This window comes from Polaromonas sp. P1_A2 (genome assembly GCF_056406895.1).
The window spans coordinates 1-110,864 of sequence record NZ_JBFTZI010000005.1 but is presented as its reverse complement, the minus strand read 5'-3'; the positions used below and the strand labels follow the sequence as shown (position 1 = coordinate 110,864).

The 110,864-nt window shown below is 65.9% G+C and carries 104 protein-coding genes, 1 tRNA gene and 1 pseudogene (1 of these 106 running past the window's edge); 63 read left to right on the top strand and 43 right to left on the bottom strand.

The genetic code is table 11. The annotated features are described in order from the left end of the window. The 17 genes from nuoI to AC1D09_RS18990 form a co-directional block, all read right to left on the bottom strand. Positions 1-200: the beginning of an NADH-quinone oxidoreductase subunit NuoI gene (gene nuoI / locus AC1D09_RS19070; RefSeq protein ID WP_477662541.1), read on the bottom strand. The gene continues 298 nt to the left of window position 1, outside the view; only the first 200 of its 498 coding nucleotides appear in the window; its start codon is at positions 198-200; its stop codon lies beyond the left edge, outside the window. A gap of 149 nt (positions 201-349) precedes the next feature. Continuing rightward, positions 350-1,423 carry an NADH-quinone oxidoreductase subunit NuoH gene (gene nuoH, locus AC1D09_RS19065; protein WP_074577074.1) on the bottom strand — a complete coding sequence of 358 codons (1,074 nt, stop codon included), beginning with the start codon at positions 1,421-1,423 and terminating at the stop codon, positions 350-352. Further along, complete coding sequence (nuoG, locus tag AC1D09_RS19060; protein WP_477662542.1) at positions 1,420-3,576, bottom strand: NADH-quinone oxidoreductase subunit NuoG; 2,157 nt, start codon at positions 3,574-3,576, stop codon at positions 1,420-1,422. The genes nuoH and nuoG overlap by 4 nt, the downstream gene beginning before the upstream one ends. A 19-nt stretch (positions 3,577-3,595) precedes the next feature. Next, a complete protein-coding gene (gene nuoF, locus AC1D09_RS19055) occupies positions 3,596-4,990 on the bottom strand; it encodes an NADH-quinone oxidoreductase subunit NuoF (protein WP_477662543.1) in 1,395 nt (464 codons plus the stop codon). Beyond that, positions 4,987-5,481 carry an NADH-quinone oxidoreductase subunit NuoE gene (nuoE, locus tag AC1D09_RS19050; RefSeq protein ID WP_074577080.1) on the bottom strand — a complete coding sequence of 165 codons (495 nt, stop codon included), beginning with the start codon at positions 5,479-5,481 and terminating at the stop codon, positions 4,987-4,989. Before nuoE ends, nuoF begins: the two co-directional genes overlap by 4 nt. 5 nt (positions 5,482-5,486) lie before the next feature. After that, entirely contained in the window at positions 5,487-6,740 is a 1,254-nt protein-coding gene (locus AC1D09_RS19045; RefSeq protein WP_074577082.1) for an NADH-quinone oxidoreductase subunit D, read from the bottom strand. A 24-nt stretch (positions 6,741-6,764) separates the two neighbouring features. Continuing rightward, positions 6,765-7,373, bottom strand: a complete 609-nt coding sequence (locus tag AC1D09_RS19040) for an NADH-quinone oxidoreductase subunit C (protein WP_074577084.1) — start codon at positions 7,371-7,373, stop codon at positions 6,765-6,767. Between the two features lie 3 nt (positions 7,374-7,376). Next, positions 7,377-7,856, bottom strand: coding sequence for a NuoB/complex I 20 kDa subunit family protein (locus tag AC1D09_RS19035; protein ID WP_007864469.1), 480 nt, complete (start codon positions 7,854-7,856; stop codon positions 7,377-7,379). A 61-nt stretch (positions 7,857-7,917) separates the two neighbouring features. Next, positions 7,918-8,277, bottom strand: a complete 360-nt coding sequence (locus AC1D09_RS19030) for an NADH-quinone oxidoreductase subunit A (protein ID WP_007864471.1) — start codon at positions 8,275-8,277, stop codon at positions 7,918-7,920. A gap of 99 nt (positions 8,278-8,376) precedes the next feature. Then, positions 8,377-8,461 (bottom strand) — tRNA-Leu (locus AC1D09_RS19025). A gap of 116 nt (positions 8,462-8,577) precedes the next feature. Continuing rightward, entirely contained in the window at positions 8,578-8,997 is a 420-nt protein-coding gene (gene secG / locus AC1D09_RS19020; protein WP_477662544.1) for a preprotein translocase subunit SecG, read from the bottom strand. A gap of 33 nt (positions 8,998-9,030) precedes the next feature. Continuing rightward, positions 9,031-9,789, bottom strand: a complete 759-nt coding sequence (gene tpiA / locus AC1D09_RS19015) for a triose-phosphate isomerase (protein WP_477662545.1) — start codon at positions 9,787-9,789, stop codon at positions 9,031-9,033. Between the two features lie 7 nt (positions 9,790-9,796). After that, positions 9,797-10,783: an NAD(P)H-quinone oxidoreductase gene (locus tag AC1D09_RS19010; protein WP_477662546.1), complete on the bottom strand. Its 987-nt coding sequence runs from the start codon at positions 10,781-10,783 to the stop codon at positions 9,797-9,799. Between the two features lie 76 nt (positions 10,784-10,859). After that, positions 10,860-12,977, bottom strand: a complete 2,118-nt coding sequence (gene pnp / locus AC1D09_RS19005) for a polyribonucleotide nucleotidyltransferase (protein WP_007864483.1) — start codon at positions 12,975-12,977, stop codon at positions 10,860-10,862. A 220-nt stretch (positions 12,978-13,197) separates the two neighbouring features. Continuing rightward, positions 13,198-13,464, bottom strand: a complete 267-nt coding sequence (gene rpsO, locus AC1D09_RS19000; RefSeq protein ID WP_007864491.1) for a 30S ribosomal protein S15 — start codon at positions 13,462-13,464, stop codon at positions 13,198-13,200. A 162-nt stretch (positions 13,465-13,626) separates the two neighbouring features. Next, positions 13,627-14,823 carry a pyridoxal phosphate-dependent aminotransferase gene (locus AC1D09_RS18995; RefSeq protein ID WP_477662547.1) on the bottom strand — a complete coding sequence of 399 codons (1,197 nt, stop codon included), beginning with the start codon at positions 14,821-14,823 and terminating at the stop codon, positions 13,627-13,629. A gap of 48 nt (positions 14,824-14,871) precedes the next feature. Beyond that, positions 14,872-16,149 carry a branched-chain amino acid ABC transporter substrate-binding protein gene (locus tag AC1D09_RS18990; protein WP_477662548.1) on the bottom strand — a complete coding sequence of 426 codons (1,278 nt, stop codon included), beginning with the start codon at positions 16,147-16,149 and terminating at the stop codon, positions 14,872-14,874. Positions 16,150-16,290: 141 nt separating this feature from the next. Here AC1D09_RS18990 and AC1D09_RS18985 point away from each other — a divergent pair, with 141 nt between their 5' ends. Beyond that, complete coding sequence (locus AC1D09_RS18985; RefSeq protein ID WP_477662549.1) at positions 16,291-16,692, top strand: Hsp20/alpha crystallin family protein; 402 nt, start codon at positions 16,291-16,293, stop codon at positions 16,690-16,692. A gap of 96 nt (positions 16,693-16,788) precedes the next feature. Here the strand turns inward: AC1D09_RS18985 and tsaD are convergent, their stop codons facing one another. Continuing rightward, positions 16,789-17,832 (bottom strand): tRNA (adenosine(37)-N6)-threonylcarbamoyltransferase complex transferase subunit TsaD, encoded by a 1,044-nt coding sequence (gene tsaD, locus AC1D09_RS18980; RefSeq protein ID WP_477662550.1) that lies wholly within the window; start codon positions 17,830-17,832, stop codon positions 16,789-16,791. Between the two features lie 306 nt (positions 17,833-18,138). Here tsaD and AC1D09_RS18975 point away from each other — a divergent pair, with 306 nt between their 5' ends. The 8 genes from AC1D09_RS18975 (at position 18,139) to AC1D09_RS18940 (ending at position 26,755) form a co-directional block, all read left to right on the top strand. Next, positions 18,139-18,771 carry an ANTAR domain-containing response regulator gene (locus AC1D09_RS18975; protein ID WP_007864505.1) on the top strand — a complete coding sequence of 211 codons (633 nt, stop codon included), beginning with the start codon at positions 18,139-18,141 and terminating at the stop codon, positions 18,769-18,771. Between the two features lie 376 nt (positions 18,772-19,147). Next, entirely contained in the window at positions 19,148-20,392 is a 1,245-nt protein-coding gene (locus AC1D09_RS18970; protein ID WP_477662551.1) for a CmpA/NrtA family ABC transporter substrate-binding protein, read from the top strand. A 60-nt stretch (positions 20,393-20,452) separates the two neighbouring features. Continuing rightward, entirely contained in the window at positions 20,453-21,418 is a 966-nt protein-coding gene (gene ntrB, locus AC1D09_RS18965; RefSeq protein ID WP_477662552.1) for a nitrate ABC transporter permease, read from the top strand. An 18-nt stretch (positions 21,419-21,436) separates the two neighbouring features. After that, a complete protein-coding gene (locus tag AC1D09_RS18960; RefSeq protein WP_477662553.1) occupies positions 21,437-22,246 on the top strand; it encodes an ABC transporter ATP-binding protein in 810 nt (269 codons plus the stop codon). Between the two features lie 95 nt (positions 22,247-22,341). After that, positions 22,342-24,465 (top strand): ATP-binding protein, encoded by a 2,124-nt coding sequence (locus AC1D09_RS18955; RefSeq protein WP_477662554.1) that lies wholly within the window; start codon positions 22,342-22,344, stop codon positions 24,463-24,465. A gap of 72 nt (positions 24,466-24,537) precedes the next feature. Next, positions 24,538-24,909 (top strand): response regulator transcription factor, encoded by a 372-nt coding sequence (locus AC1D09_RS18950; protein ID WP_477662555.1) that lies wholly within the window; start codon positions 24,538-24,540, stop codon positions 24,907-24,909. Positions 24,910-24,920: 11 nt separating this feature from the next. Next, positions 24,921-25,379 carry a chemotaxis protein CheX gene (locus AC1D09_RS18945; protein ID WP_477662556.1) on the top strand — a complete coding sequence of 153 codons (459 nt, stop codon included), beginning with the start codon at positions 24,921-24,923 and terminating at the stop codon, positions 25,377-25,379. 161 nt (positions 25,380-25,540) lie between these two features. Further along, on the top strand, positions 25,541-26,755 hold the full coding sequence (locus AC1D09_RS18940) for an MFS transporter (RefSeq protein WP_477701178.1): 1,215 nt from the start codon (positions 25,541-25,543) through the stop codon (positions 26,753-26,755). A 721-nt stretch (positions 26,756-27,476) separates the two neighbouring features. On the opposite strand, the gene AC1D09_RS18935 is transcribed toward AC1D09_RS18940, so the two are convergent. Further along, entirely contained in the window at positions 27,477-29,225 is a 1,749-nt protein-coding gene (locus AC1D09_RS18935; protein ID WP_477662558.1) for a bifunctional protein-serine/threonine kinase/phosphatase, read from the bottom strand. 64 nt (positions 29,226-29,289) lie between these two features. After that, positions 29,290-30,573 (bottom strand): type IV pili methyl-accepting chemotaxis transducer N-terminal domain-containing protein, encoded by a 1,284-nt coding sequence (locus AC1D09_RS18930; protein ID WP_477662559.1) that lies wholly within the window; start codon positions 30,571-30,573, stop codon positions 29,290-29,292. A gap of 391 nt (positions 30,574-30,964) precedes the next feature. Here AC1D09_RS18930 and nirB point away from each other — a divergent pair, with 391 nt between their 5' ends. The 7 genes from nirB to AC1D09_RS18895 all read left to right on the top strand — a co-directional run bounded on the left by nirB (position 30,965) and on the right by AC1D09_RS18895 (position 40,771). After that, the gene (nirB, locus tag AC1D09_RS18925; RefSeq protein WP_477662560.1) at positions 30,965-33,400 is read left to right on the top strand and encodes a nitrite reductase large subunit NirB; all 2,436 of its coding nucleotides are present in this window, start codon (positions 30,965-30,967) and stop codon (positions 33,398-33,400) included. 14 nt (positions 33,401-33,414) lie between these two features. Continuing rightward, complete coding sequence (gene nirD, locus AC1D09_RS18920) at positions 33,415-33,801, top strand: nitrite reductase small subunit NirD (protein ID WP_477662561.1); 387 nt, start codon at positions 33,415-33,417, stop codon at positions 33,799-33,801. A gap of 29 nt (positions 33,802-33,830) precedes the next feature. Beyond that, positions 33,831-36,764, top strand: a complete 2,934-nt coding sequence (locus AC1D09_RS18915) for a nitrate reductase (protein ID WP_477662573.1) — start codon at positions 33,831-33,833, stop codon at positions 36,762-36,764. Between the two features lie 43 nt (positions 36,765-36,807). Continuing rightward, positions 36,808-37,716 carry a DNA-binding protein YbiB gene (gene ybiB / locus AC1D09_RS18910; protein WP_477662562.1) on the top strand — a complete coding sequence of 303 codons (909 nt, stop codon included), beginning with the start codon at positions 36,808-36,810 and terminating at the stop codon, positions 37,714-37,716. Between the two features lie 5 nt (positions 37,717-37,721). Then, a complete protein-coding gene (gene cobA, locus AC1D09_RS18905; protein ID WP_477662563.1) occupies positions 37,722-38,489 on the top strand; it encodes a uroporphyrinogen-III C-methyltransferase in 768 nt (255 codons plus the stop codon). 68 nt (positions 38,490-38,557) lie between these two features. After that, a complete protein-coding gene (locus tag AC1D09_RS18900; RefSeq protein WP_477701177.1) occupies positions 38,558-39,550 on the top strand; it encodes a hypothetical protein in 993 nt (330 codons plus the stop codon). 96 nt (positions 39,551-39,646) lie between these two features. Continuing rightward, positions 39,647-40,771, top strand: coding sequence for a sterol desaturase family protein (locus AC1D09_RS18895; protein ID WP_477701176.1), 1,125 nt, complete (start codon positions 39,647-39,649; stop codon positions 40,769-40,771). Between the two features lie 49 nt (positions 40,772-40,820). On the opposite strand, the gene AC1D09_RS18890 is transcribed toward AC1D09_RS18895, so the two are convergent. Next, positions 40,821-44,534, bottom strand: a complete 3,714-nt coding sequence (locus AC1D09_RS18890; RefSeq protein ID WP_477701175.1) for a M48 family metallopeptidase — start codon at positions 44,532-44,534, stop codon at positions 40,821-40,823. A gap of 278 nt (positions 44,535-44,812) precedes the next feature. On the opposite strand from AC1D09_RS18890, the gene AC1D09_RS18885 reads away from it, so the two are divergent. Then, positions 44,813-46,045, top strand: coding sequence for a BaiN/RdsA family NAD(P)/FAD-dependent oxidoreductase (locus tag AC1D09_RS18885; protein ID WP_477662567.1), 1,233 nt, complete (start codon positions 44,813-44,815; stop codon positions 46,043-46,045). On the opposite strand, the gene AC1D09_RS18880 is transcribed toward AC1D09_RS18885, so the two are convergent. Then, positions 46,042-46,869: a cupin domain-containing protein gene (locus tag AC1D09_RS18880; protein WP_477701174.1), complete on the bottom strand. Its 828-nt coding sequence runs from the start codon at positions 46,867-46,869 to the stop codon at positions 46,042-46,044. The two genes, AC1D09_RS18885 and AC1D09_RS18880, sit on opposite strands and share 4 nt — an antisense overlap. A 124-nt stretch (positions 46,870-46,993) precedes the next feature. On the opposite strand from AC1D09_RS18880, the gene AC1D09_RS18875 reads away from it, so the two are divergent. The 3 genes from AC1D09_RS18875 (at position 46,994) to AC1D09_RS18865 (ending at position 49,043) form a co-directional block, all read left to right on the top strand. Next, complete coding sequence (locus AC1D09_RS18875) at positions 46,994-47,938, top strand: alpha/beta fold hydrolase (protein ID WP_477662569.1); 945 nt, start codon at positions 46,994-46,996, stop codon at positions 47,936-47,938. Positions 47,939-48,259: 321 nt separating this feature from the next. Continuing rightward, positions 48,260-48,472, top strand: coding sequence for a 30S ribosomal protein S21 (rpsU, locus tag AC1D09_RS18870; protein WP_007872347.1), 213 nt, complete (start codon positions 48,260-48,262; stop codon positions 48,470-48,472). 121 nt (positions 48,473-48,593) lie between these two features. Beyond that, positions 48,594-49,043 carry a GatB/YqeY domain-containing protein gene (locus AC1D09_RS18865; RefSeq protein WP_477663828.1) on the top strand — a complete coding sequence of 150 codons (450 nt, stop codon included), beginning with the start codon at positions 48,594-48,596 and terminating at the stop codon, positions 49,041-49,043. Positions 49,044-49,058: 15 nt separating this feature from the next. Here the strand turns inward: AC1D09_RS18865 and AC1D09_RS18860 are convergent, their stop codons facing one another. Both AC1D09_RS18860 and pmbA read right to left on the bottom strand, forming a co-directional pair. Beyond that, positions 49,059-49,958 carry a DMT family transporter gene (locus tag AC1D09_RS18860; protein WP_477663829.1) on the bottom strand — a complete coding sequence of 300 codons (900 nt, stop codon included), beginning with the start codon at positions 49,956-49,958 and terminating at the stop codon, positions 49,059-49,061. An 8-nt stretch (positions 49,959-49,966) separates the two neighbouring features. Further along, positions 49,967-51,382, bottom strand: coding sequence for a metalloprotease PmbA (gene pmbA, locus AC1D09_RS18855; protein WP_477663830.1), 1,416 nt, complete (start codon positions 51,380-51,382; stop codon positions 49,967-49,969). 25 nt (positions 51,383-51,407) lie between these two features. Here pmbA and yjgA point away from each other — a divergent pair, with 25 nt between their 5' ends. The 3 genes from yjgA to AC1D09_RS18840 all read left to right on the top strand — a co-directional run bounded on the left by yjgA (position 51,408) and on the right by AC1D09_RS18840 (position 53,020). Beyond that, positions 51,408-52,016, top strand: a complete 609-nt coding sequence (yjgA, locus tag AC1D09_RS18850; RefSeq protein ID WP_477663831.1) for a ribosome biogenesis factor YjgA — start codon at positions 51,408-51,410, stop codon at positions 52,014-52,016. Next, entirely contained in the window at positions 52,013-52,606 is a 594-nt protein-coding gene (mog, locus tag AC1D09_RS18845; RefSeq protein WP_477663832.1) for a molybdopterin adenylyltransferase, read from the top strand. Before yjgA ends, mog begins: the two co-directional genes overlap by 4 nt. 75 nt (positions 52,607-52,681) lie before the next feature. After that, positions 52,682-53,020 carry a DUF4870 domain-containing protein gene (locus AC1D09_RS18840; protein ID WP_477663833.1) on the top strand — a complete coding sequence of 113 codons (339 nt, stop codon included), beginning with the start codon at positions 52,682-52,684 and terminating at the stop codon, positions 53,018-53,020. A gap of 64 nt (positions 53,021-53,084) precedes the next feature. Here the strand turns inward: AC1D09_RS18840 and cysE are convergent, their stop codons facing one another. Together cysE and AC1D09_RS18830 are read right to left on the bottom strand one after the other, a co-directional pair. Next, positions 53,085-53,858, bottom strand: coding sequence for a serine O-acetyltransferase (cysE, locus tag AC1D09_RS18835; protein WP_477663834.1), 774 nt, complete (start codon positions 53,856-53,858; stop codon positions 53,085-53,087). 9 nt (positions 53,859-53,867) lie between these two features. Beyond that, on the bottom strand, positions 53,868-54,668 hold the full coding sequence (locus tag AC1D09_RS18830) for an RNA methyltransferase (RefSeq protein ID WP_477663835.1): 801 nt from the start codon (positions 54,666-54,668) through the stop codon (positions 53,868-53,870). Positions 54,669-54,809: 141 nt separating this feature from the next. Between AC1D09_RS18830 and AC1D09_RS18825 the strand changes: the two genes are divergently transcribed. The 14 genes and pseudogenes from AC1D09_RS18825 to fabG all read left to right on the top strand — a co-directional run bounded on the left by AC1D09_RS18825 (position 54,810) and on the right by fabG (position 69,657). Next, complete coding sequence (locus AC1D09_RS18825; protein WP_477663836.1) at positions 54,810-55,796, top strand: inositol monophosphatase family protein; 987 nt, start codon at positions 54,810-54,812, stop codon at positions 55,794-55,796. Between the two features lie 73 nt (positions 55,797-55,869). Beyond that, the gene (locus AC1D09_RS18820; protein WP_477663837.1) at positions 55,870-58,155 is read left to right on the top strand and encodes an FUSC family protein; all 2,286 of its coding nucleotides are present in this window, start codon (positions 55,870-55,872) and stop codon (positions 58,153-58,155) included. 130 nt (positions 58,156-58,285) lie between these two features. Beyond that, positions 58,286-58,582: a phosphopantetheine-binding protein gene (locus tag AC1D09_RS18815; protein ID WP_074577154.1), complete on the top strand. Its 297-nt coding sequence runs from the start codon at positions 58,286-58,288 to the stop codon at positions 58,580-58,582. Then, positions 58,579-59,247, top strand: a complete 669-nt coding sequence (locus tag AC1D09_RS18810) for a COG4648 family protein (protein WP_477663838.1) — start codon at positions 58,579-58,581, stop codon at positions 59,245-59,247. The genes AC1D09_RS18815 and AC1D09_RS18810 overlap by 4 nt, the downstream gene beginning before the upstream one ends. Beyond that, a pseudogene (locus AC1D09_RS18805) lies at positions 59,244-60,906 on the top strand (AMP-binding protein). The gene AC1D09_RS18810 and the pseudogene AC1D09_RS18805 overlap by 4 nt, the downstream one beginning before the upstream one ends. Then, a complete protein-coding gene (locus AC1D09_RS18800; RefSeq protein WP_477701173.1) occupies positions 60,903-61,871 on the top strand; it encodes an LpxL/LpxP family acyltransferase in 969 nt (322 codons plus the stop codon). The pseudogene AC1D09_RS18805 and the gene AC1D09_RS18800 overlap by 4 nt, the downstream one beginning before the upstream one ends. A gap of 7 nt (positions 61,872-61,878) precedes the next feature. Next, a complete protein-coding gene (locus tag AC1D09_RS18795; RefSeq protein ID WP_477663840.1) occupies positions 61,879-62,499 on the top strand; it encodes a LolA-related protein in 621 nt (206 codons plus the stop codon). A gap of 23 nt (positions 62,500-62,522) precedes the next feature. Then, entirely contained in the window at positions 62,523-64,841 is a 2,319-nt protein-coding gene (locus tag AC1D09_RS18790) for an MMPL family transporter (protein WP_477663873.1), read from the top strand. After that, entirely contained in the window at positions 64,834-65,643 is an 810-nt protein-coding gene (locus AC1D09_RS18785; RefSeq protein ID WP_477663841.1) for a polysaccharide deacetylase family protein, read from the top strand. Before AC1D09_RS18790 ends, AC1D09_RS18785 begins: the two co-directional genes overlap by 8 nt. Further along, positions 65,640-66,311 (top strand): phosphatase PAP2 family protein, encoded by a 672-nt coding sequence (locus tag AC1D09_RS18780; RefSeq protein WP_477663842.1) that lies wholly within the window; start codon positions 65,640-65,642, stop codon positions 66,309-66,311. The genes AC1D09_RS18785 and AC1D09_RS18780 overlap by 4 nt, the downstream gene beginning before the upstream one ends. A 69-nt stretch (positions 66,312-66,380) precedes the next feature. Beyond that, positions 66,381-67,574: a beta-ketoacyl-[acyl-carrier-protein] synthase family protein gene (locus AC1D09_RS18775; protein ID WP_477701210.1), complete on the top strand. Its 1,194-nt coding sequence runs from the start codon at positions 66,381-66,383 to the stop codon at positions 67,572-67,574. An 8-nt stretch (positions 67,575-67,582) separates the two neighbouring features. Beyond that, on the top strand, positions 67,583-68,410 hold the full coding sequence (locus AC1D09_RS18770) for a beta-ketoacyl synthase chain length factor (protein WP_477663843.1): 828 nt from the start codon (positions 67,583-67,585) through the stop codon (positions 68,408-68,410). 18 nt (positions 68,411-68,428) lie between these two features. Beyond that, positions 68,429-68,926, top strand: coding sequence for a hotdog family protein (locus AC1D09_RS18765; RefSeq protein ID WP_477663844.1), 498 nt, complete (start codon positions 68,429-68,431; stop codon positions 68,924-68,926). Then, the gene (gene fabG, locus AC1D09_RS18760) at positions 68,923-69,657 is read left to right on the top strand and encodes a 3-oxoacyl-ACP reductase FabG (protein WP_477663845.1); all 735 of its coding nucleotides are present in this window, start codon (positions 68,923-68,925) and stop codon (positions 69,655-69,657) included. The genes AC1D09_RS18765 and fabG overlap by 4 nt, the downstream gene beginning before the upstream one ends. On the opposite strand, the gene AC1D09_RS18755 is transcribed toward fabG, so the two are convergent. After that, entirely contained in the window at positions 69,654-70,427 is a 774-nt protein-coding gene (locus AC1D09_RS18755; RefSeq protein ID WP_477663846.1) for a glycosyltransferase family 2 protein, read from the bottom strand. The genes fabG and AC1D09_RS18755 overlap by 4 nt on opposite strands. A 53-nt stretch (positions 70,428-70,480) precedes the next feature. Further along, the gene (locus AC1D09_RS18750; protein ID WP_477663847.1) at positions 70,481-71,293 is read right to left on the bottom strand and encodes a lysophospholipid acyltransferase family protein; all 813 of its coding nucleotides are present in this window, start codon (positions 71,291-71,293) and stop codon (positions 70,481-70,483) included. Positions 71,294-71,689: 396 nt separating this feature from the next. On the opposite strand from AC1D09_RS18750, the gene mutS reads away from it, so the two are divergent. The 3 genes from mutS to AC1D09_RS18735 are packed head-to-tail and all read left to right on the top strand — an operon-like array spanning position 71,690 to position 76,014. After that, entirely contained in the window at positions 71,690-74,299 is a 2,610-nt protein-coding gene (mutS, locus tag AC1D09_RS18745; protein WP_477663848.1) for a DNA mismatch repair protein MutS, read from the top strand. 41 nt (positions 74,300-74,340) lie between these two features. Next, positions 74,341-75,168, top strand: a complete 828-nt coding sequence (locus tag AC1D09_RS18740) for a proteasome-type protease (RefSeq protein ID WP_477663849.1) — start codon at positions 74,341-74,343, stop codon at positions 75,166-75,168. A 3-nt stretch (positions 75,169-75,171) separates the two neighbouring features. After that, positions 75,172-76,014: an alpha/beta fold hydrolase gene (locus AC1D09_RS18735; protein ID WP_477663850.1), complete on the top strand. Its 843-nt coding sequence runs from the start codon at positions 75,172-75,174 to the stop codon at positions 76,012-76,014. Between the two features lie 9 nt (positions 76,015-76,023). Here AC1D09_RS18735 and AC1D09_RS18730 read toward each other — a convergent pair whose 3' ends face one another. From AC1D09_RS18730 to AC1D09_RS18720, 3 genes are read right to left on the bottom strand one after another with little or no spacing between them, the layout of a single operon-like run. Then, on the bottom strand, positions 76,024-76,830 hold the full coding sequence (locus AC1D09_RS18730; RefSeq protein WP_477663851.1) for an IclR family transcriptional regulator: 807 nt from the start codon (positions 76,828-76,830) through the stop codon (positions 76,024-76,026). Next, positions 76,830-77,549, bottom strand: coding sequence for an SDR family NAD(P)-dependent oxidoreductase (locus tag AC1D09_RS18725; RefSeq protein ID WP_477663852.1), 720 nt, complete (start codon positions 77,547-77,549; stop codon positions 76,830-76,832). The genes AC1D09_RS18730 and AC1D09_RS18725 overlap by 1 nt, the downstream gene beginning before the upstream one ends. 25 nt (positions 77,550-77,574) lie before the next feature. Then, positions 77,575-78,102 (bottom strand): 2,4'-dihydroxyacetophenone dioxygenase family protein, encoded by a 528-nt coding sequence (locus AC1D09_RS18720; RefSeq protein WP_477663853.1) that lies wholly within the window; start codon positions 78,100-78,102, stop codon positions 77,575-77,577. 170 nt (positions 78,103-78,272) lie between these two features. Here AC1D09_RS18720 and AC1D09_RS18715 point away from each other — a divergent pair, with 170 nt between their 5' ends. Next, on the top strand, positions 78,273-79,553 hold the full coding sequence (locus tag AC1D09_RS18715; protein ID WP_477663854.1) for an MASE1 domain-containing protein: 1,281 nt from the start codon (positions 78,273-78,275) through the stop codon (positions 79,551-79,553). A 1-nt stretch (position 79,554) separates the two neighbouring features. Then, positions 79,555-81,051, top strand: coding sequence for an acyl-CoA-binding protein (locus AC1D09_RS18710; RefSeq protein WP_477663855.1), 1,497 nt, complete (start codon positions 79,555-79,557; stop codon positions 81,049-81,051). 17 nt (positions 81,052-81,068) lie between these two features. On the opposite strand, the gene AC1D09_RS18705 is transcribed toward AC1D09_RS18710, so the two are convergent. The 3 genes from AC1D09_RS18705 to AC1D09_RS18695 all read right to left on the bottom strand — a co-directional run bounded on the left by AC1D09_RS18705 (position 81,069) and on the right by AC1D09_RS18695 (position 83,614). Beyond that, positions 81,069-81,464 carry a DUF3597 domain-containing protein gene (locus AC1D09_RS18705; RefSeq protein ID WP_477663856.1) on the bottom strand — a complete coding sequence of 132 codons (396 nt, stop codon included), beginning with the start codon at positions 81,462-81,464 and terminating at the stop codon, positions 81,069-81,071. A 93-nt stretch (positions 81,465-81,557) separates the two neighbouring features. Continuing rightward, the gene (locus tag AC1D09_RS18700; protein ID WP_477701172.1) at positions 81,558-82,781 is read right to left on the bottom strand and encodes a dienelactone hydrolase family protein; all 1,224 of its coding nucleotides are present in this window, start codon (positions 82,779-82,781) and stop codon (positions 81,558-81,560) included. Continuing rightward, the gene (locus AC1D09_RS18695) at positions 82,781-83,614 is read right to left on the bottom strand and encodes an undecaprenyl-diphosphate phosphatase (RefSeq protein ID WP_477663858.1); all 834 of its coding nucleotides are present in this window, start codon (positions 83,612-83,614) and stop codon (positions 82,781-82,783) included. Before AC1D09_RS18695 ends, AC1D09_RS18700 begins: the two co-directional genes overlap by 1 nt. A gap of 233 nt (positions 83,615-83,847) precedes the next feature. On the opposite strand from AC1D09_RS18695, the gene AC1D09_RS18690 reads away from it, so the two are divergent. The 7 genes from AC1D09_RS18690 (at position 83,848) to AC1D09_RS18660 (ending at position 89,682) form a co-directional block, all read left to right on the top strand. After that, entirely contained in the window at positions 83,848-84,258 is a 411-nt protein-coding gene (locus AC1D09_RS18690) for a DUF2306 domain-containing protein (RefSeq protein WP_477663859.1), read from the top strand. Positions 84,259-84,294: 36 nt separating this feature from the next. Beyond that, on the top strand, positions 84,295-85,320 hold the full coding sequence (locus tag AC1D09_RS18685; protein WP_477663860.1) for an alpha/beta hydrolase family protein: 1,026 nt from the start codon (positions 84,295-84,297) through the stop codon (positions 85,318-85,320). 228 nt (positions 85,321-85,548) lie between these two features. Continuing rightward, positions 85,549-86,712 (top strand): branched-chain amino acid ABC transporter substrate-binding protein, encoded by a 1,164-nt coding sequence (locus tag AC1D09_RS18680; RefSeq protein WP_477663861.1) that lies wholly within the window; start codon positions 85,549-85,551, stop codon positions 86,710-86,712. Positions 86,713-86,730: 18 nt separating this feature from the next. After that, positions 86,731-87,375, top strand: a complete 645-nt coding sequence (locus AC1D09_RS18675; RefSeq protein WP_477663862.1) for a DUF924 family protein — start codon at positions 86,731-86,733, stop codon at positions 87,373-87,375. 139 nt (positions 87,376-87,514) lie between these two features. Continuing rightward, the gene (locus AC1D09_RS18670; RefSeq protein ID WP_477663875.1) at positions 87,515-88,066 is read left to right on the top strand and encodes a DUF3455 domain-containing protein; all 552 of its coding nucleotides are present in this window, start codon (positions 87,515-87,517) and stop codon (positions 88,064-88,066) included. Positions 88,067-88,300: 234 nt separating this feature from the next. Further along, a complete protein-coding gene (locus AC1D09_RS18665) occupies positions 88,301-88,891 on the top strand; it encodes a DUF3455 domain-containing protein (protein ID WP_477663863.1) in 591 nt (196 codons plus the stop codon). 209 nt (positions 88,892-89,100) lie between these two features. Then, on the top strand, positions 89,101-89,682 hold the full coding sequence (locus AC1D09_RS18660) for a DUF3455 domain-containing protein (protein WP_477663864.1): 582 nt from the start codon (positions 89,101-89,103) through the stop codon (positions 89,680-89,682). A gap of 61 nt (positions 89,683-89,743) precedes the next feature. Here the strand turns inward: AC1D09_RS18660 and AC1D09_RS18655 are convergent, their stop codons facing one another. Beyond that, entirely contained in the window at positions 89,744-90,142 is a 399-nt protein-coding gene (locus AC1D09_RS18655) for a hypothetical protein (protein WP_477663865.1), read from the bottom strand. 133 nt (positions 90,143-90,275) lie between these two features. Here AC1D09_RS18655 and AC1D09_RS18650 point away from each other — a divergent pair, with 133 nt between their 5' ends. The 4 genes from AC1D09_RS18650 to AC1D09_RS18635 all read left to right on the top strand — a co-directional run bounded on the left by AC1D09_RS18650 (position 90,276) and on the right by AC1D09_RS18635 (position 97,502). Next, the gene (locus AC1D09_RS18650; RefSeq protein WP_477663866.1) at positions 90,276-92,129 is read left to right on the top strand and encodes a glutamine--tRNA ligase/YqeY domain fusion protein; all 1,854 of its coding nucleotides are present in this window, start codon (positions 90,276-90,278) and stop codon (positions 92,127-92,129) included. A gap of 135 nt (positions 92,130-92,264) precedes the next feature. Next, positions 92,265-94,208, top strand: coding sequence for a hypothetical protein (locus tag AC1D09_RS18645; protein ID WP_477701171.1), 1,944 nt, complete (start codon positions 92,265-92,267; stop codon positions 94,206-94,208). A 107-nt stretch (positions 94,209-94,315) separates the two neighbouring features. Then, positions 94,316-95,293 (top strand): alpha/beta hydrolase family protein, encoded by a 978-nt coding sequence (locus AC1D09_RS18640; protein WP_477663868.1) that lies wholly within the window; start codon positions 94,316-94,318, stop codon positions 95,291-95,293. Between the two features lie 337 nt (positions 95,294-95,630). Further along, complete coding sequence (locus AC1D09_RS18635) at positions 95,631-97,502, top strand: M48 family metallopeptidase (protein WP_477663869.1); 1,872 nt, start codon at positions 95,631-95,633, stop codon at positions 97,500-97,502. A gap of 39 nt (positions 97,503-97,541) precedes the next feature. Here AC1D09_RS18635 and AC1D09_RS18630 read toward each other — a convergent pair whose 3' ends face one another. Beyond that, complete coding sequence (locus AC1D09_RS18630; protein WP_477663870.1) at positions 97,542-98,429, bottom strand: helix-turn-helix transcriptional regulator; 888 nt, start codon at positions 98,427-98,429, stop codon at positions 97,542-97,544. 75 nt (positions 98,430-98,504) lie between these two features. On the opposite strand from AC1D09_RS18630, the gene AC1D09_RS18625 reads away from it, so the two are divergent. The 4 genes from AC1D09_RS18625 to AC1D09_RS18610 all read left to right on the top strand — a co-directional run bounded on the left by AC1D09_RS18625 (position 98,505) and on the right by AC1D09_RS18610 (position 101,719). Next, on the top strand, positions 98,505-99,395 hold the full coding sequence (locus tag AC1D09_RS18625) for an SDR family oxidoreductase (protein WP_477663871.1): 891 nt from the start codon (positions 98,505-98,507) through the stop codon (positions 99,393-99,395). Between the two features lie 40 nt (positions 99,396-99,435). Next, positions 99,436-100,044, top strand: a complete 609-nt coding sequence (locus AC1D09_RS18620) for a DUF938 domain-containing protein (protein WP_477663872.1) — start codon at positions 99,436-99,438, stop codon at positions 100,042-100,044. A gap of 247 nt (positions 100,045-100,291) precedes the next feature. Then, positions 100,292-100,693, top strand: coding sequence for a GreA/GreB family elongation factor (locus tag AC1D09_RS18615; protein ID WP_477701170.1), 402 nt, complete (start codon positions 100,292-100,294; stop codon positions 100,691-100,693). 51 nt (positions 100,694-100,744) lie between these two features. Continuing rightward, positions 100,745-101,719, top strand: coding sequence for a universal stress protein (locus AC1D09_RS18610; protein WP_477663484.1), 975 nt, complete (start codon positions 100,745-100,747; stop codon positions 101,717-101,719). Positions 101,720-101,806: 87 nt separating this feature from the next. On the opposite strand, the gene AC1D09_RS18605 is transcribed toward AC1D09_RS18610, so the two are convergent. Genes AC1D09_RS18605 through AC1D09_RS18595 form a run of 3 tightly spaced genes read right to left on the bottom strand, consistent with a single transcriptional unit; the run spans position 101,807 to position 102,979 of the window. Beyond that, positions 101,807-102,157 (bottom strand): DUF2200 domain-containing protein, encoded by a 351-nt coding sequence (locus tag AC1D09_RS18605; RefSeq protein ID WP_477663485.1) that lies wholly within the window; start codon positions 102,155-102,157, stop codon positions 101,807-101,809. A gap of 2 nt (positions 102,158-102,159) precedes the next feature. After that, on the bottom strand, positions 102,160-102,534 hold the full coding sequence (locus AC1D09_RS18600; protein WP_477663486.1) for an ArsR/SmtB family transcription factor: 375 nt from the start codon (positions 102,532-102,534) through the stop codon (positions 102,160-102,162). Then, the gene (locus tag AC1D09_RS18595) at positions 102,518-102,979 is read right to left on the bottom strand and encodes an SRPBCC family protein (RefSeq protein ID WP_477663487.1); all 462 of its coding nucleotides are present in this window, start codon (positions 102,977-102,979) and stop codon (positions 102,518-102,520) included. The genes AC1D09_RS18600 and AC1D09_RS18595 overlap by 17 nt, the downstream gene beginning before the upstream one ends. A gap of 222 nt (positions 102,980-103,201) precedes the next feature. Between AC1D09_RS18595 and AC1D09_RS18590 the strand changes: the two genes are divergently transcribed. The 3 genes from AC1D09_RS18590 to AC1D09_RS18580 all read left to right on the top strand — a co-directional run bounded on the left by AC1D09_RS18590 (position 103,202) and on the right by AC1D09_RS18580 (position 104,965). Further along, positions 103,202-103,420 (top strand): hypothetical protein, encoded by a 219-nt coding sequence (locus tag AC1D09_RS18590; RefSeq protein WP_074577239.1) that lies wholly within the window; start codon positions 103,202-103,204, stop codon positions 103,418-103,420. 7 nt (positions 103,421-103,427) lie between these two features. Beyond that, a complete protein-coding gene (locus AC1D09_RS18585; RefSeq protein ID WP_477701169.1) occupies positions 103,428-104,315 on the top strand; it encodes a peptidoglycan DD-metalloendopeptidase family protein in 888 nt (295 codons plus the stop codon). A gap of 137 nt (positions 104,316-104,452) precedes the next feature. Then, the gene (locus AC1D09_RS18580; RefSeq protein WP_477663489.1) at positions 104,453-104,965 is read left to right on the top strand and encodes a hypothetical protein; all 513 of its coding nucleotides are present in this window, start codon (positions 104,453-104,455) and stop codon (positions 104,963-104,965) included. 72 nt (positions 104,966-105,037) lie between these two features. Here AC1D09_RS18580 and AC1D09_RS18575 read toward each other — a convergent pair whose 3' ends face one another. The 3 genes from AC1D09_RS18575 to AC1D09_RS18565 all read right to left on the bottom strand — a co-directional run bounded on the left by AC1D09_RS18575 (position 105,038) and on the right by AC1D09_RS18565 (position 106,951). Then, positions 105,038-105,685: a hypothetical protein gene (locus AC1D09_RS18575; RefSeq protein WP_477663490.1), complete on the bottom strand. Its 648-nt coding sequence runs from the start codon at positions 105,683-105,685 to the stop codon at positions 105,038-105,040. Positions 105,686-105,924: 239 nt separating this feature from the next. Further along, on the bottom strand, positions 105,925-106,485 hold the full coding sequence (locus tag AC1D09_RS18570) for a DUF2242 domain-containing protein (RefSeq protein WP_477663538.1): 561 nt from the start codon (positions 106,483-106,485) through the stop codon (positions 105,925-105,927). An 85-nt stretch (positions 106,486-106,570) separates the two neighbouring features. Beyond that, positions 106,571-106,951: an RcnB family protein gene (locus tag AC1D09_RS18565; protein WP_477663491.1), complete on the bottom strand. Its 381-nt coding sequence runs from the start codon at positions 106,949-106,951 to the stop codon at positions 106,571-106,573. 183 nt (positions 106,952-107,134) lie between these two features. Here AC1D09_RS18565 and trxC point away from each other — a divergent pair, with 183 nt between their 5' ends. Further along, positions 107,135-107,572, top strand: coding sequence for a thioredoxin TrxC (trxC, locus tag AC1D09_RS18560; RefSeq protein WP_477663492.1), 438 nt, complete (start codon positions 107,135-107,137; stop codon positions 107,570-107,572). 55 nt (positions 107,573-107,627) lie between these two features. Beyond that, complete coding sequence (locus tag AC1D09_RS18555; protein WP_477663493.1) at positions 107,628-108,968, top strand: TAXI family TRAP transporter solute-binding subunit; 1,341 nt, start codon at positions 107,628-107,630, stop codon at positions 108,966-108,968. Positions 108,969-108,981: 13 nt separating this feature from the next. On the opposite strand, the gene AC1D09_RS18550 is transcribed toward AC1D09_RS18555, so the two are convergent. After that, on the bottom strand, positions 108,982-109,788 hold the full coding sequence (locus AC1D09_RS18550; protein ID WP_477663494.1) for an oxygen-binding di-iron domain-containing protein: 807 nt from the start codon (positions 109,786-109,788) through the stop codon (positions 108,982-108,984). A gap of 123 nt (positions 109,789-109,911) precedes the next feature. Here AC1D09_RS18550 and AC1D09_RS18545 point away from each other — a divergent pair, with 123 nt between their 5' ends. After that, complete coding sequence (locus AC1D09_RS18545) at positions 109,912-110,577, top strand: GDSL-type esterase/lipase family protein (RefSeq protein ID WP_477663495.1); 666 nt, start codon at positions 109,912-109,914, stop codon at positions 110,575-110,577. The last annotated feature ends 287 nt before the right edge of the window (positions 110,578-110,864 follow it).

The following is a 110,864-nucleotide window of genomic DNA, read 5'->3' as shown; positions in this document are numbered from 1 at the left end:
ATGCAGCGCTCTTCGCCATTGTCATAACGGCGCAGGGCGTGCAAGCCGCGAAAACGCGGGCTCAGCGGGGTTTTTTCCTCGGGGAACTGGACCGTGATCTTGCGGCTGAACATGTACTTGCCGGTCAGGGCCATGCCCTTGAACAGCTCGGTGAGCATGAAGCTCGACGCAAAGTCTTTAATGGAAGCTACGGCGGACATAAATCAGATTCCTGCAGAAATAAGGCGTGGGCATGCACAAGAGCTCTTCAAGCCAGCAGGGGCCGCGGAACCGGCTTTGCCGGGCCGCAGGCGCAGCGCCCCCTCGGGGGGCAGCGCATTACACGAAGTGAAAAGCGTGGGGGCCATAGTCACTTCCAGATGTTGTAAGGGGTCTGCATCCAGGCCCCAACGACTACCAGCCAGACAAGGGTGACAGGGATAAAGATCTTCCAACCCAAACGCATGATCTGGTCATAACGGAAACGCGGGAAGGTGGCGCGCACCCACAGGAACATGGTGACCACGACAAAAGTCTTGGCGCCCAGCCAGATCCAGCCCGGGATGAAGCTCAGCGCTTCAACGGGCGGCAACCAGCCGCCCAGGAACATCAGCACGGCCAGGATGGCGACCAGCCACATGTTGGCGTATTCAGCCAGGAAGAACATCGCGAAGGCCATGCCCGAGTATTCGACCATGTGGCCTGCCACGATTTCGGATTCGCCTTCAACGACGTCGAAGGGGTGGCGGTTGGTCTCGGCCAGGCCGGAGATGAAGTACACGACAAAGATCGGCAACAGCGGCAGCCAGTTCCAGGACAGGAAGGTCCAGCCGCTGCTTGCCAGCATGCCCTTGCCCTGGCTCATCACGATATCGGTCATGTTGAGGCTGCCCGACACCATGAGCACCACCACCAGGCAAAAACCCATGGCGATTTCATAGCTGACCATTTGCGCCGAGGCACGCATCGCACCCAGGAAGGCGTATTTGGAGTTGGAAGCCCAGCCCGCGATGATCACGCCATACACTTCCAGCGAGGTGATGGCCATGAGGAACAGCAGGCCCGCATTGATGTTGGCCAACGCGATCTCGGGCCCAAAGGGAATGACGGCCCAGGCGGCCAGGGCCGGCATGATGGTCATGATGGGGCCGAGCACGAACAGGCCCTTGCTGGCCGCCGTGGGGATGATGATTTCCTTGGTCAGCAGCTTGAGCGCGTCAGCGATAGGCTGCAGCAGGCCGAAAGGCCCGACGCGGTTGGGGCCGAGGCGGATCTGGGTGAAACCGATGGCCTTGCGTTCCCACAAGGTCAGGTAAGCCACCAGGCCCATCAGCGGCGCCAGCACACAAACGATCTTGATGAGCGTCCACAGCACAGGCCACACGGTGCCCGGCCAGATGCCGCCCATCAAACCCTGGCCGAAGGCGAAGATTCCGTCAATCATGCGCCTGCTCCTTCAAGCTGGGCTTCCAGGCCGGCGGCCTGGCGGGCATCAGCCGTGAGCTGCAGCGAGGTCGCGCGCCTGACCAACCCGTCGAGCTGGTAGATGCTGGCCACGGCAGGCGCTTGGGCGGCAACCGCCGACAGGTCGATACCGGCCTGGGTTCCGTTGCCCAGCTTGTCCGCGGACAGCTGCGCCGCATCGGCACCGGCGACTTGCTTGAGCACGTCCTGCGAGGATTCAAAATCGAAGCCGGGCAAGCCCAGCAGGTTGGCAAGCACGCGCAGCACCTTCCAGGCCGGGCGCGTATCGCCCAGCGGCTTGACGACGGCGTGAAAGCCCTGCACGCGGCCTTCGGCGTTCACAAAGGTGCCGGGGGTTTCGGTGAAAGGGGCGATAGGCAGCAGCACGTCGCTGAAAGCCATGTTGGCCTTGAAGGGGCTCAGCGTCACGACCATTTGCGCGGTGTTGAGCGAAGACTTGGCCCTGGCGCCCGCGGCCGAATCAAACTCGGGTTCGTTGTTGAGCAGGATCACGGCCTTGAGCTGGCCGTCCAGCATCTGGCCGGCATTGAGGCCCTTGCCGGCTGGCAAGGCGCCGGCCAGCTGTGCGCCCACGGTGTTGGCCGCTTCGGTGAGGTAGCCCACGCTGGCACCGGTCTGCGCGCCAATCCAGTTGGCCAGCGCCAGCAGGCTGGAGGCCTTGGCGTGGTGTGCGGCGGCATTGCCCAGCAAAATGGCTTTGCGCTCGCCGCCCAGCAGGGACTTGGCGATGGCCTTGGCCGCATCGGTGGCCTGGCCGGCGGCCGGCGCCGTGACCCCCTTGTCGGCCGCAACTGCGGCGGCCACATCGGCCAGGGCCTGGGCCCAGGCCTCGGGCGCTGCGAGCAGCGTGTTGGCGACGGGCATGGCCCAGGCATCGGCGTTAGCCAGTTCGGCTGCGGAATTGATGCTGCTCAGCGCGCCGCCCTTGCGCACGGCCTGGCGTATGCGCTGCGCGAACAGCGGATGGTCCTTGCGCAGGTTGGAACCCACCACGAGCACACGCTGCAGCTGCGACAGCGAAGCGATGGACGTGCCCAGCCAGCGTATGGCCGAAGGTGCGGCGAACTCGGCGTTGCGCAGGCGGTAGTCGATGTTCTCGCTGCCCAGGCCGCGCATCAGCGAGGCGGCCAGGTAGAGTTCTTCGAGCGTGCTGTGCGGGCTGGCCAGGGTGCCGATGCTGCCGGCACCGTGGTCGGCCTTGATCTGCTTGAGGCCGTTGGCCACGTATTCGAGCGCGGTCTGCCAGTCGACGGTTTTCCACTCACCGCCCTGCTTGAGCATGGGGCTGGTCAGGCGTTCGTCGCCGTTGAGGGCTTCATACGAAAAACGGTCGCGATCGGCGATCCAGCATTCGTTGATGTCTTCGTTCTCCAGGGGCACGACGCGCATGACCTTGTTGCTCTTGACCTGGACGATCAGGTTGGCGCCGGTCGAGTCGTGCGGGCTGACCGACTTGCGGCGCGACAGTTCCCAGGTGCGGGCGCTGTAACGGAAAGGCTTGCTGGTCAGCGCGCCGACCGGGCAGATGTCGATCATGTTGCCGGACAGTTCGGAATCCACCGACATGCCGACGAAGGTTTCGATCTCGGCGTGCTCGCCGCGGTGCGACATGCCGAGCTCCATCACGCCGGCCACTTCCTGGCCGAAACGCACGCAGCGCGTGCAATGGATGCAGCGGCTCATCTCCTGCATGGAGATCAGCGGGCCGACGTCCTTGTGGAAGACCACGCGCTTTTCTTCCTCGTAGCGCGATTCGCTGCCGCCGTAGCCGACGGCCAGGTCCTGCAGCTGGCACTCGCCGCCCTGGTCGCAGATCGGGCAGTCCAGCGGGTGGTTGATCAGCAGGAACTCCATCACGCCCTTCTGGGCCTTGATGGCTTTGTCGTTCTTGGTGCGCACGATCATGCCCTGGGTGACGGGCGTGGCGCAGGCCGGCATGGGCTTGGGCGCTTTTTCCACATCGACCAGGCACATGCGGCAGTTGGCGGCAATGCTGAGTTTCTTGTGATAGCAGAAGTGCGGAATGTAGGTGCCGGCTTTTTCGGCCGCATGCATCACCGTGCTGCCTTCAAGCACTTCCACCTTCTGGCCGTCGAGTTCTATTTCAACCATATTTTTTTCTTTCCGCGGTTCAGGCTTGCGCGGCAGCCGAAACCGGAGCGTGGGAGACTTGTGGCTTGATCATGGCTTCAAACTCATGGCGGAAATGCTTGATCATGGCGCGCACCGGCATGGCCGCGGCATCGCCCAGCGCGCAGATGGTGCGGCCCTGGATGTTGTCGGCCACCGAGTTGAGCAGGTCCATGTCGGTCTGCTTGCCCTGGCCGTTGTGGATACGGTCCACGACGCGCCAGAGCCAGCCCGTGCCTTCGCGGCAAGGCGTGCACTGGCCGCAGGATTCATGCATGTAGAAGTAGGACAAGCGCTTGAGCGACTCGACCATGCAGCGGCTGTCGTCCATGACGATCACCGCGCCCGAGCCCAGCATGGAGCCGGCCTTGGCGATGGAGTCGTAGTCCATGGTGCACTCCATCATGATGGAGGCCGGCAGCACGGGCGCCGACGACCCGCCGGGGATCACGGCCTTGAGCGTGCGGCCCTTGCGCACGCCACCGGCGAGCTCCAGCAGCTTGGAGAACGGCGTGCCCATGGGCACTTCATAGTTGCCGGGCAACTCGACGTCGCCCGAGACCGAATAAATCTTGGTGCCGCCGTTGTTGGGCTTGCCGCATTCGAGGTAGGCCTGGCCGCCATTGCGGATGATCCAGGGCACGGCCGCGAAGGTCTCGGTGTTGTTGATGGTGGTGGGCTTGCCGTAGAGGCCGAAGCTGGCCGGGAACGGCGGCTTGAAGCGGGGCTGGCCTTTTTTGCCTTCGAGCGACTCGAGCAGCGCGGTTTCCTCGCCGCAGATATAGGCGCCAAAGCCGTGCGAGGCATGCAGCTGGAAGCTGAAGCCGCTGCCGAAGATGTTGTCGCCCAGCAGGCCGGCGACGCGCGCCTCTTCGAGCGCTTCTTCAAAGCGCTGGTAGGTCGCGAAAATTTCGCCGTGGATGTAGTTGTAGCCCACGCTGATGCCCATGGCATAGGCGGCGATTGCCATGCCCTCGATCACGCTGTGCGGGTTGTACTGCATGATGTCGCGGTCTTTGCAGGTGCCCGGCTCGCCCTCGTCCGAGTTGCAGACCAGGTACTTCTGACCCGGGAACTGGCGCGGCATGAAGCTCCACTTGAGCCCGGTCGGGAAACCCGCGCCGCCGCGGCCGCGCAGGCTTCCGGCCTTGACCTCGGCGATGACCTGGTCGGGCGTCATGCCCTCGCCGCCGTCCTGCTTGAGGATCTTGCGCAGGGCCTGGTAGCCGCCGCGGGCTTCGTAGTCCTTCAGGCGCCAGTTGCTGCCGTTGAGGTCGGCCAGGATTTGCGGGTTGATGTGCCGGCCGTGGAAGCAGGTCTGCACGCCGGTGGCCGCGAACTGGGACAGCACGCTTTGCGCGGCTGCGCTGTTGGGAGACAGGGGAGCGAGCGTCATGGTTGCTTTGCCTCGGCGGATTTGAGACCTTCGATGAGCTGGTCCAGCTTCTCGTTGCTCATGAAGCTGCACATGGTGAGGTCGTTGACCAGCATCACCGGCGAATCCGCGCAGGCGCCCAGGCATTCGGACTGCTGCAGCGTGAACAGGCCGTCGGCGCTGGTCTCGCCCATGGCGATGCCCAGTTTGTGCTCCAGGTGCTTGAGCGCCTTGGCGCCGTCGCGCAGCTGGCACGGCAGGTTGGTGCAGACGTTGAGCTTGTACTTGCCAACGGGACGCTGGTTGTACATGTTGTAGAAGGTCGTGACTTCGTGCACGGCGATGGGCGCCATGCCGAGGTATTCGGCCACGGCCTTTTCGCTCTCGGCGCTCACATAGCCGTGCTCCTCCTGCAGGATGGTCAGGCAGGCCATGACGGCCGACTGTTTCTGGTCCGCGGGGTATTTGGCGACTTCGCGGTCGAAGCGCGCTCTGGTTTGTTCAGAAATCATGGGGACTACCGGTCAATTTCACCGAACACAATATCCATGGTGCCGATCACGGCGACGGCATCGGCGATCATGTGGCCGCGCGACATTTCGTCCATGGCCGCGAGGTGCGGGAAACCCGGCGGACGGATCTTCAGGCGATAGGGCTTGTTCGCGCCGTCGCTGACGATGTAGATGCCGAACTCGCCCTTGGGGTGCTCGACCGCCGCATAGGCTTCGCCTTCGGGCACGTGGAAGCCTTCGGTGAAGAGCTTGAAGTGGTGGATCAGCTCTTCCATGTTGGTCTTCATGGACTCGCGGTCCGGCGCGGCGACCTTGTGGTTGCTGGTGATGACGGGGCCGGGGTTCACGCGCAGCCAGTCCACGCACTGCTTGATGATGCGGTTGGACTGGCGCATTTCCTCGACGCGCACCAGGTAGCGGTCGTAGCAGTCGCCGGTCTTGCCGACCGGGATGTCGAAGTCCATCTTGTCGTAGACGTCGTAGGGCTGCTGCTTGCGCAGGTCCCAGGCAAAACCCGAGCCCCTGAGCATGGGGCCGGTGAAACCGAGGTTGAGGGCGCGCTCAGGCGAGACGACGCCCACGCCGACGGTGCGCTGCTTCCAGATGCGGTTGTCGGTCAGCAGGGTTTCGTATTCGTCGACGTAGCCCGGGAATTTGTTGGCGAAGTCCTCGATGAAGTCGAGCAGCGAGCCCTGGCGGTTCTCGTTGAGCGCCGCGATGGCTTTGGCGTTCTTGACCTTGCTGACGCGGTACTGCGGCATGCTCTCGGGCAGGTCGCGGTAGACGCCGCCCGGGCGGAAGTAGGCCGCGTGCATGCGCGCGCCGGAGACGGCCTCATACATGTCGAACAGGGCCTCGCGCTCGCGGAAGCAGTAAATCAGGATGTTCATCGCGCCGCAGTCGAAACCGTGCGCGCCCAGCCACAGCAGGTGGTTGAGCAGGCGCGTGATTTCGGCGTACATCACGCGGATGTACTGCGCGCGCACCGGCACGTCGACGCCGAGCAGCTTCTCGATGGCCAGGCAGTAGGCGTGCTCGTTGGACATCATGGAGACGTAATCCAGCCGGTCCATGTAGGGCAGCGACTGGATGTAGGTTTTGCTCTCGGCGAGTTTTTCGGTCGCGCGGTGCAAGAGGCCGATGTGCGGGTCGGCGCGCTGTATCACCTCGCCGTCAAGCTCGAGCACCAGGCGCAGCACACCGTGCGCCGCGGGATGCTGCGGCCCAAAGTTAAGCGTGTAGTTTTTGATTTCAGCCATGTGGGTATCTCTTGCCGGCGCCGCTTATTGCAGGCCGCCGTAGTTGTCTTCGCGGATCACACGCGGGGTGATCTCGCGCGGCTCTATGGTGACCGGCTGGTAAATCACACGCTTTTGTTCGGGGTCGTAGCGCATCTCCACATGGCCCGAAGTCGGGAAGTCCTTGCGGAAAGGATGGCCGATGAAACCGTAGTCGGTCAGGATGCGGCGCAGGTCGTTGTGGCCTTCAAAGATGATGCCGTAGAGGTCGAAGGCCTCGCGCTCGAACCAGTTGGCCGAATTCCAGATGCCGTTGAGCGAATCCACCACGGGGAAATCGTCGTCGGGGCAAAACACCTTGAGGCGCACGCGCTGGTTGAGGCTGACCGACAGCAGGTGCGACACCACGCAGTAGCGCGGGCCGTCGTGCTGGCCGTCCCGGTATTCGGAATAGTCGACGCCGCACAGGTCGATCAGTTGCTCGAAGCGGCAGCCGGGCGCATCGCGCAGCTGGGTGGCGGCCGCCAGGTAGTCGGCGGCGGAGACTGTGAGGGTGATTTCGCCGAGCGCTGTCTTCAGGCTTTTGACCTTGTCGCCGAGGACGGCGTGAATCGTTTCGGCGAGCTGCTCCATGGACACGGGGGAAGAGGACATGCTTTATGCCCTCGCAATCGTGTTGGTGCGGCGGATTTTCTGCTGCAGCTGGATGATGCCGTACATCAGCGCTTCGGCCGTGGGCGGGCAGCCCGGCACGTAAACGTCCACCGGCACGATGCGGTCGCAGCCGCGAACCACGGAATAGCTGTAGTGGTAGTAGCCGCCGCCGTTGGCGCACGAGCCCATGGACAGCACCCAGCGCGGCTCGGACATCTGGTCGTAGACCTTGCGCAGGGCCGGACCCATCTTGTTGCACAGCGTGCCGGCCACGATCATCAGGTCGGACTGGCGCGGGCTGGGACGGAACAACATGCCGAAGCGGTCCAGGTCGTAGCGCGCCGCGCCCGCATGCATCATTTCGACGGCGCAGCAGGCCAGGCCGAACGTCATGGGCCAGAGCGAACCCGTCTTGGCCCAATTCACCACCGAGTCATAGCTCGTGGTCATGAAGCCTTCGTTGAAAACACCTTCAAGTGACATACCCGTACCTTTGTGGCGAGATTCGCCCTAGCCCTAGAGAACCCTCGGGATTTCTATCTTCTTATTCCCAGTCCAGCGCACCTTTTTTCCACTCGTAGACAAAGCCCACGACCAGAATGCCCAGGAAGATCATGACCGACCAGAAACCGACGGGGCCGATTTCCTTGAGCGCCACGGCCCAGGGAAAGAGGAAGGCGATTTCGAGGTCAAACAGAATGAAGAGGATGGCGACCAGGTAGTAGCGCACATCGAATTTCATGCGGGCATCTTCGAAAGCCTCGAAGCCGCATTCGTAAGGAGAATTTTTTTCGCTGTCGGGGCGCACGGGGCCCAACAAACGCCCCAGGACCTGGGGCACCACGCCGACACCCACACCAACCAGAATGAACAGGAGAACAGGGAGGTATTGATCGAGGTTCATCGTGGATTCAACTTCTGAAAAGCCACCTGTGCGGTTTGTTTCAGCTTGCCGTTTGAGCCGACAGCACCGCCGGAGCGCTGCTGCCGATGCTTGTCAATCTGGTGCGGACGGCGAGACTCGAACTCGCACACCTTTCGGCACTACCCCCTCAAGATAGCGTGTCTACCAATTTCACCACGTCCGCGGTATTTAACTGACTGGATGGCATGAGGAAACCTTGCGGTTTTGGGCTTTCCAGACAGTCTCAGAGTTTACCCTGAAATACCGCCTCTCCCGACGAGAGGCGGCAGCAAAATCACGTTATTTCGTCGGGATTTGCGCGGCGCCCGATGCGGCGGGCGCAGGCGGAGCGGGAACCGCGGCGCTGCCGCTCGCGGGTGCCGTGGTCGCGGGGATTTGGGCCGCACCGGAAGCCGCGCCGGCAGGCGCTGGCGCCGTCACGGCAGTGCCTTCGAGGACACTGGAACCGCTGCGCGGCAGCGAGCTGCCGCCGAAGTAAGCAAGCAGCAAGGTGCATGCAAAAAACAGCGCAGCGAGGATACCGGTGGTGCGCGACAGGAAGTTGGCGCTGCCGCTAGCACCGAACAGGCTGCCCGAGCCGCCGCTGCCGAACGCCGCGCCCATGTCGGCGCCCTTGCCGTGCTGCACCAGGATCAGGCCAATCATGCCGAGCGCCGAGAGCATTTGCACAGCGAGGACAATGGTCAATACAACGTTCATATCTACTCCTAAATTAATAGCGTTCTGCGCTCGTTACTTGCGGGCTGCAGCAATAATGGTCAAGAAATCAGGGGCTTTGAGCGAGGCGCCGCCAATCAGGCCGCCGTCGATGTCGGGCTGGGCCAGCAGCGCTGCCGCATTGGCGGCGTTCATGCTGCCGCCATACAGGATTTTCACACGCGCGAACTGGTCAGTCGCCGCCTTCAGCTGGGCGCGCAACACCGCGTGCACAGCCTGGGCTTCTTCGGGCGATGCCGTCTTGCCGGTACCTATGGCCCACACGGGTTCATAGGCCACGACGATTTCGCTGATGCAGTGGCCGTTGGTGTGGATCACCGCGGCCAGCTGGCGCTTGACGACTTCTTCGGTGTGGCCGGCTTCGCGCTCGGCCAGGGTCTCACCCACGCAGACGATGGGCGTGATGCCCGATGCCAGCGCGGCTTTGGCCTTGTCGGCCACCAGCGCATCGCTTTCACCGTGGTACTGGCGGCGCTCCGAATGGCCGACGATGGCAAAACGGCAGCCGAAGTCCTTGAGCATGGCGGCGCTCACCTCGCCCGTGTAGGCACCCGAGGCCTGCGCCGAGACATCCTGCGCGCCGAGTTCGATGGCCGCGAGGCCGGCCTGCGCGGAACGCATGGCCTGCACCTGCCCCAGGTAGGGCGCGGGAACACAAACGGCGACCTCGCAGGCCGGCGCGCGGTCCAGGCCTTGCGCCAGCGTGTCCAGCAAGGCCGCATTGGCCGCCAGGCTGCCGTTCATCTTCCAGTTTCCTGCAATGAGTTTTTTCATCTTTGGCTTACCAGGTCAAAACAATTTTGCCGATATGCGAATTCGACTCCATCAGCGCATGGGCCCTGGCCGCGTCGGCTGCGGCAAAAGTGCTGTGGATCACCGGCTTGACGGCGCCGCGGGCCATCAGCGGCCAGATTTTTTCTTTCAGCGCTTTTGCGATCGCCGCCTTGAACTCGACGGAACGCGGGCGCAAGGTCGAGCCGGTGATGGTCAGGCGCTTGCGCAGCACCAGGCCGGCGTTGACCTCGGCCTTGACGCCGCCCTGCACCGCGATGATGGCGAGGCGGCCGTCCTCGGCCAGGCATTCGACTTCACGCGCGACATAGCTGCCGGCCACCATGTCGAGAATGACGTTGACGCCCTGCCCGTTCGTGAGCCGCTTCACCTCTTCGGCGAAGTCGCTGCTCTTGTAGTTGATGGCGTGGTCCGCTCCCAGGGCGACGCAGGCCGCGCACTTGTCGTCGCTGCCGGCCGTGACCAGCACCGTGGCGCCCAGGGCCTTGGCGATCTGGATGGCCGTCACACCTATGCCGCTGGAGCCGCCCTGGATCAGCAGGGTTTCACCGGGCTGCAGGCGGGCGCGCTCGAACACATTGCTCCAGACCGTGAAGAAGGTCTCGGGCAGCGAAGCCGCCTCGACGTCGCTGAAGCCCTCGGGCACCGGCAGGCATTGCCCGACGGGCGCGACGCACAGCTCGGCATAACCGCCGCCGGCGACCAGCGCGCAGACGCGGTCGCCGGGCTTCAGCCCGGCCGCGGCCATGGCCTTGGTGTCGCCGGAGACGATCACGCCGGCCACTTCGAGGCCCGGGATATCGGACGCGCCCGGCGGCACCGGGTAGTGGCCCATGCGCTGCAGTACGTCAGGGCGGTTCACGCCGCTGGCGTTCACGCGGATCACCACCTCGCCCGGGCCGTCGATGGGTGCCGGGCGCGCGCCCAGACGCAACACCTCGGGCCCGCCGTAGGAGGTAATTTCAACAGCTTTCATGGGGTATGCAATTCGTTTGCACCGCCGGCACCCGGCATCCGGGCGCTAGCGGCGCAACATCCATGGCCGGTGCGGATCAGCCCCGGTCCTGGTCCTGGGCCGGGCGGTCCAGCAAGGCCTTCATCGACAGCTTGACGCGGCCTTTTTCGTCAGTCTCAAGAACCTTGACCTTGACGATCTGGCCTTCGCTCAGGTAGTCGGTGACCTTCTCGACGCGCTCGTGGGCGATCTGGCTGATGTGCAGCAGGCCGTCCTTGCCGGGCAGCAGGTTGATCAGCGCGCCGAAGTCCAGGATCTTGGTGACCGGGCCTTCGTAGACCTTGCCGATTTCGACTTCAGCGGTGATCTCGGCGATGCGGCGCTTGGCTTCATCGGCCTTGGCGCTGTCGTTCGAGGCGATGGTGATGGTGCCGTCTTCCTCGATGTTGATCTGCGTGCCGGTTTCTTCGGTCAGCGCGCGGATGACGGCGCCGCCCTTGCCGATCACGTCGCGGATCTTCTCGGGGTTGATCTTCATGACGTAGAGGCGGGGCGCGAAATCGGAGACCTCGGCCTTGGCCTCGCCCATGGCTTCCTGCATCTTGCCCAGGATGTGCATGCGGGCTTCCTTGGCCTGGGCCAGCGCGACCTGCATGATTTCCTTGGTGATGCCCTGGATCTTGATGTCCATCTGCAGCGCGGTGATGCCGAAGGTGGTGCCCGCGACCTTGAAGTCCATGTCGCCCAGGTGATCTTCGTCGCCCAGGATGTCGGTCAGCACGGCAAAACGGTTGTCTTCCTTGATCAGGCCCATGGCGATGCCGGCCACGTGGGCCTTCATCGGAACGCCCGCGTCCATCAGCGAGAGGCAGCCGCCGCAGACCGAAGCCATCGACGAGGAACCATTGGATTCGGTGATTTCAGACACCACACGCATGGTGTAGGGGAACTCTTCCTTGGTGGGCAGCACCGCGACCAGCGCGCGCTTGGCCAGGCGGCCGTGGCCGATTTCGCGGCGTTTCGGGCTGCCGACACGGCCGGTTTCGCCGGTGGCGAACGGAGGCATGTTGTAGTGCAGCATGAAGCGGTCTTCGTAGTCGCCGGACAGCGCGTCGATGCGCTGCGCGTCGCGTTCGGTGCCCAGCGTGGTCACGACCAGCGCCTGGGTTTCGCCGCGCGTGAACAGGGCCGAGCCGTGGGTGCGGGGCAGCACGCTGTTGCGGATTTCAATGGCGCGCACGGTGCGGGTGTCGCGGCCGTCGATGCGGGGCTCGCCGGCCAGGATCTGGCTGCGCACGATCTTGGCTTCGATGTCGAACAGCATGCCTTCCACGGCAACGCTGTCGAATTCCACGCCGTCGGCCTTCAGGGCAGCCATCACGTCGGAAGTCACCACGCGGCAGGCTTGCGTACGCGCCTGCTTGGCGCGGATCTGGTAGGCGGCCTGCAGCTTGGCGCCGGCGAGTTCATTGACCTTGGCGATCAGCGGCTCGTTCTTGGCGGGGGCTTGCCAGTCCCAGACCGGCTTGCCGGCGTCGCGCACGAGTTCGTGGATCGCGTTGATCGCGATATTGCCCTGCTCATGGCCGAACACCACGGCGCCGAGCATGATCTCTTCGGACAGCTGCTGGGCTTCGGACTCGACCATCAGCACGGCGGCTTCGGTGCCGGCCACGACGAGGTCCATCTTCGAATCCTTGAGCTGGGTCTTGCCGGGGTTCAGCACGTACTGGCCGTCGATGTAGGCCACGCGCGCGGCGCCGATCGGGCCGTTGAAGGGGATGCCGGAGATCGACAGGGCGGCGCTCGAGGCGATCAGCGCGGGGATGTCGCCTTCGACTTCAGGGTTCAGCGACAGCACGTGGATCACGACCTGCACTTCGTTGAAGAAGCCTTCGGGGAACAGCGGGCGGATGGGGCGGTCGATCAGGCGGGAGGTCAGCGTTTCGAATTCGCTGGGGCGGCCTTCGCGCTTGAAGAAGCTGCCGGGGATGCGGCCGGCGGCATAGGTTTTTTCGAGGTAATCGACGGTCAGGGGGAAGAAATCCTGGCCGGGCTTGGCATCGGACTTGGCGACCACGGTGGCCAGCACCACGGTGCCGTCCATGTCGACGACGACGGCGCCGCTGGACTGGCGGGCGATTTCGCCGGTTTCCATCGTGACCTTGTGCTGGCCCCATTGGAAGGACTTGGTGACTTTGTTGAAAATGCTCATGTTCTTATCTCCACTAAATTCACACGCTTGAGGCAGCGCGGGAGGCCCGGAGCGGCGGCTGGCTGAACACGATGCCATTCCACAAAATGCCTGGGCTCAGCGGCTTGCCCAGGGCTTTTTTTGTGGAATGACACAGCGCGTGCTCGTTTTGCCTTGCTCCGAAGTAAAAAGCGCCTGAGCTAGTGAACTAACTCAGGCGCTTTCAAATCGTTGTTACCGATTACTTGCGCAGGCCAAGCTTGGCGATCAGCGCGGTGTAACGGTCGGCGTCTTTGGACTTCAGGTAGTCCAGCAGCTTGCGGCGGCGGCTCACCATGCGCAGCAGGCCGCGGCGGCCGTGGTGATCCTTGGCGTTGGCCTTGAAATGGGGGGTCAGTTCGTTGATGCGGCCGGTCAGCAGCGCCACTTGAACTTCAGGGCTGCCGGTGTCGCCGGCGGCACGTGCGTTGGCCTGGACGATTTCGGCCTTGACGGATTTTGCAATCATGTTTTCTCTTTCTTGCACCGAGGTGCGCTTGCGAGCGAAGCAGCGTTCCCGACATGGGAGATGGATAAACCGCTTTCGTCGTGTTCCGGCATGGAAAAGGCCCTAAAAAGGCCTCAAACTGCGCAGAGCCTTGGATTATAGCCTGAAGACAGGGAACTGGTTCTAGAGCCAGCCCCTCAGCCGTTCCACCCCCTGCCCCAGCCTGGCCAGGTCCTGGCTGGCGAAACACCAGCGCAGCCAGCCCTGGGCCTCGGGCCCGGGCTTGACCATGAAGGCGTTGCCGGGCGCCAGGCCCAGGCCGGCCTCCACGACCAGGCGTTTGGCCGTTTCCAGCGAATCGCCAAAGCGCGCGGGGTCTGCGGGGTCTTCCAGCCGGAAAAAGGCGTACATGCCCCCTTTGGCCGGGGCCAGCTGCACGCCGGGCACGGCCTGCAGCAGGGGCACCAGGGTGTCGCGGCAGGTTTTCAGGTGGGCCACTACCCGCGGCGTGATGTCGGCCGTGCGTTTTATGGCCGCCAGCCCGGCCCGCTGCACGAACACCGGCGCGCAGGAGGTGTTGAACTCCACCAGCTTGCCCATGTGCGGCGTCATCGCGGCCGGCATCACCAGCCAGCCCAGGCGCCAGCCTGTCATCAAAAAGCTCTTGGAAAAACTGTGGACCACCACCAGCCGGTCTTCGGGCGCCGCGATATCCAGGAAACTGGGCGCGCAGCCATTGGGCGTGGGCTCGTAATACAGCCGCTCATAGACCTCGTCGGCCAGTATCCAGGTCCCGGTTTGGCGGCAATGCGCCAGGATGGCCTCCTGCTCGGCGCGCGCCAGGGTCCAGCCTGTGGGGTTGTTGGGTGCGTTGACGATCAGCAGCTTGGTTTGGGGCGTGATGGCGGCCAGCAGTTCGGCCAGGTCCAGCCGCCATTCACCCGCCACCGGCTTGAGGCTCACGCAGCGCACCTGCGCGCCCATGATGGCCGGCTGGGCCGTCAGGTTGGGCCAGACCGGCGTGACGGCAACCACTTCGTCGCCCGCATCCACCAGCGCCTGCACGGCCAGCATCAAGGCATTGACGCCGCCCGAGGTGACCGCAATGCGCTCCGCCGTGATGGGGGCGGCGCCCGGGCAGCGCAGGCCCGTAGCATAGCCGGCAATGGCTTCCCGCAGCTCGGGCAGGCCCAGGTTATGGGCATAAAAGGTCTCGCCCTGCTGCAGCGAAGCGGCGGCCGCGTCGCGGATAAAGGCCGGCGTGACCTCGTCGCTTTCGCCAAACCAGAACTTGAGCACGTCGCTGCGCCCCATGCCGGCATTGGCCACCTGGCGGATCATGGATTCTTCAAGGTTTAAAACAGCTTGTCTCAGGGTCATGGGAATGTTCGATCTGCCTGCCGGCGTCGGTCAAAAAAAAATTGAAACTCAGGGCCGGACCATCTTGCAGCTGCTCGGCTGCTCGGCCCGTTCGGGCGAGATCGTCTTGATCACGCGAAAGCCGTAGCCCGAACCTTCCACGTCGAACTTCACGCCCGGCGAGCCCTGCTTGCCCATCAGCGCCACCAGCAGCGGCTGCTGGAACTGGTGATCCTGCGCACGCATGGCGCCCTGGTGGCCCGCGAAATTGACGGCACCGCGCTCGAGTTGCGCCGCCACCGCGCCGGCCTCGGCGCTGCCGGCCTTGTCCAGGCTTTGGGCCAGCGCCTCGACCATGAGCTGCATGCGCATGTGCACATAGTCGTCCTGCGGCTTCGGGAAACGCTGGCGGAAGGACTGGTAAAAAGCCTCGGACTGCGCGCCCGCCTCGTTGGGGAACCAGTCGGCCACGGCGACCACCTTGCCCACGCCGGCCTCACCCAGCGCGCCCGGCACGCCCAGCGCATTGCCGTAGAAGGTGTAGAACTTGCCCTCGTAGCCCACTTCCCTGGCCGCCTTGATCAGCAAGGTCAGGTCGTTGCCCCAGTTGCCCGTGAGCACTGCCTGCGCACCGCTGGCCTTGATCTTCGCGGCGTAGGGGATGAAATCCTTGACGCGGCCCAGCGCGTGCAACTCGTCGCCCACGATCTGCACGTCGGGGCGCTGCGCACCCAGCTGCTTGCGGGCCTCGCGCAACACGGCCTGGCCGAAGCTGTAGTCCTGGCCTATCAGGTAAATGCTTTTGAGCGCCTTGTCGTCCTTGAGCACGTCCATGAGCGCGGCCATGCGCATGTCGGCGTGCGCATCGAAACGGAAATGCCAGTAGCTGCACTTTTCATTCGTCAGGATGGGATCGACCGCCGAGTAGTTCAGGAACAGCACGCGCTTTTTCGGCTCGCGCTCGTTGTGTTTGTTGATGGCGTCTATGAGCACTGCCGCGATGGCCGACGAATTGCCCTGCGCGATGATGGTCACGCCGTCGTCGATGGCCGAGCGCAGGGCCGCCAGCGCTTCTTCGTTCTGGCCCTTGCTGTCGTAGCGCTCGACCACCAGGTTGCGCGGCCCGCCGGCCAGCTTCACGCCGCCGCGTGCGTTGACCCGCTCGGTGGCCCAGACCAGGTTGCGGAACACCGCCTCGCCGGTGTTGGCGAAGGCGCCCGACAGGCTTTCAATCAGGGCAATACGAACAGGTGCAGCTACCGGCGGCTGGCCGGCCGTCTGCGCGCCGGCCCCCATGGAAGCGCAAAGACATAGGGCCGTGAAAAGGCGTTTCAAGTGTTGGCGCATAAAAAAAGAACTCCCTGTTTTTTGCTGGATCTGGCTTGAATAAACCGGCTGCACACCTAACTGGTGTGCATGCGGCAATCACGGTGAACGCCGCGCAGTGTAAGGGGAAACCGCCCCTTGTTAACCCTTCAAGGAACAGCCATGTTTTACTCTCTCGCCCATCGCCCCGCCCGCGCCTTTCATCGCCACTACGCGCCCGTCGTGAGCAACGGCGCCCTGGAAAAATTCCTCAACGACACCTTCTCCTCGCTCTCTGATGCCGGCGCCGCCAAGCCCGCCAGCGTGGAAGACCAGGAAAAAGCCTACACCCTGCAACTCGACGTCCCGGGTCTGGCCCGCGAGCACCTGGACATCGGCATCGAGGGTGACGTGGTCCGCGTGGCCAGCAAGGATGACGCACCCCGCAAGGTCAAAGCCGCCTGGCGCTTCCCGCTGGAAATCGACACCGCCAACAGCTCGGCCAAGCTCGAGAACGGCGTGCTGACCCTGACGCTGGGCAAAAAAGTCCCCGTCAGCAACGTCACCCATCTCGACATCCAGTAATCACCAATCAAGCCGGGCATCCGTCCCTGCCAGCCAGGGCCGCGGAACCGGCTTTGCCGGGCCGCAGGCGCAGCGGCCCCCTCGGGGGGCAGGAAGCTACGCGGAGCGAGCGACCGTGGGGGCCAATTCCCAGCGCGGCTTCACGTCAAAGGTGTAGCCGCGCTGAAGCGTTTCCAGCCCCGCCTGCAGGCGCATGCCGGCCGCCAGCGCAATCATCGCGCCGTTGTCGGTGCACAAATGCAATTCGGGGTAATGCACGCGAATACCGCGTTGTTTGCACACGGCATTGAGCTGGCTGCGCAGCAGCGCATTGGCGCCCACACCGCCGGCCACCACCAGGCGCTTGAGCTCGGTTTGGGCCATCGCGGCCAGTGATTTTTTGACCAGCACCTCCACAATCGCCGCCTGCGTGGCAGCCGCGAGGTCGGCCTTGCGGCTTTCCAGGTCGGGCCCCAGTTTTTTGGCCTGCGTCAGCACCGCGGTCTTCAGCCCGGCGAATGAAAAATCGAGATCGCCGCTGTGCAGCAAGGGCCGCGGCAGCTTGAAAGCCGCGCCGTCGCCCCCCTCGGCCAGTTTCGACAGGTGCGGGCCGCCCGGATAAGGCAGGCCCATGAGCTTGGCCGACTTGTCGAAAGCCTCGCCGGCCGCATCGTCAATGGTTTCACCGAGCAGCTCGTAGCTGCCTACCCGGTCCACCCGCATCAGCTGGGTGTGGCCGCCCGACACCAGCAGCGCCACAAAAGGAAACTCGGGTGGGTCGGCACTCAGGAAGGGCGAGAGCAAATGGCCTTCCAGGTGGTGCACCCCCATGGCCGGCTTGCCCAGTGCCGCCGCCAGCGAGCAAGCCACCCCGGCCCCCACCAGAAGTGCGCCGGCCAATCCGGGACCGCGCGTGTAAGCCACCACATCCACTTGCGCCAGGCTGCTACCCGCCTCCGCCATCACCTGCTGCGTCAGGGGCAATACACGGCGTATGTGGTCGCGGCTGGCCAGCTCGGGCACCACGCCGCCATAGGCCTGGTGCATGGCAATCTGGCTGTACAGCGCATGCGACAGCAGGCGCGGCACGCCGGCGCCGCTGGCATCCACCAGCGCCACGCCGGTTTCATCACAACTCGATTCGATACCTAAGACTCGCATCCTTCGAGTGTAAGGTTTGGAGGAAGTCCCCACCCCCGTCCAGGCTCACTGCGTGTAGCTTGTTCCCCCAAAAAATTGATCCCCCTGTCCAGGCTCACTGCGTGTAGCTTGTTTCCCCCTCAAGGGGGCGGCGCCTGCGGTCTGGCAAAGCCAGTCCCGCGGCCCCCACTGGTTGTGCCCCTCTTCAACCCAGCATGAGCCCCGGAACCGGCTTTGCCGGGCCGGAGGGCGGGCGGCCCCCTCGGGGGGCAAGGAGTTACACGCAGTGAACGACTGTGGGGGCACAGTTCTTGCACAAGTTTCCCCATGACACCGTCCCAATCCCTGCGCCTTGTCATCATCGCACCGGACCTCCTGGAGTCCGTGTCCGATGACGCCCATGCGCGGGAGCTCGCCGAGCGCTCGCGCCAGCTGCGCATAGGCCTGCTGGAAAACGGTTACAACATCGTCGCGGTGCTGCCGGCCGACACCTTTCTGGACGAGCGCCTGGCGCAGCTGCAGCCCGACATGATCATCGTGGACGCCGAAAGCGAGGCGCGCGACTCCCTGGAACATGTGGTGATGGCGACGCGGGACGCGCGGCGGCCCATCGTGCTGTTCACCAATGACAACGACACCAGCCACGTCAAGGATGCCGTCGCGGCCGGCGTATCGGCTTACGTGGTGGCAGGGCTCTCGCCGGACCGCATTCGCCCCATCCTGGACGTGGCCATGGCGCGCTTTGAGCATGAGCAAGGCCTGCGAAAAGAGCTGGCGCACGCCAAAACCGAGCTGCACGAGCGAAAAGTCATAGACCGGGCCAAAGGCATGCTGATGCAGCGCCAGGGACTGTCCGAGCAGGCCGCCTACGAAAAGCTGCGCAAGGCCGCCATGGACAAGGGCCTGCGCCTGGGCGAAGTGGCCCAGCGCATGTTGGATGCCCTGGACCTGCTGGGCTAATCCGCCGGCTGAGCAGTCCACCCTCAATTGGTGCAGCGCACAAATTAGGTGCGGACAACAAGCCCCACCGTTCTGGCGCCCCGCCCCGCGGCGACTCTTCAGGGCGCTCGACCTGGGGGCGCACAAAGGGGAGCTCCCCCGGCGTCCCCACTCTGTAGAACAAGGCTTTCGGCAACGCTAGGCGCCCCTGGCACAGCTTTTGCAATGCCCTAAGCACTGGCCAAGGATGGCCATACGGCACAGCACTTCAACGACGAAGTGTGTGGTGCCCCAAGGAACAAAGGCGTTCGCACCCTGCATCACGTTCAACGTGTTGCCCGGGTCGAGCGCCTTTTTTGTTTTTGTCTTTTGTTTTTACTTAGCTGGAGCCGATCACATGACTGAACTGCTGAAATCTTCGCTGACACGCCGCACCGTGCTGCAGGCCGCGGCCGTGGGCGCCGTGGGCATCAACCCCGCCCTGCGCGCCGCCGTGTACGCCCAGGGATCGGACGCGCCGGAAAAAAAGGAAGTCAAGATCGGCTTCATTCCCCTGACCGATTGCGCCTCGGTGGTGATGGCCTCGGTGCTGGGCATAGACCAGAAGTATGGCGTCAAGATCATCCCGACCAAGGAAGCCAGCTGGGCCGGCGTGCGCGACAAGCTGGTCAACGGCGAACTGGACTTCGCCCACGTGCTCTATGGCCTGGTCTACGGCGTGCACATGGGCACGGCCGGCCCCAAGAAAGACATGGCCGTGCTGATGACGCTCAACAACAACGGCCAGGCCATCACGCTGTCCAAGAAGCTCGCCGACAAGGGCGCGGTGGACGGCCCCGGCCTGGCCAAGCTGATGGCCAGCGACAAGCGCGAATACACCTTTGCCCAGACCTTCCCCACCGGCACGCACGCCATGTGGCTTTATTACTGGCTGGCTGCCAACGGCATCAATCCGATGAAGGACGCCAAGGTCATCACCGTGCCGCCGCCGCAAATGGTGGCCAATATGCGCGTGGGCAATATGGACGGCTACTGCGTGGGCGAGCCCTGGGGCCACCGCGCCATCATCGACGGCATTGGCGTGACCGCCGTGACCACCCAGGACATCTGGAAGGACCACCCAGAAAAGGTGCTGGGCACCACCGCGGAATTCGTGCAGAAATACCCCAACACGGCGCGCGCCGTGACCGCCGCCATCATCGAGGCCGGCAAGTGGATTGACGCCAGCCTCACCAACAAGAACAAGATGGCCGAAACCGTGGCCGACAAGAGCTACGTCAACACCAGCGTCGACGCGATCAACCAGCGCATCCTGGGCCGCTACCAGAACGGCATGGGCAAGACCTGGGACGACCCCAACTACATGAAGTTCTACAACGACGGCGCGGTGAATTTCCCCTACCTCTCCGACGGCATGTGGTTCCTCACGCAGCACAAGCGCTGGGGCCTGATCAAGGAGCACCCGGACTACCTGGGCATCGCCAAAAAGATCAACCAGATCGATGTCTACAAACAGGCCGCCACCGCCGCCAAGGCCAGCGTTCCCAAGGATGTCATGCGCAGCAGCAAGCTGATGGACGGCGCAGTCTGGGACGGCAAGGACCCGAAAAAGTACGCCGACAGCTTCAAGCTCCAGGCCTGAGCCCGCGCCCCGCCCCACCTCATCCACAGAACCTTCCACCCCACGCAAAGAGGTCACGCCATGGTCAGTGCCGTATTCCACAACCCGCTTGAGGCCGCGCCCGCGGCCCGCGGCGGCGACAAACCCAAAGCCAGGGATGCCGGCCCTGCCCCATTGGCGGCTCCCCACAACATGACACACCCCACCACCACTCCCGCCGCGGCGCAGGCGGCCGCTCCCACCGCGCCGGCCCGCGCGCCCTGGGATGCCTCGTTTCTCTGGCTGGCCGTGCTGCCGCCGCTGCTGGGCCTGGGCCTGCTGGCGCTGGTCTGGGAGCTGGTGTTCATGGGCACGGGCGGCAGCATCCCGTCTCCCAAGGACACCCTCGCCCAGGCGGTGCAGATCTTCAGCGACCCGTTCTACAGCAAAGGCCCCAACGACCAGGGTGTGGGCTGGAACGTGCTGTCCTCGCTCAAGCGCGTGGCCATGGGCTTCGGCATGGCGGCCGTCGTCGGCATCCCCGTCGGCTTCATGTTAGGCCGCTTCAATTTCCTGAGCCGCATGTTCAACCCGCTGATCAGTCTGCTGCGCCCGGTCTCGCCGCTGGCCTGGCTGCCGATAGGGCTGCTGGTCTTCAAGGGCGCCAACCCGGCCGCCATCTGGACCATCTTCATCTGCTCGATCTGGCCCATGATCATCAACACCGCCGTCGGCGTGCAGCGCGTGCCGCAGGACTACATGAACGTGGCGCGCGTGCTCAATCTCAGCGAATGGAAGATCGTCACCAAGATCCTCTTCCCCGCCGTGCTGCCCTACATGCTGACCGGCGTGCGCCTGGCCGTGGGCACCGCCTGGCTGGTGATCGTCGCGGCCGAGATGCTGACCGGCGGCGTCGGCATCGGCTTCTGGGTCTGGGACGAGTGGAACAACCTCAACGTCAAGAACATCATCATCGCGATCTTCGTGATCGGCATCGTCGGCCTGGTGCTGGAGTTCGCGCTGATCAAGCTGGCCACGGCCTTCACCTTCGAAGAAGTCAAGAACTAAGCCCCCAGGAGCCCCGCCATGACATCCTTCACCACCAAGTACATCGAAATCCAGGGCGTCGAGCAGACCTTCAAGACCCGCAAGGGGCCGTTCCGCGCGCTGCAGAACATCAACCTGACGGTCGCCAAGGGCGAGTTCGTCGCGCTGATTGGCCACTCGGGCTGCGGCAAGTCCACCCTGCTGAACCTGATCGCCGGACTGACGACGCCCACCGAGGGCAGCCTGCTGTGCGCCAACCGCGAAATCGCCGGGCCCGGCCCGGAGCGCGCCGTGGTGTTCCAGAACCACTCGCTGCTGCCCTGGCTGACCTGCTTTGAAAACGTCTACCTGGCCGTCGAGCGCGTGTTCTCAGCCGCCGAAAGCAAGGCCCAACTCAAGGCCCGCACCGACGCGGCGCTGGCCATGGTCGGGCTGAGCGCGGCGGCGCAAAAGCGCCCCGGCGAAATCTCGGGCGGCATGAAGCAGCGTGTCGGCATCGCGCGCGCGCTGTCCATGGAACCCAAGGTGCTGCTGCTCGACGAACCCTTCGGCGCGCTGGACGCGCTGACCCGCGCCAAGCTGCAGGACGAGCTGCTGCAGATCGTGGCCACCACGCAAAGCACGGTGGTCATGGTCACCCACGACGTCGATGAGGCGGTGCTGCTGTCCGACCGCATCGTGATGATGACCAACGGCCCCTCGGCCACGATCGGCGAGGTGCTGCAGGTCGAGTTGCCGCGGCCCCGCTCGCGCGTGGCGCTGGCCGAGGACATCCGCTACCTGGGTTACCGCAAGGCCGTAATCGATTTTCTCTATACGCGCCAGGGCCACGTCGAAAAAACGGCCTGAGGCAGGGCCGCCGAGGGGCCGGAAAACCGGCAGGCGGCCGCATCGCAAGAAAACGGGATAAACCGTTCCGCAAGTTCGCACAAGGGAGGTTTGCTATGTCTGCAGTTTTGCCAGTCCAAGGCGCCGACAGGATCGCGGCCGCCCGGCCCACACGCAAAGCCGGCCCGGGCCTGTTCGGCAAGTACCGCGAAATCATCATCGCGGTGGCCTTCTTTCTCCTGTTCGACCTCGGGGTGCTGGTGTTGAATTTCTACACCTCGTTCAAGATCGACCAGGACACCGTGACCATCAACCTGTCGGGCCGCCAGCGTTATGTGTCGCAGCGCGTCGCGCGCACCCTGCTGGAGCTTGACGCCATGCGCGCCGCCGGGCTTTTCTACAAGCCCGAAACCCTGGCGGAGCTGCGCTCGGGCGCCAAGATATTCCAGATCTCTCAGGTTGCTTTTCGCGAAGGCGGAACGATTCCCGGCGGCGACGGCAAGCCCGTCTACCTGCACCCCGTGACATCCAGCCGCGGCCGCGAGCTTGAAGACAAGGTGGAAGTCCTTTGGAAACCCTACTTCGCCCTGCTCCAGCCCTTGCTGAGCGGCGACAACTTCACGCAGCAGGAACTGGCCGCCGCGCTGGCCTACAGCCAGGCCCACAACAGCGAGCTGCTCAGCGCGGCCAACGACTTCGTGACCGAAACACAGCAGATAGGCGCGTCGCGCGCCAGCGTGCTGCGCATGGTGCAAACCGGTGGCATCGTGCTGGCCCTGCTGAATTTCGCCTTCATCCTGTTCAAGTTTTTGCGTCGGCTGAAGACCTCCGACGCCGCGATTGAAGCGGCGACCGAAGAAAACCGCGAAATCCTCGCCAGCGTGCGCGAAGGCCTGTTCCTGCTCACGCCGGGGCACCAGCTGGGCTCACAGCTGTCCCGCTCCACCCACGCGCTGTTCGGCAAAACGCTGGCGCCGGGGCAGAATTTTTTCGAGGTGCTGTCCACGATGGTGTCCCTCAAGGCCCTCACCGACGCGCGCGATTATGTGGAGCTGCTGTTCTCCCCGCATGTGAAGGAGCAGCTGGTCCAGGGCATCAACCCGCTTTCGGAAGTGGAGCTCACCGTTGCCAACCGCCTGGGCCAGCAGACGACCCGCTACCTGTCCTTCCATTTCAACCGGGTGCAGGACGGCGCCACCGTGCGGCACCTGCTGGTCACCGTGCAGGACATCACGCAAAAGGTCGAACTGCAGGCCAGGCTCGCCGGCGAACGCCAGCGCTCGCAAAAAGAGCTGTCCATGATGCTCAAGGCCTTCGAGACCGAACCGGCCATGATGCGGGCCTTCGTCGAGCGCGCCGAGGCTTCGCTGCTCGAGGTCAACGACCTGCTGCGCAGCACCTCCTCGGCCGCCTCCGAGATCCAGGTGCTCAAGGCGGTGGACGGCGCCTACCGCCGCATCCACGCCTTCAAGGGTGACGCCGCTTCCCTGGGCCTGGAAATCCTGGCCACGCTGGCCCACCAGTTCGAGAGCGAATTGCAAAAGCTCAAGGACAGCGGCGCAGCCACCGGCGACGCCCTGCTGGCCCTGCCGCTGCCGCTGGAAGACCTGCTCTCCAAGGTAGGCGCCTTCAAAGCCCTGGGCCAGAGGCGTTCGGGCGAAGGCGCGTCATCCCGGCAAGGCGATTCGCCGCAAGACCTCCATGCCGCGCTCACCCGGCTGGCCACCGAGGTGGCCACGGACTGCGGCAAACGCGTGAAGGCCGATGTGCGCATGGCCGGCGCGCCGGAGATTGCGCCGGCCAAGCTGGGCCTGGTGCGCGAGATCGCCATCCAGCTGCTGCGCAATGCCGTGGTGCATGGCGTGGAAACGCCGGCCGCGCGGCAGGCCGCCGGCAAACCCGCCGAAGGCCAGCTCAGCGTGGCGCTGGGCCCTGACGAAGCCGGCCAATGGCAGCTCACGGTTCGCGACGACGGCGCCGGCCTGAAGGCTGCCGACGTGCGCCGCCGCCTGCTGGAGCTGGGCTGGTACAACGCCGAGCAGTTGCAGAGTTTCAGCGACAAGCAGATCGTCGCGAACATCTTCAAGCCCGGTTTTTCCACCGCCGCCGCGACGTCGCGGCATGCCGGCCGCGGTGTCGGCCTGGACCTGGTGCAGGCCAATGTGCAAAACCTGGGTGCGCGCCTGCTGCTATCGAGCACACCCGGCCAGCACACCGAATTCCGGGTCGTGTTTTCCTGAGGCCGCCCCACATGACCAATTTCCAGACATGCCAGACATCCCAACCATCCCCAACCCCGAAGGAGGCTCACCATGCGACTGCTGATTGTTGACGACTCCAACATGATCCGCACCCGCATCTCGCGCGTGGTGCAAAACGGCGGCATCAAGGGCATCGTGCTCGCGGGCCTGGCCAGAAACGGCAACGAGGCCGTGCGGCTGGCCCGGGCGACACGGCCTGAAGTCGTCACCATGGACCTGACCATGCCCGAGATGGACGGCATCGAATGCATCTCCGCGCTGCTCAAGCTGGATCCGGCCGTCAAGATACTGGTGGTCAGCGCGCTCAGCGACAAGTCGACGGCCATCCAGGCGCTCAAGCTGGGCGCGCGCGGCTTCGTCGCCAAACCCTTCACCGATGAAGAGCTGCAGATGGCATTGCTCGACATCGCCGACATGCGCTAAGGAGGGCTGCCATGGCCACACTCAACGAAAACGACCTCAAGCTGTTTGTCGACTCGATCCGGCATTACCTGAAAGTCACCACCCGGCAGGAGCCGCAAATCACCTCGGCCTACCTCGGCTCGGGCGATATCGAGGGTTTTGAATTCAACGGCATCGTGGCCTTTTCGGGCAGCCACAACGGCCATGTGATGGTCTCCATGCCGGGCAAGCTGGTGCGTGAAATTTTGCTGCTGCAGCATGAAACCGACCTCAGCGACGGCAACCTGCTGGACGCTGTGGGCGAGATCGCCAACACGCTGGCCGGCAATGCGCGCAAGGCCCTGGGTTCCGAACTGCAGATTTCGGTGCCCGTCAAGATGCAGGGCACCCAGGGCATGAAGGCCCGGGTGCGCACCCGCCCCTATGTCATCACGCTGCGCTGGAGCCACTATTCGGCCATGGTCTGCGTCGACATGGACCGCAAAAACTGAGCTGAGCCCCCGCCGAGGTGCACGTATTTTGTGCGGCGCACCAAAAGAAACCGGCAAACGGGCTGAAACCGCGCCGTGAGGGTGCGTTTTGCACGCCCCAAGGTGGCACGCTTTTCGCACTGATTCTGTGAGTCAACCATCCCACAGAAAGAGTTTGCACCATGGCGGGGTTCCGTAATTTTCTCAAGGCCGGTCACGCACCCACGCTGGGCGCGGCGTTTTTTTACTTCGCCTTCTCGTGTTGCATCTGGGTCATGAACGGGGCCATGGCACCCTTCATCTCGGAAACCTACAACCTTTCGCCCACCCAGAAGGGCGTGATGCTCTCGGTGCCCATCTTCGCCGGCGCGCTGATGCGCTTTCCGCTGGGCGTGCTGGCCCAGTACATAGGCCGCAAGAATGCCACGCTGGTGGAAATGGGCCTGATCATGGTGGCCCTGCTGTTCGGCTACTTTGTGGTCGACTCCTACAGCAGCCTGCTGGCCATGGGCGTGCTGCTGGGCATTGCCGGCGCCAGCTTCGGTGTCGCGCTGAGCCTGGGTTCGGGCTCCTTTCCGCCGCGCTACAAGGGTTTGGCCATGGGCCTGGTCGGCGCCGGCAACGTGGGCACCGCCGTCTCGGTGCTGGTGGCGCCCGCGCTGGCCCAGCGCTTTGGCTGGCAGTCGGTCTACGGCATTGCCGCTGTGGCCATGCTGTTGCCCATGATCGCGATGATTCTTTTTGCCAAAGAGCCCGACGACGTGGACAGCCACGCCACGCTGCGTGAGCACGTCGCCTGCCTGTTCGAGAAAGACGGCTGGGCCTTCAGCCTGATCTACGCCGTGAGTTTCGGCGGCTTCATCGGCCTGGCCACGTTTTTGCCCTCCTACTACTACGACCAGTTCGGCGTCAGCAAGGTGCAGGCGGGCCAGCTGTCCATGCTGGCGGCCTTCATGGGCGCGGCGCTGCGCATCTTCGGCGGCTGGATTTCCGACCGCTGGGGCGGCGTCAACACCCTGAGCGTGGTGCTGCTCACCATCGCCGGCACGCTGATCGCCTGCGGCCTGGCCGGCGGCTCCCTGGCCGGCACGACGCTGCTGGTGATGCTGTGCTTTGCCGCCCTGGGCGCAGGCAACGGCGCCCTCTTCCAGCTCGTACCCCTGCGCTGGCCCCTGGCCACCGCGGTCGCCGGCTCCATGATCGGCGAGATAGGCGCCCTGGGCGGCGGCCTGGTACCCAACGCCATGGGCATCTCCAAACAATATGCCGGGACCTATATGTGGGGGTTCTTCTTTTTTGCGGCTTTGGCTTTGGGGATGTTGGTGATGCTTCGGGTTATGCAGATTCGGTGGACGCGGACTTGGGCTGAGAAGGGGGGTCGTGCTCGCGGCGCGTGAGAGGGCCGGTTCTTGCTCCGGCTTGTGCGCTTCCTGCTGAGAGCTGCTGGCCGGGGTTGCCCGGCGGCAACTCACTTTTCTTTGCTTCGCCAAAGAAAAGTAAGCAAAAGAAAGGCGACCCTGGTGTCTGCGTCCCTCCGCTTCGCTGCGGGCAACCTGCGGTGCTCGGTCCAGCCGGGGGCTGGCTAAACTCGCTACGCTCAGACAACGCCAGCCCCCGTCTGGCCCTCCGCTCCTCGGCGCATACACAAGGGGTGGGAGAAAAAATACCAACACCAAAAACCACAAGGACACGCCATGGTGTGTCCTTGTTTGTATTGGTATTGGTTTTCTTGTATTCGGACTTCCCCGTCCTGGCTGGGCCGAGCAGCGCAGACGGAGGAGGGATAAGGGCTGGCGTTGTTTGAGCGAAGCGCAGCGTAGCGAGTTTAGCCAGACCCCCTCCGCAGTCGAGCAGCGCAGGTTGCCCGTAGCGCAGCGGAGGGACCCAGACTGCGGGTCGCCTTTCTTTTGGGTACTTTTGGTGTTTGCGTAACTTCGCTGCGCGAAGTGAGCAAACCCCGCGCGCGTAGCGCGCCTTTGGCGAACAAAGAAAACCCGCTTTGCGGGTTTCGATAAAAGTGCCTCGCCCGCCGGGGCGAGACCCGGCCAGCCGCACTCAGCAGAGGAAGGAGGAGGATGAAGAGGACGAGCGCGCCTGCCGGAGCAAGACCCGGCCCCCTTACCGAGGTAAAAACAAAACCCAATAAATCAACAAAACATTCACCACCACACTAACCGCCAACAACAACTTCCACAGCATCACCGGATCCCGTTCAATCAAGGGCGTCCCCTGCGGCGCAGTCAGCGGCCGCGAAGCACCCCGCTCCAGCGCCAGCAGCAGTTCTTCGGCGGTTTCAAAGCGCCGCCGCTTGTCGCGAGCCACGGCCTTGAGCACCACGTGGTCCAGCCAGATCGGCACTTCGGGATTGATGCGGCTGGGCGCCACCGGGTCTCGGTAGTAGCGGCCGGCCTGGTAAGGCAGCACCTCGCCGTAGGGCAGCCTGGCGGTCAGCAGCTGGTACAGGGTGACGCCCAGCGCGAACAGGTCGCTTTGCGCGTCGGGCAATTCCTCGGGCCCGTCGCTGCCTGTGGCGCTGAAGCCCCATTGTTCGGGATTGATGAAGCTGGGGGTGCCGGCGTGCAGCTTGCGCATGGCTTCGGGCTCGCGCCCGCTGAGGGCCACGCCAAGGTCCAGCAGGCGCAGCACGCCGTCTTCACCCTGGTGCAGGTTGGCGGGCTTGACGTCGCGGTGGATCACGCACTGGCGGTGCAGCCGGCCCAGCGCGCGCGCCGCCTGGGTGGCCGCGCCCAGCACCTGTTCCACGCTGAATTTGTGGCCGCGTTCCAGCAGCTGCTGCAGCGTCTCGCCGCTGTGCCAGTCGTACAGCAGGTAAAAAGCGCTGCGCTCATGGCCGGCCGGCGGGCTTTCGTGAAGCCTGACCAGATGCCCCGCCGCCGGGCCCGACTGCATGCGCAGGGCCAGCCAGGCCTCGTGCGCCAGCATGGCGCGCTCCTCGCCATCGTGGGACCTCGCGGGGTTCAGCGCCTTGAGGGCGTACAGAACACGCGTGGCCGGGTCGCGCACCTGGTACAGCACATGGATTTCGTTGTCGGCCACTTTTGCGGTCACCACCAGGCCGTCGATCACATCGCCGACCTTGAGCCTGGGCGGCACCGGCAGGGTCTGGGCAATGCGGCTCACGTCCTGCAGGGTGGCGTCGAGCAGGCCGCGCACGCGCACCACGACGGCCGTCAGGTTGTCGTTGCTGCCGGCGGCCAGGGCGGCGTCGACCAGTCCCTGGCTGGCCAGTTGGGAGCCGCCCGCTTCCTGCAGGCCGGCAAAATCCCGCAGCCGCGCATCGCGCAGCACGCCGTGCACGCCGTCGGTGACGAGCACAAACACGTCGCCCACCTGCAGGTCGCCCTGCATGTAGTCGACCACCACATGGTCTTCGGCGCCCACCGAGCGCAGCAGCTGGTGCCTGAAGTCGGGATGGTTGACCGCATGGTCGTGCGTGAGCTGCTGCAAAGTGCCGCCGCGCAGCAGATAAGCCCGTGAATCGCCCACATGCGCCAGGGTGTAGGACTGCCCGCGCAGCACCAGCGCCGTGAGGGTGGTCAGGCCCACGGCCGGCCGGCGCCGGCGGTTGATGCCGGCCAGCCAGGCGTTCTGCGCGCCGATGATGCGGTCCAGCGCCACCGTGGTGTCCCAGGTTTCGGGCGTGCCGTAGTAGTCGCGGACCAAGCTGGTGACCGTGGTTTGCGCGGCTTCCCGGCCCATGCCGCCGGTGCTCACGCCGTCGGCCACCGCCACGATGGAGCCCATGCCCTCTTGCCCCGGTTCGGGCAGCATGGCCGCGCAGAAGTCCTCGTTGGTGTTTTTACGGCCTGCCAGCGTGGCAAAGCCAATGTCCAGATCAAATGCCATGCACCAATGTAAGCAAGTTCAATGCCCGATATTGGTGCATTGCAGCAATGCACTGCGCCAGGGCTTAGCCCACCAGCATCTGCATGCTGCGCTCGTACTGCACCGAGAGCTGCTCGAACACGTCCAGCAGGTCTTCGCTGGCGGTGGCCAGGCCTTCCAGCCGTTTCACATCCTTGCCCTTGGCGATGCCCGCGGCGCCAGTGCGCATCTGTGCCCAGCCCGCGGCGGCCTTGTCCAGGGACTCGCGGATCTCTCTGCTGGTCAGCGGAATGTCGTTGAGGTATTGCAGCGCCTTCTCAAAAGCCGCCTGCGACTCGGCCATGCCCACTTCACTGCGCTGCGAGGCCGTGCCGCCCAGGACTTGCAGCAAGGCGTATTTCGCGAAGCGCTGGCTCAGCATGCGCTGGCGGCCGGCCAGGTTGAGCATCTGCAGCGGCGGCATGGCGCCGGCGCTTTCAAGGATGGCGGTCATGCGCTCGGCTTCCTGCAGCAGCAGCTCGGCGAGCTCGTCCAGGTGCGCCATCTCGCCGGCCGCCCGGCTTTCCTCCAGGGCGGGCTTCAGGCGCGCCCAGGTCAGGCTCACCTGCCCCAGCAGGTCGCCAAACGTGGGCTTGGACAGGCTTTTGCCGAGGGCGGCAATGTTGGCGTCTATGCGCTGCACCGACTCCGCGAGCAGCTGCGCCACGCGCCCGGGCTGCACGCCCGCCAGCCGCAGCAGCGCCAGCTTGACCAGGCGCTGCGACAGCATGCGCAACTGGCCCGAGCGGTTGACGTCTTCGGCGAAACGGGCTGAATGGATGATGTGCTGCGACACCTGGCCCAGGCGCTGGTTGGTGTGCATGGAGGCAGTGCGCAGAATCTGGAAGGCGTCGTCGTCGGACATCTGGCGGGCGCGCATCAGGATGCCCTTGGCGCGGTCCACCACCTTGCGCTCTTCCAGGCGGCCGGCAATGTCCCGCATCTCGCCCTGCAGGGCCTGCTCGCGCCTGAAGCGGGCCTGGGCCAGGTGGATCAGCGGCCGCAGGCGCTGCGGGCTGTAGCCGTTGACCACATAGGCATGGACCCCGACCTCGGTGGCGCGCGTGATTTTTTCCGCATCGCTGTCGCTGGTGAACACCAGGACGGGGCAAGGCGCGGTCTCGCCGACCACCTGCAAGAGCTTGAACAAGGCCTCATCGGGCAGCGCATCGTGGCAAACCAGCACGTCGGGCGCCTGCCGCAGTGCCTCCTGCACCAGTTTGCTGCGCTCGTGGAGCACCCCCAGGACCTGGATGCCGGCCGCCTCAAGGTCGGAGACCAGCGGGTTGGCACCGGCGGGGCCGTTCAGGTTTACCAATGCGGAAGTCATACAAATCAATAGCTTGGGAGGGAAATAAGGCTGGCAAGGATGCAAGTCGCGCGCCACGCGCCGGCTGCGGATTCTGGGCGCGGCTTGCAGGCCAATGATATGGCACAAGTTTTGCATTAGCTATCGCGGGCGTAACGACGCGCCCGACCTTAGCGAATGCACTGCGGGTCCTGCGCACAACGACGTGCGTAATGGTGTGCCTCATACCGGGTCAACGACCCGGATCCCTGTTGACCGGGAGAGAGCATCATGAATTTCATCCTGTTTCCGGCAAGCCAGACCGGCTTGCACCCCCTGACAAGCCGCGTGGACGCGTGCCTGCGCGACCTGTGCGGCACGGCCGTGGCATGACGTTTGCACCTAGACACATTGAATCCCCTGGAGTAGCCCCATGAAAAAATCAAAACTGGTAATGGTCGGAAACGGCATGGCCGGCGTGCGCACCCTGGAAGAGCTGATCAAGGTCGCGCCCGACCTGTACGACATCACGGTCTTCGGCGCCGAGCCCCATCCCAACTACAACCGCATCCTGCTGTCGCCCGTGCTGGCCGGGGAGCAGACGCTGGATGAGATCGTGCTGAACTCCTGGGACTGGTACAAGGACAACCACATCACGCTGCATGCCGGCAAAAAAGTGGTGGAAGTCGACCGCGTCAAGCGCATCGTGCGCGCCGAGGACGGCACCGAAGAGGAATACGACCGCCTGCTGATGTGCACCGGCTCCAACCCCTTCATCCTGCCGGTGCCGGGCAAGGACTTGGCGGGCGTGATCGCCTACCGCGATATCGCCGATACCAACGCGATGATCGAGGCCTCCGAGAAATACAAGAAGGCGGTCGTCATCGGCGGCGGCCTGCTGGGCCTGGAAGCGGCCAACGGCCTGATGCTGCGCGGCATGGAAGTCACCGTGGTGCACGTCATGCCCTGGCTGATGGAGCGCCAGCTCGACGACGTGGCGGGCAAGCTGCTGCAGAAATCGCTGGAAGACCGCGGCCTGAAGTTCCTGATCGGCGCGCAGACCCAGGAGCTCACCGGCAACGAAGAAGGCCGCGTGAAGTCCATCAAGTTCAAGGACGGCAGCGAAGTGGCCACCGACCTCGTGGTCATGGCGGTGGGCATACGCCCCAACACCCAGCTGGCCGAATCCATGCGCCTGCACTGCAACAAGGGCATCGTCGTCAACGACACCATGCAGACTGTCACCGACGCGCGCATCTACTCGGTGGGCGAATGCGCGGCGCACCGCGGCATCGCCTACGGCCTGGTGGCGCCGCTGTTTGAACAGGCCAAGGTGGCGGCCAACCACCTGGCGCAGTTCGGCATAGGCCGTTATTCGGGTTCGCTGACCTCCACCAAGCTCAAGGTCACGGGCATAGACCTGTTCAGCGCCGGCGAGTTCATGGGCAGCGACGGCGCCGAGGAAATCGTGATGAGCGACCCCTTCGGCGGCGTCTACAAAAAGCTGGTGATCAAGGACGACAAGCTGGTCGGCGCCTGCCTCTACGGCGACACGGTGGACGGCAGCTACTACTTCAAGCTGCTGCGCGACGGCCGCAGCGTGGCCGACATCCGCGACAAGCTGATCTTCGGCGAGTCCAATCTCGGCGACACAGGCCATGAAGGCCACAACAAGGCCGCCACCATGCCCGACGACGCCGAGGTCTGCGGCTGCAACGGCGTCAACAAGGGCACCATCTGCAAGGCCATCAAGGAAAAGGGCCTGTTCACGCTCGACGAGGTGAAGAAGCACACCAAGGCCAGCGCCTCCTGCGGCTCCTGCACCGGCCTGGTCGAGCAGATCCTGATGTTCACGGCCGGCGGCGACTACTCGGCCACGCCTAAGCTCAAGGCCATGTGCGGCTGCACCGACCACGGCCACCAGGCGGTGCGCGATGCGATACGCGCCAACAAGCTGCTGACGATCTCCGAGGTCTACAAGTTCATGGAATGGAAGACGCCCAACGGCTGCGCCAGTTGCCGCCCGGCCGTCAACTACTACGTGACCAGCACCTGGCCCAAGGAGGCCAAGGACGACCCGCAAAGCCGTTTCATCAATGAACGCAGCCACGCCAACATCCAGAAGGACGGCACCTACAGCGTCATCCCGCGCATGTGGGGCGGCGAAACCACGGCCAGCGAACTGCGCCGCATCGCCGACGCGGTGGACAAATACAAGATACCGACCGTCAAGGTCACCGGCGGCCAGCGCATCGATTTGCTGGGCGTGAAAAAAGAGGACCTGCAAAACGTCTGGAAGGACATCGGCATGCCCTCCGGCCACGCCTACGCCAAGGCCCTGCGCACGGTGAAGACCTGCGTGGGCAGCGAGTGGTGCCGCATGGGCACCCAGGACAGCACCCAGATGGGCAAGGACCTGGAGCGCGCGATGTGGCGCATGTACGCGCCGCACAAGGTGAAGTTCGCCGTCAGCGGCTGCCCGCGCAACTGCGCCGAGGCCGGCATCAAGGACGTCGGCATCATAGGCGTCGATTCGGGCTGGGAGATGTACATCGCCGGCAACGGCGGCATCAAGACGGAAGTGGCCCACTTCTTCACCAAGCTCAAGACCGCCGAGGAGGTGCTGGAATACACCGGCGCCTTCTGCGAGCTCTACCGCCAGGAAGGCTGGTACCTGGAGCGCACGGTGCACTACGTGAACCGTGTGGGCCTGGACTATGTCAAAAAACGCATCCTGGAAGACCACGAAGGCCGCAAGGCGCTGTGGGAACGCCTGCAGTTCGCGCTCGACGGCGAGCCCGATCCCTGGTTCGACTTCAAGGAAGCCGCGGTCGACACCCGGCAGTTTGAAAAACTCACGCCCGCCTGAATTGAGAGATCACTATGTCTGAATGGAAAAAAATCTGCCTGGTCACCGACATCCCGGTGCTGGGTTCGCGCCGCGTGGCGCGTGAGCGCGGCATCGACGTCGCGGTGTTCCGCAACGATGAAGACGGCGTGTTCGCACTGCTGGACCGCTGCCCGCACAAGGGCGGCCCGCTGAGCCAGGGCATTGTGTTCGGCACCAGCGTGGCCTGCCCGCTGCACAACTGGACCATAGACCTGGAAGGCGGCTGCGCCAAGGCGCCCGACGAAGGCTGCACGCAGAAATTCAGCGTGCGCGTCGAGGACGGCGCCGTGCACCTCGATGCCACGGAGCTGGCGACGCTGGCACTGGACTTGCAACCCGTGGTGGCCGGCCCCGCGGCCAAAGAACTGACCAACGCCTGAACGCCCCAATGACCCTTGTTGATGCAGGATTGAAGGAAACCCGCTCGACCTGCCCTTACTGCGGCGTGGGATGCGGGGTGGTGATCGAATCGCAAGGCAACCAGATCACGGGAGTCAGGGGCGACCCCGACCACCCGGCCAACTTCGGCCGGCTCTGCACCAAGGGCTCGACGCTGGCGCTGACGGCTTCGGCCGCCGTCACGTGGCAAACGCGGCTGCTGCAGCCCTTGCGGCGCGAGCACCGCCATGAAGCGGCCAAGCCGGTGTCCTGGGACAGCGCGCTGGGTTTTGCCAGCGAAAGTTTTGCGCAGATCATCCGCGACCACGGCCCCGACGCGGTGGGTTTTTATATTTCAGGCCAGTTGCTGACCGAGGACTATTACGTCTTCAACAAGCTGGCCAAGGGCCTGATAGGCACCAACAACGTTGACACCAATTCGCGCCTGTGCATGAGCAGCGCGGTGGCCGGCTACAAGCAGACGCTGGGCGCCGACGCGCCGCCCGCCTGCTACGACGACGTGAACCATGCGCAGTGCATCTTCATCGTCGGCAGCAACACGGCCTATGCGCACCCCATCCTATTCCGGCGCATCGAGGACGCCAAGGCCGCCAACCCGGCGCTCAAGATCATTTTTTGCGATCCGCGCCGCACCGACACGGCCGAGATCGCCGACCTCTACCTGCCGATACAGCCGGGCACCGACGTGTCGCTCTTCAACGGCATGCTGCACATCATGCTGTGGGAGGGCTGGACCGACGCGGCCTACATCGCCGCGCACACCACGGGCTTTGACGCGCTCAAGGCCACGGTGCGCGACTACACGCCCGACCTGGTGGCCGAGACCTGCGGCATCAAAAAGGAAGACCTGCTCGCCGCAGCGAAACTCTTCGCCACCTCGGCCGCCACGCTGAGCCTGTATTGCCAGGGCCTGAACCAGTCCAGCAGCGGCACGGCCAAGAACGCCGCCCTGATCAACCTGCACCTGGCCACCGGCCAGATCGGCAAGCCCGGCGCCGGGCCGTTTTCGCTGACGGGCCAGCCCAATGCCATGGGCGGGCGCGAGGTGGGCGGCCTGGCCAATTTGCTGAGCGCGCACCGCGACCTGGCCAACCCCGCACACCGCGCGGAAATCGCGGCCCTGTGGGGCGTGCCCTCGGTGCCGGAAAAACCCGGCAAGACCGCCGTCGAGATGTTCCAGGCCGCCGCCGACGGCGAGATCAAGGCTTTGTGGATTGCCTGCACCAACCCGGCCCAGTCCATGCCCGACCAGGCCACGGTGCGCCGCGCGCTGGAGCGCGCAGAACTGGTCATCGTGCAGGAAGCCTTTGCCACCACCTCGAGCTGCGACTATGCCGACCTGCTGCTGCCGGCTACCACCTGGGGCGAAAAAACCGGCACGGTGACCAACAGCGAGCGCCGCATCAGCCGCGTGCGCCCGGCCGTGGCCGCGCCCGGCGAAACGCGCCATGACTGGGCCATCGTGGTGGACTTCGCGCAGCGGCTGGAAAAACTGCTGAAGGCGGGCGACCAGGCATCCACCTCCGAGGCAGCCATACCTAAGGGTCCCCCCTCCCTCCCCCGGACTACCCTCTTCCCCTACCCCCTGGGCGACGCCGCCCTGGGCGCGGAAGTCATCTGGAACGAGCACCGCGAATCCACACGCGGCCGCGACCTGGACATCACCGGCCTGAGCTACGAACTGCTCGAAGAAGCGCCGCGGCAGTGGCCCTTCAAGCCCGGCGACAGCGCGGGCAAGGCCCGGCTCTATGAAGACGGCGTATTCCCCACCGCCGACGGCAAGGCGCGTTTTGCCAACACCGTCTACAAGCCGGTGGCCGAGCCGCGCGAGTCGCGCTTCCCGTTTTCGCTGACCACCGGCCGGCTGCGCGACCAGTGGCACGGCATGAGCCGCACCGGCACCCTGGGCCGGCTGTTCGGCCACGTGGCCGAGCCGTCCGTGCAGATGAATGCCCAGGACATGGCGCGCCGCCTGCTGAAAGACGGCGACCTGGTCTACGTGACATCCAAGCGCGGCTCCATCGTCGTGCCGCTGCAGGCCTCGCCCGAGGTGGCGGTGAGCCAGGCCTTTATCGCCATGCACTGGGGCGAGGAATACCTGAGCGGGCAGTCCACCAGCGGCGCCACGCTGGCCGGCGTCAACGCGATCACCACCTCGGCCTACTGCCCGAGCTCCAAGCAGCCCGAACTCAAACATGCCGCGGTCAAGATCCTCAAGGCCGACATGCCCTGGACGCTGCTGGCCATGGCCTGGCTGCCGGGCGGCGAGGTGCTGGCCGCGCGCGAGCAGCTCAAGCCGCTGATGGCGGCCTTTCCCTTCACCAGCTGCGTGCCTTTTTCCAACAACACCGCACTGGCCGACCACGGCCGCGAGCGCTCCGGCCTGCTGTTCCGCGCGGCCGGCCACGAAGCCCCGCCCGATGAATTGCTGGCCAGGCTGGAGGCCATCCTCGGCCTGGACGGCGCCGACGTGCTGCGCTACGCCGACCGCAAAAAAGGCCAGCGGCGCACCGTGCGGCTGCTGCGCAAGGGCGAGGCAGCCGAGCTTGCCGGCTTTGTGCTGGCCGGCGACACCAGCGCCCAGGCCTGGATCAAGACCCTGCTGCAGGACGAGCTGCCGGCGCAGGCCTACGGCCGGCTGCTGCTGCTGCCCGGCGCCAAGCCGCCGGTGGCGGTGCAGTCGCGCGGCAAGCTGGTCTGCACCTGCCTCAATGTCAGCGACACGGCCATCGACGAACACCTGGCGCTGGTGGCCGGTGGCGGGGGCGGCGGCGGCCACCTGCACACCGACGAAGAGCGGCTGGCTTCGCTGCAGGCGACGCTCAAATGCGGCACCAATTGCGGCTCCTGCGTGCCCGAACTCAAGCGCCGCGTGCGTTCGGCGCGCAGCGAGGTACAAGCCGCCGCACCACGTACCGTGATCCCGATCCGCCAAGTGGCTTAAGCTCATAACAAGAAGTCATCTGCATTCGCAGACAATTACGCTTATGGGCATTAGCCAATACATCAAGGAAATCGGCCGCGGCAAGGACGGCGCCCGCGCCCTGACGCGCGAGCAGGCCGCCGACCTGCTGGGCCAGGTGCTGGATGGCGCCGTCACCGACCTGGAAATCGGCGGCTTTTGCCTGGCCATGCGTATCAAGGGCGAAACACCCGAAGAAATGGCAGGCTTCCTCGAGGCGCTGCAGCAGCGCCTGGCGCATTTCCCCGCCGGCGAGACCCCCACCGTGGTGCTGCCCAGCTACAACGGTGCGCGCAAGCTGCCCGTGCTCACGCCGCTGCTGGCCCTGCTGCTGGCGCGCGAGGGCGTGCCGGTCCTGGTGCACGGCACGCCCACCGAAACCAGCCGGGTGTTTGCCTCGGAAGTGCTGCAGGCCCTGGGCATCCACGCGCTGGCGGCGGTGCGCAAAATCGGAAGCGGCGAAGCCGTCTTCGCGCCCACCGAGCTGCTGCTGCCGTCGCTGAAGCGCCTGCTCGACGTGCGCCGCGCCGTGGGCCTGCGCAACCCGGCGCACAGCCTGGTCAAGATCATGAGCCCCTGCCTGGGCAAAAGCCTGGTGGTGAGCAGCTACACACACCCGGAATACGCCATCTCGATGGCCCAGACCTTCGAGCTGACAGGCGCGAACGCCATGCTACTGCGCGGCACCGAGGGCGAAGGCGTGGCCGATGCGCGCCGCATGCCGCAAATGGAGGCTTTCATAGGCGGAAAACGCTCGCTGCTGCAGGAAACCCAGGCCGGCACGCTGGCCACCTTGCCCGAGCTGCCCAGGACGGTGGACGCCGCCGCCACCGCGGCCTATATTCAATCGGTGCTGGCCGGCGACAAACCCGTGCCGCCGTCGATTGCGCGGCAGGTGGAACATATCTTGCACTTGTTGCCCCAAATCAAATGACCACGATGAACCACGGAAAAGTCACCCTCGTAGGCGCCGGCCCCGGCGACCCGGAACTGCTGACCCTCAAGGCCCTGAAGGCGATACAGCGCGCGACCGTGCTGCTGGTGGACGACCTCGTGAGCGACGAGATCGTGGCTTTCGCGCGGCCCGAGGCGCGCATCGTCTACGTGGGCAAACGCGGCGGCTGCAAGTCCACGCCCCAGGCCTTTATTGAAAAACTCATGCTGATGGCAGCCCGCGAGGGCGAGGACGTGGTGCGGCTCAAGGGTGGCGACCCCTTTATCTTCGGCCGCGGCGGCGAAGAGGTCGAGCACCTGCGCGAGGCCGGCATTGAGGTGGAAGTCGTCAACGGCATCACCGCGGGCCTGGCCGCCGTCACCTCGCTGGGCGTGCCGCTCACGCACCGCCACCATGCGCACGGCGTGGTCTTCGTCACCGGCCATGCCAAGCCCGGCGACAGCGGCACCGACTGGAAGGCCCTGGCCGCCACCGCGCACAGCGCACGCCTCACGCTGGTGATTTACATGGGCGTCAGCGGCGCCGAACGCATCCAGGACGAACTGCTGTCTGGCCTGCCGGCCGCCACGCCGGTCGCCGTGGTCCAGAGTGCCTCGCTGGCGGCGCAGCGCCACATCACCACCACGCTGGGCCAGCTGGCAAGCGCGATACGCGAGGCCGGCATGGCCAGCCCCTCGGTCATCGTCGTGGGCGATGTGATCAGCGGCGTGGCCCTCGCGGCCGCGCACCCCGAAGCCGTACGCGCGGCCTGAAGCCGCGCCGGCGTCACGGCGCTGTCACGCAAGCGCCCTAAGCTCCCGGTCTTTCGACTGGAGCAAAGATGTCCCAACGTTTCCTGGCCGGCGCGCTGCTGGCGCTCGGCATGGCCTGCGCGCAGGCGCAAAGTTTTTCATTCGGCCTGTGGGGCGACATGCCCTACCAAAAAGCCGGCGACGACCCGAAAATTCCCGCGCTGCTCAAAAGCATCAACCAGTCGGACATCGCCTTCTCGATCTACGACGGCGACATCAAGGACGGCAGCTCCAAATGCACCGAGGACATTTATGCCTCGGCGCTGGCCATGTTCGGCGAGCTGAAAAAGCCCGTGGTCTATGTACCCGGCGACAACGAATGGACGGACTGCCACCGCCTCAACAACGGCGGCTACGACGCCCTGGAGCGCCTGGCCTACCTGCGCAAGACCATGTTTCCCACTACCCGCAGCCTGGGCAAACGCAGCATGGCGCTGGTCCACCAGGCCCCGCTGGGCGAAAAATTCGTCGAGAACACGCGATTTACCCACCAGGGCATCGTGTTCGCGACGCTGAACGTGCCGGGCAGCAACAACAACAAAATCCTGGACGAAAAAGACTGCACCCAGAAAAGCGCGCGCACCGCGGCCCAGTGCGAGGCCTCCAACGCCGAATACCTGGAGCGCGACGCGGCCAATGTGCGCTGGATGCAGGAGGCCTTCTCCCAGGCAAAGGCCGGCAAGGCGCGCGGCATTGTTCTGGTGATCCAGGCCGACCCGGGCTTTGACTTGCCGGAAACCGAAGGTGTTGACGAAAGCCAGGCGGCTGGGGTCAGCGGCTACCGCAATTTCATCAGCCATGTCATCACTGAAACGGAACAGTTCGCCGGGCAGGTGCTGCTGGTGCACGGCGACACGCACTTCTTCAAGGTCGACAAGCCGCTCTACAGCCCCACCAGGCTGCTGGCCAACCTCACGCGCCTGCAGACCTTTGGCAGCCCGTTGATCCACTGGGTGCGCGTCAGCGTGGAGCCCAAAAACCCCAATGTGTTCACGGTCCAGCCCGTCATCGTGAAGCAGTGACAAGGCCGCGGGGCGGCCGGCGAGGGCCGGCGCCCCGAATCCGGCGTGCGCGGCTACACTCCCGATGTCAAAAACAACAGCAGAGGGAAAGACGCGATGCTAGACAAACTCAACGAACTGACGGAAAGCCACGGCGAACTGCGCCCCGGCAGCGGCATCATGAGCGGCGTGATCGCGCTGAGCCTGGGCGTGCTGTGCTTTCTGGGCGTGCTGGCTTTTCACTTCCCCGAATACCTGACCACGCCCGAGCTGCGCAAAAGCTACAACGTCGACGTGATCCGCATCGTGATGTTCATCTCGCTGGTGATTGCCGGCGGCATCTCGCTGGTCAACATCATCTTCAACCGCTCGCGCTGGCTGGCCGGCGCGGCCTTCTTGCTGGTCGCGGCCACGGCGCTGCTGGGCGGCCATAAGGTGCCGGTGAACGATTTCGCGGACAACACGCCCTACATCGGCCTGGACTGGTTCATCCTGGACCTGCTGGGTTCCTCGCTGATCTTCATCTTCATTGAAAAGCTGTTCGCGCTGCGCAAGGACCAGCCGGTGTTCCGCGCCGAATGGCAGACCGACCTCCACCACTTCATCGTCAACCACATGATCGTGGGCTTTGTGCTGCTGGCCACCAACCTGCTGGTGCACAAGTTCTTCGGCTGGGCCGCCAACGACGGCATACGCGGCTGGGTGCAGGGCCTGCCCTTCTGGGCCGGGGTGCTGCTGATCGTGCTGGTGGCCGACCTGGTGCAGTATTGGACGCACCGGGCCTACCACGAGGTGCCCGTGCTGTGGCGCCTGCATGCGGTGCACCACAGCGCCAAAAGCATGGACTGGCTGGCCGGTTCGCGCCAGCACATCCTGGAACTGCTGCTGACCCGCACGCTGATCCTGGCGCCCATTTATGTGCTGGGCTTTTCCAAGGAAGTCATAGACGCCTACATCGTGATCGTCGGCTTCCAGGCGGTGTTCAACCATGCCAATGTGAGCGTGCGCCTGGGCCCGCTGCGCTACCTGATCGTCACGCCCAACTTCCACCACTGGCACCACAGCCAGGACCAGGAAGCACTGGACCGCAACTACTCGGCGCACTACGCCTTCATCGACTACCTGTTCGGCACCGCCGTCAAAAGCACCAAGCTCTGGCCCGAGCGCTACGGCGTGCTGGGCGACTATGTGCCCAACGGCTTCCTGAAACAGCTCAAGTTCCCCTTCACCTGGAAACCCTGAGGCTTCGCTGCCACCGGCTCCTGGCGCAGGGCGCCAGGAGCCGGGACCACTAGAGCAGGTAGGGCCGTTCGGTGGTAAACAACGCACGCTTGGCATAGTCGCGCCAAGGGGCCGGCGCGGCCTTGCCCATCACGATGGCGCCCATAACGTAAGCCTGTCCCTTGAGCCCGGGCCAGATAAATTGCACCGCCTCCTCGGCTTTTTTGACATCGCGGCCGTTTTCGAGCGCATCGATGAAGCGCAGCATGGCCGCGCCCTGCTCGGAAGGCAGCTGCCTGACAAGCTGAAGCAGGTCCGCCGTCTTGCGCTTATGCCTGATCGCCAGGCCCACAGCACTCCACAAGGATTCCTGGTCTATGCCTTCGGTCGCGGGCAAAGCCAGGCTGCGCTGAACCAGGTCGTCAGGCGCGCCGTCGGACGCTGCCATGAAACGCAGCATGCGGGAATAGCCCTGTCCGCCGTTGCCCATTGCCGCGCGGGCAACATCGATATGGCCCAGCGCCAGTTCCGAATAAAAAAGGTCCTGGCCCTGCAGCTTTGCTCCGTTGGGCTTATCAAGCGCCAGAATCATGCGCAATCCCTCGGAACGAGGCGCCAGGTCGCCAAGGCCGGCGTTCTCGCCCGACTGCAGCCTGCGCACGCGGGCAAGCTCCAGCGCACTCCGGTCGGCCAGCGGCGCAAACTTCAGCGCTGCGCCAAATGCGTGCTCGGCGGCGAGCCACTGCCCGGCTGCCGACAATGAAAAGCCCGAGGCGTAACCAAACCAGGGATTGGCAGGCGCCTCCCTGTGCCCGGCAACAAACGCCGCATCGCGCGGTGGCCCGTCGGGCATACAGCGCACCAGCAGGTACTTCAGGTCTGCATTGGCGGGATGCTGCGCGGCCAGTTGCCGATCGCGTTCGCACGCCGCGGTCGGCTTGCCGGACGGCGGCACGTCCTGCTCCACGCGCAGCACCGCCATGTCCAGCGGGTCGGCGGCCAGGCGCTGGCGGAAAATTTCCTCCCCTTCGGGATATGCCGCCGCCAGACCCAGCCAGTCGAGCAGATTTGCCGACCCCGCCGCGTCCCAGCGGGCATGCATCAGGATCACCGTCTTGCGCGCGTTTGCATCAGTCGTGAGGCCAAGGTTCTCACGCATCGACCGTGTCGAGGCGGACGTCAGAACACTGCGGGTTCCACCCTTGCCCTTTGTGGATATCTGCTCAGGCGGTTTTTCAAGGATGGCATCCACACGCGTCTGCAGCCACCGCGGCGCACCCAGCGGCCGTTCAGGAATTTGCGCGGCGCTGCCGTAGGATGCCGTCCACTCCAGCAAAGGCGACGCCGAAGCCACGTTGTACACATACTCGGTGCCGATGGCATCGGCCTTCGCTTCGAAGGATTCGATGGGTACCCCTTCCGCGGTCCTGGCTGAAATCGCCAGAGGCTGGTCGGCCGGCACGGACAACCGGCTCTTCTGCCCCGGCTGGAGATTCACCTTTTCACCGCCTAGCTGTGCCACCACGGTGCGGTCCAGGCCATTGAACACGGTGACGGAAGCGTTGCCGAAACTGCCGTCCAGGCCCATCAAACCGACGATGATGCCGCCGGCGGCCGCAAAACGCACCGCACCGGGAACCCAGCCGTCCGCCGTCTGGAAACGCGACCACCAGTCGAGCTTTTTCTGGCGCGGACGCTCGTCACCGGACAGAAAGGTCTTGTAGTCCAGCGGCACCTGCGCCGCGGCCGGTGCAGCGGGCAGTGATTCGCCTTTGGCGGCCGCATCCACAAGCCGCGCTTCAGTGACAAGAAGCTGGTCCAGCGCGGCGCGCCGCAACCTGGAAAGTGCGCCCACCACCTGGCCGTGCCAGCCATCGATCACATTGAGCCAGCTGGCCAAGTTCTCGGTGCCGGGCGCGCCCAGTCCCCACTCGCCGAGCACCTGCGGCCAGCCAGGCTGGCCCAGCAGTGCCATCGTGCCGGCATCGGGCACCAGTTTTTCGCGGCTGCTGTTCACCTGGGACAGCAGCAGGTAAAGCTGCGCGGCGCTGCCGAGGATGCGATCCACGCCTTTCTGGTTGACCTTGCGCCCGGCGGTCAGCATGGCCACGATGTTGGCCAGGCTGCCATGCGCATCGACAATGTCGGCCTGGACATGCTCGCTGTAATGCAGCAGCGCCAGCAGACCGGACCAGTACGCTTCCCAGCCATTGCCCTGGGCAAACGCCAACGCGCGGGCATGCGAACGGCAAAGGCGATCGTGCGCATCGAGTTCATCTTCGACCAGCGAAATTTCGCGCTCCACGGCTTGCAGGGCGGCCGGCAGCTCCTTGCGCTGAAGCTGTTTGCCACGGTGCTCCAGGCCGTTTTGCGCCGCTTGCGCCGCACCTTCGATCACGGCGTTCAGCCTGGCCTTTTCGCCAAGCAGCGTCTCAAGCTGTTTCAACACGTCGGACAGGGACGCCGGATAACGCGCAGTTGCCGCCGCCTCATGGCGGACGTCAAACAGCGCTTCAATGCTGCCGTAGCGGCGCGTCAGCTGGCGCGACAGGTAAACGCCGCGGTACAGAGGTTTGTACGATTCGCGGCCATAGGCCCCCTCCAGGGCCGCCAGGGATTGCTCGCGGCTGGCGACTGCGGGTTGCGGGGAAACATGGCTGCACAAGCCGGCACTGACGGCCTGCCGCAACCCTTCAGCATCACGCAACAGCGTCCAGGCGGGCCTGTCATCCAGAGGCACGCCAAGGTAGAGTCTCTTGGCATTGTCTTCCCGTTCATGGTTGAAGGGGTGCGTTGACCACATGCGCGACGGCGTCACCATTTCGCGCTTGAAGACACGGTGCGCCGAAGGCTCGGCCGCCGTGCGCGCCGGCGGTGCGGCAAAGGAGGGATCGTCGAGGATGCTTTCCAGCCGGTTGATGATGAGGCTCTGGATTTCAAACAGGTCGGCCGTCGCAAAACCACGCGCGATCTCGTCATTGGCAAATGCCAGAGCGCGGTCCCAGGCCTGGTCCGCGGCACGGCAGCGGTAAAGCGCATGGATCAGCGCATCGCTGCCGGCCAGGCACACCGACACACGGTCCGCCTGGAACTCCATCTCGCGCGACAGCGCCCTATCGGCCAGGAGCACCAGCCGAAAGAAGGTATCCACCACGGAGCGTATGGACCAGATCACCAGCGACAGGACCCAGCCGACCCAGGCAATGCGGACATCAAAGCGGGACAAGGCCCGCAAGAAGCTGTCCAGCCCGTCGCGTTTGGAAACGATGTGGCCGGCAACCTGCTGCGCGATATACACCCAGCGGCCGACTGCCATGCTGCGCTGGGCGAAGTGGCCAAACTCGTGCGCCAGCACCGCCTTGAATTCAGACAGGCTCAAAACGTTGACCAGCGCCAGGCCGATTTCCAGGTTCTTTTTAGAAGGGAACAAGAGGTTGAGCGGCGAGAGGTCGTAAAACACCGCCGCATTCACACGCGCCGAGACAAACACCTTGCGCGGCCGCGGGGCACCGGCCTCGTCAGCCAGCCGGTACAGGAAGGCAAACAGCGCCGGCTGCTCAGTTGCCGTGATCTCCGTGAGGCCGCCAAGGTCTCCGCGGCGAATGAACACCAGCGCCTTGAGCATGAAAACCGCGAGCAAAGCAGCCGCCACCCCGGCCAGAAAGAGCCAGACGCCCTGGGTGGAGGCACCATAAACACCGGCATAGATGAGCTTGTAGCCCTTCCATGCGAACCAGCCCGACAGGGCGAGGTAGAAGGCCACGAAGGCCAGCAGCGCCAGCATGGCGAGCCAGGCCTGCCGTTTGTAGGAAGGCGCGGCCTGGGTGAGGGACGCGGGAAAACTCGCCGGACCCGGCGGGTAAATATCTTGCATGGAATCCTCCTCGTGCCCTCTCAAGGGTCTGGCTGTTATTTTCAAAAATTATAATAAGCGGCTATATATTGCCGTAGCTCGGTATGTTGCCGTGCCAATGCAAAAACCAACAGCGGCGTCCTCCTCCGCAAAGCTTGCGACATGTTCGCCGGCATTCCTCACTCACCCACAGCGCTTCAGGCCTTGTTTTGACACATCAATTTGACGCCATCGTGATAGGCGCGGGCGCCGCCGGGCTGTTCTGCGCGGCCCAGGCAGGCCAGCGCGGCCTCAAGGTGCTGCTGCTGGACCACAGTGAAAAAGTCGCCGAAAAAATCCGCATCTCGGGCGGCGGCCGCTGCAATTTCACGAACCGCGACGCCACGCCCGCGCAGTTCCTGAGCGAGAACCCGCACTTTTGCCGCTCGGCGCTGTCGCGCTATACGCCGCAGGACTTCATCGCCCTGCTGCAGCGCCACAACATCCCTTTCCACGAAAAACACAAGGGCCAGCTGTTTTGCGACCGCTCGGCCGAAGACGTGATCAACATGCTGCTGGCCGAATGCGCGGCCGGCGGGGTCACGCGCTGGCAGCCCTGCGGCATCCAGAGCCTCAAAGGCCCCCAGGAGACGGGCGGGAACTACGAACTTCAAAGTGATCGCGGCCTGATCACGACGCCGCAGGTGGTGATCGCCACCGGCGGCCTGTCGATCCCCAAGATAGGCGCCACCGATTTCGGCTACCGCATCGCCAAACAGTTCGGCCTGCGCCTGGTGGAGCCGCGCGCTGCACTGGTGCCGCTGACCTTCGACGGCCAAGGCTGGGCGCCCTATGCCCAGCTGGCCGGCCTGGCGCTGCCGGTGCTGATAGAAACCAGCCCGGCGGACGCCACGCCCAAACAGCGCAAAAAAGCCGTGGTGTTCTCGGAAGACCTGCTGTTCACCCACCGCGGCCTGAGCGGCCCGGCCGTACTGCAGATCTCCAGCTTCTGGCGCGAAGGCCAGCCCATACACATCAACCTGGCGCCCGGCGTGGACCTGCCGGCGCTGCTGCTGCGCGCCAAGGCCACGTCCAGAAAACTGATCGCCAACGAACTCGCGGCCCTGGTGCCCAGCCGCCTGGCCGACGCCTGGATCAGCACCGACCCGGCGCTGCAAAAACCCGTCAGCGAGGCGACCGACAAAGCGCTGCTGGCCCTGGCCCAGCGCCTGGCGGACTGGGAGCTCATCCCCAACGGCTCCGAAGGCTACAAAAAAGCCGAAGTGACCGTGGGCGGCGTAGACACCCGCGACCTGTCCTCCCAGACCCTGGAATCCAGGCAGCCGGGCCTGTATTTCATAGGCGAAGTCGTCGACGTCACCGGCTGGCTGGGTGGCTACAACTTCCAGTGGGCCTGGGCCTCCGCCCATGCCTGTGCGCAGGCGCTGGCACCGGCGCGCTAGGCCTGCTGGGCCAGCTTCCACTCGCGCGGTGACTGGCCGCTTTGCGCCTTGAAGGCGCGCGACAGCGCCGCTTCGCTGCCGTAGCCGACGTCTGCGGCGATGAGCTTGAGCGGCTGTCCCCGCCGCAATGCCTGCTGCGCCAGGCCCACCCGCCAGCGTTGCAGGTACACCCCCGGCGTACAGCCGACCGCGTCGCGAAACTGGTTGGCAAATACGCTGCGAGACATGCCCGCGCGATCAGCCAAGGCCTCCAGGCTCCATTCCTGCGCGGGGTGCTGGTGCATCGCGACAATGGCGTTGCGAAGGCGCGGATGCGAAAGCCCCGCCAGCATGCCGGAGCGCGTTTCGCCGTTTTCCATGAGGTGGCGCAACACCTGGATCAGCACCACGTCAAACAGCCGGTCCAGCAGCGCCTGCCGCCCGCAGCGCCGCTCGAATGCCTCTTCGAACAGCAGTTGCAGCACGCCGGCGGCGCCTTCGACCTGCGCCAGCGGCAGATGCACAAAGGCCGGCAAAGCGGCCGCGATCGGATTGGCCGCCCCGCCCTCAAAGCGCAAGTGTGCGCAGACGAAATCAGCGCCATGGGCCGCATCGGTGATAAACCGATGCGCCAACGGCCTGGGGTAAAGCAGCAGGCAGGGGCCGCTGACGCGCACGACTTCGGCGCCGCCATGGCTGACGCCAACTTCCCCGCTGCGCACCAGGTGCAGCTGCCCAGCACCCTCCTCCTCGCCGAGCTCGTTCACGCCGCAGAGCGCGCCCGAATGAAAAACGTTCGCGCTCACCGAGAAATGCCTCAACAAAGTCTCAAGTCGATCACCCAATGAAATTCTCCATTTGATACTTTGAATCAATTTTTTAAGATTATTAAATACTTATCGTATTTTTCAAAGCGTAAAGTTCGTACTGTCGATTCCGACTTGACTTCAACCACCGCAAAGGACAGACATGAACGCTCTTACCCGCATCGCCGCCGCAGCAGCATTGGCCACCGCCGCCCTCACCGCCAGCCCGGCCATGGCCGCTGGCGAACCGCAGCAGCCCGCTTCCGCGGCGCGCAGCGCCAGCTACATCACCACCTCCGACGGCGTGCAGATTTATTACAAGGACTGGGGCCCGAAGAATGGCCCCGTGGTGAGCTTCAGCCACGGCTGGCCGCTCAACTCGGACAGCTGGGAATCTCAGATGATTTTCCTGGCCTCCAAGGGCTTTCGCGTGATCGCCCATGACCGGCGCGGCCACGGCCGTTCCAGCCAGCCCTGGGACGGCAACGACATGGACCACTATGCGGCCGACCTGGCGGCGGTGATCGACTCGCTGGGCGTCAAGGACGTGACCCTGGTTGGCTTCTCGACCGGCGGCGGTGAAGTCGCCCGCTACATCGGCCGCTACGGCACGGCAAAGGTCAAAAAAGCGGTGCTGGTCAGCGCCGTGCCGCCCCTGATGCTGAAGACGCCGGCCAACCCGGGCGGTCTGCCGATCGAAGTGTTCGACGGCATTCGCCAGGGCGAACTGGCCAATCGCTCGCAGCTTTACCTGGACATCGCCTCGGGCCCGTTTTTCGGCTTCAACCGCCCCGGCGCCAAGGTCTCGCAGGGTTTGATCCAGTCGTTCTGGGTGCAGGGCATGCAGGCGGGCCACAAGAACACCTATGACTCGATCGCGGCTTTCTCGGCCACCGACTTCACCGAGGACCTCAAGCGCTTTAACGTGCCGACCCTGGTGATCCACGGCGACGACGACCAGATCGTGCCGATCGACGCCTCCGGCCGGGCCGCCGCGAAACTCGTGAAAAACGCCAGGCTGCTCGTCTACCCCGGTGCGCCGCACGGCCTGGCCGATACCCACAAGGAGCGGCTCAACCAGGATTTGCTGAATTTCATCAGTGAATAGGCCCACCCCCGTCCAGGCTCACTGCGTGTAGCCTGTTCCCCCCTCGAGGGGGCGGCGCCTGCGGTCTGGCAAAGCCAGTCCCGCGGCCCCCACTGGTGAAATACCCCGCATACGCCCTGAATTCTTAAGGCCAGCAGGGGCCGCGGAACCGGCTTTGCCGGGCCGCAGGCGGGCGGCCCCCTCGGGGGGCAGGGAGCTACACGCAGTGAGCGACCGTGGGGGCCACGTCCAGTGCTATAATCTCAGGCTTTGCTAGCAAACCCGCGCCTGGCCTGATCCTGATCAGATCATTTAGGGCGCACCTTTTGGATCAATTGAACAATGACCACCATCCGTGTAAAAGACAATGAGCCCTTCGACGTGGCTCTGCGCCGTTTCAAGCGCACCATTGAAAAACTCGGCCTGCTGACCGACCTGCGCGCCCGCGAGTTTTACGAAAAGCCAACGGCAGAGCGCAAGCGCAAGAAGGCAGCCGCCGTCAAACGCAACTACAAGCGCATCCGCTCGATGCAGTTGCCCAAGAAGCTGTACTAATCCTTTAGTACCGCCTCACGGCAACAAAAAGCCCGCACGAGGACGCTCTGCGGGCTTTTGTGCTTTTTGGCACCCGCCGCGCCGTCCTCTCCCCTCTATTCCCGCCCCTCAGGAGCCCCGAATGTCAGCCCTCAAAGACAAAATCACCGAAGACATGAAGACCGCCATGCGCGCCAAGGACAGCGAGCGCCTGGGCACCATACGCCTGCTGCTGGCGGCCCTCAAGCAAAAAGAGGTCGATGAGCGCGTGGTGCTGGACGACGCGGCCGTGATCGCCATCGTCGACAAGCTGATCAAGCAGCGCAAGGACTCGCTGGAAGCCTTCCAGAAGGCCGAGCGCAAGGACCTGGCCGACAAGGAAGCCGCTGAACTGACCGTGCTGCAGGCCTACCTGCCGGCGCGCCTGAGCGCCGACGAAGTGGCGGCCGCCGTGAAGGCCATCGTGGCCGAGCTGGGCGCCAGCGGCCCCGGCGACATGGGCAAGGTCATGGGCGCGGTAAAGGCCAAACTGGCCGGCAAGGCCGATATGGGCCAGGTTTCGGCCGCCGTCAAGGCCGCGCTGGCCGGCTAAATCCCGCTCGCGCCTTCAGTGGCGCAACAAAATTAAGGCGCAGCCTGCGGCCGTCAGCAAGGCGCCGCACCAGCCGCCCAGGGCGGGCCGGCGGCGATACACCCACCACAGCAAGGGCAACAGCAGCACCGGCGTCACGGACGACAGCATGCCCACCATGCCGGCGCTGCCGTTTTGCAGCGCCTTGAGGATCAGCGTCATACCCAAAGTCATGCCCAGCGCAGCGCTGGCGAAGGTATAGCCCAGATCCACCCAGCGCGGCGACTGCGTGGCCTGCACCACGCGCCAGCCGCTGAACAGCAGCACGGCATGGGCCGCCAGGCCGCTGCTCATGCGCACCGCCGAGGCCGCCACCGGGTCCATGCCGCTTTGCATCAGCGGCTTGAGCATCAGCGTGGCCACCGACTGGCCCAGCGCCGCCACCAGGCCCAGGGCAATGCCCACGGCCAGCCGCCCTTTGGTGGACTCCCAGTGGTGCAGCTCGGTTTCGCGCCGGCCGAAGGCAATCGCCGTCATCACGCCGGCCACCAGCAAGGCGCTGCCCAGCAAACCCCATCCCGACAAAGTCTCACCGAGGAAAAGCCAGGCCAGCACCGCGGAAAACAGCGCATGCGTGGCAAACAAGATGCCGGAGCGCCGCGGCCCCAGCCGGCCCATGCAGGCGAACAGCGCCGTGTCGCCGACAAATATGCCGATCACGCCCGACAGGGCCAGCACGCCTGCGCCGTTCAGCTGCAGGCCGCGCCAGCTGCCGGTGGCGAAGGCCAGGGCCCAGAGCATCGCGCAGGCAAACGCCAGGCGCCAGCGGCTGAAGGCAAAAGCCCCCATGCGGGCGACGGCGGAGGCCGACAGCAGGCTGGAGCAGGCCCAGGTGGCCGCCGCGGCCAGCGCCAGGGTCTCGGCGGGCAGGATCATCGGGGAGGCTAGCTGCCCGCCACCTTCATGCGGTTGACCAGGATGGAGCCCACGGTTTTGGCGCCGTAGTTGTAGGCGTCCGATCCCACGGCCTCAATGCCCATGAGCATGTCCTTGAGGTTGCCGGCAATCGTGATTTCCTCGACCGGGAAGGCGATGCGGCCGTTTTCGACCCAGAAACCCGAGGCGCCGCGCGAGTAGTCGCCGGTCACGTAATTCACGCCCTGGCCCATCAGCTCGGTCACAAAAAGGCCGCGGCCCAGCTTGCGCAGCATGGCGTCCAGGTCGTCGCCCGGGCGCGTGTGCCGGCTGGTCAGGATCAGGTTGTGCGAGCCGCCGGCATTGCCGGTGGTGCGCATGCCCAGCTTGCGGGCCGAATAGGTGCTCAAAAAATAACCCTCGACACGGCCGCCCGCCACCACCTTGCGCGCCTGGGTTTTCACGCCCTCTTCGTCAAAAGGCGCGCTGCCCTTGCCTTTGCGCAGGTGCGGGTCTTCGGCGACGTCGATGTGTTTGGGGAAAGCCGGCTTGCCCAGGCTGTCGGCCAGGAAAGTGCTTTTGCGGTACAGCGCGCCGCCGCTGACGGCCTGCACAAAGCCGCCCAAGAGGCCCGCGGCCAGTGGCGACTCGAACAGCACCGGGCACTGCGTGGTCGGGATCTTGCGGCTTTTCAGGCGCGCCAGCGCGCGCTCGGCAGCGTAGCGGCCCACGGCCTCGGGGCGCGCCAGTTCAGCCGCGTCGCGCATGGAGCTGTACCAGGCATCGCGCTGCATCTGGTCGCCCTTGCCGGCAATCGGCGCCACCGAGATGCTGTGGCGCGAACTGGCATAACCGCCGCGAAAGCCCTTGGTGTGGGCGCTGAAGAAATGGCTTTGCTGGGCCGACACGCCCGCGCCTTCGCTGTTGGTGATCAGGCGGCTGGTGCCCAGGGCGGCGGCCTCGCACTGCAGGGCCAGCTGCGCGGCCTGTTCGGAGTCTATGGCCCAGGGGTGGAACAGGTCCAGCTCCGGGTGCACGCGCGCGATGTCGCGCTCGTCGGGCAGGCCCGAGGTTTCGTCTTCGGCCGTGAAGCGCGCGATGTCGTAGGCCGCTTTCACGGTCTGCTCTATGGCCGCCTTGGAGAAGTCGCTGGTCGCGGCATTGCCGCGTTTTTTGCCGATGTAGACGGTGATGCCCAGGGACTTGTCGCGGTTGCGCTCGACGTTTTCCAGTTCGCCCTTGCGCACGCTGACCGACAGGCCGCAGCCTTCGGAAGCCTCGGCCGCGGCATCCGTGGCGCCCAGTTTTTTGGCGTGCCCCAGGGCGGTGTCGACGAGGTCCTCGAAAAAATCGCGGTGGTAGCTGAAGCCGCTTTCAGGCTGTTGGGAGGGCCGGGATGCGCCGCGTTTGGCGCCGCTGGCGCGAGAGGAAGCTTTTTGGGTCATATGGGTAGCTATGATACTGACTGCCATGAACAACAAGACTCCCAAGGCCATCAAGGGCTACTGGTCCAACGGCCGCTTCGTCAAACCCGAGGAAATCGCGCTCGAGGAAGCCGGCCCGCCCAGCAAAACCCAGCTCAAGGCCGAGGCCGACGAAAAACAGGCGCTCGGTGAAGCGCTGCTGACCCTGCGTGCCGACCTGATGGCGCGCCTGGACCTGCCCGACAAACTGCGCGACGCGATCGCCGACGCCAAAAAGATCACCAATTTCGAGGGCAAGCGCCGCCAGATGCAGTTCATCGGCAAGCTGATGCGCCCGCTGGACCCTGAACCCATTCGCGAGGCGATCAACGAACAGCTCAACGGCTCAGCCGACCTGACGCTGGCCTTGCACCTGGCCGAGCAGTGGCGCGACAAGCTGATCGCCGACGACGCCACGCTGGGCGACTGGCTGCGGGAATATCCCGGCACCGATTCGCAACAACTGCGCGCGCTGGTGCGCCAGGCCCGCAAGGACGCCAAGCCCGAAAAACCCGGTGAAGCGCCGCGCCACGGCAAGTCCTACCGCGAAATCTTCCAGCTGGTACGCCAGGCCATGGCCCAGGGGCCGGGAGAGCCCGAGGAGCCCCAGGCATGAGCCAGGCTTTTGACGCCGTCAGGATCGGCATCGTCTCGGTCAGCGACCGGGCTTCGGCCGGCGTCTACGTCGACAAAGGCCTGCCGGCGCTTAAAGAGTGGCTCACGCGCGCGCTGCGCAACCCCATCACCTTTGAAGAACGCCTGATTCCCGACGAGCAGGCCGGCATCAGTGCCGCGCTGATCGCGCTGGTCGACGCCGGCTGCTCGCTGGTGCTGACCACGGGCGGCACCGGCCCCGCGCCGCGCGACGTGACGCCCGAGGCCACGCTGGCCGTGGCCCACAAGGAAATGCCCGGTTTCGGCGAACAGATGCGGCAGATCAGCCTGAAATTTGTGCCCACGGCCATCCTGTCGCGCCAGTGCGCGGTCATTCGCGACAAAAGCCTGATCCTGAACCTTCCCGGCCAGCCCAAATCGATCGCTGAAACGCTGGAGGGGCTGAAAAACCCCGACGGTTCGCAGGCCGTGGCGGGCATTTTTGCCGCCGTTCCCTATTGCATAGACCTGATAGGCGGCCCTTACCTGGAAACCGACGAGGCCGTGTGCCAGGCCTTCAGGCCCAAAAGCGCCCAGCGCCCGCCGCGCTGAGCCTTGCCGCCGCGGGTTTTCGGCCCGCCGGTTTTTCTCACGTAGTATTCGGGCTTTACAACGCGAGGAGCTGAGATGGACGAGCTGATTGAAACGCCGGGCAAGGACTCGAAAAACACCGCCGTGCTGATCTGGATAGGAACCCTGTTCCTGGGCTTTATCCCGGGCCTGATCGTTTACCTGGTGAAAAAGGACGACGCCTATATCCTGGACCAGTCCAAGGAGGCGCTGAACTGGTCCATCACGGCGGCCATAGGTTATGTGGCGGCGATGATCCTCACCTTTGTGCTGATCGGCTTCCTGGTGTTTGTGGCACTGGGCATTTGCCACCTGGTGTTCTGCGTCATGGGCGCGATAGGCGCCTCCAACGGCAAAACCTTTCGTGTGCCCTTCGCGCTGCGCCTGATCAACTGATGCGCTGACCGCCCCGGGGCGAAAAAACAAAAAAGGAAGGGCCACCCCTTCCTTTTTTTTGGCCCTACTTGCCAACCAGCTGGTTGAGCTTGTCGGCCTCGAAGGTTTCCGTGAGCGCCGCGTCCTTGGGCACGCAGTCCTTGCTCATGGCGGTTTGCGGGCCGGAGAGCTTTTCAATCGCCTGCCACAGCAGGGCGATCTGGTGCTCCTGGCCGGCCGCGGTGTCGATCAGGCCGTGCATGGCCTGGGACAGCGGGTCGTCTTCCAGCGTGATGCCGTAGGCCGAAAACGGGGTGGGCGTGACGTCGGCGCTTTCGCCGGTCTTGGACGGAATGATGCGCGCCGGGATGCCCACGGCCGTGGCCCCGGCCGGCACGGGCTTGATCACCACCGCATTGCTGCCTATCTTGGCGCCGTCGCCGACCACAAAGCCGCCCAGCACCTTGGCGCCGGCGCTCACCACCACGTCCTTGCCCAGGGTCGGGTGCCGCTTGGTGCCCTTGTAGAGCGAGGTGCCGCCCAGCGTCACGCCCTGGTAAATCGTGCAGCCGTCGCCGATCTCGGCGGTTTCGCCGACGACAACGCCCATGGCGTGGTCAAAAAACACCCGCTCGCCGATTTTGGCGCCGGGGTGGATTTCAATGCCCGTCATCCAGCGCGAAACATGCGAGATAAAGCGGCCCAGCCACTTGAAGCCGTGGTTCCAGCACCAGTGTGCCCGGCGGTGCAGCACCAGGGCATGCAGCCCCGGGTAGCAGGTCAGCGCTTCCCAGGCCGTGCGGGCGGCGGGATCGCGATCGAGGATGCACTGGATGTCGGAGCGGAGTCGGGAAAACATGGTGGGAGTTTAGTGGCCGTCCGCAGACCGTGCTGGCGTGCTGTCTTTAGGCGGCATTTGGGCGGCCATGGCAGCGTTTTGCAGCATGGCCTTGGCCACGCCGCGCAGGATGTGGATTTCCTCGGGGCTCAGCTGGGCGCGGTTGAACAGCTGGTTGAGCCGGGGCATCAGCTTTTTAGGCGAGGCCGGGTCCAGAAAGCCTATGCCGGCCAGCGCCTCCTCCCAGTGTCTGAGCATGCCGGCCACCGCCGCCGCGTCGGCCTGCGTGGGTTCGGTCGTCGCCGGCTGCACGCTGAAGCCGCCCAGCGCCTGGCGCCAGTCGTAGGCGATGAGCTGCACGGCCGCACCCAGGTTCAGCGAGCCGAATTTCGGGTCGGTCGGGATGCTCAGCGCCACATGGCAGCGGTAGACATCCTCGTTCTGCATGCCGAAGCGCTCGGAGCCGAACAAAAAAGCCACTGACTCGGGCCTGGCGGGGGCTGTACCTTGGGGCAGGCCACCGCCCAGCAAGGCCGTGAAGTGCTCGCGCGGCGCGCGCGTGGGCGGGCCGAAGTCGCGCGGCGTCATGGCAGTGGCGCACAGGTGGGCCATGCCGTCCAGCGCCTCGTCCAGCGTGGCGACGATGCGGGCGTTTTTGAGCACATCGAGCGCGCCGCTGGCGCGCTGTATGGTTTCCTCGCGGTTCAGCACATTGGCCCAGCGCGGCGCGACCAGCACCAGGTCGTCAAAACCCATGGTTTTCATGGCGCGGGCAGTGGCGCCGACATTGCCGGCATGGCTGGTGTTGATCAGGACAAATCGGGTACGCATGGGCTGGATTGTCCTAGAAGCGCCTGCCGGCCCGGCCCGGCGGGCCAAAAACCGGGGGAAATCCCATTTATGGGAAAATAGCCCCCGTTGCCCGCCGCCCGCATCGCCGGCGCCGGTTTATCCCGTTCTTCCCTACAAGTTATGTCCAGCAATCTCCATCCCATGCTCAACGTGGCCATCAAGGCTGCGCGCGCTGCCGGCGCCATCATCAACCGCGCGGCGCTTGACGTCGAGGCGGTCCGCGTCTCGGTCAAGCAGACCAACGATTTCGTCACCGAGGTCGACCAGGCCGCCGAGGCCGCCATCATCGAAACCCTGCTGAGCGCCTACCCCGGCCACGGCATCCTGGCCGAGGAATCGGGCAGCGAGCATGGCGCCAAGGACTCCGACTACGTCTGGATCATCGATCCGCTGGACGGCACCACCAACTTCATTCACGGCTTCCCGGTCTATTGCGTCAGCATCGCGCTGGCCGTCAAGGGCAAGGTCGAGCAGGCCGTGGTCTATGACCCCACCCGCAACGACATCTTCTGCGCCACCAAGGGCCGCGGCGCCTACATGAACGACCGCCGCATCCGCGTGGCCAAACGCACGCGCCTGCAGGAATGCCTGATTTCCACCGGTTTCCCCTACCGCCCCGGCGACAAGCTCAAGGCCTACCTCAACATGCTGGGCGAAGTCATGAGCCAGAGCGCCGGCGTGCGCCGCCCCGGCGCCGCGGCGCTGGACCTGGCCTATGTGGCCGCCGGCTTCAGCGACGGCTTTTTTGAAGCCAACCTCAAGCCCTGGGACGTGGCGGCCGGCTCGCTGCTGGTGACCGAGGCCGGCGGCCTGATCGGCAACTTCACCGGCGAAGCCGACTTCATGGACCACGGCGAATGTGTGGCCGGCAACCCGCGCGTCTACGGCCAGCTGGTGGCCACCCTGGGTAAATACAGCAAGTTCGCCGGCGCCGGCGACAAGGCCGTGGTGCGCCAGGCCCTGCAGGACACGCCCGCCGCGCAAGAAGCTGAAGAAGGCGCCGAAGAAAGCGCGGCGCCCGCCGCACCGGCCGAAAAGCCCACGCTCAAAGCCAAGCGCATCAAGGCCGGCGACACCGCCCCCAAGGCGCCGGACGCGCCTTTCTAAACAAAGCCCGCTTCGCGGGCTTTTTCTTTTGGGAAAGGTTCGTGCGTTTCGTTAAAGTGTGCTCTGGCACACCATGAACCGGCCCGACCCCGCCCCCCCAGCCGCGCTGGCGACCCGCCTGCAGCGCCGGGTGCGGGGCTGGCTGCACAAAAGCCTGCACGTGCTGCTGAGCCAGTACGTCGCCAACGGCCTGACGGTGTCGCTGGGCCTGGTGCTCATCATGCTGGCCATCTTCGAGGCCGCCGGGCTGGCCGCCGCCTCCACCGCCGCCGTCGGCGTGATGATCACCAGCCTGCCCGACGTGCCGGCGCCGCGCCGGCGCAAGATCATGCAGATGCTGCCGGCGCCGCTGCTGGGCGCGCCGCTCTTCACGCTGGTGCAGCTGGTGCGCCACGACGAGCTGCTGCTGGGCATCGTGGTCGCGGCCGCCACTTTCCTGGCCGTGATGATGATGGCCTGGGGCAAGCGCGGCGGGCCCATCTGTTTTTCACTGCTGTTTTCCACGCTGTTTTCCATGGCCGCGCCGCCGGCCGCCTCGCTGCAGCAGATCGCGCTGCACGGCGCCTGGTTTGTCGCCGGCGCCGGGCTTTACCTGCTGTGGGCGGTGTTCACCACCCATTTGCTCAACCGGCGCTTTCGCGCGCAGCTGCTGGCCGAATGCCTGCACAGCTTCGCGCAGATTTTGCGCACCCAGTCCCAGCGCTTCGGCCCGCGGCCCGACCACAACGCGCTGCTGGCGCGCATGCTGCAGCAGCAAGCCGCGCTGGCCGACCACCTGCAGAACACGCGCGACCTGGTGCTGGAGTCGCCCACCACGCCGGAGCGCCAGCGCCTGGCGGCCATGCTGCTGAGCCTGCTGGAGGCGCGCGACCACCAGCTCGCCTGCGACCTGGACCTGGATTTTTTGCTGGAGCACAGCGCCGCCGTGGCCGTGCTGCCCGCCCTGCAGCTGGCGCTGGACAGCACCGCCGCGCGGCTCGAAACCCTGGGCATGGACTTGCTGCTGGGCCGGCGCGGCGCGGCGGTCGCCGCCATCACCGACCTGCGGCCCGAACTCGCCGGCGCGCTGCCGCCGCGCACCAAACGCGCCGACCCGCTGGCACCCGACCCGCTGCTGGTCGACACCACCGACCCGCTGGCGCTGCTGCACAACATGGCCGACCGCATAGGCCACATCAACGATGAGGCCGTGAAGATGGCGGCGCTGGCGCGCGGCGACATCCCGCCCGGGCTGTCGGCCGTGCGCACCCAGTGGCAGCTCTTCGTCAGCACCGTGCACTGGTCCTGGAAGCCGCTGCTGGGCCAGCTGAGCTGGAGCGCCCCCATCCTGCGCTACGCCCTGCGCTGCACGCTGGCCGTGGCGGCCGGCTATGCGGTGGCGCTGCGCCTGCCCTGGGTGGCGCATGAATACTGGATCCTGCTGACCATCGTGGTGGTGATGCGCGGCAACCTGGCGCAGACCGTGCAGCGCCGCAATGCGCGCGTGGCCGGCACGCTGCTGGGCTGCGCGCTGGTCATGGCCGTGCTGGCGCCGCACCCGGGCGCCCGCACCCTGTTCGGCGTGATCGCGCTGAGCATGGGCCTGGCGCATGCCTTCGCGCTGCGGCGCTACCTTTTCACCTCCATCGCGGCCACCGTGGCCGGCCTGCTGCAGGCGCATTTGCTGCTGTCCGGCGTGGAGCCCGGTTTCGCGATGGCCGAGCGCCTGGCCGACACCCTGCTGGGGGCGCTGATCGCCTGGCTGTTCAGCTACGTGCTGCCGGCCTGGGAGCGCAAACAGCTTCCGGCGCTGGTGCTGCGCAGCACCGGCGCCCAGGCCAGGCACGCGCAGCTGGCGCTCGCGCTGCTCGACGAGGCCCGGGCGTCCGACCTGCCCTGGCGGCTGGCGCGGCGCGAGGCCTACAACAGCCTGTCCGACCTCACCCTGGCCGCCCAGCGCAGCCTGGCCGAACCCCACAAGGTGCGCCCGGCGCTGGAGCCGCTCGAGGCCCTGCAGGCACGCAGCTACCAGCTGCTGGCCCAGCTCACGGCCGTCAAATCGCTGCTGCTGCTGCACCGCGCCCAGCTCAACCTCGCGGTGGTCAGGCCCGCGCTAGCGCGGGCCGCCGGCTGCATAGAAGCCGAGCTCTCGGGCGCCGGGGCCGCCGCGCCCGAAGCCGGCCCGGCCGTCGCCGGCCAGCCTTTCCAGCCCCGGCCCGATCCGCTGATGATCCTGGACCTCACGCCCTGGCTGCTGCGCCGGCTGGACCTGGCCTGCGCCATGGCGCGGGAACTGCGCCTGACCCAGGCCCGCGTGCTGGCCTGGGGTTCGGGCCCCGCGGCCGCGGCGCAAGCGCCCATCCAGCGCCAGGTGCTGTAGGCAAAGGCCGCGACAAGCCGCGAAGAGGGTTTCGCCCCTGTCGCCTCGGCTAAAATTTCTGGTTCAAGCAGGGCGGCGCGTGCGCGGCGCCCCTGTCCTCCGAACCCTTCCCCGTACCCTAGCGAGCACCATGCCTGAATCCATTGTCAAAGCCTCTGTCGCGTCGGCCGACGCAGCCCTGCTGCGCGAAGTCGCGGAACTGGTGGTGAGCGCCTTGAACCTGGAAGTCAGCGCCGATGAGATCCAGCCCGACGAGCCCCTGTACGGCGACGGCCTGGGACTGGACTCCATCGACATCCTGGAGATCGCGCTGGTGGTTTCCAAGCACTACGGCCTTCAGCTCAGGGCCGACCACGAAGACAACCACGCCATCTTCCACTCGCTGCGCAGCCTGGGCGATCATATCGCCGCCTGGCGAACCCAGTGAACAGCAGCGGGGCGGCGCGGTTTGGCCAGGCCTGGCGCTGGGGCGGCGCGCTGGCCCTGGGCATAGGCTACGCCCTGGCCTCCCACCTGGCCGCCACCTCGGCCACGCCGGGCCTGCTGCAGGCATCGGTCGCCGTGCTGCCCCTGCTGGCGCTGGCCCTGCTGCTGGCCTGGCGCTCACCGCAGCGCCCGGCCATGCTGGCCCTGTGCGCGCTGGCCTGCCTTGGGTTTTACGCCGCCAGGGACTGGCTGCTCTCGCACTACGGCTGGGTGTTTTTTCTGGAGCACGCAGGCAGCTACACACTGCTGGGCGCCACCTTCGGCCGCACGCTGGCGCGCGGCCGAACCCCCATGATTTCGCAGTTCGCCCGCATCGTGCACGGAGAGCTCACACCGGCGATCAGCGCCTACACCCGCTCCGCCACCTGGGCTTGGACCCTGTATTTCGCCGGCATCGCGGGGATGTCCCTGCTGCTGTTCTGCTTCGCGCCCATGGCGGTCTGGTCCACCTTTGCCTACCTGCTGGGCATTCCGCTGCTGGGGCTGATGTTTGCCGCGGAATACGCCGCGCGCTGCTACGTCCTGCCCCCGGGGGAGCGCGCCGGCCCGCTGGAGGCGATCCGGGCCTACCGGCAGGCTTCACAGCGCCACGCGCCCCGGCCATGACCAGCCCGCCGCTGCTGGCCCACACCCGCGAGCAGGACCTGCTGGCCCTGCGCCACGGCCAGCCCGTCAGCGCCGGGCAATTTCTGGCCGACGCCAGGCAGCTGGCCGCGGCCTTGCCGGCGGGCCGGCATGTGCTGAACGCCTGTGCGGACCGCTACCGTTTTGCCGTCGGCATGGCGGCCGCGCTGCTGGCCGACAAGCTCAGCCTGCTGCCGCCCACGCTGACGCCGGAAATGGTCAGGCAGATCCAGGCCTTTGCGCCCGACGTGTTCTGCCTGTCGGACCAGGCCCAGTCGCTGGCGCTGCCGCAACTGGCCTGGGCCGACGCGATGGCGGGCGCCGCGCCGCACGCGCAAGCCCATAGCGGCGCATGGGAAGTCCCGCAGATTCCCGCCTCGCGTGTCGCGGCCATCATGTTCACCTCCGGCTCCACCGGCGTGCCGGTGGCGCACCGCAAAAGCTGGGGCAGCCTGGTGCGCGGCGCCCGGGCCGAAGCCGGCCGCCTCAGCCTGCTCGGCGAGCAGCGGCACAGCATCGTGGCCACCGTGCCGCCCCAGCACATGTACGGCTTCGAATCCACCGTGCTGCTGCCTCTGCAGGGTGGCGGCGTGCTCGGCGCGGGCCACCCGTTTTACCCGGCCGACATCTGCGCCGCGCTGGCCGAGGCGGCGCGCCCGCGCATGCTGGTGACCACGCCGGTGCACCTGAAGGCCTTGCTTGCTTCGGGCCTGGACATCCCGCCCATAGACCTGCTACTGTCCGCCACCGCCGCCCTGCCGCCGCAGCTGGCGCTGGCCGCCGAAACCCGGCTGCAGGCCCCGCTGCTTGAAATCTACGGATCGACCGAAACCGGGCAGATCGCCACCCGGCGCCTGAGCCAGGGCCAGGCCTGGACGCTGTTCCCGGACGTAGCGCTCAGCGCCAGCCTGGGCCAAACCTGGGCGGCGGGCGGCCATGTCGAGCAGGCCACACCCCTGGCCGACGAGCTCGAAGTGCTGCCCGAAGGCCGCTTCCTGCTGCACGGCCGGACCGCCGACCTGGTCAACATCGCCGGCAAACGAAGCTCGCTGGGCTACCTGAACCACCAGCTGGCCGCCATACCGGGCGTGCTCGACGGCGCCTTCTTCATGCCGGACGAGCAGGACGGCGACAGCGTGGTGCGGCTGATGGCTTTTGTGGTGGCGCCCGGCCTGGCGGCACCCGCCCTGCTGGCGGCGCTGAGGGAGCGCATAGACGCCATCTTCATTCCCCGGCCGCTGGTGCTGCTCGAGGCCTTGCCGCGCAACAGCACCGGCAAACTGCCGCGCGAGGCGCTGCTGGCCCTGGCGCGCGAGCATCTTCGCAAAAGGCCCGGCCATGAACGCTGAAACGAGTTTTGTGGTGCCGGCCGACCACCCGGCCTTTGCCGGGCATTTCCCCGGTAACCCCATCGTGCCGGGCGTGCTGCTGCTCGACGCCGCCGTGCATGCGGTGCAGCAATCGGACGCGGCCGCGCAGGCCTGCCAGATCAGCGCGGCGAAATTCCTCAGCCCCGTGGGCCCCGGCGAAACCCTCACGATGACCTGCACGGCCGGCGCCCGCGGCGGCACGCATTTCGAGATCCGCAGCGGCGCGCGAAAAGTCGCCACCGGCACCCTGCTGCCGCTGCCTCCGCCATGAACGCGCCGCAGCCGGACACCCAGGCATCGGCGGCCGAATGGCGGCGGCAGCCTGAGCGCAGCAGCGTCTTCATGCTGCGCGTGATGACGCTGATCTCCCTGGGCCTGGGCCGCCGCGCCAGCCGCACCATCCTGTACGGCATCGCGGCTTACTTCCTGGCCTTCGCGCCCACGGCACGCCGCATGTCGCGCAACTACCTGCGCCGCGTGTTCGAACTGCCCTCGCCCGACGCCGTCGGCTGGCGCCACCTGTTCCGGCATTTCCTGAGTTTCGCCTCGGCCGTCCACGACCGGGTCTTCCTGCTCAACGACCGCTTCGACCTGTTCGACATCCGGGTGCACAACCAGGCGCTGATCGACGAGGCGGTGGCCGGCGGGAAAGGCGTCTTCCTCATAGGCGCCCACCTGGGGAGTTTTGAAGTGCTGCGCGCCATCGGGCGACGCCAGCCCGGGCTGCGCGTCGCCATGGCGATGTACGAGGACAACGCGCGCAAGATCAACGCCGCGATGGGCGCCATCAATCCCCAGGCGCAAATGGACGTGATAGCGCTGGGGCACATCGATTCCATGATCCGCGTGCACGCCCTGCTGGACCAGGGCGCCGTGGTCGGCATGCTGGGCGACCGCACGCTGGGCACTGACGATACCTATCCCGTCGACTTCCTGGGTGCCCCGGCCGAATTGCCGCTGGGGCCTTTTCGCATGGCCGCCGTGCTCAAGCGCCCGGTGCTGTTCATGGCGGGGCTGTACCGCGGCGGCAACCGCTACGACGTCCACTTCGAGGCGCTCGCGGACTTCTCCGCGCTGCCGCCGCGCGGCCGCACGCAGGCGGTGCATGAGGCCGTGACGCGCTATGCTGCACTGCTGGCGCGGCATTGCCGCAGCGCACCCTACAACTGGTTCAATTTTTTCGATTTCTGGCACGCCGCGCCGCCGCAGGCCGGCCGTCCCGGACAACAGCCCTGAGCAGCGCATGACCCATCCTCTTTCGCCCACTACACCGGCCCCCGCATCGTCCCTGGCAGCGCGGCTGGCAGCCGTCCTGGCGGGCCTGGCCCTGGCCGTGTGGAGCTCCGGCGCACTGGCCGCCTGGGACTTGCAGCAGCTGATGGACACCTTGGCGCAAACCAAGTCGGGCCGCGCCACCTTCATCGAGAAAAAGCATATCGCACTGCTCGACAAACCGGTGGAGTCATCCGGCGAACTGCTCTACACCGCGCCCGACCGCCTCGAAAAACGCACGCTCAAGCCCAAGCCCGAATCCATGGTCGTCAACGGCGGCGAACTGGTGATAGAACGCGGCCGGCAAAAATACCAGTTCCAGCTGCAGGCCTACCCCGAGCTGGCCGCCTTCATCGACAGCATACGCGGCACGCTGGCCGGCGACCGCGGCGCGCTCGAGCGCAGCTACCGGCTCAGCCTGGAAGGCAGCGCCGAACGCTGGACCCTGCAACTGCAGCCGCTGGATCCCAAGATGCAGGCGGTGATCCAGCGCATCCGCATCAGCGGCGTGCGCAACCAGGTGCGCGCCATAGACATAGCCCAGGCCGACGGCGACAGCTCCAGCATGGCCATCGAACAGGCGGCGCCGTGACGGCAGCCGCGACGCGCGGCCGCATGGCCGCCATCGCGCTGTGGCTGGTGTTCCTGGCCGGCTGCGCGCTGGTCATCAGCCGCACCCACTTCACCACCGACCTCTCGGCATTTTTGCCGCGCACGCCCACGCCCGAGCAGCAGTTGCTCAAGGACCAGATCACCGAGGGCCTGGCCTCGCGCCTGGTGCTGGTGGGCATAGAGGGCGCCGATGCCCCAACCCGGGCCCGGCTGTCGCACCAGCTCGCGCAGCAGCTGCGCGCCGACTCTGCCTTCGCCAGCGTCTCCAACGGCGAGCCCGTCAACACCGCGCGCGACCGCGACTTCCTGCTGGCCAACCGCTATGTGCTGAGCCCCGCCGTCACGCCCGAGCGCTTCAGCGAAGCCGGGCTGCACGCGGCCCTGGGCGAGAGCATAGACCTGCTCGCCTCGCCCGCGGGCCTGATGGCCAAGGCCCTGCTGCCGCGCGACCCGACCGGTGAAATGCTGCAGCTGCTGGGGCAGTTCAACGCCGGCAGCCAGCCGAGGCAGGTCGACGGCGCCTGGGCCTCGCGCGACGGCCGGCGCGCGCTGATGCTGCTGCAAACCCGCGCGGCGGGCTCGGACACCGACGCCCAGCAGCAGGCCATGGCCGCGGTCCGCAAGGCCTTCGACGCGGCCGCCGGCCAGAGCGGCGCCTCGCTGGTCATGACCGGCCCCGGCGTGTTCTCCGTCACCTCGCGCGAGGCCATCCAGAGCCAGGTCAGCCTGCTTTCCATGATCAGCGTGGCGCTGATAGCGGGCCTGCTGCTGCTGGTCTACCGCTCCGTCGGCGCGCTGGTCCTGGGTTTCCTGCCCGTCATCAGCGGCGCACTGGCCGGCATTGCCGCGGTGAGCCTGGGCTTCGGCTCGGTGCACGGCATCACGCTGGGTTTCGGCACGGCCCTGATCGGCGAGGCGGTGGACTATTCCATCTACCTGTTCGTGCAGTCCGAGGATGCCGGCGCGGACCCGCAGCACTGGGTCAGGCGCTTCTGGCCCACGGTGCGGCTGGGCGTGCTGACCTCCATCGCCGGCTTTGCCTCGCTGCTGCTGTCCGGCTTTCCGGGCCTGGCGCAGCTGGGCCTGTATTCGATCGCCGGCCTGGTCACGGCCGCCGCGGTCACCCGCTATGTGCTGCCGCATTTGCTGCCGGCGGGCTTTCGCATCCATGACGTCTCGGCCATCGGGCGTGTGCTGCAGGCGCTGGCCGGGCGCGCGCCCGCCCTGCGCTGGCCGGCCGCGGCCCTGCTGCTGGCCGCCTGCGCCGTCCTGGCCGGCAACCATGCCAGCCTGTTCAACGACAAGATCTCCTCGCTGAGCCCGGTGTCACAAGCCGATGTAGTGCTCGACGAAAGCCTGCGCGCCGACATGGGCGCGCCGGATGTGCGTTATGTGGTTGTGGTCTCCGCCGGCAGCCGGGAAGCCGTGCTGCAAACCGCCGAGCGGGTGTCCGGCGTACTGCAGGCGCAGGTCGAGCGCGGCCAGATCGCCGGCTTTGACAGCCCCAGCCGCTACCTTCCCAGCCTGGCCGCACAAAGCGCCCGCCAGGCCAGCCTGCCGCCGCCCGAACAGCTGCAGGCGCGGCTGGCCCGGGCGGTGCAGGGCCTGCCGGTGCGCGCCGAAGTCTTCGCGCCCTTTCTGGCCGACGTCGCCGCGGCCCGCGGCCGTCCCCCGCTGCAGCCGGCCGACCTGGAAAAAACCTCCATGGCCATGGGCCTGGACGCCCTGCTGCTCGGAAAAGCCGAACGCTGGAACGCCCTGCTGCCGCTGACCGCGCCCAAGGGCGGAAACATCCAGGCCGCCGACATCCGCGCCGCCCTGGCGGCGGCCGCCCTGCCCGGCGTGCTGTTCGTTGACCTGAAAGCAGAATCAGACCGCCTGTACGCGGGCTACCTGCACGAGGCCATCGTGCTGTCGCTGGGCGGGCTGGCCATCATCGTGGTGCTGCTGCTGGCGGTGTTCCGCTCGCCGGCCCGCGTGCTGCGCATCCTGGCACCGCTGGCCGCCGCGGTCGTCACGGTCACGGCCGGCCTGGCGCTGCTGGGCCAGCAATTGATCATCCTGCACCTGGTCGGCCTGCTGCTGGTGGTGGCCGTCGGCTCCAACTACGCGCTGTTCTTTGACCGGCCCGACCCGGCCACGCCGATCGCGCCGCGCACCCTGGCCTCCATGCTGCTGGCCAACCTGACCACGGTGGCGGGCTTTGGGCTGCTGGCGTTTTCCAAGGTCTCCATCCTGCAGGCCATGGGCGCCACGGTCGCGCCCGGCGTCATCCTGGCACTGCTGTATGCGGCGATTTTTGCGCGGAGGGCGCATGCCTGAGCCAGTCACTGTGTGGAAACCCGGCGCCCTGCTGCGCGCCAGCGCCGGCGTGCACCTGCTGGCGCTGGCGGCCATTGTTTTGAAGATAAGCCTCTGGCCCTGGGCGCTTGCGGCCCTGGTGCTCAACCACGCGCTGATCGCCTTTGCGGGCCTCTGGCCGCGCAGCCATTGGCTGGGCCCGAACTGGACGCGCCTGCCCGCCGCGGCCGAGGCACGGCGCGAAATCGCGCTGACCATAGACGACGGGCCCGACCCCGCCGTCACCCCCCTGGTGCTGGACCTGCTGGACCGCTACGCGGTGCGCGCCACGTTTTTTTGCGTCGGCGAAAAAGCCGCGCGCCATCCCGAGCTGTGCCGCGAGATGGTGCGGCGCGGCCATGCCGTCGAGAACCACAGCCAGCACCACCGCCACCATTTTTCCGTGACCGGCCCGCGCAGCATGCTGCGCGAGCTGCAGGCCGCGCAGGATACGCTGGCCGGCGCCAGCGGCCAGCGCCCGCTGTTCTTTCGCGCGCCGGCCGGCCTGCGCAACCCTTTCCTCGACCCGGTGCTGGCCCGGCTGGGCCTGAAGCTCGCCAGCTGGTCGGTGCGCGGTTTCGACACGCGCACCGGCGACGCCGCGCGCGTGCTGCGCAGGCTTCAGGCCGGGCTGCGTCCCGGCGCCATCGTGCTGCTGCATGATGGCAACGCGGCGCGCACGCCGCAAGGCGTTCCTGTCGTGCTCGAGGTGCTGCCGCCCCTGCTCGAATCAATCAGCGCGGCCGGGCTGCGCACCGTGACCCTGCGCCAGGCCCTCGCATGAAGCCGCCGCAAGCCCGCCCCACCGCGTGGTCCCGCATGGCCGAAGCCATTTCGCGGCACTTCTTCCTCAAGGGCCTGGGAACGATGCTGTTCATCGCCCTGTTTTTCGGCGCCTATTTCTACCTGCTCAAGCACCCGGCCTTTCCCCTCACCGTGATGCCGCGCATCTGGGTCGACCATCTCGTCGCCTTTGCGCCGCTGGCCCTGCCGATCTACCTGTCGCTGTGGGTTTATGTGTCGCTGCCGCCGCTGTTCTTCAGCGACAGGCGCGAGCTGCTGTACTACGGCCTGGCGATGGCGCTGACCTGCCTCTTAGGCCTGGCGGTGTTTTTTATCTGGCCCACGGCCGCCCCGCCGGCCGACGTCGACTGGCTGAAATACCCCGATATGCAATTCCTGAAAAACATCGATGCGGCGGGCAACGCCTGCCCTTCCCTGCATGTCGCGACGGCTGTTTTTTCGGGCCTGTGGCTGCACCGCCTGCTGCGCGGCTTTTCCGCACCGTCCTGGCTGCTGTGGCTGAACGCCCTGTGGTGCGCCGGCATCGCCTACTCGACACTGGCCACGCGCCAGCACGTCGCGGTGGACGCCGCCGCCGGCATCGCCTTGGGCGGGCTCGCGGCCTGGCTGTCCCTGCGCCTGCACCGGCAACGCGGGGGAAGCGCGTGAGCGCCGGCATGCGGCCGCCCCTCGGGGCGGTTTGCTAAAGTGTCTTTTTCTTCAGAGAGGTCCTCTCCCCTGTCCCCCCTTTGGCTTTCCCATTTCACCGCGACCAGCAGCATGGGCCGCGGCCTGGCGCAGACCCTGGATGCGCTGCGCGCGCGGCGCGGCGGGCTGGCGCCCTGCGGCTTCGACACGGTCGACCTGCCCACCTTTGTCGGCGAGGTGCAAGGCGTGGACGAGGTCGTGCTTCCCGCGCCCTGGGCCGCTTTTGACTGCCGCAACAACCGGCTCGCCCTGCTGGGGCTGCGGCAGGACGGCTTTGAGGCCGCCGTGGCCGCCGCGGCCGGGCGCCACGGCGTGCAGCGCGTGGGTGTCTTTATCGGCACCAGCACCTCGGGCATCCTGCAAACCGAACTGGCCTACCGCCGGCGCGATCCGCACAGCGGCGCGCTGCCCGCGGACTTCCACTACAACACCACCCACAACACCTTTTCGGTGGCCGACTTCACGCGCCAGTACCTGGGCCTGGCCGGCCCGGCCGTCGTGGTCTCGTCGGCCTGCTCGTCCAGCGCCAAGGTCTTCGCCTCGGCGCAAAGAATGATGCGCGCCGGCCTGATCGACGCGGCGGTGGTGGGCGGTGTGGACTCGCTGTGCCTGACCACCTTGTACGGCTTCAATTCGCTGGGCCTGATTTCAGCGCAGGCCTGCCGCCCCTTCGACGCCGCGCGCGACGGCATCTCCATCGGCGAGGCCGCCGCCTTTGCGCTGCTCGAACGCGCGCCGGCGCGGCCCCGGCCCGGCGACGTGCTGCTGCTGGGCGTGGGCGAATCCAGCGACGCGCACCACATGTCTTCGCCGCATCCCGAGGGCCTGGGCGCGCGCCTGGCCATGGAGCAGGCCCTGGCCGCGGCCGGCCTGGGCGCGGCCGACATCGACTACATCAACCTGCACGGCACCGCGACACAAAGCAACGACGCCGCCGAAGCCAAGGCGGTGGCGGCGCTGTTCGGCGCGCGCGTTCCCTGCAGTTCCACCAAGGGCGCGACCGGCCATACCCTGGGCGCCGCCGGCGGCCTGGAGGCCGTGGTCTGCGCGCTGGCGCTGCAGCACGGCCTGCTGCCCGGCGGCCTCAACACCCGCACGCCCGACCCGGCGCTGCCGGTCCACTACCTGGTGGACAACCAGGAAGCGGCGCCGCGCCACGTGCTCAGCAATTCCTTCGGCTTCGGCGGCACCAACTGCAGCCTGCTGCTGGGCCGCGCCGGCTAAAGCTCCACATGACGCAGACATCCCCTACTCCGGCCCCGGACCTCACCGTGTTTGTGCAAGGCATAGGCCTGCTGGGCCCGGGCCTGGCGAACTGGGCGCAGGGCCGCGAATGCCTGTTGGGCGCCGCGCCTTACCAGTCCGCGCGCTGCGTGCTGCCGCCGCCCATGGCCTTGCCGCAGGCCGAGCGCCGCCGCGCCGGCGCGGTGGTCAAGGTGTCGCTGGCGGTCGGCGAGGAAGCCGTGGCGGCCTCGGGCCTGCGGGCGGCCGCGCTGGCCTCGGTGTTTTCATCCTCCAGCGGCGACGCCGTCAACTGCCATGAGATCTGCAGCACGCTGGCCTCCAGCGACAGGCTGATCTCCCCCACGCGCTTTCACAACTCGGTGCACAACGCCGCGGCCGGCTACTGGAGCATTTCCAGCGGCGCCATGGCGACCTCGTCGGTGCTGTGCGCGCGCGATGCCAGTTTTGCCGCCGGCCTGCTCGAGGCCATGACCCAGGTGGCGGTGGAGCAGGTGCCCGTGCTGCTGGTCGCCTATGACACCGACTACCCGGAGCCGCTGTACAGCGCGCGCGCCATTCCCGACAGCTTCGGTGTGGCCCTGGTGCTGGCGCCCGGCCGCGGCGAACACAGCCTGGCGCAATGGACGCTGAAGGCCGACTACCTGAGCCGCCTGCCCGCCGACCGGCTGGACGAGCCCGCGCTCGAGAAGCTGCGCCAGGACATTCCGGCGGCGCGCTGCCTGCCCCTGCTGCGCGGCATCGCGAGCCGGCAGTCGGGCCGCGTCGTGCTCGACTACCTGGAGGGCTTGCAGCTGGCCCTGCAGGTCGCGCCCTGAGCTTTGCGAGCCCCGGCCATGCCCTTCGCCGCCACCCCGCCCGCCAGCCTGGACCGCGAGGAGATCGCGCGCCGCATTCCACACCAGGGCAGCATGTGCCTGCTCGAGCGCGTGAGCGCGTGGGACAGCCTGCGGATCCGCTGCGAAGCCACCAGCCACCTGGACCCGAACAACCCGCTGCGCGCCCGCGGGCGACTGGGCGCGGCCTGCGGCATTGAATACGCGGCGCAGGCCATGGCCGTGCACGGGGCGCTGGTCGCCGAAATGCAGGCCAACGCGCCGGATGAAGCGCCCAAGGCCGGCTACCTGGTCAGCGTGCGCGGCGTGAGCCTGCATGTCGCGAGGCTGGACGATGTGGGCGCGGTGCTGGCCGTGCGCGCCGAACGCGGCAGCGGCAACGCCGGCAGCGTCCTCTACGACTTCAGCGTGCATGCGGGAGACGCGCTGCTGCTGTCGGGCCGCGCCGTGGTGATGCTGGATGCAACCACCGCCATAACCCCCAAGGAGACCCCATGACCGCCCCTTCACCCAAACGCGCGCTGGTCACAGGCGGCAGCGGCGCCATCGGCTCGGCGATTTGCCGCCAGCTGGCCGCCGACGGTTTTTATGTCCTGGTGCACGGCAACCGCAGCCTGGACGCCGCCTCGGCCGTGGTGGCGGACATCCAGGCCGCGGGCGGCCAGGCCGAGGCCGTGGCCTTCGACGTCACCGATGCCGCGGCGACCGGCGCGGCGCTGGAGGCGCTGCTGGTGCAGGGGCCGGTGCAGGTGGTGGTGAACAACGCGGGCATCCATGACGACGCGGTCTTCCCGGGCATGCAGCTGCGGCAATGGCAGCAGGTGATCGACGTCTCGCTCAACGGCTTCTTCCACGTGACCCAGCCCCTGATGATGCCCATGATCCGCACGCGCTGGGGGCGCATCATCAACATCACCTCGGTGGCCGCCGTGGCCGGCAACCGCGGCCAGGTGAATTACGCGGCGGCCAAGGGCGCGCTGCATTCGGCCACCAAATCGCTGGCGCTGGAAGTGGCCAGCCGCGGCATCACCGTCAACGCGGTCGCGCCCGGCATCATCGCCACACCCATGAGCCAGGACAGTTTTGATGCGACCGAGATTGCCCGGCTGGTGCCCATGAAACGCGCCGGCCAGCCCCAGGAGGTGGCCGACCTGGTCAGCTTCCTGGCCTCGGAACGTGCGGCCTACATCAGTGGGCAGGTGATTTCGATCAACGGCGGGATGATCTAAGTCCCACGGATCCTGCGCGCCAGCAGCAAGGGCAGGCGCAGCAAAAAGCCCAGCAGCAGGCGGCCGTGCATCCAGCTGAGCAGCAGGTTGTCGCGCAGGTAGTTGAAGTGCGACACGCCGCCCTCGTCGGGGCGGAAATACCGGACGGTGGCCGGCAGGTTGATGGGCTTGACGCCGAGCCAGCACATGCGCACCACCGCCTCCGGGTCGAAATCGAAACGGCGCATCCAGCGCTGCCCGGTCATGACTTCGCGCAGCGGCGCTATCGGGTAGACACGAAAGCCGAACAGCGAATCGCCTATGCCGGCCCACAGGGTTTCCAGGTCGGCCCAGCCGTTGGACAGCTTGCGGCCGTTGACGCGCAGGCGCGGCGCGTCGGCGGCGAACACGGGCACGCCCAGCACCATGGCGCCGGGCTGGGCCTGCGAAGCGGCCATGAACTCCGGGATTAAATGGGCCGGGTGCTGGCCGTCGGAGTCCATGGTCAGCACGTGCGTGAAGCCCTGCGCCGCGGCCAGCTCGATGCCGTGCAGCACCGCCGCGCCCTTGCCGACATTGCGCGGCAACACCAGCACGCGCAGCCTGTCGTCGCCCTCGGCCATCGCCTGCAGGCGCGCGGCGCTGCCGTCGGTGCTGCCGTCGACCACCACCCAGACCGGCGCCCACTGCGCCAGCGCGCCGCGCACGGTTTCGTCGAGCTTGACGCCCGGGTTGTAGCTGGGAATCAAGACCAGGTGCGTGGCGGAGGCGGCGCGAGGGGGATTGTTCATCGAGATGGAGGAATCAAGGGAGCGGAAAACCGGTCGCCAAGCTTGCGCCGGCCCTAGGCCGGCGGCGCCGCGGCGATGGACGAAAGCTGGGACCGCTGCAATTCGGCCTCGAAGTAATGCTCCAGTTCCGCCGTGAACTGCGCGGTGTCGCCGGCGGGTTCAAAGCGCCTGCCCAGGCGCACACGGTAGGTGACGGGCATTTTCGGCGTCCACAGCAGGGACCAGCCCTTGCCCAGGAAAGCCGAATCGGTTTCGATGAAGACGGCCTGCACCGGAACGCCCGCATGTTTGGAAATCAGGCCGGTCGTGCCCTGCATGCGCCCGACGGGAAAGCGCCGGGTGCGCGTGCCCTCGGGAAACAGCAGCAGGCTGCTGCCCTGGCGCAGGTCGGCCACCGACAGCTGCACCATGGTGCGCAGCGGCATGTTGCGGATGTAGCCGACCAGGCGCGCGCCGGCGCCGAAGAAGACGCTGTTGACGATGTCGGCCTTCATGATGCAGGTGGCGTCCGGCAGGCGGGACAGGATCATGATGGCGTCCAGCAGCGAGGGGTGGTTGGGCGCGATGATCAGCGGCGGGCCGTCTCGCAGCGCGTCCAGCGCCGACAGGTCAAAGCGGCAGGCGCCCATGAGCTCCAGCAGGCGCAGGTAGCCGCGAAAGCTCCCCGCCGCGAGCTTGCGCCCCCAGCGCCGGCTCAGCGCCCTCGGCAGCAGCGCGCGCATGGCGACGGCCAGCACCGAAACGCTGAGGCACAGGAGCACCAGCAGCGCATAACCCAGGCCCAGCCGCACGGTTTCATGCAGGGCCCTGCGGCCCGTGTTCAGCACGGGCGCTTCGGCAAGCAAGGCGTCGGATTTGTTGTCCATGGAGCGGTTTCGCAGGGTGGCTTTTGGTTATTGGCTTGCGGTGGTTTTGCTGCTCTCGGCGACCCGGATATTTGGCCTTGCGAAGGGTTGTGGAGCCCGGCGCGGGCGGGTGCCCGCTGGCTGGACGCTGCTGGAATGGAAGAATTCCAGCGAGTCTACCTCTGCGCGACAGCCGTTTTCCGGCCGATTGCCGGTTTGCGGCGTCAGGTTTCACGCCGTCTGATGGCTGCCCACCGGCTTTTCGGGTCTAAGCCGGCCGGGCGCGGCAGGTATCGGGGACTGAAGGACAATCAAAGGACAATCGGGGCGTACGGGGGGAGCGCTGGCTCCACCTAAGATAGCGGCCTGAGTGAAAAAAATGCCAAATAAAGGGGGCGCCGGCGCGCCGGTTCATTGATGCAAAAGGAAACAATTCGGGGCAAAAATTCCGCAACAGGGGCGGAAGACACCCCCATGATGACGCAGTACAAGCGCATCAAGGCGGACTATCCCGACACACTGGTTTTTTACCGCATGGGCGACTTCTATGAAGTGTTCTTCGCCGACGCGGAGAAAGCCTCACGCCTGCTCGACATCACGCTGACGCGGCGCGGCCAGTCGGCCGGCGAGCCGGTGGTCATGGCCGGTGTGCCCTTCCACTCGCTCGAAGGTTACCTGGCCAAGCTGATCAAGCTCGGCGAATCGGTGGCGATCTGCGAGCAGGTCGGCGACGTCGCCACCAGCAAGGGGCCGGTCGAGCGCAAGGTGGTGCGCGTGGTCACGCCCGGCACGCTGACCGACACCGAGCTGCTCAGCGACAAGACCGAATCCATTTTGCTGGCCGTGCACCAGGGCGCGCGCAACACCTGCGGCCTGGCCTGGCTCAGCGTGACGCAGGGCGAGATCCACCTGGCGCACTGCGCCAATGACGAACTCGAGGCCTGGCTGGCGCGCGTGGCGCCCAGCGAGCTGCTCTACAACATCGACGTGACGCCGGCCTTCGAGCAGCGGATCAAGGCCCAGCGCTGCGCCAGCACCGCCCGCCCGGCCTGGCAGTTCGACGCCGCCCTGGGCGCGCGCCGCCTGCTGGACCAGCTCAAGGTCGCCTCCCTGGCTTCCTGGAACGCCGAGGCGTTGAACGAAGCCCATGCGGCCGCCTCGGCGCTGCTCGGCTATGCCGAACACACACAGGGCCGGGCGCTGTCGCATGTGCAGGGCCTGCAGGTGGTGCGATCCGGCGAGCTCATCGAGCTGCCGCAAAGCACGCGCCGCAACCTCGAACTCATACAAACCCTGCGCGGCGAGGACTCGCCCACGCTGTTTTCGCTACTGGACACCTGCACCACCGGCATGGGCAGCCGCGCGCTCAAGAGCTGGCTGCTCACGCCGCGCCGCGACCGCGCCCAGGCCGCCGCCCGGCTGGACGCCATCACGCATTTGCGCGGCGGCTCACAGCAAAGCCTGCGCGCCAAACTCAAGGGCTGCAGCGACGTGGAACGCATCACCGCCCGCATCGCGCTGCGCCAGGTGCGGCCGCGCGAGCTGGTGGCCCTCAAGGACACGCTGCAAAAAGCCGAGCTGGCCGCGCCCGCGGGCAGCGATTTGCCGGAGCTGCTGACCCGCATTTTTGAAGACCTGCAGCCGCCGGCCGGCTGCGCCGCGCTGCTGGGCCGCTATGTGCTCGACGAGCCGGCCGCGCTGATACGCGACGGCGGCGTCATCAACCACGGCTGCGACGCGGACCTCGACGAGCTGCGCGCCATCCAGACCAATTGCGACAGCTTTTTGCTGGACCTGGAAGTGCGCGAAAAAGCCCGCACCGGCATCGCCAACCTGCGCGTGCAGTTCAACAAGGTGCACGGCTTTTACATCGAGGTCACGCAGGGCCAGGTCGACAAGGTGCCCGACGACTACCGCCGCCGCCAGACGCTCAAAAACGCCGAGCGCTACATCACGCCCGAACTCAAGGCCTTTGAGGACAAGGCCCTGTCGGCGCAGGAGCGCGCGCTGGCGCGCGAAAAATGGCTGTACGAACAGCTGCTGGACCAGCTGCAGGACTTCATCCCCGCGCTGAGCCGGCTGGCGCGCGCCCTGGCCTCGCTGGATGCGCTGTGCGCGCTGGCCGAACGCTCGCTCACGCTGAACTGGGCCGCGCCGGTGTTTGTGCGCGAGCCCTGCATAGACATCGTCCAGGGCCGGCACCCGGTGGTGGAGGCCCGCCTGGCCGAAACCGGCGGCGGCTCCTTTATCGCCAACGACAGTGTGATGAGCGGCAAGCACCGCATGCAGGTCATCACCGGCCCCAACATGGGCGGTAAGTCGACCTATATGCGCCAGGTGGCCCTGATCGTGCTGCTGGCCAGCGTGGGCTCCTATGTGCCGGCGGCCAGCTGCCGGCTCGGGCCCATAGACGCCATCCACACCCGCATAGGCGCGGCCGACGACGTAGCCAATGCGCAGTCGACCTTCATGCTCGAGATGACCGAGGCCGCGCAGATACTCCACGCCGCTACACCTCATTCTCTGGTGCTGATGGACGAGATCGGCCGCGGCACCTCGACCTTCGACGGCCTGGCGCTGGCCGGCGGCATCGCCGCCTATTTGCACAACAAGACGCAGGCCTTCACGCTGTTCGCCACGCACTACTTCGAGCTCACCGAATTCCCGGCCCAGCACCACGGTGCGATCAATGTGCACGTGAGCGCGGTCGAGTCCGGCGCGGACATCGTGTTCCTGCACCACATCGAGCCCGGCCCCGCCAGCAAGAGCTACGGGATTGCCGTGGCCAAGCTGGCCGGCGTGCCCGCCGCGGTGGTCAACCACGCCCGCCATGCGCTCAATGCGCTGGAGGCCCACCAGAACGAAGCGCGCGCCCAGGTCGACCTGTTCGCCGCGCCGCCCGAAGCGGCCGCGCCCGAACAAAGCGCGGTGGACAAGGCATTGGGTACCATAGACCCTGATGCACTGACGCCGCGCGAGGCGCTGGACGCCCTGTACCGCCTCAAAAAGATGTCCGCCTCGCCGTGAACCAGCGCAAACCGACCTCCCCCACACCCCAAAGCCATCTCATGACCTACTGCGTCGCCGCCAAACTCAACGCCGGGCTGGTGTTTTTGTCAGACTCCCGCACCAATGCGGGCCTGGACCACATCAGCACCTTCCGCAAGATGATCGTCTACGAAAAAGCGGGCGACCGCTTCATGGTGCTGCTGTCGGCCGGCAACCTGTCGATCTCCCAGTCGATACGCGAGATCCTGCAGGTCGAGCAGCTCAAGGACCACGAAGGCGGCGAGCCCATCACCATCTGGAACGCCAAAAGCATGTTCGACGCCGCGCGCGTGCTGGGTTCGGCCATCCGCCGCGTCTACGACCGCGACGGCGAGGCGCTCAAAAACGCCGATGTGGACTTCAACGTCTCGCTGGTTTTCGGCGGCCAGATCCGCGGCGAGAACATGCGCCTGTTCCAGATGTATTCGGCCGGCAACTTCATTGAAGCCACGGACGAGACGCCCTACTTCCAGGTCGGCGAGTCCAAATACGGCAAACCCGTGCTGGACCGCGTGCTGACCCCCGCCACGCCGCTGGCCGAGGCCGCCAAATGTGTGCTGGTGTCCATGGACTCGACCATGAAGTCCAACCTCTCGGTGGGCCTGCCGCTGGACCTGGTGGTCTACGAGGCCGACACCTACAAAAGCGACAAGATCGTCTGCATCGACAACGACAACCCCTACTACCGCATGATGCACAGCAGCTGGGGCCAGAAGCTGCGCGAGGTCTTCGACAGCATCGAGGACCCGGTCTGGGACGACGCGCACACCGACATCCCGCTGAAGATGCCGGCCACGCGCCACGAGCCTCTGAAAAAAATCAGCACGCCCGACGAGAAACTGATTTAAGCCGTGCCAGCCAACGCCAAACCGCTGGTCATTTTTTCCCACGGCAACAGCTTCCCGGCCGGCACTTACAGCGCGGTTTTTAATAGCCTGAAAGCCCGCGGCTTCCAGGTCAAGGCGGTTGACAAATTCGGCCACGACCCGCGCTACCCGGTCACCAGCAACTGGCCGCACCTGGTGCAGCAGCTGGCCGACTTCACGGCCCGCGAGGTTGAAAAAGCCGGCCAGCCGGCCTTTTTGGTCGGCCATTCGCTGGGCGGTTTTTTAAGCCTGATGTGCGCTGCCCGCAACCCGCAGCTGGGCGGCCAGCCCGTCAAGGGCGTGGTACTCGTCGACTCGCCCATCCTGGGCGGCTGGCGCGCGCGCGCCCTCAGCGTCGCCAAACGCGCACAGCTGGTCGGCGCCATCTCGCCCGGCGCCATCAGCCGCAAGCGCAAAAACCAGTGGCTGGGCAAGGATGAGGTGTTCGAGCACTTCCGCGGCAAAAAAGCCTTTGCCGCCTGGGACGAGCAGGTGCTGCGCGACTACATCGCGCACGGCACCTATGAAGGCACGGGCGAGGACGAAGGCAAGCAGCTGCTGAGCTTTGACCGCGACGTGGAAACCGCGATCTACAACACGCTGCCCGACAACCTCGAAGGCCTGCTCAAGCGCCATCCCCTGAAATGCCCCGTCGCCTTTATAGGCGGGCGCCAGTCGGCCGAGATGAAGCAGGTCGGCATGGGGATGACAGAGAAAGTCACCAAGGGGCGGATCATGATGCTGGATGGCAGCCACCTGTTCCCCATGGAAAAGCCTTTGATGACGGCGGCGGCCATCGAGGCGGCCTTGCGGAATTTCCTGGACTGATCCAGGCGCCTACAACACCTCCGCCGACGACAAGGCTGGCGTCTCGGCGATTCGCGCCGAAATGGCCCGGCAAGCCTCCAGCAGCGGCGCCACATAGGCCTGCTCGGGGTTGTCCTTCTGCCGGAACATCAAAGTGCTGACGCTGATGGCGGCCACCGGCGCGCCCCCTCCGCCGCGTATCACCGCGCCGTAGCAAAAAATCCCCGCCTCGTGTTCTTCGCCGTCAACCGACCAGCCGCGTTCACGCGTGATCTGCAGCTGCTTGCGCAAGTCAGTCAGCTTCACCAGCGTGTTGCCGGTGTAGCGCTGCAAGGGCAGCCCCTGCAGCAGCGGCTCCAGTGCGGCGGGCTCCAGCGCCGCCATATAAGCCTTGCCGACCGCTGTCGCATGCACCGCCACGCTGGTGCCTATGCGCGAGGCCATGCGCACGGCGCTGGGGCTTTCGAGTTTTTCGATATAGACCATGGCGCTGCCGTTGGGCACGGCCAGGTGAACGGTCTCGCCGGTGATGTCGCGCAGGCGCTTGAGTTCGTCGACCGCCGCCAGGCGCAGGTCCGAGCGGCCCCAGCTGCGGCTGGCCAGCTGGATCAGGCGCGGGCCCAGGGCCAGCAGCGCGCCGCGCTCGTTCTCGACGAGCAGGCGCTCGGCCACCAGGGCCGCGACGATGCGGTGCACCGTGGGCCTGGGGTAGCCGCTGGCCTTGACCAGTGCGCCTACGTTGAGCGGCTGCTCCGAGTCGGCCACCAGCTGCAGCACGTGCATGAATTTGGAAAACGCGGCCGTGCCGGCCACCTGCGACGTGCTGGGCGACGCCATCACGACACCATGTAGCCGCCGTCCACCGGCAGGATCACGCCGGTCATAAAGGCGGCGGCCGGTGTGCAAAGAAACATCGCGGCTTCGGCCACGTCCTTGGGTGTGCCCCAGCGGCCCATGGGCGTGCGCGCCAGGATGGGGCCGGCGCGCGCCGGGTCGTCCTGCAGGGCTTGTGTGAGCGGCGTGGCGATCCAGCCTGGCGCGATGGCGTTCACGCGTATGCCATCGGGCGCATAGGCGATTGCCAGCGACTTGGTGAGCTGGGCGACGCCGCCCTTGCTGGCCGCATAAGCGGGCACTAGGCCGCCGCCGAAAAAGCTCAGCATGGAGGCCGTGTTGACAATGCAGCCGCGGCTGGCCTTGAGGCGCTCACGCACGGCGGTGCACACGCGCATGGTGCCGCTCAGGTTGACGGCCAGCACTTTTTCGAAGACCTCGATGTCGTGCTCGACGCCGCGCTGAATGATGCCGGCACAGTTGAAGACGATGTCCAGTTTGTCGATGCCGGCCAGCGCCGCGTCCAGGCTGGTAGCCGAGGTCACGTCGGCCTGGCGCACCTCGACGCCAGCTGACAGCGTGCCGTCGCCGCCGCCCAGCCCCAGGGCCGTGACCTCGGCGCCCAGCGCCGCGAGGTGGTTGGCGATCACGGCGCCTATGCCCTGGGTGGCGCCGGCGACCAGCGCGCGTTTGCCTTTAAAAAGTCCGGCCTGGTAGGTCATGGGTAATTCCAAAAAAACGCCGCACTCAGCGGATAAATTGTTGTGTGTAGTCGGCGCCCAGGCCGACGGCTTCGAAATGCTTGTTGCACATCTCGATCTTGGTGAACACGTCCTCATAGCCCATGCCCTTGCCATAGGGGTCGGTGTAGTACATGACGCCATTGACCTGGAAGTAGGTGATCATTTCCTCGACGTCTTCCGGTACATACAGCGTGTGGGTTTCACCGGGCGGCTCGAACACATAGCTGCCCTCGGTGGCTTCCCAGTCGTGCTCCAGGTAGCGCCAGCGGCCCTTGAGCACAAAGCCATGCACCGCCTGCGGATGGCGGTGCCGGCTCAGCACGCCGGACTTGCGCACGCGCAGCAAATTCATCCAGTAGCCCTGGCTGGCGTTCAGGCACAGCGGCCGGAACCAGACGTTCTCGGCCTGCGGCACCCAGAGCCGTTCATCGATCGGGATGGCGTGCTGCACCACAATTTCCGGCCTGGCGTCGGGCGGGTTGGGGTACTGGTAGGGCATCAGCGGCGTCTGGTCGGGGGTGTCTACAGGCATGGGATTTGTCCATATTGTGGATACATGTCCATATTGTAGATATCGATCATCTTCAAGAGCAGGGGACTTACCCTTAAGCACCTAAGCAATCTCCGCAACAGACTGGCTAAACTAGCCCAGACCATCCGGCCCCGTGCCGAGCAATAACACGACTCTCCGAGGAGAACCCCATGGCCCTGCCCCTTATCGTCACCCTCGCCGTGACCTTTCTTGCCTGGGCCGTCGCGGCCATCGTGTCCCAGAGCATGGGCGACGCGATGACGCTGAGCGCTTCCGTCTGGCTGGCCACCGGGGTGACTTTTGGCGCGCTGCTGGTGGTCAAACCGGCCAAACGGTTTGCCGTGCTGGCCGGCGCCGCACTGGCGGCCATCCTGCTGTCGCTGCTGGACGGCCTGGCGCTGTTGCCGGCGCTGGCCTTCGGCGCCAACGAGGCGCTGGCGGCCGGCCTGGGCGCCTGGGTGGCGCGCCTGCTGCGCGCGCCCCGTCCCGACGGCCGCATCGAGCCGGGCAAGGCCTATGCCGGCTTGCTGGTCGGCGCGCTGCTGACTTCCGCGCTGGGCGCCAGCATCGCCATCGTGCTCTGGAGCTGGGCCCTGCCCCAGCCCATCCCCCTGCTGACCGAGTGGCGCGTCTGGGCCTGCACGACCTTTGTCGGCATCCTGCTGGTCGCGCCGCTCATCACCTCCTTCGCGGGCTTCAAGGTCAAGCGTTCGGGCGGCATGGCCAGCAGCCAGTTTCTTGCGGGCGCCGGCACCTTTGTGCTGTTCTTTGTGGTGGCGGCGCTGATTTTTTCGAGCGATGTGTCCGACCGTTTCGGCGCCTCGCTGGGCCCCACGCTGGCCTACCTGCCGCTGCCCTTTATGGTGGTCACCGCCATCCTGTGGAAGGAACGCGGCGCCACGCTGGCCACGCTGCTGGGCGCGCTGGCGCTGATCGCCTGGACCAACAGCGGCGGCGGGCCTTTCGCCGAGGTCGAGGGCTTTCCGGGCGAGGCGGTGATCGAGGTCCAGGGTTATGTGGCCGTGATGGCGCTGCTGGTGGGCGTGGTCAACGCGCTGGGTGCCACCGCCGCGCAGGCGCTCGCGCTGGCGCAGGACTGGCGCACCCGCTACCGCCAGGTGCTGGAATCGAACCGCACGGTGGTCGCCAATTTCGACGCCAGGACCGGCGCGGCCGAATGGGGCGAAGGCGCCAGCGAACTGCTGCGTACCGATGCCACCGGCCTGCTGACGGTGCAGGACTTCATCACCCACGCCGACCCGCAGGAGCAGCCCGCGCTGCAGGCCGACTGGCGCGACCTCACGCAGGGCCAGCGCGAGCACGTGCTGTGGAAGAACAGCTTGCGCTGGAGCGACGGCCGCGTGGCCGCCGTGAGCGCGCGCCTGTCGGGCGTGCGCGGTGCCGACGGCCAGGTCGAACAGGTGGCCGTGCTGCTGGAAGTCGAGGCCTGACGTGGCAGCGGACACGCCCATCACACCCACGGCCGAAGCGGCCGTGGACAAAAGCACGCCCGCCGTCTTCCTGATCCACGGCCTGGGCGGCACGCAGTACGACCTGGGCTCCATGCACAAGCGGCTGAAAAACGCCGGCTTCGTCACGCACTCGCTGACCCTGCCCGGCCACGGCACCACACCCGAGGACCTGGTCCAGGTCACGGCCGAGCAATGGATGGAGGCCGTGACGGCCAAGTACCACGAGGTGGCCGCGCAGCACGACAACTTCCACATCATGGGCATGTGCATGGGCGCGCTGCTGGCCACCGAGCTGGCCAAGCGCCAGAAACACACACGCGGCAAACTGATCGCGCTGGCGCCGCCGATTTACATCGACGGCTGGGCCACCGCCTGGTACACACCGGCGCGCCACCTGATGTATTACGTGCCCGGCGTTCCTGCGCGCATGCGGGTGGAAGAGGAAGACCCCTTCGGCATCAAGAACGAGCAGCTGCGCGCCATCGTCAAGGCCAAGTTCGCGCGCGGCGAAAACTTCCACTACCGCTGGGTGCCGCTGGCCTGCATACGGCAGGTGGACCGCCTGCGCCGCTGGGTCATGGCCGACCTCAAAAACATGGCCAGCGAAACCCTGGTGATCCATGCGCGCGAAGACGAGCTCACCAGCCTGGCCTCGGCCAACTACCTGGTCGAACAGATAGGCGGCGCCAAGGCGCGCATGGTGGTGCTGGAGAACAGCTACCACATGATCTGCGTCGACAACGACCGCGAGCAGGTGGCGCGCAACGTGCTCGAATTCTTCGGCGCCAGCAGCGCCGCCTCGCTGGGCATGGCGGTGGACGACCCCAAGATGAGCGCCGACGCCCTGCAGGCTTTTGCGCAATCGCTGCGCGCAGCGCTGGAGGCCGGCGACTTCAGCGGCGTCTTCGCCCGGGGCGCTTCCGACATGGGCTGGTTCCAGCCCGGCAGCAACCGCGCCAGCGGCATCTACCGCGGCAACAAGGGCCTGCAGGCCATGCTGCCCTGGGCTACCGGCGTGAAGTTCACCGCCTTCGGCCAGCCGGTGTTCAATGCCGGCATCGCGGTGCTGCCCGCCACCCTCACGGCTTCAGGCCTGATGTCGCAGGGCGTGCTGGCTTTTGCCGTGCGTTCGGGCCGGCTGCTGGACGCGCGCTGGTTCCCCGACGACGTGGCACTGGAAGACGCCCACTTCGGCGCGCCGCTGGCGCCTTCCGGCCCCAGCAAGGCCGAGCGCGCTTTCGAGGCCGCCGGCATTGCTGTCAAAACGCTGGCCAAGCCGCCCGGCAACGAAGAGCTGCTGGCGCTCTATGCGCTCTACAAGCAGGCCACGGTGGGCGACGCGACGGGCGAGCGCCCCGGCATCATGGACGTGACCGGCCGCGCCAAATTCGACGCCTGGGCCGGGCGCAAGGGCATGGCCCGCGAGGCGGCCATGGCCGGCTACGCGGCCCTGGTGGAAAAGCTCAGGTCCACCTGAGCATTGCCACCGCAGGCCTAGTCCATCAGGTCCGCGGGTACCTTGCCGCCGTTGGCGGCCAGCTTGTTCATGACCTGCTTGTGCAGCCAGATGTTCATGGCCGCACTGTCATTCATGTCGCCCGTGTAGCCCAGCTCCTTCGCGAGCTCCTTGCGTTCGCCGAGGCTGCTGTCCAGGTGCAACAGCTTCATCAGGTCGACGATGGAGGTCTTCCAGTTGAGTTTTTCCGGGTTCTTGCTGGCCATGCCGTTGAGCAGGGCTTCGACGTCAACCTGCTGCATGGGCGGCGTTGCGGGCGCCAGGGCGGGTGCTGCGGGCGCCGCGCCAGCGGGAGCGGCGGCGACCGGCGGCGCGGTGTCGGGCGTTTGCAGCGAGGGGAATATCTTGCCGAAAATTTTTCCGAGAATACTCATGGTGCGCCTCAGGGTGGAGTTAAAAAAACCAGCCTAACACCGGGATATGACGGTTTTTGTCGGACGTCACGCCAATCGCAGAAATTGCAGCGCTCAGCGGGCTGGCGCACCCACGCGCTTGAGGCCCGCTTCGCCCGCCCGCGCCGCGACATCCGGCTGCCACACGACCTGGTCGTCCACGGCATAGAGCCAGCACCTGGATTTCGCCCTCGCGCATTGCTGGAAGGTCGTGGCCATGGCCTCGGGTTCGCCGGCGTTGAAATACCAGCCGCCTTTTTCCGTCACCGCAAAGGCCTTGGGCGGGGGCAGGCCGCGAAAGTGGGCATAACGCGCCTTGCCGGCATCGCTGAGCGGCACGGCGGCCAAATCATCGGCTGCCGCGAAACCCGAGGCCGGCGGAAGCACATAGTGGTGGCCCTTGAAACGCTGGGCGTGCGACAGCAGCAAAGGCTGGCCCAGCTGCGCCGAAAGAAACTCGAACATGCGTATATGCGAGGCCTCGCGCGCCGCGGGGTTGCCGCCCACCATGGCCTTGCCGGTCTTGGTGTTGCCCAGGCCTTCCATCTGCTTCACAGGGCCGGTGCCGTCAAAGCCGTGGTAACTGCCCGGGTAGACCACCAGGTCCACGGTCGCGTTGGCCTTGTTCTTTCGCAGGCGCTCCTGCAGCGTCACGCATTCGCCGGCCAGCGTCCAGTCGTCGAGCTCGCCGATCATGATCAGCAGCGGCGTGTGGACTTCATAGTTCCACATCTTGTTGTTCACCAGGCAGCCGGGATAAAAAGCCACGGCGGCGCGCGGCCGCACTTTCTGCGCCTGCACGTATTTGTCGGTGGCGTCCACCGTGCTCAGCACGGTCTGGGCGCCGTGCGACCAGCCCATGACCACGATGCGCGAGGCATCCACCGAGGGCTGCTTCACCAGCCAGGCGATGGCGGCGAACACGTCTTCCCGGCGTTCGGCTTCATGGATGGTGCGAAGCTTGTTCGGTGTTTCGCAGATCGACTTGTGGCCGCGCGGCGTGAAGCTGTCCAGCGGCAGGAAATGGATGCGCTCGGCGTTGAAATAACCCGCGTAGCGGAAAAAGCGCTCGGCAAAATTGCCCTTGCTGTCCAGCCCGCCGCCGCAGCCGTGCAAGCCGATGATGACGGGCCTGGGCTCGCCGTCGCCCACGTCAAACCAGTAGCCCGGGATCTCCAGCTTGCCGTCCAGCGAGGGGATGCTCACCGGTCCGGCCGCATGCGAGAGCTGGCCCGCCAGCAGCAGCCCCGCGAGCAGCGAAAAAAAACGAAAGGCCCAGCCCATGCGCGCGGCCCGCATTATTCGGCCCAGACCACCAGGCCGCTCCAGGCCGTGGCCAGCACCACGATGCCGAAGGCGATGCGGTACCAGGCGAAAGGCACAAAGCTGTTGCTCGAGATATAGCGCAGCAGCCAGCGCACGCACAGCCAGGCGCTCAGGAAGGAGAACACCAGGCCCACCCCGAACAGCGGCAGGTCGGCCATGGACAGCAGCGCGCGCTCCTTGTAGAGGCTGTAGACACCCGCGCCTATCAGCGTGGGCATGGCCAGGAAGAAAGAAAAGTCGGTGGCCGCCTTGCGCGACAGCCCCAGCAGCATGCCGCCTATGATGGTCGCGCCGCTGCGGCTGGTGCCCGGGATCATCGCCAGGCACTGCACCAGGCCGACCTTGACCGCGTCCATCACGGTCATGGCCTCCACTTCCTGGACGCGCGCGGCGGCCGGGTTGTTCTGCTGGCGCTTTTCGGCCCAGAGGATGATGAAGCCGCCGATGATGAAGGTGCTGGCCACCACGACCGGCGTGAACAGATGGGCCTTGATGGCCTTGCCGAACAGCAGGCCCAGTACCACGGCCGGCACAAAAGCCACCAGCACGTTGAGCACAAACTGTTGCGCCTGTTTCTCGGTCGGCAGCGCCACCACGGTCGCGCGAATCTTCTGCCAGTAGACCAGGATCACCGCAAAGATGGCGCCGGTCTGGATCGCGATGTCGAAGACCTTGGCCTTGTCGTCGTCAAAACCGAGCAGCGCGCCCGCAAGAATGAGGTGGCCTGTCGAGGAGATGGGAAGGAATTCAGTCAGGCCCTCGACGATGCCCATGATGGCGGCCTTGATCAACAGTGCGATATCCAATGCTGGCTCCAGAAATTAGGTGGAGTGATTATGGCCGTAGCTGTTGGCCCGTCCCTTGCGCAGCGAAAGGCCGCAGCGCCCGGGGGTCCGTACCAGCAGGGGCCGCGGGACTGGCTCTGCCAGACCGCAGGCGCCTGTCCCCTCGAGGGGAGAACAGGCTACACGCAGTGAGCCTGGACAGGGGTGAGCCATTTGTGCACAATTTGTTACCCCCATCGCCAGTCGCCACCGCCATGCAACTGACACCGCTGATCGCCATTCACCTGTTTGCCGCCAGCGCGGCCATCGTCATCGGGCCGGTCGCGCTGTGGGCGCGCAAGGGACGCGTTCAGCGGCCCAAGCTGCACCGGGCTTTTGGTTATGCCTTCGTCACCATGATGCTGGTCACCGCCGCGACGGCGGTTTTCATCCGTGACTACGACTATCCCAATATCGCCGGCTACACCCCCATCCACTTGCTGGTGCCCTTCGCGCTGTTCAGCATGACGGGCGCGTTCTGGCATCTGAGCCGCGGCAACATCGCGGGCCACCGCGGCGCCATGCAGGCCCTCTACATAGGCGCATGCCTTGTCGCAGGCGTGTTCACGCTGATGCCCGACCGCTACCTGGGCAAGCTGCTGTGGGGGCAGCTGGGCCTGCTCTAATCAAGGGAGGACAAAAAAGGGAAAGAGGAAGAGCCCATGAACCGATATCTGCTGAGCAGCCTGCTGCTGCTCGCCGCCGCGGCCGCGCAGGCCGGCATGGGCTTTACCGAGCTGCCGGGCCAGCAGGACGACAGCCCCGTCAGCGTCTTCTATCCTTCCGCCGCCGAAGACCGCCCCATGCAGGTCGGCGCCTATTCCCTCAAAGTCGACAAAGACGGCCAGCCCGTGCGCGGCAATACGCGCCTGGTCGTCATCTCGCACGGCTCGGGCGGCTCCCCCTGGACTTACACCGACCTGGCACGCCGCCTGGTCGAGGACGGCTTTGTCGTCGCCTTTCCCCTGCACCGCGGCGACAACGCCAGGGACCCGTCTTCCCCCGGCCCCGACAGCTGGAAGCAGCGGCCCGCCGAAGTGTCGCGCACCATCGATGCGGTCGCGCGCGAGCCGCGCTTCGCATCACTGCTGTCGCTCGACAAGGTCGGCCTGTACGGCATGTCGGCCGGCGGCCATACCGCGCTGACCCTGGCCGGCGGGCGCTGGTCGCCGGCGCTGCTCACCCGGCATTGCGAGGCCCACATCGCCGAGGACTTCCAGACCTGCGCCGGGCTGAGCACCCGGCTCACGGGCGGCCTGCTGGACGGACTGAAAAAAACCGTGGTGCTGGCCGTCATACGCCAGCGATTCAGCGACGCTACCTGGCAAAGCCACCACGATGCGCGCATCCAGGCCGTGGTGGCCGGCGTGCCGCTGGCCGCCGATTTCGACATGGCCTCGCTGGCCTCGCCGGCGGTGCCGCTGGCCCTCGTCACGGCCCGGCAAGACCACTGGCTGGTGCCGCGTTTTCACAGCGACGCGGTGCTCGCGGCCTGCAAGCGCTGCGAGCTTCTGGCCGACTTGCCTGACGGCGGCCACGGCGCGCTGCTCTCGCCGCCACCGCCCGCCGAGGCCATGTCCAGCCTGGCCAAAGACCTGCTGCTGGACCCGCCCGGCTTCGACCGCAGCCAGCTGCCGGCCCTGGACGGCAAGATCAGCGCCTTCCTGCGCAAACAGCTGCTGCCCTGAAACCCGCAGACACGCCAAACGGCGGCCGCCGGCACGCCCTGCGCGAGCGCGCGCCAATCCGGCCCGCAAACAAACCATTTCGGTGCGTTTTGCAGGTGAAACGAAGCAATTCGAACCATTAGTAAAACTTATCTACTCAGACATTCATTCAAAAGTAGGTCAAACCCACTACCGCTCGGTGACGGTGAAACATACATTCAGTTACACCATTCAACCCGAGGTTTTACGATGACCCACACCGCCACCCGCCGCCTTACCCTGGCCGCCCTGACCGCCGCTGTCACCGCGGGCTCCGCCCTGCTGTCCGGCTGCGACAACCCGCCCGACACCATCAAGATCGGCGTCGCCCAGCCCCTGTCGGGCAACCTCGCCGCCCTGGGCCAGGACCTGCACAACGGCGTGAAGATGGCCGTGGACGAGCTCAACAAGGAAGGCTTCCAGATCAAGGGCAAGACGGTCAAGATCGAAATCGTCGCCATGGACGACCGCTCCGACCCCAAGGCCGGCGTTGACGTCGCCAAGCAGCTGGTCGATGCCGGCGTGGTCGCCGTGATCGGCAACCTCAACTCCGGCGTCAGCATCCCGGCCGCGCCGGTCTATGCCGAAAAGCACATCGCCCAGCTGGCCATCTCGACCAACCCCAAGTTCACCGAACTCGGCCTGGACACCACCTTCCGCCTGGTCGCCAACGACAACCTGCAGGCCCGCGCCATAGGCTCCTTCGCCGCCAACCAGCTCAATGCCAGCAAGTTCGCCGTGGTCGACGATGGCACCACCTACGGCAAGGGCCTGGCCGCCGGCGCGTCTGCCGAGCTGAAGAAGGCCAACAAGCAAGTCGTCGTCAGCTATTCGTCGGACGACAAGACCACCAAATTTGACGAGCTGGCCGGCAAGATCAAGGATGGCGGTGTCGAGGTGGTCGTGTCGACACAAGGCGACTTCCAGATCCTGGCGCTGATCGAAGCCCTCAAAAAGATCGACTACAACCAGCAGATCAGCATCCTGGGCGGCGACACCATCAAGACCACCGACATGCTCAAGGGCAGCGACACGGTCAAGGGCCTGTACGCCACCTCGCCCATCCTGGACGCCAAAGAATTCGTCAATGGCAAGGCCTTCCTGGCCAAGTACCAGGAAACCTTCAAGCGGGAGCCGGCCTATGGCGGCCACTACACCTATGACGCGATGTACATCCTGGCCGGCGCGATGAAGCGCGCCAACTCCGTCAAGCCCGAAAAAATCACCCAGACCCTGCGCAGCTTTGACGGCTACGCGCCCATCACCGGCTCCATGAAATGGGACGCCGTGGGCGAGCAGCGCTACGGCGTGGTCGGTGTCTATGCCGTGCGCAAGGGTGTTTGGGACCTGCAGCTGCGCTCCGACCGCTGGTAGGCTAAGCTCGCGGTCGCCATGACCAAAGCCGCCCCCACTTCCACCACCATCGCGCCCTCCATCGCCACACCCGGCCAGGTGCTTGATTTCTGGCTGGGCGACGGCATTACCCAGGACTGGCCCACGCAGGACCTCGGCAAACGCTGGTTCAGCGGTGGCGCCGAACTCGATACAGAGATACGCGCGCGCTTCGGTGCCGCCGTCGATGAGGCACTGGCCGGCGGCCTGCGGGACTGGGAACAACCTCCCCAGCACCGCCTGGCGCTGGTCATCCTGCTCGACCAGTTCACGCGCAACATCTTTCGCGGCACTGCCCGCGCCTTTGCCGGCGATGCCCGCGCCCAGCAGCTGGTGCGGCAGGCCGTCGCCGCCGGTGAAGACCTGCAACTGCCCTGGGCGGCGCGGCTCTTTCTCTACATGCCGCTGATGCACGCCGAAAGCCCGGCGCTGCAGGACGAATGTGTGGCGCGTTTCACCCGGCTGGTCGCCGACGCGCCCCAGGCGCTCAAGCAGCGCCTGCAGGGCAACCTGGACTACGCCCACCAGCACCGCGACATCATCAGCCTCTTCGGCCGCTTTCCTTACCGCAATGCGGTCCTGGGACGTGCTGACACCCCGGAAGAAAAAGATTTCCTACTCAAGGGCCCGCGTTTCGGGCAGTAGCTCAGCCGCTTGAATCCAGCGCCCGTCCCGCCGCGTACCAGCAGCAGGACGCGCCGCGCCATGGCTTCACAACACAGGCCGGTGCGTCTTGCACGCCGGCCCCTTGGCCGGTCCACCACCACCGAGGAGTTACACCATGATGCCGCGCCCCTTCACCGCTTTCGCTTCCCTGCTTGCCGTTTCCGTGCTCGCCGCCTGCGGCGGCATGCCGCCCATGAAGCCCATGTATTCGCAGGCCCAGTTGCCCGCCGCCGTCCAGGTGCCGGCCGGCCACACGGTCGCCATGGAAACCGTGGGCGTGGGCGAGATCACCTACCAGTGCAGCCCCAAAAAAGACATGGCCGGCCAGTTTGAATGGGTGTTTGTCGGCCCCGACGCCAGGCTGAACGACCGCGGCGGCAAACAGGTCGGCAAGTACTACGGCCCGCCCGCCACCTGGGAAAGCCTGGACGGCTCCAGAATCACCGCCACCCAGCTCGCCGTAGCCCCCAACGGCGCCGGCAACATTCCCACCCAGCTCGTCAAGGCCAACCCGGCCATGGGCAGCGGCGCCATGAGCGGTGTCAGCTACATCCAGCGCGTGGACACCCGCGGCGGCGTCGCCCCCGCCATGCCCTGCGCCGCCGGCAATGCGGGCGCCAGACAGGTGGTGCAGTACCAGGCCGACTACATCTTCTACAAGGCGATGTAAGGCGGACATCCCCGATGAGCGTAAGCAGCCGGCCCTGAACGTCAGGCGGGGCTGGTTTTTCAGTCCCACAGGCTGGCCCTGTGGGCTTTTTTGCGCCCGCCCGGGCCGCTTCCACCACGCCTTCAGGCCCTGCGGGAACGCGCTGGCAACAAGCCTGCGCGGCGTCCTACAGCACTTGCACACACCCCGCGTTTTACTGGCAAGCGACAACGACACAACAAGCGGAGGATATTCATGAAAAGCACGCACAACATCCTGTGGGCCTACAGCAAAAGCGCAGCCGTCACCGTGGCCATGGTCACCGGCACCGCCGCGCTCATGGTCGCATGCTCCGGCGTTGCGCCCCTGCCCAAGGAATACACCCAGGACCAGCTTGACGCCACCATCACGGTCCCGCCCGGCAACGTCGTCGCGCTGGAAACCACCGCCAGCGGCCTGCTGCACTACGAGTGCAAGGCCAATGCCACCACCGCCGGCACCATAGGCTGGGTGCTGGTACGGCCCGAAGCCGAGCTGCTGGACCGCACGGGCAAGACCGTCGCCCGCTATTCCGGCCCGCCCGCCACCTGGACGCATATTGACGGCTCCAGCGTCGTCGGCACCCAGGTTGCGCTAGCGCCGCGCGTGGGCGCCACCAACCTGCCGCAGCAGCTGTCCACCGGCGCACCCGGCGCCGCGCCCGGCGTGCTGCAGAACATCACCTACATCCAGCGCATCAAGACCAAGGGCGGCCAGGACCTCAGCAAGGCCTGCACCCAGGCCGATATCGGCGACAAGCTCACCAACTCCTACCAGGCCGATTACATTTTCTGGAAAGCTGCTTAAGGCAGCCCCTCCGGGCACGCCTGTGAAGGCGCGCCTCTCCATGGTGGCCAAGCCGCCATGGAGCCCAAGCCCGCAGGCTCCGGCCTGCGGGCTTTTCTGTTGTTGCCGATGTTTCCCCGCACACGCTCCCCCTGACCGCCTACAGACGGCCCGCCGCGCCGGGGATTTACTGGGCTGTGACACACCGTCCGCCGCCACTGGAGCCCGCCGTGAAAACTCCCACCAACGCCTTTCGTCCCTTCCCCGGCCTGCTGCGAAGCACGCTGCTGCTGGCTGCCGTGGCTGCGCTGGGCGCCTGCGGCCTGCGCCAGGCCAATCCCTACCTCGCCCAGCAGGCCATGCCGGAAACCTTGCGTGTGCCCGCGGGCTACGCCGCGGTGCTCGAAGCGCAAGGCCGCGGTGAGCTGCTCTACGAATGCCAGGCCGTCAAACGCGCGCCCTATGAATACGCCTGGCTGCTGCTGTCCCGCGGCATCCGCCTGGCGGACGGCGCAGGCAGCACCGTGACCTACTACCCCGGCGCCCGCGCGCGCTGGGAGCACAGCGACGGCTCCAAGGTGAGCGCGCAGGAACTCGTCGAAGTGCCCGGCGCCCCCCGGAACCTGCCCCTGCAGCGGGCCATGGTAGGCCCCTCCGACACCCCGGGCGCGCTCGCCAACATCCGCTACATCCAGGGCCGCCGCACCGTCGCCGGCGTGGTGGCCAACCCGCCTTGCACCTCCGCCACCCTGGGCATGCGCGTCTCCGTGCCCTACGAGGCCGACTACGTCTTCTGGCGGCCGGCCGCCTGAGCTTTCACACCGCCCATAAAAAAGCCCGCGGGATGCGGGCTTTTTCTTGCCTCAGGCGGGCTTAGCGCTGGTAATAAACCGGTGCCGGGCGATAGCCGGGGCCGTAACCATAGCCGGGCGCCTGCACATAGTAGCCACCATGGTGCCTGTGGCCGTGGCGCGGGCCGTAGTACACGGGCTGCGGGTAGTACACCGGTGCCGGCTGCACATACACGGGGCGCGGGTAATAAACCGGTGCCGGCTGCACATAAACCGGAGCAGGCTGTACATACACGGGTTGCTGGTACACCGGGTAGGCATTGGTCACACCCACCGCCACACCCGGAACGCCTATGCCCACAGAAAACGACACGTTGTCGCGGGCCTGGGCAGCCCCTGCAAAGCCCAGGGCGGCCACGGCCAGGGTGGCGGCGGCGCCTGCCAGGGCGAGGGAGCGGTTTGCTTTGATGGCTGTCTTCATATGGTTCTCCTTAAGCAGGGCAGGAAATGCCCATGTGCTTATTAAACGCAGGGCACCTGTAATGGCATACCGCATGCCCCGTGAAGAGAGTAGCCAAACGTAACCCTACTCGGGTAAGCCCTAAAATCCCCCAATGACCTCTCCCGCCCCTGCCTCAGCCCCTGCCGACAAAGAAATCCACAAGCCCAGCAACTTCCTGCGCCAGATCATCGAAAAAGACCTGGCCGAGGGCACTTATGCCAGCCGCCGCTGGGGCGGCAGCCCCGGGGATGCCGCCCACCATGCCGCCGGCCAGCCCGACCCCGCCAGGGTGCGCCTGCGCTTCCCGCCCGAGCCCAACGGCTATTTGCATGTGGGCCACGCCAAAAGCATTTGCCTGAACTTCGGCCTGGCGCGCGACTACGGCGGCGTCTGCCACCTGCGCTTTGACGACACCAACCCCGAAAAAGAAGACACCGAATACGTCGACAGCATCGTCGACGCCGTCAAATGGCTGGGCTATGACTGGACGCAGATGGGTGCCGACAAGGCCGACGCCAGGCCCTACCAGGCCAGCGACTACTTCGACTTCATGTACCGCGCGGCCGAATACCTGATCGAAAGCGGCAACGCCTACGTCGACGAACAAAGCGCCGAGGAAATGCGCCAGAACCGCGGCGACTTCGGCCACCCCGGCACCAACAGCCCCTTCCGCGGCCGCACCCCCGCCGAGAACCTGGCGCGCTTTCGCGAAATGCGCGACGGCAAACTCGCCGACGGCGCCGCCGTGCTGCGCGCCAAGATCGACATGGCCTCGCCCAACATCAATATGCGCGACCCGGCCATCTACCGCATACGCCGCGCCCACCACCACAACACCGGCGACAAATGGTGCATCTACCCCATGTACACCTTTGCCCACCCGGTCGAAGACGCGCTCGAGCAGATCACCCACAGCATCTGCACCCTGGAGTTTGAAGACCAGCGCCCCTTTTACGACTGGCTGCTCGACCGCCTGGCCGAAGGCAAGCTCATCGCCACGCCGCACCCACGCCAGTATGAATTCGCCCGCCTCAACCTCACCTATGTGCTCACCAGCAAACGCAAGCTGGCCCAGCTCGTCAATGAAAACCGCGTCAGCGGCTGGGACGACCCGCGCATGCCCACCATCGTCGGCCTGCGCCGCCGCGGCTACACGCCCGAGGCCCTGCAGCTGTTTGCCGAACGCATAGGCGTCACCAAAAGCGACAGCTGGATCGACTACAGCACCCTCGAAGGCGCGCTGCGCGACACCCTGGACCCGATTGCCCCGCGCGCCATGGCCGTGCTGGACCCGGTCAAGCTGGTGCTCACCAACTGGGATGAAGTCATGGGCGCAGGCAAGCTCGACGATTGTTCAGCGCCCGTGCACCCCCACCATGAAGAGATGGGCAAACGCAACTTCAAGATAGGCAAGGAAGTCTGGATTGAACGCACAGACTACGAAGAAACCCCGCCCAAGGGCTTCTTCCGCTTGTTCCCGCCCCACGTCAACGCCAGCAAGCAGGCGATTGCCGGCAGCAAGGTGCGCCTCAAATACGGCCACGTCATTGAATGCACCGGCGCGGTGAAAGACGCCAACGGCAAGGTCACCGAAGTCCACGCCACCCTGATCCCCGACACCAAGAGCGGCACGCCAGGCTCAGACGCCATCAAGGTCAAGGGCGTCATCACCTGGGTGGGCGTGAGCGATGCCGTCCAGGCCGAGGTGCGCCTTTACGACCGCCTGTTCAGCGTGGAGCACCCCGGCACCGGCGACAAGGATTTCCTCGATGAGCTCAACACCAACAGCCTCAAGACCGTGACGGCCTATGTCGAGCCATCACTCGCCAAGGTGCCCGCCGGCACGCGCTTCCAGTTTGAGCGGCATGGCTACTTTGTGACGGACTTCCAAGATCATCAGATTAGAGGAGAGGGTAAGCCCGTCTTCAATCGCGTGACGGGTATGAAAGACTCCTTCAGCAAATAGCACCCGCAGCCCGATGGTGTGAAAGCGGGATAGTCCTTTTCCACGGGTGCCGGCCCGCGCGGCATCCGCCGGTTTGAGCAGAACAAGAAATTGAGGGAACAAATGATCCGTTTAGCGTGCTTGCTGGCTCTTTCGATGGCCTTGACCGGATGCGACCAGATCCGCACCGTGCTTTTATCCAAGGCAGACAAAGTCAACCTGGCATTTCCCATGGCCGAGGACCTCGTCGTCGCGCAGAACAGCTTGTTTGCCTCGTTGGAGGATGGAAGTTCCAGGTCGGCGCTTGCCGAGCAGCACGCGGCCTTGCTCAAGATCAGGGGCCTGACTTGCAGCGGCACCGCGTCCATAGGCTTCTTCGACACCAGCGCCGCCATCAAGGCAAAAATCTCCGATACGGCCTGCTTTAAAGACCAGGATGCCAAACTGGCGGAATGGGTCGGCATACAGCGCTTTGTCGCCGCCGTGCAAAAACCGGCGCTGGTCCCCTTGTCACCCTTGCAAGGCAGGGCGGTTATCGCGACGCTTCCGGAGTCGGCCGCCGGCGTCGTCGCGGCCCGAAACGCGAACGTGATTGTCCTGCGGGGCCAGCGCGCCAAATTCATGACCGTGCAGGTGCCCAACGGGAAAATCATCAACAGCTTTGATGCCCCCGCGGAAGCCTATCGCCCGCAAACCCTGTCTCCCAATGGGCGTGTACTCGCAGTCCCCGCCAGCAACAACGCCCTGTGGATGATGGATGCCGAGACCGGCGCCACGCTCTGGAAAACCACGAAGTTCAGCGATGTCGTCGCCTGGCTGCCCGAGGTTGGCGCCACCGTCCTGAACAGCACGGGCAACGCCGCCCCCATGCTGCTGGACCACACCAAGGCCACCATGGAGCCCTACCCGGTGACGGTGCAGAGGCCCACCTGGTCCGTGGCCCTGGCACCGGCCACGGCCCGTTATGCGGTAGGCAACGGCCGAAACGTGGCGATCGTCGACCACGCACGCAGCGCGGAAGGTGCGGTCACTGTGTCGCTGCTGAAACAGATGACGCTCACCGGTCAGGGTGTCACGTCGTCGGCGCCGGTGCTCATGGGAAACGGCAAGAAACTCGTTTTTGTCTCCATGCGCGACCTGGGCTGGCTCAACGTCGACACAGGCGCGCAGGGCGTCTGGACCACCTCCTTTCTCGGGTCTACCCTCAACAACGGGCCGGCCAAGGTATCTGAAACCGCCATTTACCTTGACGTGAACCTGCCGGGGACGACCACCGCCGCCCGGCTTTTTGATATCGAGAAAGAAACGATCTCAGCCGTGCAAGGGGGTGACCCCAATGAAGGATTGCTGCTCTCGCTTGCGCCCCGGCAAGGTTATTTCCGCCGGGGCTCTCCGGCGGTTGTCATCGGCAGCGAGGTTGTGCCCGAGGGAGAACCCCAGGCGCTTGAAAAAATAGTCAATGATGCGCAGCTCGCCCAGCAGTTGGCCAGAATGAATGCGGAGACGCAGCAGCAGCAAATGCAGCAGCAACAGCAGCAGATGCAAAACCCGCAGCTGGCCTCCTTGCCGCCGGCCGTCCGCGAGCGCTACATCGAACATCTGCTGCGCCAGGGGCGCGACCCCAACCAGTCGGCCGTGGCAGCGGCTGCGGCGGCCGCCGCCATCAAGGGCCCGGCAACCGGCATCAAACCCCTGCTGACCGACGTGCCCGCCAACGCCAAGGTGTCGTTCATCGGTGTGTACGAAGCCGCGGTGACGACCCCGACGACGGCCGGTGGCGGCAGCCGGATCGGCGGCATACGGGTCAACGTCACGCCGGGCAGCACCCCGCTCGTGCTGGTGCTGACCAGCTACGAGCCCGTGCGCTGGACCATCAACGCCAGCAATCGCAAGATTTCGGCCATCCTTCTGTCGGGCAATGCCCAGTCCTCGGTCATCAGCCCGGACAACACGCAGGTGCTGAAGATCGGTCCGGCCTACGCCTACAAAATGGACGGCCCCGAGTACGCCCGCGTGAAGCAGGACGTCGCCCGCTATGTGTCCAACCCGGTGCAGGCTTTCCAGGGTGGCTACAAGGGGCAGGACTTTTCGGTGAATTGAGGGTCTCCCGCGCGCCTGGAATGAAACAGGCCCGGGGGTAAGCCGCCTTCAACCGGGAGGCGGGCGTGAAAGACTTGTCCAGCAGATAAGGTTTCATCAGGCTAGATATGCGCCCATTCTTCCGCCACAGGGGTTTTAACAAGGTTCTGGTGATGGGGTGCCTGGCGCCAGCCCTGCTCGCGCCGGCCGCCAGCCATGCACAGTTCGGCCGCGCCGAATTCAGCGATGCCGGTGACTTTTCAGAATCAGCCATCCTGAGCGGCGTCAAGGCCACCCAGGCCCAGTGCGCCGCCGCGGCCAACACCGTCTGGGCCGCCACGGCGCACTCGGGCGCCGAATGCCTCAAATACTGGAAGGCCGGCTTTGGCGACCAGCCCGTCAAGCGCGCCCTGGTCTTTTTCCACGGTGATGTTTTTGTCGGCGTTGGCAAGACCAGCAAAGCCTACCTGGAGTTGACCAATGCCCAGCTGCAAAAGAGCGCCGACGACTGGGCCAAAAAACTGGGCGTGCCCTATATCTTTATGGGCCGGCCCGGCACGCATGGATCGTCAGGCGACCACATGCAGCGCAGGCGCATGGATGAGTCGCTCATCATCTCCGCCGCCCTCGACGAATTGAAGAAGCGCCACGGCATTGAAGAATGGGTGATCGCCGGCCAGAGCGGCGGCGGGCATGTGACCGCCTCGCTGATCACCGAACGCGCCGACATCGTCTGCGCGGTGCCCACCTCGGCCCCCTCCTCGCCCCGCATACGCTGGGAAATGATGGGCCGCAGCAAAGACACCACCAACTACGCCGACTCCTACGAACCCTGGAAGTTTGTCGCCAAGGACAAGGTCAACCCCCAGCTGCGTGTTTTTGTGCTCGGCAACCCCCAGGACAAAAACGTGTTCTGGGCTTCGCAAACAGTGATGGCCGATGCCCTGCAAAAAGCGCAGATTCCGGTTCAGGTTCTGGAAGGTGAAGGCAGCGGCCCCGACGCGCATGGCTTGTCGAATTCGTCGCGCATTGTGGCCGGGTGGTGCGCGCGGGATATGCGCACGGAGGAGATGGTGGTGCGGGCGGGTAAGGGGCTTAAGGGGTAGCCCTTCAATCCAGCAGACGCCATCTCCGCCATCAACACCGCAATCGCCTCGGCATCCGCCTGCGTCACCGGCGTCAACACCATCATGCAAAGCCCGGCCGCACTGTCGACCAGGGAGTCATCGCCGTAGGGTGCCTTCCAGGGGCCACAGCAAGCGCCCGCCTGATGCATCGAACGACGTGCCACTGATAGGTGGATTCGAAGGCCGGCGAGGTCTTTGGAAACAAACTGAAACAGCCCCCGTTTTGGTGAATTGTTGCCCTCCAACCCAGTGGCCAAACGCATGGCCGCCCGTATGATCGGCCGGTTCAAATTCAAAACTCAAAAGGACGTTCCCCATGGCTGCTGCGCGCACGGTCCACGCCGACCTCTGGCGGGTTTTTCTGCTGACCCTGGCATCGCTCTTTCTCATTCCGGCGGTCACGCTGGTGTTCACGCACTACGCGCTGCAGTCTGAGGACAAGGACTTCATCCAGCGCGTCAATTCCCAAATCAATGCCGCCACAAACCTGACGCAGGCGCAGAAGGCGGACGAAATCGCGTTTTACGACACGCACAGGCTGTCGATGGCCTGCGCCGCCACCGGGCCGGAGAACCAGGTCTTTCACGACAAGGTGTGCAGCGCATATTCCATGCACTGGTGGTTTCACTGGGCCGAGCGTGCCGCGTTCTGGACCTTGATCCTCGGAGCCGCGCTGCTGGTGGCGGCCGGCGTGCTGGGCGCGCTGGCCTTTGTCAACCGCGGCCTGCGGTATGCGAGCTTTGTGGCGGGTTGGCGGCTGATGACGTTTTCCAGCGCGGTGGAGGTCAGCTTGCAAAGCGCCATGCTGGTGTGGCTGTCATTCTGGCTCACGGCTTATTTCTGGCACAGCTACTACATCAAGCTGGTGGGCCTGGCCGGCATCATGGCGGCCCTGGCGGTTTTTTATGCCATCTACACGCTCTTCAAAAAATTGCCATGGGGCAACACCATTGAAGGCGAGCTGCTGTCTGAAGCCGACGCCCCGCGCCTGTGGGATCGCATTCACCAGCTGGCGGGCCGCGTCAAGACATCCCCGCCGGACCAGATCATTGCAGGCATCGACAACAACTTTTTCGTGACCGAAACCCCCTGCACGGTGGCCGGGCAGACCCTGACGGGCCGCACGCTGTTTGTGAGCATTCCGCTGCTGCGGGTGCTGGACACCGCCGAGGCCGATGCCGTGCTGGCGCACGAGCTGGCCCACCTGGGCGGCGGCGACACGCGCAGCAGCGCGGCCCTGGGCCCCAAGCTCAACCAGTTTGACCTCTACACCTGGCAAATGCGCAGCGGCGGCTTGACCATCGTGGCGCACTACCTGCTGCGCCTGTACCGCATGGTGTTTGAATTTGCACTGGCGCGCGACAGCCGCGAGCGCGAGTACACCGCCGACCGGGTGGCCGCGAAGCTGACGGCGCCGCAGTCCATCGTGCAGTCGCTCATCAAGATCTCGGCCTACTCCAGCTACCGCAACACCGTGGAACGCAAGCTGTTTGAGCAAGAGCAACAGCACAGCGGCGCGCTGGGCATTGCCGGCTTTGTGGCTGAAGGCCTGCACCCTTATGCCCGCTCAGGTGAATTTGTGACGGCCATGAAAACCGCCGCCGTGCCGCACCCCTACGACACGCACCCGCCGCTGGCCGAACGCATGCGCAATGTGAAGCACCAGGTGGATGAGGGCAGCTACGCCGCCATCGTGACCACCGTGCCTCAAACCACCTGGGCCGATGACATATCGACCGCCGCCGCCATCGAGCAGCGGCTGTGGACAGACTACGAGCAGCGTTTTGCCGCCGCGCATGAGCAAAGCCTGGCCTACCGCTATGAGCCGGCCACCGAAGAAGAGCGCGCCGTGGTGCTGCGCTACTTTCCGCCGGTGTCGTTTGACCTTGGCAAGGACAGGCGCATTGACATCAGCTATGAGGGCGTGCATGCCACGGCGGACGGCGGCGCGCCGCTGTCATGGGACGAGGTCAAGGGCATGACCTTCAACAACAGCAGTTTTGGCAACACGCTCACCGTCACCCACTTCGACAAGGGCATGCTGGGCGCGCGCACCAGCACGATCAAGCTCAAGGGCCTGGGCAAGCAGGAAGAGCACTTCAAGGCGGTGCTGGGGAGCTACTGGCAGCGCCACCAGATCATGCGGGCGCAGCAAAAAGCCCGCGCCGCTGAAACCGAAACGGCCTGAAACACAGGTGAGATTGAAGGGCTGGCGATTCGCCGGCTTTCAGCGCTTTTCTTTTTTCAAGCGCCCGGCCCTGTCCGACATCAGCAAGGCCACGGCCTCCACATCCGCCTGTGTCACCGGCGTAAACACCATCAGGCTCAGCCCGGGCGAGCTGTCGATGGCCAAGGCCTGGTACTCCAGCGTGATGGCCCCGACGCCGGGCCGCTCAATCTGTTTGCGGCCTATCCAGTGGTTGCGCATTTCGTTCTCGGCCCAGAGGCGGCGAAAGTCCGCGCTGCTGGCCTGGAGTTCGGCTGCGAGGGCGGCGGCTTCGGGGCAGTCGCCGGCGCGTGCCGCGTCGATACGAAAGGATGCGACGGCGTAGCGTGCGTCGGTTTCCCAGTCGGGCAAGCCCTTGCGCACGCGGGCGGTGCAGAACAAGCGCCTCAGCAAATTGCGTTCGCCGGGCTCCAGCGCGGGGTAGTCGGCCAGCACGGCCAGGGCTGCCGCGTTCCAGGCCACGATGTCCCAGGCCGGCGTCTTCACGATGGCCGGGCTGGTGGGCATGGCATCGAGCACGCGCTGCAGCGCGGGTGTGACCGCCGCTGAAGACCTGGGCTTGAGCGGCGGCGGGCGCTGCTGGGCCAGCAGGAACATGAACTCGCGGCCGGCGCTGTCCAGCTCAAGCGCGCGGGCCAGGCGCTCCAGCACTTCGTCCGAAGGCGGGCCGCCGCGCCCTTGCTCCAGCCAGGTGTACCAGGTGACGCTGACGTTGGCGCGCGTGGCGACTTCCTCGCGCCTGAGGCCGGGCGTGCGGCGCCGGCTTGCGGCTTCGGGCGTGGGCAGCAGGCGTGCGCGGCGGTCTCGCAGGAAACCGCCCAGCGTCAAAGTCTGGGCCGGTAAAGGTTGGGCTGAGAGAGGCTGGGCCGGCAGGGTGTTAGTGCTCATACCTGTATACGCTCACGGCTTTTGCCAATTCGATGGAGGGCGGATTATCGGGACTCATTTTTTCAGGAGTTCAGTATGCGTGTTTTTGTGACGGGAGCGACGGGTTTTGTGGGGTCCGCGATTGTGCGTGAATTGCTTTCCGCAGGGCACCAGGTGCTGGGGCTGGCGCGCAGCAACGCGGCGGCCGATGCCCTGCTGAAAGCGGGGGCGGCGGCACACAGGGGCGAGCTGGCGGACACAGCCAGCCTGGCGGTGGGGGCGCAGGCCTGCGACGGTGTGATCCACACGGCCTTCCACCACGATTTTTCAGCCCACGCTGCGGCAGCCGAGATGGACAGGCGGGCGATCAAGGCACTGGCCGGTGTGCTGGAAGGCTCGGGCAGGCCTTTTGTTGCAACCTCGGTGACCATGCTGCTGGCCCACGCGCGCCCCGCGACCGAAGACACAGCGGTTCCCGCGGACTCGCCGAACCCGCGCGCCGGCGCGGAGGCCCTGATGGGGGCCGCTGCCGGCCGCGGTGTGCGCGCGAGTGTGGTCCGGCTGCCGCCTTCGGTGCATGGCGCGGGCGACTATGGCTTTGTGCCGGCACTGGTGAAATTTGCGCGCCGCAAGGGTTTTTCGGCGTATATCGGCGAGGGCACGAACCGCTGGCCGGCGGTACACCGGCTGGACGCGGCACGCCTCTTCCGGCTGGCGCTGGAAAGCGCCCTGCCCGGCACGCACCTGCATGCCGTGGCCGAGGAAGGCCTCGCGCTGCGCACGATTGCCGAAGCCGTGGGCGCGGGGTTGGGTGTGCCGGTGCGCAGCATCAGCGCCGATGAAGCACCGGCCCACTTCGAGTGGCTGACGCGCTTTGTTGCGGCCGACAACCCGGCGTCGAGCGCGCTGACGCGCAGTTCGCTGGGGTGGCAGCCGCAGGAGGCGGAACTGCTGGCGGACATACGGGACGGCGGCTACTTCGCTTGAGAGGGCGCCAAGAGAAAGAGGCCTGGGGTTTAATCACCCCATGCCACAACCCAATTTCAGCCCCGCGGCAGACCGCAACAAGCAGCCCATTCTTGATGTTCTGCTCAAGGTCCTGCCCGTGCAAGGCAAGGCCCTCGAAATCGCCTCAGGCACAGGCCAGCACGTCGCCTGGTTTGCTGCGGGCCTGCCGCAATGGACATGGCAGCCCACGGATGCCATGCCGGCCGCGCCGGATTCGATTGCGGCCTGGGTGGCCGAGCAGGGTTTACACAATGTGCGCCCTGCCCTGGTGCTTGACGTGATGGCGCCCGAATGGCTGCCGGGCGATGCGAAGTTTGACCTGATCTATTGCGCGAACATGCTGCATATCTCGCCCTGGGCGACTTGCGCCGCGCTGATGCAAGGCGGCGCGCGCCACCTGGCGGACGGCGGTGTAATGGTGACCTACGGGCCGTATCTGGAAGACGATGTACCTACGTCGGAAGGCAATCTCTCATTCGACCAGAGCCTGCGCGCGCAAGACCCGGACTGGGGAATCCGCCGCAGGGAAGATGTGGAGCAGCAGGCCGCACGCGCCGGCTTGCGCTTACTGGAGCGGCATGCGATGCCGGCCAATAATTTGCTGCTGGTCTGGGGCCGAAGTTCGTAAGGGAGCCACACATCGGCCCCTGGCCGGCTTCAATCTGGCAAGAAGTGTGCGGTTATTGCCTGCGGCCTAAAATCCACACATGACCCGCCTCTTCATTTGCTCCTTGCGTCGCCAGCAGACGCCAGCACTTTCCTAAGCCCGGCGGTCCGCTCCCTCCTTTTCAGCGCAACCATCCACCGCCGGGCACCCGCCCAGCGCGTTCGCGAACGCCTTTCACAGCCGGCGTCCGCATTGATGGAGTGCAGCCATGCATGCAATGGTTCACGGCGAGCGCACGCTTACCGACATTGATTACGCCCGCCTCAGCAAGCTGCTGAGCCAGCAGCGCCCCGGCCACCTGGCCGATTGGTTCGAAAGCGCGGAGGTGACAAGCGCCCGCACCGCGCCCGGCGACCTGGTGACGATGAATTCGCGCGTGGAAATCGTGGATGCGCACACGCACCACCGCCAGGTCCTCACCCTCTGCTACCCCGGCGACGCCGAGCCCGCCGCCGGCCTCATCTCCGTGCTGTCGCCCGTGGGCAGCAGCCTGCTGGGCTTGAGGGCCGGCGACACCGCCAGGTGGCTCACGCCCCACGGCGAGGGCTGCGCCGCGCAGATCGCGGCCATCCAGTACCAACCCGAAGCTAGCGGCGACTACACCCGCTGATCCATTCACACCCGCCATCCGCTGTTTCTCAAAAAAGAAAGGAGTTCCCCCATGTCCCCTCGTTTCATTCTCGCCGTCACCGACTTCTCGCATCAGGGAACCCATGCGATGGACCGGGCGGCGCTGCTGAGCGCCGAGCACGGCGCCGTGCTCACCCTGGCCTACCTGGGCCATCCCAAAGAAACGCCAGCGGCCGATGCGGCAAACCGGCTTGAGCAGCACGCACGGCAGCTTGCGCAGGTGCACGGCATCAAGGTGCGTGCCGTGAGCCGCCTTTCCCACACCGTCCAGGAGCTTTTGCCCGAGGCCAGCGCTGCCGACCTGGTGGTGTGGAGCGCCGCGCGGGTGCGCAGCCTGCGGGCCTTCTTCCTGGGCCAGCCCGTCGATGAACTGCTGCGCAGCGCCCAGCGCCCGGTGCTGCTGGCGCGCCGCCGCGCTGAGCATCCTTACCGCAAGCTGCTTGTCGCGGTCGATTTCTCGCCAGCCTCCCGTTCCCTGGTGGACGTGGGCTGCGCAATCAGCAAGACAGCGCCGGTCGAACTCTTCCACGCGATCAACACGATCAACGAACGCAAGTTGAGGCAGGCCGAAGTTTCGGAGCGCGACATCAGGGTCTACCGCGAGCAGTGCCTGGGCTACGCACGGGACCGGATGGTGTGGCTCACCGACTCCTACGACGCGAGACGCAACCGCGTGCGGTCGGCCATCGGGCGCGGAGACCTTTCGTTGCAGGCTCTGGTGCAACAGCAACACAGCGGCTCGGATTTGATCGTCGTGGGCAAGCACCCGGCCTCTGCTTTCTCCGACCTGATGTTCGAGAGCGTCTCAGCCCGGATCGTGAGCTTCTCGGCCGGCGATGACGCGCGCAGCGATGTGTTGATCGTGCCGCACGGCTGGCAACCCGCGCTGGGCACATCGGCCGCCGCCCGACTGGCGGCCGGGCAAGCCGGCGTGCGACGGATCCGGGCCGGCGCACCGAAGGCACCTGCCGGGCCGAACCCGGCGGCGCTGCAAGCCGGTGCCTGACGGCCCGGTGAGGCGGCAAACATCCTGCCGCCACCAGGTCGGCGTACCGATTCGAGCGCTCCTGCGGTGGCTGGTGTGGGGCCGGCCCTAGGCCCGCAGGATTTTTTCCATCGCTTTTCCTTTGGCCAGCTCGTCCACCAGCTTGTCCAGGTAGCGTATTTTTTGCATCAGCGGGTCGGCAACTTCTTCGACACGGACACCGCAGACCACGCCCTTGATCAGCGAGGCATTCGGGTGCATGGCGGGGGCCTGGGCAAAAAAGGTTTCGAAATCGTTTAGCTGGTCAAGCTGCCGGCACAAGCCGTTTTTGTCATAGCCCGTCAGCCAGCAAATGATTTGATCGACTTCTTCTTTGCTGCGGCCTTTGCGTTCCGCCTTCTGGACATAGAGCGGATACACCTTGGCAAACGCCATCTTGAAAATCTTGTGTGCGGGCATGGTCATGTCTCCTCGGCTTCCAGCGACGCTTTCAAGCGGCCCAGCGCCTGGTCCCACTGCTGGGCAATCAGGTCCAGCGAGCGGCGGGCTTCGTCGAGCTGCTGCGGGTCGAACTGCCACAGCCGCTCGCGCCCCACTTTCACATGGTGCACCAGGCCCGCGTCGGCCAGCACATGCAGGTGTTTGGTCACGGCCTGGCGCGTGATGTCGGTGGTGGCGGTCAGCTGCGAAATCGAGACCGCGCCGCCCACGCAGAGCACGGCCACCAGGCGCAAACGGGTTTCATCACCCAGGGCGGCGAACACGCCCGCGGGGCCGGGCTGTGGCGAGGGCGGTGTTTCGGCGGGCTTTGAACTGCTTTTAGGACGAGCTGACATATTTCTCGATGTTAGCCATCTGGCCTTGCCAGCCGCCGTCGTTCATGCGGAAGGCCTGGTCGCGGCGCGCCACGGGGATCTTGTCAAAGCCGGATTCGACCACGCGGAGCAAGGTGCCGCCGTTCACCGCCTTGAGGGTGAATTCCACGAGGGTCGTGGGCTCTTTGGAATAGTCGACGGCCGGGTCGACCGCATAGGGGTGCCAGCGGTAGGAAAAAAGTGTTTCAGGCTCCACACGTTCAATGGACACGTCGAACAGCACATGTTCATAGCCCGCAATGGTGATGTGGCCCTGCACCTGCTGGCCGGCGGTAAAACTCTTGCCCTTGAGCGCCACGCCGAACCAGCTGCCGAATTCCTCGGCGTTGGTGAGCGCCTTCCAGACCCTGGAGGGCGCGGCCTTGATGTGGACGCTGCGTTCGATGCGGTCGGTGGATGAAGTCATATGCAATCTCCTGGTTGCGTTTATTTTGCACTGGGAAATCCGTTTATGCAACATATTGGTTGCGTAATTTGTCCCCAATTGCAAGCAATTGCAGCCGCCGTGGCGCAAAGTGGTTGTTCGCCTACAAGAGCCTGGGGAAATCGCTGCTCAAATCAAAGCGTACGGGCTTGTTTTGTGTTTGTGACCGCCCGCTTTCCCCACCCACCCATCCAGGAGACAGCCATGCCCCAGTTCGCCATGATTACCGGTGACGTGACCTACACACCGGGTGACGGTGCACCGATTGAAATCCCGCGTGTGCGCATTGAAGTCGCGCTGGAGCCCGACAGCGCCACGCTGAGCTGGGATGCCGGCGATGGCGTGGCTGCGGTGACGGCGATCCCGCGCATCCAGTTCGACGACTATGTGCGCGAGGGAAAAATCACCATGACGCCGCAATAATGGCACCATGCATTTCCCCTCTTCACCGATCACGATTCCTTCACACCTGAGCCGCCGCGCCGTGCTGCTGGCCGCCGCGGCCGGCTGTGCCCTGCCCGCCTCCTTGCTGGCCCAGGCGGCACCCTCACCCGACGGCCCCTGGCCGCGCACCTCGCAGGTGCCCGGCGGCGTGGCATGGCTGCCGCTGGGCCCGGCCGCGCAGCGGCCCCTGGCGTTTGCGGGTGAGCTGCCTTTGCTGGTGCTGGGCGATGCGGCCGGATGGACGGCGCTGCTAGGCATTGCGCTTTCGGCCGCCCCCGGCGAAGCCAGCATCACGGCGCAGGCCGCCGACGGCAGCCGGCGCGATATCGCTTACACCATTGCGCCCAAGCGCTACAGCGAACAGCATCTCAAGGTCGAGCCGCGCACGGTGGACCTGTCGCCCGAAGACCTGGCGCGCTACGAGCGCGAGCGCGCGCACCAGGAGGCCGTGATGGCCACCTTCAGCGAGCCGCTGCCGCAAGGCCCGCTGCGCATGCGGGTGCCGGTGCCGGGGCGGCGCTCCAGCTCCTTCGGCCTGCGCCGCGTGTTCAACGGCCAGCCGCGCAATCCGCACAGCGGCATGGACATCGCGGCCGCCACCGGCACGCCGGTGCTGGCGCCGCTGCCGGCCCGGGTGATAGACACGGGCGACTATTTTTTTAACGGCAACACGGTGTGGCTGGACCATGGCGGCGGCTTGCTGTGCATGATGTGCCATTTGAGCGCGATTGACGTGAAGCCGGGGGACACCCTCAAAACCGGTGAGCGGCTTGGCGCGGTGGGGGCGACCGGCCGGGTGACCGGGCCGCATCTGCATTGGGGCGTGATGCTGAACCGTGCCATGGTTGATCCGGCCTTGTTTTTGCCGGCCTGAGCGCGAGGTCCCTCGCCCAGTGGGAGAGGGGGAGAGGGAGTCATTCTGGATACCCCTCTCTAACCAACTAGGTCGCCCTCACTAGCCAAACCCGGCAAGATAAACCCATCGTTAAAGCCCTAAACAAGGAAAACACCATGAGCGCCAAAAACCTCTCCACCGTTGCCAACGACCTGATCGAGTCCTACGGCAATACCGCCCTCAACGTCATCCAGGCTTACCGCGCCGGCGGTGAGCGTGTGGTCAGCCTGCTGGAGCAGCGCTGGAACCAGGCCCTGAAACAATCGCGTACCGAACTGACGGCTGAAACCGCGAAGAACGCTTCGGCCGCGCAGGCCGCCTTCAGCGCCTACTACACCAAAGGCTTGCTGCTGACGACCAGCGGCGCCGAACAAGTCGTGAGCCAGCTTGTGAAAGTGGCCGAAGCCGGTGTGGAACGCGCCGCCGCCAACGCCAGCCTGTTTGAAGAAAAAACCGGCGTGACCACGCTGAACACCCTGGCCCAGGCCACCGCACCTGGCGCACTGGCTTTGAGCAAGCTGGCTGCACAGATCGAACAAAAGAGCGCCGAACTGGTGGGCAAGATTGCCGGCGACAGCAAGCCCTCTGCCAAGCGCAGCTCGGCTTTCCGCCGCGCCAAGGCAGCCTGATCACTTTCCGCACTTCCATCAAAAAAGGCCAGCGCATGCGCTGGCCTTTTTTCTTCTTGCGGCTTCGGGAATTTAACCGCGCGGGTTGATCAGCCGCTCGACTTCATCGCGCAGGGCACCCAGCTGGGCACGCAGGTCGCGGCGTTCCTGCGGGGTCACCACACCGTCGGAACGGTAGGCGGCTTCGCGGTTTTCAATCGCCTGCTCGCGCGCCTGCAAGCGACCGGCTTCGCGCAGGCTCAGGCGATGGCTGCGCACGCCTTCGTCAATGCGCTGGCGGATGTTGAACTCCTGGCTGTCGATGGCGCCCAGCCTGTCGGCCGGGTAAGCGACGGCCACGGTACGGTTGTTGGCAATGGCGCGCTCGACTTCGGCACTGAGCTGGGCCATGTCGGCGCGCAGCTGCTGGCGCTCCTGCGGCGTGACGCGGCCGTCGGCCTTGTAGGCAGCTTCACGGTTCTGTATCTCGCTGTCGCGGCGGTACAGCACACGTGCTTCCGAGGGCGTGATACGGCCGGACTGCAAGCCCTCGCGTATGCGCTCGCTGACGGCCTGCTGCGCCCTGTCTATGCCCGGCGTCTGCGGAGCCGGCGCATAGACCACCTGGGGTGGGTAAGAAGGCGCGTAAGGACCTTGCGGCTGTGCCATGGCCGGTGCGGCGGCCAGGCCTGCGGCCAGCGCGGTGGCCAGAAGTGATGCGGTCAAGAGTTTCGATGTCATGGGGTCTCCTTTGCTCAATGAATGAACCGGCAAGCCCTGAGGAGGAAACTTGCTTTCCGAAGCACCGGCTTAAGAGGCTTGTGGTGCTTCAGTGCTTTCATCGTGGAGGCCCAAGGTCAAGGCCGTGTAATGCGCAGGTAGGGCGGATGTAATGAAGCCGGGGTTTTACTTCCTGTTTACCTCGCCGCATGCCGCAGTATCAGGATGTAGCAGCGCTTACAGGTCGCGCGGCATATCGCCTATTGGCTCAGCGGCAAATCATCGACCGTCGCCAGGTAGCGGCTGACCAGCTCAAAAAAGCTGTCGTAAAACGCGTCCGATGAAATCGTGACGCTGCCGACTTTGACCATGGACTCGTTGCTCGACGAGAAAGGCAGGGACACCGAGCCTATGGCGCCCACGCCAAGGCTGGCGGAGTTGTTGCTCTTTTTGAGCTGGTAGCTGTCCTGCAGCGCGGTGACAAAACCCAGGCTGATCTTGCCGTCGGCGCTTTCGGGCGCGCAGACCACGCGTATCACCATCTGCAGATGCGCCTCGGCCTCGGGCTGGAAGCTCTTCTGGCCTTCGACCAGGTCGGCCCTGGCGGTGTTGATGATGTAGCCCTGGCTCAGCAGCGCGCGGCGCGCGGCCTCGCAGGTCTGCTCGGGCCTGGCGTCGAAGAGGCGCGAGTAGGTGGCGGTGGAGCCGAACTTTTCCTGCAGCGGGAAGGACTTGACGGTGCTGACGCAGGCCGTGAGCAGGCAGGCAAGGCCCAGCACCCCCACAAGCAGGGCTGCACGCGGAAAAGCCTGGCGATGCATCTGTGGCGGTTTCAAATTCAGTACGCTCCTTGCAACTTGAAACAGGGCCGGACGCCGGCCCCTCCTGCTTTAGTTTAGCGGCCTGTCACTGGCCCAGGTAGATCTGGAAAATGATCCCGGTGTTATTGGCAACCAGCACATAGTCGCCGCCGGTTTGCACCCAGTGGTAGCCGGGTGGCGGCGCGCTCAGGCGGTGGCCGCGCCAGTCGTCCACCCAGTAGCCGCGGTCGCGGTACTGCACGGGCAGGCGGCCGCCGCGGTAGAAATTATGGTCGGGGCCCGCGCCGCGCCCGCCGGCCTGCGCGTGCGGCGGCGGGCCGTGGCGATGGTGCTTGTCGGCCTTGTGGTGGCCATGCCCGCGCCCGCCTTTGTTGCCGTGGTCGTCGCCATGGTCTTTGGCCATCGCAAGCCCGCCGAAGGCGAGGGACGCCGCAGCCAGTGCGGCCATCAAGGTTTTGTTGATCATGGCAATCTTTCGTGGTGAAGAGTTTCGATTGTTCTCCCGCGAAAAGCCGGCGCGCGTAGGCGAAGCACCCGTCTTGAGGCACAGCTTCCCAGCCTTTACCCGCGGTTGGCCATGGTTTTTCCAGGGTGCGGGCCAGCACGCGCGACGCTTGAAATGCCCTACGCCCATCCCCAATTGCAGAAAATGCCCGACCCACTCCACATCGTCTGTCCCCATTGCCACACCACCAACCGCGTGCGCGAGGACCAGTTGGCCAGCGACCCGAACTGCGGCAGCTGCAAAAAAGCGCTGTTTGTGGCCCATTCAGCCGCGCTCGACGAAGCGGCTTTTGACAAACACATCAGCCGCAACCAGATCCCGGTGCTGATCGATTTCTGGGCGCCCTGGTGCGGGCCTTGCCGGCAGATGGCGCCGGCCTACGAACAGGCCGCCGCGCAGCTGGAGCCGCAGGTGCGCGTGGCCAAGGTCGACACCGAGGCCGTGCCCAATCTTGGCGCGCGCTTTAACATCCGCAGCATTCCCACACTGGCGCTGTTCCAGAACGGCCGCGAGGTGGCGCGCCAGGCGGGCGCGATGGGAGCGGCGGATATTGCGCGATGGGTCAAGGCGAATCTGCGCTAGGCCAGGGCTCGCCCTTCGTCCTTGCGGCGTGCAGTCTGTTGGTTAGACTGCACCCATGCTGATCATCCCCTCGCTGAGCCGCAAACAGACCTTTTTGATCGCCGTCGCCATCATCGCGGGTCTCGCGGTGCTGCTCTCGATGTTCTCGCGCTCGCTGCTGCCCGCGCCGCCGCGGCAGGTGCAGATGACCACGGGCGCGGTGGAGGGCGCGGCGCACCAGTTCGCGCTCAAGTACCAAAGCTATTTAAATGCCAACGGCGTGACGCTGGAGCTCATGCCCTCGACAGGCGCGGTGCAAAACCTGGAGCGCCTCAACGCGGGCACGCCTGTGGGTTTTGTGCAGGGCGGGCTGGGCCTGCTGCAGCTGGATTCGCAGGAGCCGGAGTCAAGCACGCCGCTGCGTTCGCTGGGCGTGGTGGGTTACGAGCCGGTCTGGATGTTCGCTTCGCCAGCCTTGGCCAAAACATTGAGCAAGGGCCTGGGCCCGCTGGCGGGTAAAAAGATCGCCGTCGGCGTGGAAGGCAGCGGCACGCGCAAGGTGTCGCTGGAATTGCTGCAAACCTATGGCGTCACGCCGGCCAATGCCACGCTGGGCACGGGCGGCGGGGTGGCCGCGGCCAAGGCCTTGCTGGCGCGCGAGATCGACGCGCTTTTCCTGATAGGCGCGCCGCAAACACCGGCAGTGCAGATGCTGCTGGGCAACCAGGATGAGGCCCACCTGGTGTCGATTGAGCACGCCGAAGGCCTCACGCGGCGCCTGCCCTATCTGTCGCTGGTCACGCTCAAGGCCGGCTCGGTGGACCCGGCGCAGGACCGCCCGCGACAGGACATCACCTTGCTGACGACCACGGCCAACCTGGTGATCCACAAGGACCTGCACCCGGCCCTGGCCTATCTGCTGCTGGAGGCGGCGCGCGAGGTGCACCGGGGCCCCACGCTGCTGAACAAGCCGGGCGAGTTCCCGAACCCGCGGGCCACGGAGTTTCCGCTGGCCGACGAGGCGGCGCGTTATTACAAGGACGGCCGGCCGTTTTTGCAGCGCTACCTGCCCTACTGGGCGGCCAACGCCTTGCAGCGCCTGCTGCTGGTGCTGCTGCCGCTGGTGGCGATCGCGATCCCGGTGTTTCGCGTTGTGCCCAGGCTGTTTGAGTTCAAGGAAAAGAACCGCCTCTACCGCCGCTATGGCGCGCTGCTGGAGATGGAGCGCGACCTCACCTCACGCCGGCTCAATGCCGCGGAGATCGCCGAGGCCACCGCCAGGCTGGACAAGATAGAACACGATGTGAGCCACATGAAGTTCGCGCTGGATTTCTCGGACCGGGTCTATACGCTGCGCCAGCATGTGGACTATGTGCGCCGCCAGCTACAGGCCCATGGCGAACCTCCGCCGGCGTAGCGGCAGGCTTTTTTTAGGCCGTGCTCACCGCGCGCTCCGGCACCGGGATGGCGGTGGTCGGCAACTGGTAATGCCTGTCGTCAAACAGGTCTATGCCGCACATCAGCGATTCGGCCCAATCGAAGAACTGGCCTATGGCCGGCCCCTCCAGCGGCGCGCCGTGCTGCGGCACCAGCATGCGGATGTCGAGCTGGCGCGCCATGCGCACCCACAGGCGCAGCACCTTGTTGGACACCATGTAGCGGCGGTGAAAACCCTCCATCAGGCGTAAATGCCCCTTGAGGTCGCTCACCGGCACCTGGGCGTCACGGCCCGAAGTCATGGAAACGCCCAGGTCGCCCGTGAAAAGAATGCGGCTGACGGGGTCGTAGAAATGGAAGTTGCCTTCGGAATGCAGGAAGTGGGCGGGCAGCAGCCACAGCTCGTTGCGGCCCAGCGGCAATCGCCCCCCGCCGTCGGCCACGCCGATCACGCGCTGGTCGGTCTTGCCGACCTTGGTGAAATGCGGCACAAAGCGCTCCCACACGCGCGAGATCACCAGCTGCGCCGGCGTGGACGTCAGCCAGCGGTCCAGCGAGGCAATGATGTCGGGGTCGGCATGCGAGGCGATGATGTAGGACAGCTTTTGCGGGCTGAAGTGGCGCGACATGCCGAGAAAAAGCTCATTGAAGGCCAGGTTGCCGCCCGGGTCTATCACGGCGCCGGTGCCGTTGTCCACGATGAGGAACTGGTTGGCCTGCACGGCCTGGTTGTCCTCTTCGACGAGGTCGGTGAACATCAGGCAGGCGTGGCGGCTGTCGCGGTAGAGTTCAATGGGCATAAGAAGGCCGGCGCAACGCCGCGTTGGGAAAACCCCGGACTTTAAAAGGCCTGGGCGTGTGCGCGCTTGATGCAGGTCAAGCGCTGGCAGAATCCGCGTATCACCGCCGCACCAGGGAAGTTCATGCCCACTCGTCACCCCTCCTCTTTCATGCTTCAACGCCGGCTGCTGCTGGCCGGCACGGCCTCGGCGCTCGCGCTGGCGGCCGGCTGCTCCAAAAAAGCCAAACCGCAAGGCAAGACCCTGCCCAAGGAAGCCGTGCTGCTGTGCCTGGGCGATTCCTTGACCTTTGGCTACGGCGCCGCGGTGGGCACCGGTTACCCGCAGCAGCTCGAACAGCTGACCGGCTACGTGACCAAGAACGCGGGCGTCAACGGCGACACGGCCGAGGGCGCGCTGGCGCGCCTGCCCGGCTTGCTACAGGAGAACGCGCCCGGCCTGGTGTTGATATCGATAGGCGGCAATGATTTCCTGCGTGGCCTGCCGCTGGAGCGCACGCGCGCCGCGCTCAAAAGCCTGGTACAGACGGCGGCCGCCGGCGCCCAGGTGGTGCTGATCGCCCAGCCCAAACCGGCGTTCATCGCAGCCGCCACGAATTCGCTGAGCGACCATGAGGTGTATGCCGAGGTGGCAAAGGAAACCGGCACGCCGCTGTACAGCGGCGGCTGGTCCTATGTGCTGTCGCGCAGCGAGCTGCGGTCGGACCAGATTCATGCGAATGCCGAGGGGTATAAGGTTTTTGCCGAACGCTTGGCGGCGTGGTTACGGGATATGAAGTTTTTGGCCTGAGGTTCTGGGCCGGGTCTTGCTCCGGCTGGCGCGCTCTGCCTCCTCACCCTCCTCCTTCCTCTTCTTAGTTCAGTTGGCCGGGTCTCGCCCCGGCGGGCGAGGCACTTTTCTTTGCTTCGCCAAAGAAAAGTACCCAAAAGAAAGGCGACCCGCAGTCTGGGTCCCTCCGCTGCGCTACGGGCAACCTGCGGTGCTCGAGCCAAGCGGGGTCCGGCTAAACTCGCCTTCGGCTCAGACAACGCCGGCCCTGATCCGCTTGTCTCTGCGCTCCTCGGCCCAGCCAGGAC

What these genes read in the sequence shown, in the direction of transcription:
- AC1D09_RS18655 (WP_477663865.1), bottom strand. Translation starts at nt 90,142, where the DNA reads ATGAAGACAGCCATCAAAGCAAACCGCTCCCTCGCCCTGGCAGGCGCC.
- nuoG (WP_477662542.1), bottom strand. Translation starts at nt 3,576, where the DNA reads ATGGTTGAAATAGAACTCGACGGCCAGAAGGTGGAAGTGCTTGAAGGC.
- AC1D09_RS18780 (WP_477663842.1), top strand. Translation starts at nt 65,640, where the DNA reads ATGAAGCCGCCGCAAGCCCGCCCCACCGCGTGGTCCCGCATGGCCGAA.
- AC1D09_RS18565 (WP_477663491.1), bottom strand. Translation starts at nt 106,951, where the DNA reads ATGATCAACAAAACCTTGATGGCCGCACTGGCTGCGGCGTCCCTCGCC.
- tpiA (WP_477662545.1), bottom strand. Translation starts at nt 9,789, where the DNA reads ATGAAAAAACTCATTGCAGGAAACTGGAAGATGAACGGCAGCCTGGCG.
- rpsO (WP_007864491.1), bottom strand. Translation starts at nt 13,464, where the DNA reads ATGATTGCAAAATCCGTCAAGGCCGAAATCGTCCAGGCCAACGCACGT.
- AC1D09_RS18675 (WP_477663862.1), top strand. Translation starts at nt 86,731, where the DNA reads ATGACCAAAGCCGCCCCCACTTCCACCACCATCGCGCCCTCCATCGCC.
- AC1D09_RS18545 (WP_477663495.1), top strand. Translation starts at nt 109,912, where the DNA reads ATGCCCACTCGTCACCCCTCCTCTTTCATGCTTCAACGCCGGCTGCTG.
- AC1D09_RS18990 (WP_477662548.1), bottom strand. Translation starts at nt 16,149, where the DNA reads ATGCGCCAACACTTGAAACGCCTTTTCACGGCCCTATGTCTTTGCGCT.
- AC1D09_RS18705 (WP_477663856.1), bottom strand. Translation starts at nt 81,464, where the DNA reads ATGAGTATTCTCGGAAAAATTTTCGGCAAGATATTCCCCTCGCTGCAA.
- AC1D09_RS18900 (WP_477701177.1), top strand. Translation starts at nt 38,558, where the DNA reads ATGTCCCAACGTTTCCTGGCCGGCGCGCTGCTGGCGCTCGGCATGGCC.
- AC1D09_RS18895 (WP_477701176.1), top strand. Translation starts at nt 39,647, where the DNA reads ATGCTAGACAAACTCAACGAACTGACGGAAAGCCACGGCGAACTGCGC.
- AC1D09_RS18550 (WP_477663494.1), bottom strand. Translation starts at nt 109,788, where the DNA reads ATGCCCATTGAACTCTACCGCGACAGCCGCCACGCCTGCCTGATGTTC.
- AC1D09_RS18945 (WP_477662556.1), top strand. Translation starts at nt 24,921, where the DNA reads ATGGCCACACTCAACGAAAACGACCTCAAGCTGTTTGTCGACTCGATC.
- AC1D09_RS18840 (WP_477663833.1), top strand. Translation starts at nt 52,682, where the DNA reads ATGGACGAGCTGATTGAAACGCCGGGCAAGGACTCGAAAAACACCGCC.
- AC1D09_RS18935 (WP_477662558.1), bottom strand. Translation starts at nt 29,225, where the DNA reads ATGGCATTTGATCTGGACATTGGCTTTGCCACGCTGGCAGGCCGTAAA.
- AC1D09_RS18800 (WP_477701173.1), top strand. Translation starts at nt 60,903, where the DNA reads ATGAACGCGCCGCAGCCGGACACCCAGGCATCGGCGGCCGAATGGCGG.
- AC1D09_RS18620 (WP_477663872.1), top strand. Translation starts at nt 99,436, where the DNA reads ATGCCACAACCCAATTTCAGCCCCGCGGCAGACCGCAACAAGCAGCCC.
- AC1D09_RS18615 (WP_477701170.1), top strand. Translation starts at nt 100,292, where the DNA reads ATGCATGCAATGGTTCACGGCGAGCGCACGCTTACCGACATTGATTAC.
- AC1D09_RS18665 (WP_477663863.1), top strand. Translation starts at nt 88,301, where the DNA reads ATGAAAAGCACGCACAACATCCTGTGGGCCTACAGCAAAAGCGCAGCC.
- AC1D09_RS18820 (WP_477663837.1), top strand. Translation starts at nt 55,870, where the DNA reads ATGAACCGGCCCGACCCCGCCCCCCCAGCCGCGCTGGCGACCCGCCTG.
- AC1D09_RS18635 (WP_477663869.1), top strand. Translation starts at nt 95,631, where the DNA reads ATGGCTGCTGCGCGCACGGTCCACGCCGACCTCTGGCGGGTTTTTCTG.
- AC1D09_RS18725 (WP_477663852.1), bottom strand. Translation starts at nt 77,549, where the DNA reads ATGACCTACCAGGCCGGACTTTTTAAAGGCAAACGCGCGCTGGTCGCC.
- nirB (WP_477662560.1), top strand. Translation starts at nt 30,965, where the DNA reads ATGAAAAAATCAAAACTGGTAATGGTCGGAAACGGCATGGCCGGCGTG.
- cobA (WP_477662563.1), top strand. Translation starts at nt 37,722, where the DNA reads ATGAACCACGGAAAAGTCACCCTCGTAGGCGCCGGCCCCGGCGACCCG.
- AC1D09_RS18585 (WP_477701169.1), top strand. Translation starts at nt 103,428, where the DNA reads ATGCATTTCCCCTCTTCACCGATCACGATTCCTTCACACCTGAGCCGC.
- AC1D09_RS18680 (WP_477663861.1), top strand. Translation starts at nt 85,549, where the DNA reads ATGACCCACACCGCCACCCGCCGCCTTACCCTGGCCGCCCTGACCGCC.
- AC1D09_RS18960 (WP_477662553.1), top strand. Translation starts at nt 21,437, where the DNA reads ATGACATCCTTCACCACCAAGTACATCGAAATCCAGGGCGTCGAGCAG.
- AC1D09_RS18625 (WP_477663871.1), top strand. Translation starts at nt 98,505, where the DNA reads ATGCGTGTTTTTGTGACGGGAGCGACGGGTTTTGTGGGGTCCGCGATT.
- AC1D09_RS18595 (WP_477663487.1), bottom strand. Translation starts at nt 102,979, where the DNA reads ATGACTTCATCCACCGACCGCATCGAACGCAGCGTCCACATCAAGGCC.
- AC1D09_RS18930 (WP_477662559.1), bottom strand. Translation starts at nt 30,573, where the DNA reads ATGACTTCCGCATTGGTAAACCTGAACGGCCCCGCCGGTGCCAACCCG.
- AC1D09_RS18555 (WP_477663493.1), top strand. Translation starts at nt 107,628, where the DNA reads ATGCTGATCATCCCCTCGCTGAGCCGCAAACAGACCTTTTTGATCGCC.
- AC1D09_RS18970 (WP_477662551.1), top strand. Translation starts at nt 19,148, where the DNA reads ATGACTGAACTGCTGAAATCTTCGCTGACACGCCGCACCGTGCTGCAG.
- AC1D09_RS18720 (WP_477663853.1), bottom strand. Translation starts at nt 78,102, where the DNA reads ATGCCTGTAGACACCCCCGACCAGACGCCGCTGATGCCCTACCAGTAC.
- AC1D09_RS18795 (WP_477663840.1), top strand. Translation starts at nt 61,879, where the DNA reads ATGACCCATCCTCTTTCGCCCACTACACCGGCCCCCGCATCGTCCCTG.
- AC1D09_RS18690 (WP_477663859.1), top strand. Translation starts at nt 83,848, where the DNA reads ATGCAACTGACACCGCTGATCGCCATTCACCTGTTTGCCGCCAGCGCG.
- AC1D09_RS18830 (WP_477663835.1), bottom strand. Translation starts at nt 54,668, where the DNA reads ATGCGTACCCGATTTGTCCTGATCAACACCAGCCATGCCGGCAATGTC.
- AC1D09_RS18715 (WP_477663854.1), top strand. Translation starts at nt 78,273, where the DNA reads ATGGCCCTGCCCCTTATCGTCACCCTCGCCGTGACCTTTCTTGCCTGG.
- AC1D09_RS19040 (WP_074577084.1), bottom strand. Translation starts at nt 7,373, where the DNA reads ATGTCCTCTTCCCCCGTGTCCATGGAGCAGCTCGCCGAAACGATTCAC.
- AC1D09_RS18650 (WP_477663866.1), top strand. Translation starts at nt 90,276, where the DNA reads ATGACCTCTCCCGCCCCTGCCTCAGCCCCTGCCGACAAAGAAATCCAC.
- AC1D09_RS18785 (WP_477663841.1), top strand. Translation starts at nt 64,834, where the DNA reads ATGCCTGAGCCAGTCACTGTGTGGAAACCCGGCGCCCTGCTGCGCGCC.
- AC1D09_RS18875 (WP_477662569.1), top strand. Translation starts at nt 46,994, where the DNA reads ATGAACGCTCTTACCCGCATCGCCGCCGCAGCAGCATTGGCCACCGCC.
- AC1D09_RS18940 (WP_477701178.1), top strand. Translation starts at nt 25,541, where the DNA reads ATGGCGGGGTTCCGTAATTTTCTCAAGGCCGGTCACGCACCCACGCTG.
- trxC (WP_477663492.1), top strand. Translation starts at nt 107,135, where the DNA reads ATGCCCGACCCACTCCACATCGTCTGTCCCCATTGCCACACCACCAAC.
- AC1D09_RS18860 (WP_477663829.1), bottom strand. Translation starts at nt 49,958, where the DNA reads ATGATCCTGCCCGCCGAGACCCTGGCGCTGGCCGCGGCGGCCACCTGG.
- AC1D09_RS18985 (WP_477662549.1), top strand. Translation starts at nt 16,291, where the DNA reads ATGTTTTACTCTCTCGCCCATCGCCCCGCCCGCGCCTTTCATCGCCAC.
- AC1D09_RS18700 (WP_477701172.1), bottom strand. Translation starts at nt 82,781, where the DNA reads ATGCGGGCCGCGCGCATGGGCTGGGCCTTTCGTTTTTTTTCGCTGCTC.
- AC1D09_RS18770 (WP_477663843.1), top strand. Translation starts at nt 67,583, where the DNA reads ATGACGCAGACATCCCCTACTCCGGCCCCGGACCTCACCGTGTTTGTG.
- AC1D09_RS18755 (WP_477663846.1), bottom strand. Translation starts at nt 70,427, where the DNA reads ATGAACAATCCCCCTCGCGCCGCCTCCGCCACGCACCTGGTCTTGATT.
- nuoH (WP_074577074.1), bottom strand. Translation starts at nt 1,423, where the DNA reads ATGATTGACGGAATCTTCGCCTTCGGCCAGGGTTTGATGGGCGGCATC.
- AC1D09_RS18890 (WP_477701175.1), bottom strand. Translation starts at nt 44,534, where the DNA reads ATGCTGGCGCTGCTGGCCTTCGTGGCCTTCTACCTCGCCCTGTCGGGC.
- AC1D09_RS18590 (WP_074577239.1), top strand. Translation starts at nt 103,202, where the DNA reads ATGCCCCAGTTCGCCATGATTACCGGTGACGTGACCTACACACCGGGT.
- fabG (WP_477663845.1), top strand. Translation starts at nt 68,923, where the DNA reads ATGACCGCCCCTTCACCCAAACGCGCGCTGGTCACAGGCGGCAGCGGC.
- AC1D09_RS18610 (WP_477663484.1), top strand. Translation starts at nt 100,745, where the DNA reads ATGTCCCCTCGTTTCATTCTCGCCGTCACCGACTTCTCGCATCAGGGA.
- ybiB (WP_477662562.1), top strand. Translation starts at nt 36,808, where the DNA reads ATGGGCATTAGCCAATACATCAAGGAAATCGGCCGCGGCAAGGACGGC.
- AC1D09_RS18750 (WP_477663847.1), bottom strand. Translation starts at nt 71,293, where the DNA reads ATGGACAACAAATCCGACGCCTTGCTTGCCGAAGCGCCCGTGCTGAAC.
- mog (WP_477663832.1), top strand. Translation starts at nt 52,013, where the DNA reads ATGAGCCAGGCTTTTGACGCCGTCAGGATCGGCATCGTCTCGGTCAGC.
- AC1D09_RS19010 (WP_477662546.1), bottom strand. Translation starts at nt 10,783, where the DNA reads ATGAAAGCTGTTGAAATTACCTCCTACGGCGGGCCCGAGGTGTTGCGT.
- AC1D09_RS18815 (WP_074577154.1), top strand. Translation starts at nt 58,286, where the DNA reads ATGCCTGAATCCATTGTCAAAGCCTCTGTCGCGTCGGCCGACGCAGCC.
- AC1D09_RS18730 (WP_477663851.1), bottom strand. Translation starts at nt 76,830, where the DNA reads ATGGCGTCGCCCAGCACGTCGCAGGTGGCCGGCACGGCCGCGTTTTCC.
- AC1D09_RS18645 (WP_477701171.1), top strand. Translation starts at nt 92,265, where the DNA reads ATGGCCTTGACCGGATGCGACCAGATCCGCACCGTGCTTTTATCCAAG.
- pmbA (WP_477663830.1), bottom strand. Translation starts at nt 51,382, where the DNA reads ATGACCCAAAAAGCTTCCTCTCGCGCCAGCGGCGCCAAACGCGGCGCA.
- AC1D09_RS18630 (WP_477663870.1), bottom strand. Translation starts at nt 98,429, where the DNA reads ATGAGCACTAACACCCTGCCGGCCCAGCCTCTCTCAGCCCAACCTTTA.
- nuoF (WP_477662543.1), bottom strand. Translation starts at nt 4,990, where the DNA reads ATGACGCTCGCTCCCCTGTCTCCCAACAGCGCAGCCGCGCAAAGCGTG.
- AC1D09_RS18955 (WP_477662554.1), top strand. Translation starts at nt 22,342, where the DNA reads ATGTCTGCAGTTTTGCCAGTCCAAGGCGCCGACAGGATCGCGGCCGCC.
- pnp (WP_007864483.1), bottom strand. Translation starts at nt 12,977, where the DNA reads ATGAGCATTTTCAACAAAGTCACCAAGTCCTTCCAATGGGGCCAGCAC.
- AC1D09_RS18995 (WP_477662547.1), bottom strand. Translation starts at nt 14,823, where the DNA reads ATGACCCTGAGACAAGCTGTTTTAAACCTTGAAGAATCCATGATCCGC.
- mutS (WP_477663848.1), top strand. Translation starts at nt 71,690, where the DNA reads ATGCAAAAGGAAACAATTCGGGGCAAAAATTCCGCAACAGGGGCGGAA.
- AC1D09_RS18825 (WP_477663836.1), top strand. Translation starts at nt 54,810, where the DNA reads ATGTCCAGCAATCTCCATCCCATGCTCAACGTGGCCATCAAGGCTGCG.
- AC1D09_RS18975 (WP_007864505.1), top strand. Translation starts at nt 18,139, where the DNA reads ATGACACCGTCCCAATCCCTGCGCCTTGTCATCATCGCACCGGACCTC.
- AC1D09_RS18580 (WP_477663489.1), top strand. Translation starts at nt 104,453, where the DNA reads ATGAGCGCCAAAAACCTCTCCACCGTTGCCAACGACCTGATCGAGTCC.
- AC1D09_RS18570 (WP_477663538.1), bottom strand. Translation starts at nt 106,485, where the DNA reads ATGCATCGCCAGGCTTTTCCGCGTGCAGCCCTGCTTGTGGGGGTGCTG.
- AC1D09_RS18575 (WP_477663490.1), bottom strand. Translation starts at nt 105,685, where the DNA reads ATGACATCGAAACTCTTGACCGCATCACTTCTGGCCACCGCGCTGGCC.
- AC1D09_RS18640 (WP_477663868.1), top strand. Translation starts at nt 94,316, where the DNA reads ATGCGCCCATTCTTCCGCCACAGGGGTTTTAACAAGGTTCTGGTGATG.
- AC1D09_RS18670 (WP_477663875.1), top strand. Translation starts at nt 87,515, where the DNA reads ATGCCGCGCCCCTTCACCGCTTTCGCTTCCCTGCTTGCCGTTTCCGTG.
- ntrB (WP_477662552.1), top strand. Translation starts at nt 20,453, where the DNA reads ATGGTCAGTGCCGTATTCCACAACCCGCTTGAGGCCGCGCCCGCGGCC.
- cysE (WP_477663834.1), bottom strand. Translation starts at nt 53,858, where the DNA reads ATGTTTTCCCGACTCCGCTCCGACATCCAGTGCATCCTCGATCGCGAT.
- AC1D09_RS18865 (WP_477663828.1), top strand. Translation starts at nt 48,594, where the DNA reads ATGTCAGCCCTCAAAGACAAAATCACCGAAGACATGAAGACCGCCATG.
- AC1D09_RS18950 (WP_477662555.1), top strand. Translation starts at nt 24,538, where the DNA reads ATGCGACTGCTGATTGTTGACGACTCCAACATGATCCGCACCCGCATC.
- AC1D09_RS18765 (WP_477663844.1), top strand. Translation starts at nt 68,429, where the DNA reads ATGCCCTTCGCCGCCACCCCGCCCGCCAGCCTGGACCGCGAGGAGATC.
- secG (WP_477662544.1), bottom strand. Translation starts at nt 8,997, where the DNA reads ATGAACGTTGTATTGACCATTGTCCTCGCTGTGCAAATGCTCTCGGCG.
- nuoE (WP_074577080.1), bottom strand. Translation starts at nt 5,481, where the DNA reads ATGATTTCTGAACAAACCAGAGCGCGCTTCGACCGCGAAGTCGCCAAA.
- AC1D09_RS18790 (WP_477663873.1), top strand. Translation starts at nt 62,523, where the DNA reads ATGGCCGCCATCGCGCTGTGGCTGGTGTTCCTGGCCGGCTGCGCGCTG.
- AC1D09_RS19035 (WP_007864469.1), bottom strand. Translation starts at nt 7,856, where the DNA reads ATGTCACTTGAAGGTGTTTTCAACGAAGGCTTCATGACCACGAGCTAT.
- AC1D09_RS18685 (WP_477663860.1), top strand. Translation starts at nt 84,295, where the DNA reads ATGAACCGATATCTGCTGAGCAGCCTGCTGCTGCTCGCCGCCGCGGCC.
- nirD (WP_477662561.1), top strand. Translation starts at nt 33,415, where the DNA reads ATGTCTGAATGGAAAAAAATCTGCCTGGTCACCGACATCCCGGTGCTG.
- rpsU (WP_007872347.1), top strand. Translation starts at nt 48,260, where the DNA reads ATGACCACCATCCGTGTAAAAGACAATGAGCCCTTCGACGTGGCTCTG.
- AC1D09_RS18605 (WP_477663485.1), bottom strand. Translation starts at nt 102,157, where the DNA reads ATGCCCGCACACAAGATTTTCAAGATGGCGTTTGCCAAGGTGTATCCG.
- AC1D09_RS19030 (WP_007864471.1), bottom strand. Translation starts at nt 8,277, where the DNA reads ATGAACCTCGATCAATACCTCCCTGTTCTCCTGTTCATTCTGGTTGGT.
- AC1D09_RS18600 (WP_477663486.1), bottom strand. Translation starts at nt 102,534, where the DNA reads ATGTCAGCTCGTCCTAAAAGCAGTTCAAAGCCCGCCGAAACACCGCCC.
- AC1D09_RS19045 (WP_074577082.1), bottom strand. Translation starts at nt 6,740, where the DNA reads ATGGCTGAAATCAAAAACTACACGCTTAACTTTGGGCCGCAGCATCCC.
- tsaD (WP_477662550.1), bottom strand. Translation starts at nt 17,832, where the DNA reads ATGCGAGTCTTAGGTATCGAATCGAGTTGTGATGAAACCGGCGTGGCG.
- AC1D09_RS18740 (WP_477663849.1), top strand. Translation starts at nt 74,341, where the DNA reads ATGACCTACTGCGTCGCCGCCAAACTCAACGCCGGGCTGGTGTTTTTG.
- yjgA (WP_477663831.1), top strand. Translation starts at nt 51,408, where the DNA reads ATGAACAACAAGACTCCCAAGGCCATCAAGGGCTACTGGTCCAACGGC.